This window comes from Marilutibacter chinensis, assembly GCF_021725675.1.
GTDB classification, from domain to species: Bacteria; Pseudomonadota; Gammaproteobacteria; order Xanthomonadales; family Xanthomonadaceae; genus Marilutibacter; species Marilutibacter chinensis.
Genome location: NZ_JAKJPO010000003.1, coordinates 57,672 through 166,584 on the forward strand (window position 1 = coordinate 57,672; position 108,913 = coordinate 166,584).

Annotated in this window: 122 protein-coding genes and 2 tRNA genes (2 of these 124 only partly in view); 54 read left to right on the forward strand and 70 right to left on the reverse strand. The window is 69.1% G+C overall.

The genetic code is table 11. From position 1 onward, the window contains the following. Positions 1-316 carry the start of a hypothetical protein gene (locus L3V18_RS05905; protein WP_237053768.1) on the reverse strand. It extends 524 nt beyond the left edge of the window, so only the first 316 of its 840 coding nucleotides appear in the window; it begins with the start codon at positions 314-316; its stop codon lies off the left edge, out of view. Next, a complete protein-coding gene (locus L3V18_RS05910) occupies positions 313-693 on the reverse strand; it encodes a DUF4398 domain-containing protein (RefSeq protein ID WP_237053769.1) in 381 nt (126 codons plus the stop codon). Before L3V18_RS05910 ends, L3V18_RS05905 begins: the two co-directional genes overlap by 4 nt. A 104-nt stretch (positions 694-797) precedes the next feature. On the opposite strand from L3V18_RS05910, the gene L3V18_RS05915 reads away from it, so the two are divergent. Further along, complete coding sequence (locus L3V18_RS05915; RefSeq protein ID WP_237053770.1) at positions 798-1,910, forward strand: PilT/PilU family type 4a pilus ATPase; 1,113 nt, start codon at positions 798-800, stop codon at positions 1,908-1,910. Positions 1,911-2,073: 163 nt separating this feature from the next. Here L3V18_RS05915 and maiA read toward each other — a convergent pair whose 3' ends face one another. Continuing rightward, entirely contained in the window at positions 2,074-2,730 is a 657-nt protein-coding gene (gene maiA / locus L3V18_RS05920; RefSeq protein ID WP_237053771.1) for a maleylacetoacetate isomerase, read from the reverse strand. Between the two features lie 192 nt (positions 2,731-2,922). After that, positions 2,923-3,903 carry a fumarylacetoacetate hydrolase family protein gene (locus tag L3V18_RS05925; RefSeq protein ID WP_237053772.1) on the reverse strand — a complete coding sequence of 327 codons (981 nt, stop codon included), beginning with the start codon at positions 3,901-3,903 and terminating at the stop codon, positions 2,923-2,925. A 207-nt stretch (positions 3,904-4,110) separates the two neighbouring features. Here L3V18_RS05925 and L3V18_RS05930 point away from each other — a divergent pair, with 207 nt between their 5' ends. Next, a complete protein-coding gene (locus L3V18_RS05930) occupies positions 4,111-4,863 on the forward strand; it encodes a LuxR family transcriptional regulator (RefSeq protein ID WP_237053773.1) in 753 nt (250 codons plus the stop codon). A gap of 110 nt (positions 4,864-4,973) precedes the next feature. Further along, complete coding sequence (locus tag L3V18_RS05935) at positions 4,974-5,660, forward strand: acyl-homoserine-lactone synthase (RefSeq protein ID WP_237053774.1); 687 nt, start codon at positions 4,974-4,976, stop codon at positions 5,658-5,660. Positions 5,661-6,011: 351 nt separating this feature from the next. On the opposite strand, the gene L3V18_RS05940 is transcribed toward L3V18_RS05935, so the two are convergent. The 5 genes from L3V18_RS05940 to rplM form a co-directional block, all read right to left on the reverse strand. Further along, a complete protein-coding gene (locus L3V18_RS05940) occupies positions 6,012-6,827 on the reverse strand; it encodes a DUF3050 domain-containing protein (protein ID WP_237053775.1) in 816 nt (271 codons plus the stop codon). Positions 6,828-6,950: 123 nt separating this feature from the next. Further along, positions 6,951-7,475: a hemerythrin domain-containing protein gene (locus tag L3V18_RS05945; RefSeq protein ID WP_237053776.1), complete on the reverse strand. Its 525-nt coding sequence runs from the start codon at positions 7,473-7,475 to the stop codon at positions 6,951-6,953. Positions 7,476-7,823: 348 nt separating this feature from the next. Further along, positions 7,824-7,898: transfer RNA gene (locus L3V18_RS05950), tRNA-Gln, on the reverse strand. A 36-nt stretch (positions 7,899-7,934) separates the two neighbouring features. Next, the gene (gene rpsI, locus L3V18_RS05955; protein ID WP_237053777.1) at positions 7,935-8,327 is read right to left on the reverse strand and encodes a 30S ribosomal protein S9; all 393 of its coding nucleotides are present in this window, start codon (positions 8,325-8,327) and stop codon (positions 7,935-7,937) included. A 12-nt stretch (positions 8,328-8,339) separates the two neighbouring features. Beyond that, positions 8,340-8,768, reverse strand: coding sequence for a 50S ribosomal protein L13 (rplM, locus tag L3V18_RS05960; RefSeq protein ID WP_237053778.1), 429 nt, complete (start codon positions 8,766-8,768; stop codon positions 8,340-8,342). Positions 8,769-8,980: 212 nt separating this feature from the next. On the opposite strand from rplM, the gene L3V18_RS05965 reads away from it, so the two are divergent. Then, positions 8,981-10,159 carry a (Fe-S)-binding protein gene (locus L3V18_RS05965; RefSeq protein WP_237053779.1) on the forward strand — a complete coding sequence of 393 codons (1,179 nt, stop codon included), beginning with the start codon at positions 8,981-8,983 and terminating at the stop codon, positions 10,157-10,159. A gap of 64 nt (positions 10,160-10,223) precedes the next feature. Further along, positions 10,224-10,880, forward strand: a complete 657-nt coding sequence (gene coq7 / locus L3V18_RS05970) for a 2-polyprenyl-3-methyl-6-methoxy-1,4-benzoquinone monooxygenase (RefSeq protein ID WP_237053780.1) — start codon at positions 10,224-10,226, stop codon at positions 10,878-10,880. A 406-nt stretch (positions 10,881-11,286) separates the two neighbouring features. On the opposite strand, the gene speD is transcribed toward coq7, so the two are convergent. Beyond that, positions 11,287-12,078: an adenosylmethionine decarboxylase gene (gene speD / locus L3V18_RS05975; protein WP_237053781.1), complete on the reverse strand. Its 792-nt coding sequence runs from the start codon at positions 12,076-12,078 to the stop codon at positions 11,287-11,289. A 297-nt stretch (positions 12,079-12,375) separates the two neighbouring features. Between speD and crp the strand changes: the two genes are divergently transcribed. Further along, positions 12,376-13,068 (forward strand): cAMP-activated global transcriptional regulator CRP, encoded by a 693-nt coding sequence (crp, locus tag L3V18_RS05980; protein WP_111265563.1) that lies wholly within the window; start codon positions 12,376-12,378, stop codon positions 13,066-13,068. Between the two features lie 136 nt (positions 13,069-13,204). On the opposite strand, the gene L3V18_RS05985 is transcribed toward crp, so the two are convergent. The 10 genes from L3V18_RS05985 to L3V18_RS06030 form a co-directional block, all read right to left on the reverse strand. After that, positions 13,205-13,978 (reverse strand): haloacid dehalogenase-like hydrolase, encoded by a 774-nt coding sequence (locus tag L3V18_RS05985; protein ID WP_237053782.1) that lies wholly within the window; start codon positions 13,976-13,978, stop codon positions 13,205-13,207. Continuing rightward, complete coding sequence (trpC, locus tag L3V18_RS05990) at positions 13,975-14,766, reverse strand: indole-3-glycerol phosphate synthase TrpC (RefSeq protein ID WP_237053783.1); 792 nt, start codon at positions 14,764-14,766, stop codon at positions 13,975-13,977. The genes L3V18_RS05985 and trpC overlap by 4 nt, the downstream gene beginning before the upstream one ends. After that, on the reverse strand, positions 14,763-15,110 hold the full coding sequence (locus tag L3V18_RS05995) for an antibiotic biosynthesis monooxygenase family protein (RefSeq protein ID WP_237053784.1): 348 nt from the start codon (positions 15,108-15,110) through the stop codon (positions 14,763-14,765). The genes trpC and L3V18_RS05995 overlap by 4 nt, the downstream gene beginning before the upstream one ends. Positions 15,111-15,123: 13 nt before the next feature. Beyond that, on the reverse strand, positions 15,124-16,167 hold the full coding sequence (gene trpD, locus L3V18_RS06000) for an anthranilate phosphoribosyltransferase (protein WP_237053785.1): 1,044 nt from the start codon (positions 16,165-16,167) through the stop codon (positions 15,124-15,126). 90 nt (positions 16,168-16,257) lie between these two features. Further along, positions 16,258-16,890, reverse strand: a complete 633-nt coding sequence (locus L3V18_RS06005) for an anthranilate synthase component II (RefSeq protein ID WP_237053786.1) — start codon at positions 16,888-16,890, stop codon at positions 16,258-16,260. Between the two features lie 318 nt (positions 16,891-17,208). Beyond that, positions 17,209-17,910 carry a hypothetical protein gene (locus tag L3V18_RS06010; RefSeq protein WP_237053787.1) on the reverse strand — a complete coding sequence of 234 codons (702 nt, stop codon included), beginning with the start codon at positions 17,908-17,910 and terminating at the stop codon, positions 17,209-17,211. A 268-nt stretch (positions 17,911-18,178) separates the two neighbouring features. After that, positions 18,179-19,678: an anthranilate synthase component I gene (trpE, locus tag L3V18_RS06015; protein ID WP_237053788.1), complete on the reverse strand. Its 1,500-nt coding sequence runs from the start codon at positions 19,676-19,678 to the stop codon at positions 18,179-18,181. A gap of 193 nt (positions 19,679-19,871) precedes the next feature. Continuing rightward, complete coding sequence (yegS, locus tag L3V18_RS06020) at positions 19,872-20,813, reverse strand: lipid kinase YegS (RefSeq protein ID WP_237054211.1); 942 nt, start codon at positions 20,811-20,813, stop codon at positions 19,872-19,874. 416 nt (positions 20,814-21,229) lie between these two features. Next, complete coding sequence (rpe, locus tag L3V18_RS06025) at positions 21,230-21,901, reverse strand: ribulose-phosphate 3-epimerase (RefSeq protein WP_237054212.1); 672 nt, start codon at positions 21,899-21,901, stop codon at positions 21,230-21,232. A 5-nt stretch (positions 21,902-21,906) separates the two neighbouring features. After that, positions 21,907-22,251, reverse strand: coding sequence for a J domain-containing protein (locus L3V18_RS06030; protein ID WP_237053789.1), 345 nt, complete (start codon positions 22,249-22,251; stop codon positions 21,907-21,909). Positions 22,252-22,453: 202 nt separating this feature from the next. On the opposite strand from L3V18_RS06030, the gene L3V18_RS06035 reads away from it, so the two are divergent. The 4 genes from L3V18_RS06035 to L3V18_RS06050 all read left to right on the forward strand — a co-directional run bounded on the left by L3V18_RS06035 (position 22,454) and on the right by L3V18_RS06050 (position 25,656). Beyond that, positions 22,454-23,413, forward strand: coding sequence for a phosphoribosylaminoimidazolesuccinocarboxamide synthase (locus L3V18_RS06035; protein WP_237054213.1), 960 nt, complete (start codon positions 22,454-22,456; stop codon positions 23,411-23,413). 126 nt (positions 23,414-23,539) lie between these two features. Then, complete coding sequence (locus L3V18_RS06040; RefSeq protein WP_237053790.1) at positions 23,540-24,052, forward strand: Mpo1 family 2-hydroxy fatty acid dioxygenase; 513 nt, start codon at positions 23,540-23,542, stop codon at positions 24,050-24,052. 227 nt (positions 24,053-24,279) lie between these two features. Further along, positions 24,280-25,167, forward strand: coding sequence for a DMT family transporter (locus L3V18_RS06045; RefSeq protein ID WP_237053791.1), 888 nt, complete (start codon positions 24,280-24,282; stop codon positions 25,165-25,167). Positions 25,168-25,275: 108 nt separating this feature from the next. Then, positions 25,276-25,656 carry a universal stress protein gene (locus L3V18_RS06050; RefSeq protein WP_237053792.1) on the forward strand — a complete coding sequence of 127 codons (381 nt, stop codon included), beginning with the start codon at positions 25,276-25,278 and terminating at the stop codon, positions 25,654-25,656. 4 nt (positions 25,657-25,660) lie between these two features. Here the strand turns inward: L3V18_RS06050 and L3V18_RS06055 are convergent, their stop codons facing one another. Further along, positions 25,661-26,536 (reverse strand): NAD-dependent epimerase/dehydratase family protein, encoded by an 876-nt coding sequence (locus L3V18_RS06055; protein ID WP_237053793.1) that lies wholly within the window; start codon positions 26,534-26,536, stop codon positions 25,661-25,663. Positions 26,537-26,829: 293 nt separating this feature from the next. Between L3V18_RS06055 and L3V18_RS06060 the strand changes: the two genes are divergently transcribed. The 9 genes from L3V18_RS06060 (at position 26,830) to L3V18_RS06100 (ending at position 35,873) form a co-directional block, all read left to right on the forward strand. Further along, positions 26,830-29,658 carry a monovalent cation/H+ antiporter subunit A gene (locus tag L3V18_RS06060; protein ID WP_425493474.1) on the forward strand — a complete coding sequence of 943 codons (2,829 nt, stop codon included), beginning with the start codon at positions 26,830-26,832 and terminating at the stop codon, positions 29,656-29,658. After that, a complete protein-coding gene (locus L3V18_RS06065; RefSeq protein ID WP_237053794.1) occupies positions 29,658-30,005 on the forward strand; it encodes a Na+/H+ antiporter subunit C in 348 nt (115 codons plus the stop codon). The genes L3V18_RS06060 and L3V18_RS06065 overlap by 1 nt, the downstream gene beginning before the upstream one ends. After that, positions 30,002-31,588 carry a monovalent cation/H+ antiporter subunit D gene (locus tag L3V18_RS06070; protein WP_237053795.1) on the forward strand — a complete coding sequence of 529 codons (1,587 nt, stop codon included), beginning with the start codon at positions 30,002-30,004 and terminating at the stop codon, positions 31,586-31,588. The genes L3V18_RS06065 and L3V18_RS06070 overlap by 4 nt, the downstream gene beginning before the upstream one ends. Then, positions 31,585-32,070 carry a Na+/H+ antiporter subunit E gene (locus tag L3V18_RS06075; protein ID WP_237053796.1) on the forward strand — a complete coding sequence of 162 codons (486 nt, stop codon included), beginning with the start codon at positions 31,585-31,587 and terminating at the stop codon, positions 32,068-32,070. Before L3V18_RS06070 ends, L3V18_RS06075 begins: the two co-directional genes overlap by 4 nt. A gap of 29 nt (positions 32,071-32,099) precedes the next feature. Continuing rightward, positions 32,100-32,342 (forward strand): K+/H+ antiporter subunit F, encoded by a 243-nt coding sequence (locus tag L3V18_RS06080; RefSeq protein WP_237054215.1) that lies wholly within the window; start codon positions 32,100-32,102, stop codon positions 32,340-32,342. Beyond that, a complete protein-coding gene (locus L3V18_RS06085; protein WP_237053797.1) occupies positions 32,339-32,704 on the forward strand; it encodes a Na+/H+ antiporter subunit G in 366 nt (121 codons plus the stop codon). The genes L3V18_RS06080 and L3V18_RS06085 overlap by 4 nt, the downstream gene beginning before the upstream one ends. 129 nt (positions 32,705-32,833) lie before the next feature. Further along, complete coding sequence (locus L3V18_RS06090; protein ID WP_237053798.1) at positions 32,834-33,397, forward strand: ATP-dependent zinc protease family protein; 564 nt, start codon at positions 32,834-32,836, stop codon at positions 33,395-33,397. Continuing rightward, entirely contained in the window at positions 33,394-34,923 is a 1,530-nt protein-coding gene (locus tag L3V18_RS06095; RefSeq protein WP_237053799.1) for an inactive transglutaminase family protein, read from the forward strand. The genes L3V18_RS06090 and L3V18_RS06095 overlap by 4 nt, the downstream gene beginning before the upstream one ends. Next, complete coding sequence (locus L3V18_RS06100; RefSeq protein ID WP_237053800.1) at positions 34,920-35,873, forward strand: alpha-L-glutamate ligase-like protein; 954 nt, start codon at positions 34,920-34,922, stop codon at positions 35,871-35,873. Before L3V18_RS06095 ends, L3V18_RS06100 begins: the two co-directional genes overlap by 4 nt. Positions 35,874-36,039: 166 nt before the next feature. On the opposite strand, the gene L3V18_RS06105 is transcribed toward L3V18_RS06100, so the two are convergent. Further along, positions 36,040-36,369: a winged helix-turn-helix transcriptional regulator gene (locus L3V18_RS06105; RefSeq protein ID WP_237053801.1), complete on the reverse strand. Its 330-nt coding sequence runs from the start codon at positions 36,367-36,369 to the stop codon at positions 36,040-36,042. A gap of 101 nt (positions 36,370-36,470) precedes the next feature. On the opposite strand from L3V18_RS06105, the gene L3V18_RS06110 reads away from it, so the two are divergent. Then, positions 36,471-37,349 (forward strand): NAD(P)-dependent oxidoreductase, encoded by an 879-nt coding sequence (locus L3V18_RS06110; RefSeq protein ID WP_237053802.1) that lies wholly within the window; start codon positions 36,471-36,473, stop codon positions 37,347-37,349. 108 nt (positions 37,350-37,457) lie between these two features. On the opposite strand, the gene L3V18_RS06115 is transcribed toward L3V18_RS06110, so the two are convergent. Then, positions 37,458-38,411, reverse strand: coding sequence for a sodium:calcium antiporter (locus tag L3V18_RS06115; RefSeq protein ID WP_237053803.1), 954 nt, complete (start codon positions 38,409-38,411; stop codon positions 37,458-37,460). A 158-nt stretch (positions 38,412-38,569) separates the two neighbouring features. Then, positions 38,570-39,358 (reverse strand): lectin, encoded by a 789-nt coding sequence (locus L3V18_RS06120; protein ID WP_237053804.1) that lies wholly within the window; start codon positions 39,356-39,358, stop codon positions 38,570-38,572. A gap of 284 nt (positions 39,359-39,642) precedes the next feature. Here L3V18_RS06120 and L3V18_RS06125 point away from each other — a divergent pair, with 284 nt between their 5' ends. Further along, positions 39,643-40,332, forward strand: a complete 690-nt coding sequence (locus L3V18_RS06125) for a MerR family transcriptional regulator (protein WP_237053805.1) — start codon at positions 39,643-39,645, stop codon at positions 40,330-40,332. Positions 40,333-40,366: 34 nt separating this feature from the next. Here L3V18_RS06125 and hmgA read toward each other — a convergent pair whose 3' ends face one another. Genes hmgA through hppD form a run of 3 tightly spaced genes read right to left on the reverse strand, consistent with a single transcriptional unit; the run spans position 40,367 to position 43,252 of the window. Next, positions 40,367-41,698, reverse strand: a complete 1,332-nt coding sequence (gene hmgA / locus L3V18_RS06130; RefSeq protein ID WP_237053806.1) for a homogentisate 1,2-dioxygenase — start codon at positions 41,696-41,698, stop codon at positions 40,367-40,369. After that, positions 41,695-42,099, reverse strand: coding sequence for an endonuclease domain-containing protein (locus tag L3V18_RS06135; protein ID WP_237053807.1), 405 nt, complete (start codon positions 42,097-42,099; stop codon positions 41,695-41,697). The genes hmgA and L3V18_RS06135 overlap by 4 nt, the downstream gene beginning before the upstream one ends. Before the next feature lie 58 nt (positions 42,100-42,157). Next, positions 42,158-43,252: a 4-hydroxyphenylpyruvate dioxygenase gene (gene hppD, locus L3V18_RS06140; protein ID WP_237053808.1), complete on the reverse strand. Its 1,095-nt coding sequence runs from the start codon at positions 43,250-43,252 to the stop codon at positions 42,158-42,160. A gap of 133 nt (positions 43,253-43,385) precedes the next feature. Here hppD and L3V18_RS06145 point away from each other — a divergent pair, with 133 nt between their 5' ends. Both L3V18_RS06145 and L3V18_RS06150 read left to right on the forward strand, forming a co-directional pair. Beyond that, positions 43,386-43,904: a MarR family winged helix-turn-helix transcriptional regulator gene (locus tag L3V18_RS06145; protein ID WP_237053809.1), complete on the forward strand. Its 519-nt coding sequence runs from the start codon at positions 43,386-43,388 to the stop codon at positions 43,902-43,904. Between the two features lie 73 nt (positions 43,905-43,977). After that, on the forward strand, positions 43,978-44,298 hold the full coding sequence (locus L3V18_RS06150) for a DUF7709 family protein (RefSeq protein WP_237053810.1): 321 nt from the start codon (positions 43,978-43,980) through the stop codon (positions 44,296-44,298). Between the two features lie 72 nt (positions 44,299-44,370). Here the strand turns inward: L3V18_RS06150 and L3V18_RS06155 are convergent, their stop codons facing one another. Beyond that, the gene (locus L3V18_RS06155; protein ID WP_237053811.1) at positions 44,371-45,897 is read right to left on the reverse strand and encodes a peptide MFS transporter; all 1,527 of its coding nucleotides are present in this window, start codon (positions 45,895-45,897) and stop codon (positions 44,371-44,373) included. 250 nt (positions 45,898-46,147) lie between these two features. Next, the gene (locus L3V18_RS06160) at positions 46,148-47,032 is read right to left on the reverse strand and encodes a tryptophan 2,3-dioxygenase (RefSeq protein ID WP_237053812.1); all 885 of its coding nucleotides are present in this window, start codon (positions 47,030-47,032) and stop codon (positions 46,148-46,150) included. A 209-nt stretch (positions 47,033-47,241) separates the two neighbouring features. Here L3V18_RS06160 and L3V18_RS06165 point away from each other — a divergent pair, with 209 nt between their 5' ends. The 7 genes from L3V18_RS06165 (at position 47,242) to L3V18_RS06195 (ending at position 57,171) form a co-directional block, all read left to right on the forward strand. Then, positions 47,242-50,514 carry a lamin tail domain-containing protein gene (locus tag L3V18_RS06165; protein ID WP_237053813.1) on the forward strand — a complete coding sequence of 1,091 codons (3,273 nt, stop codon included), beginning with the start codon at positions 47,242-47,244 and terminating at the stop codon, positions 50,512-50,514. A gap of 436 nt (positions 50,515-50,950) precedes the next feature. Next, entirely contained in the window at positions 50,951-52,024 is a 1,074-nt protein-coding gene (gene pdhA, locus L3V18_RS06170; protein WP_237053814.1) for a pyruvate dehydrogenase (acetyl-transferring) E1 component subunit alpha, read from the forward strand. After that, positions 52,021-53,061 carry an alpha-ketoacid dehydrogenase subunit beta gene (locus L3V18_RS06175; protein WP_237053815.1) on the forward strand — a complete coding sequence of 347 codons (1,041 nt, stop codon included), beginning with the start codon at positions 52,021-52,023 and terminating at the stop codon, positions 53,059-53,061. Before pdhA ends, L3V18_RS06175 begins: the two co-directional genes overlap by 4 nt. 34 nt (positions 53,062-53,095) lie before the next feature. Continuing rightward, a complete protein-coding gene (locus tag L3V18_RS06180; protein WP_237053816.1) occupies positions 53,096-54,508 on the forward strand; it encodes a dihydrolipoamide acetyltransferase family protein in 1,413 nt (470 codons plus the stop codon). Positions 54,509-54,739: 231 nt separating this feature from the next. Further along, positions 54,740-55,528 (forward strand): M23 family metallopeptidase, encoded by a 789-nt coding sequence (locus L3V18_RS06185; RefSeq protein ID WP_237053817.1) that lies wholly within the window; start codon positions 54,740-54,742, stop codon positions 55,526-55,528. A gap of 111 nt (positions 55,529-55,639) precedes the next feature. Beyond that, positions 55,640-56,563, forward strand: a complete 924-nt coding sequence (locus tag L3V18_RS06190) for a HEAT repeat domain-containing protein (RefSeq protein WP_237053818.1) — start codon at positions 55,640-55,642, stop codon at positions 56,561-56,563. 218 nt (positions 56,564-56,781) lie between these two features. Continuing rightward, positions 56,782-57,171 carry a VOC family protein gene (locus L3V18_RS06195; RefSeq protein WP_237053819.1) on the forward strand — a complete coding sequence of 130 codons (390 nt, stop codon included), beginning with the start codon at positions 56,782-56,784 and terminating at the stop codon, positions 57,169-57,171. A 33-nt stretch (positions 57,172-57,204) separates the two neighbouring features. Here L3V18_RS06195 and L3V18_RS06200 read toward each other — a convergent pair whose 3' ends face one another. The 4 genes from L3V18_RS06200 to L3V18_RS06215 form a co-directional block, all read right to left on the reverse strand. Next, entirely contained in the window at positions 57,205-58,356 is a 1,152-nt protein-coding gene (locus tag L3V18_RS06200; protein ID WP_237053820.1) for a GGDEF domain-containing protein, read from the reverse strand. A 147-nt stretch (positions 58,357-58,503) separates the two neighbouring features. Beyond that, positions 58,504-59,445 (reverse strand): MBL fold metallo-hydrolase, encoded by a 942-nt coding sequence (locus L3V18_RS06205; protein WP_237053821.1) that lies wholly within the window; start codon positions 59,443-59,445, stop codon positions 58,504-58,506. A 113-nt stretch (positions 59,446-59,558) separates the two neighbouring features. After that, a complete protein-coding gene (locus L3V18_RS06210; RefSeq protein ID WP_237053822.1) occupies positions 59,559-59,870 on the reverse strand; it encodes a hypothetical protein in 312 nt (103 codons plus the stop codon). Positions 59,871-59,902: 32 nt separating this feature from the next. Then, positions 59,903-61,261, reverse strand: coding sequence for a tryptophan--tRNA ligase (locus L3V18_RS06215; RefSeq protein WP_237053823.1), 1,359 nt, complete (start codon positions 61,259-61,261; stop codon positions 59,903-59,905). Between the two features lie 116 nt (positions 61,262-61,377). On the opposite strand from L3V18_RS06215, the gene L3V18_RS06220 reads away from it, so the two are divergent. Continuing rightward, the gene (locus L3V18_RS06220) at positions 61,378-62,250 is read left to right on the forward strand and encodes a hypothetical protein (RefSeq protein WP_237053824.1); all 873 of its coding nucleotides are present in this window, start codon (positions 61,378-61,380) and stop codon (positions 62,248-62,250) included. Between the two features lie 135 nt (positions 62,251-62,385). On the opposite strand, the gene L3V18_RS06225 is transcribed toward L3V18_RS06220, so the two are convergent. The 8 genes from L3V18_RS06225 to birA all read right to left on the reverse strand — a co-directional run bounded on the left by L3V18_RS06225 (position 62,386) and on the right by birA (position 66,697). Beyond that, complete coding sequence (locus L3V18_RS06225) at positions 62,386-62,586, reverse strand: CsbD family protein (protein ID WP_237053825.1); 201 nt, start codon at positions 62,584-62,586, stop codon at positions 62,386-62,388. Positions 62,587-62,715: 129 nt separating this feature from the next. Next, positions 62,716-62,871: a hypothetical protein gene (locus tag L3V18_RS06230; protein WP_237053826.1), complete on the reverse strand. Its 156-nt coding sequence runs from the start codon at positions 62,869-62,871 to the stop codon at positions 62,716-62,718. Beyond that, entirely contained in the window at positions 62,865-63,017 is a 153-nt protein-coding gene (locus L3V18_RS06235) for an entericidin A/B family lipoprotein (protein ID WP_237053827.1), read from the reverse strand. Before L3V18_RS06235 ends, L3V18_RS06230 begins: the two co-directional genes overlap by 7 nt. Positions 63,018-63,197: 180 nt before the next feature. Next, a complete protein-coding gene (rocF, locus tag L3V18_RS06240; protein ID WP_237053828.1) occupies positions 63,198-64,121 on the reverse strand; it encodes an arginase in 924 nt (307 codons plus the stop codon). A gap of 42 nt (positions 64,122-64,163) precedes the next feature. Next, positions 64,164-64,239, reverse strand: a tRNA-Thr gene (locus L3V18_RS06245). Positions 64,240-64,275: 36 nt separating this feature from the next. Further along, positions 64,276-64,944 (reverse strand): hypothetical protein, encoded by a 669-nt coding sequence (locus tag L3V18_RS06250; protein WP_237053829.1) that lies wholly within the window; start codon positions 64,942-64,944, stop codon positions 64,276-64,278. Further along, positions 64,938-65,675, reverse strand: coding sequence for a type III pantothenate kinase (locus L3V18_RS06255; protein WP_237053830.1), 738 nt, complete (start codon positions 65,673-65,675; stop codon positions 64,938-64,940). Before L3V18_RS06255 ends, L3V18_RS06250 begins: the two co-directional genes overlap by 7 nt. Then, entirely contained in the window at positions 65,672-66,697 is a 1,026-nt protein-coding gene (gene birA, locus L3V18_RS06260) for a bifunctional biotin--[acetyl-CoA-carboxylase] ligase/biotin operon repressor BirA (protein ID WP_237053831.1), read from the reverse strand. The genes L3V18_RS06255 and birA overlap by 4 nt, the downstream gene beginning before the upstream one ends. A gap of 80 nt (positions 66,698-66,777) precedes the next feature. Between birA and L3V18_RS06265 the strand changes: the two genes are divergently transcribed. Together L3V18_RS06265 and L3V18_RS06270 are read left to right on the forward strand one after the other, a co-directional pair. Continuing rightward, positions 66,778-67,197: a hypothetical protein gene (locus tag L3V18_RS06265; RefSeq protein WP_237053832.1), complete on the forward strand. Its 420-nt coding sequence runs from the start codon at positions 66,778-66,780 to the stop codon at positions 67,195-67,197. Between the two features lie 83 nt (positions 67,198-67,280). Beyond that, positions 67,281-68,024, forward strand: coding sequence for a M90 family metallopeptidase (locus tag L3V18_RS06270; RefSeq protein ID WP_237054216.1), 744 nt, complete (start codon positions 67,281-67,283; stop codon positions 68,022-68,024). Positions 68,025-68,275: 251 nt separating this feature from the next. Here L3V18_RS06270 and L3V18_RS06275 read toward each other — a convergent pair whose 3' ends face one another. The 5 genes from L3V18_RS06275 to dusA form a co-directional block, all read right to left on the reverse strand. After that, the gene (locus L3V18_RS06275) at positions 68,276-69,646 is read right to left on the reverse strand and encodes an ATP-binding protein (protein WP_237054217.1); all 1,371 of its coding nucleotides are present in this window, start codon (positions 69,644-69,646) and stop codon (positions 68,276-68,278) included. 616 nt (positions 69,647-70,262) lie between these two features. Further along, the gene (locus L3V18_RS06280) at positions 70,263-70,946 is read right to left on the reverse strand and encodes a response regulator transcription factor (RefSeq protein WP_237053833.1); all 684 of its coding nucleotides are present in this window, start codon (positions 70,944-70,946) and stop codon (positions 70,263-70,265) included. A gap of 79 nt (positions 70,947-71,025) precedes the next feature. Further along, positions 71,026-71,412, reverse strand: a complete 387-nt coding sequence (locus L3V18_RS06285; protein WP_237053834.1) for a PepSY domain-containing protein — start codon at positions 71,410-71,412, stop codon at positions 71,026-71,028. Between the two features lie 256 nt (positions 71,413-71,668). Further along, complete coding sequence (locus tag L3V18_RS06290) at positions 71,669-72,580, reverse strand: arginine deiminase-related protein (RefSeq protein WP_237053835.1); 912 nt, start codon at positions 72,578-72,580, stop codon at positions 71,669-71,671. A 10-nt stretch (positions 72,581-72,590) separates the two neighbouring features. Continuing rightward, the gene (gene dusA, locus L3V18_RS06295) at positions 72,591-73,634 is read right to left on the reverse strand and encodes a tRNA dihydrouridine(20/20a) synthase DusA (RefSeq protein ID WP_237053836.1); all 1,044 of its coding nucleotides are present in this window, start codon (positions 73,632-73,634) and stop codon (positions 72,591-72,593) included. A 145-nt stretch (positions 73,635-73,779) separates the two neighbouring features. Here dusA and L3V18_RS06300 point away from each other — a divergent pair, with 145 nt between their 5' ends. Further along, positions 73,780-74,193 (forward strand): acyl-CoA thioesterase, encoded by a 414-nt coding sequence (locus tag L3V18_RS06300; RefSeq protein WP_237053837.1) that lies wholly within the window; start codon positions 73,780-73,782, stop codon positions 74,191-74,193. 276 nt (positions 74,194-74,469) lie between these two features. Here the strand turns inward: L3V18_RS06300 and L3V18_RS06305 are convergent, their stop codons facing one another. From L3V18_RS06305 to L3V18_RS06330, 6 genes are all read right to left on the reverse strand, one after another. Then, complete coding sequence (locus tag L3V18_RS06305) at positions 74,470-75,129, reverse strand: hypothetical protein (protein WP_237053838.1); 660 nt, start codon at positions 75,127-75,129, stop codon at positions 74,470-74,472. 76 nt (positions 75,130-75,205) lie between these two features. Next, positions 75,206-75,631, reverse strand: coding sequence for a hypothetical protein (locus L3V18_RS06310; protein WP_237054218.1), 426 nt, complete (start codon positions 75,629-75,631; stop codon positions 75,206-75,208). Between the two features lie 84 nt (positions 75,632-75,715). Then, complete coding sequence (locus L3V18_RS06315) at positions 75,716-76,252, reverse strand: hypothetical protein (RefSeq protein WP_237053839.1); 537 nt, start codon at positions 76,250-76,252, stop codon at positions 75,716-75,718. Positions 76,253-76,395: 143 nt separating this feature from the next. Then, a complete protein-coding gene (locus L3V18_RS06320) occupies positions 76,396-77,127 on the reverse strand; it encodes an HAD family hydrolase (RefSeq protein WP_237053840.1) in 732 nt (243 codons plus the stop codon). Between the two features lie 294 nt (positions 77,128-77,421). After that, a complete protein-coding gene (locus tag L3V18_RS06325; RefSeq protein WP_237053841.1) occupies positions 77,422-77,763 on the reverse strand; it encodes an EF-hand domain-containing protein in 342 nt (113 codons plus the stop codon). Between the two features lie 348 nt (positions 77,764-78,111). Beyond that, entirely contained in the window at positions 78,112-78,303 is a 192-nt protein-coding gene (locus L3V18_RS06330; protein ID WP_237053842.1) for a CPXCG motif-containing cysteine-rich protein, read from the reverse strand. Between the two features lie 183 nt (positions 78,304-78,486). Here L3V18_RS06330 and L3V18_RS06335 point away from each other — a divergent pair, with 183 nt between their 5' ends. After that, on the forward strand, positions 78,487-79,680 hold the full coding sequence (locus tag L3V18_RS06335; RefSeq protein WP_237053843.1) for a PQQ-dependent sugar dehydrogenase: 1,194 nt from the start codon (positions 78,487-78,489) through the stop codon (positions 79,678-79,680). An 82-nt stretch (positions 79,681-79,762) separates the two neighbouring features. Here L3V18_RS06335 and L3V18_RS06340 read toward each other — a convergent pair whose 3' ends face one another. Next, on the reverse strand, positions 79,763-81,175 hold the full coding sequence (locus tag L3V18_RS06340) for an aminotransferase-like domain-containing protein (RefSeq protein ID WP_237053844.1): 1,413 nt from the start codon (positions 81,173-81,175) through the stop codon (positions 79,763-79,765). A 132-nt stretch (positions 81,176-81,307) separates the two neighbouring features. Here L3V18_RS06340 and L3V18_RS06345 point away from each other — a divergent pair, with 132 nt between their 5' ends. From L3V18_RS06345 to L3V18_RS06400, 12 genes are all read left to right on the forward strand, one after another. Beyond that, the gene (locus L3V18_RS06345; RefSeq protein WP_237053845.1) at positions 81,308-81,643 is read left to right on the forward strand and encodes a hypothetical protein; all 336 of its coding nucleotides are present in this window, start codon (positions 81,308-81,310) and stop codon (positions 81,641-81,643) included. Then, positions 81,640-81,846, forward strand: a complete 207-nt coding sequence (locus L3V18_RS06350; protein ID WP_237053846.1) for a twin transmembrane helix small protein — start codon at positions 81,640-81,642, stop codon at positions 81,844-81,846. Before L3V18_RS06345 ends, L3V18_RS06350 begins: the two co-directional genes overlap by 4 nt. A 99-nt stretch (positions 81,847-81,945) precedes the next feature. After that, positions 81,946-83,457: a cytochrome-c oxidase, cbb3-type subunit I gene (gene ccoN / locus L3V18_RS06355; RefSeq protein WP_255783793.1), complete on the forward strand. Its 1,512-nt coding sequence runs from the start codon at positions 81,946-81,948 to the stop codon at positions 83,455-83,457. A 10-nt stretch (positions 83,458-83,467) separates the two neighbouring features. Continuing rightward, positions 83,468-84,085, forward strand: a complete 618-nt coding sequence (gene ccoO / locus L3V18_RS06360) for a cytochrome-c oxidase, cbb3-type subunit II (protein WP_237053847.1) — start codon at positions 83,468-83,470, stop codon at positions 84,083-84,085. Position 84,086: 1 nt separating this feature from the next. Next, complete coding sequence (locus L3V18_RS06365; RefSeq protein WP_237053848.1) at positions 84,087-84,245, forward strand: cbb3-type cytochrome oxidase subunit 3; 159 nt, start codon at positions 84,087-84,089, stop codon at positions 84,243-84,245. After that, positions 84,242-85,174, forward strand: a complete 933-nt coding sequence (gene ccoP, locus L3V18_RS06370) for a cytochrome-c oxidase, cbb3-type subunit III (protein WP_237053849.1) — start codon at positions 84,242-84,244, stop codon at positions 85,172-85,174. The genes L3V18_RS06365 and ccoP overlap by 4 nt, the downstream gene beginning before the upstream one ends. 9 nt (positions 85,175-85,183) lie before the next feature. Continuing rightward, on the forward strand, positions 85,184-85,480 hold the full coding sequence (locus L3V18_RS06375) for a hypothetical protein (RefSeq protein ID WP_237053850.1): 297 nt from the start codon (positions 85,184-85,186) through the stop codon (positions 85,478-85,480). A gap of 97 nt (positions 85,481-85,577) precedes the next feature. Beyond that, the gene (locus L3V18_RS06380) at positions 85,578-87,113 is read left to right on the forward strand and encodes a 4Fe-4S dicluster domain-containing protein (protein WP_237053851.1); all 1,536 of its coding nucleotides are present in this window, start codon (positions 85,578-85,580) and stop codon (positions 87,111-87,113) included. Beyond that, positions 87,110-87,709 carry a FixH family protein gene (locus L3V18_RS06385; protein WP_237053852.1) on the forward strand — a complete coding sequence of 200 codons (600 nt, stop codon included), beginning with the start codon at positions 87,110-87,112 and terminating at the stop codon, positions 87,707-87,709. Before L3V18_RS06380 ends, L3V18_RS06385 begins: the two co-directional genes overlap by 4 nt. A 4-nt stretch (positions 87,710-87,713) precedes the next feature. Further along, the gene (locus L3V18_RS06390) at positions 87,714-90,209 is read left to right on the forward strand and encodes a heavy metal translocating P-type ATPase (protein WP_237053853.1); all 2,496 of its coding nucleotides are present in this window, start codon (positions 87,714-87,716) and stop codon (positions 90,207-90,209) included. Beyond that, complete coding sequence (ccoS, locus tag L3V18_RS06395) at positions 90,206-90,424, forward strand: cbb3-type cytochrome oxidase assembly protein CcoS (RefSeq protein WP_237053854.1); 219 nt, start codon at positions 90,206-90,208, stop codon at positions 90,422-90,424. Before L3V18_RS06390 ends, ccoS begins: the two co-directional genes overlap by 4 nt. Continuing rightward, positions 90,411-91,154 carry a sulfite exporter TauE/SafE family protein gene (locus tag L3V18_RS06400; RefSeq protein ID WP_237053855.1) on the forward strand — a complete coding sequence of 248 codons (744 nt, stop codon included), beginning with the start codon at positions 90,411-90,413 and terminating at the stop codon, positions 91,152-91,154. Before ccoS ends, L3V18_RS06400 begins: the two co-directional genes overlap by 14 nt. A gap of 15 nt (positions 91,155-91,169) precedes the next feature. On the opposite strand, the gene L3V18_RS06405 is transcribed toward L3V18_RS06400, so the two are convergent. After that, positions 91,170-91,928: a helix-turn-helix domain-containing protein gene (locus tag L3V18_RS06405; protein WP_237053856.1), complete on the reverse strand. Its 759-nt coding sequence runs from the start codon at positions 91,926-91,928 to the stop codon at positions 91,170-91,172. 80 nt (positions 91,929-92,008) lie between these two features. Further along, complete coding sequence (locus tag L3V18_RS06410) at positions 92,009-92,797, reverse strand: N-acetylmuramoyl-L-alanine amidase (RefSeq protein WP_425493487.1); 789 nt, start codon at positions 92,795-92,797, stop codon at positions 92,009-92,011. A 345-nt stretch (positions 92,798-93,142) separates the two neighbouring features. Here L3V18_RS06410 and L3V18_RS06415 point away from each other — a divergent pair, with 345 nt between their 5' ends. The 3 genes from L3V18_RS06415 (at position 93,143) to L3V18_RS06425 (ending at position 94,619) form a co-directional block, all read left to right on the forward strand. Further along, entirely contained in the window at positions 93,143-93,697 is a 555-nt protein-coding gene (locus tag L3V18_RS06415) for an outer membrane beta-barrel protein (RefSeq protein ID WP_237053857.1), read from the forward strand. A 177-nt stretch (positions 93,698-93,874) separates the two neighbouring features. Further along, entirely contained in the window at positions 93,875-94,243 is a 369-nt protein-coding gene (locus L3V18_RS06420) for a GFA family protein (protein ID WP_237053858.1), read from the forward strand. Between the two features lie 10 nt (positions 94,244-94,253). Next, positions 94,254-94,619: an MmcQ/YjbR family DNA-binding protein gene (locus L3V18_RS06425; protein WP_237053859.1), complete on the forward strand. Its 366-nt coding sequence runs from the start codon at positions 94,254-94,256 to the stop codon at positions 94,617-94,619. 37 nt (positions 94,620-94,656) lie between these two features. Here L3V18_RS06425 and L3V18_RS06430 read toward each other — a convergent pair whose 3' ends face one another. From L3V18_RS06430 to L3V18_RS06465, 8 genes are all read right to left on the reverse strand, one after another. Then, positions 94,657-95,178: a DUF1993 domain-containing protein gene (locus tag L3V18_RS06430; protein ID WP_237053860.1), complete on the reverse strand. Its 522-nt coding sequence runs from the start codon at positions 95,176-95,178 to the stop codon at positions 94,657-94,659. Between the two features lie 141 nt (positions 95,179-95,319). Further along, on the reverse strand, positions 95,320-96,012 hold the full coding sequence (locus tag L3V18_RS06435) for a hypothetical protein (RefSeq protein WP_237053861.1): 693 nt from the start codon (positions 96,010-96,012) through the stop codon (positions 95,320-95,322). Positions 96,013-96,047: 35 nt separating this feature from the next. Further along, the gene (locus L3V18_RS06440) at positions 96,048-96,674 is read right to left on the reverse strand and encodes a hypothetical protein (protein ID WP_237053862.1); all 627 of its coding nucleotides are present in this window, start codon (positions 96,672-96,674) and stop codon (positions 96,048-96,050) included. Positions 96,675-96,810: 136 nt separating this feature from the next. Beyond that, on the reverse strand, positions 96,811-97,245 hold the full coding sequence (locus tag L3V18_RS06445; RefSeq protein ID WP_237053863.1) for a hypothetical protein: 435 nt from the start codon (positions 97,243-97,245) through the stop codon (positions 96,811-96,813). 160 nt (positions 97,246-97,405) lie between these two features. Further along, positions 97,406-97,840 (reverse strand): hypothetical protein, encoded by a 435-nt coding sequence (locus L3V18_RS06450; protein WP_237053864.1) that lies wholly within the window; start codon positions 97,838-97,840, stop codon positions 97,406-97,408. Between the two features lie 123 nt (positions 97,841-97,963). Then, positions 97,964-98,407: a hypothetical protein gene (locus L3V18_RS06455; protein WP_237053865.1), complete on the reverse strand. Its 444-nt coding sequence runs from the start codon at positions 98,405-98,407 to the stop codon at positions 97,964-97,966. Continuing rightward, entirely contained in the window at positions 98,404-99,048 is a 645-nt protein-coding gene (locus tag L3V18_RS06460) for a DUF5671 domain-containing protein (RefSeq protein WP_237053866.1), read from the reverse strand. Before L3V18_RS06460 ends, L3V18_RS06455 begins: the two co-directional genes overlap by 4 nt. Before the next feature lie 80 nt (positions 99,049-99,128). Next, a complete protein-coding gene (locus L3V18_RS06465) occupies positions 99,129-99,584 on the reverse strand; it encodes a hypothetical protein (protein WP_237053867.1) in 456 nt (151 codons plus the stop codon). A 184-nt stretch (positions 99,585-99,768) separates the two neighbouring features. Here L3V18_RS06465 and L3V18_RS06470 point away from each other — a divergent pair, with 184 nt between their 5' ends. Beyond that, a complete protein-coding gene (locus L3V18_RS06470; protein WP_237053868.1) occupies positions 99,769-100,554 on the forward strand; it encodes an SAM-dependent methyltransferase in 786 nt (261 codons plus the stop codon). Here L3V18_RS06470 and L3V18_RS06475 read toward each other — a convergent pair. After that, positions 100,490-101,452, reverse strand: a complete 963-nt coding sequence (locus L3V18_RS06475; protein ID WP_237053869.1) for a LysR family transcriptional regulator — start codon at positions 101,450-101,452, stop codon at positions 100,490-100,492. The genes L3V18_RS06470 and L3V18_RS06475 overlap by 65 nt on opposite strands. Positions 101,453-101,550: 98 nt before the next feature. Here L3V18_RS06475 and L3V18_RS06480 point away from each other — a divergent pair, with 98 nt between their 5' ends. Beyond that, on the forward strand, positions 101,551-102,399 hold the full coding sequence (locus tag L3V18_RS06480) for a type 1 glutamine amidotransferase domain-containing protein (protein WP_237053870.1): 849 nt from the start codon (positions 101,551-101,553) through the stop codon (positions 102,397-102,399). Positions 102,400-102,424: 25 nt separating this feature from the next. Here the strand turns inward: L3V18_RS06480 and L3V18_RS06485 are convergent, their stop codons facing one another. Continuing rightward, a complete protein-coding gene (locus L3V18_RS06485; protein ID WP_237053871.1) occupies positions 102,425-103,363 on the reverse strand; it encodes an AraC family transcriptional regulator in 939 nt (312 codons plus the stop codon). 170 nt (positions 103,364-103,533) lie between these two features. On the opposite strand from L3V18_RS06485, the gene L3V18_RS06490 reads away from it, so the two are divergent. Both L3V18_RS06490 and L3V18_RS06495 read left to right on the forward strand, forming a co-directional pair. Continuing rightward, on the forward strand, positions 103,534-103,863 hold the full coding sequence (locus L3V18_RS06490; protein WP_237053872.1) for a nuclear transport factor 2 family protein: 330 nt from the start codon (positions 103,534-103,536) through the stop codon (positions 103,861-103,863). Positions 103,864-103,890: 27 nt separating this feature from the next. Further along, a complete protein-coding gene (locus L3V18_RS06495) occupies positions 103,891-104,664 on the forward strand; it encodes an SDR family oxidoreductase (protein WP_237053873.1) in 774 nt (257 codons plus the stop codon). An 83-nt stretch (positions 104,665-104,747) separates the two neighbouring features. On the opposite strand, the gene L3V18_RS06500 is transcribed toward L3V18_RS06495, so the two are convergent. The 5 genes from L3V18_RS06500 to L3V18_RS06520 all read right to left on the reverse strand — a co-directional run. Then, positions 104,748-105,179, reverse strand: a complete 432-nt coding sequence (locus tag L3V18_RS06500) for a GNAT family N-acetyltransferase (RefSeq protein WP_237053874.1) — start codon at positions 105,177-105,179, stop codon at positions 104,748-104,750. Positions 105,180-105,241: 62 nt separating this feature from the next. After that, on the reverse strand, positions 105,242-107,266 hold the full coding sequence (locus L3V18_RS06505) for a S9 family peptidase (RefSeq protein WP_237053875.1): 2,025 nt from the start codon (positions 107,264-107,266) through the stop codon (positions 105,242-105,244). 127 nt (positions 107,267-107,393) lie between these two features. Next, positions 107,394-107,846: a helix-turn-helix domain-containing protein gene (locus tag L3V18_RS06510; protein ID WP_237053876.1), complete on the reverse strand. Its 453-nt coding sequence runs from the start codon at positions 107,844-107,846 to the stop codon at positions 107,394-107,396. Positions 107,847-108,120: 274 nt separating this feature from the next. Then, on the reverse strand, positions 108,121-108,549 hold the full coding sequence (locus tag L3V18_RS06515) for a RidA family protein (RefSeq protein WP_237053877.1): 429 nt from the start codon (positions 108,547-108,549) through the stop codon (positions 108,121-108,123). 172 nt (positions 108,550-108,721) lie between these two features. Then, positions 108,722-108,913, reverse strand: partial view of a VOC family protein gene (locus L3V18_RS06520; RefSeq protein ID WP_237053878.1) — the 3' portion only. The gene runs 198 nt beyond the window's last position; only the last 192 of its 390 coding nucleotides appear in the window; its start codon lies beyond the right edge, outside the window — the gene reads right to left on this strand; its stop codon occupies positions 108,722-108,724.

Genomic DNA, 108,913 nt, shown 5'->3' on the forward strand with positions numbered 1-108,913 from the left:
GCAGGTCGCTGCGCTCGCGCTCCAGTTGCAGCAGCTCGTCCTCCATCGCCTCGTTGCGGGCCGTGATCTCGGCGACCTCGACCCGCCGCTCCGCGACATAGCGCGCGGCTTCCCGGTCGCGACTGCCCGCCTCATCCAGCGCCTGCAGCGCCTGCCGCGCCTGCATCCGCTGGTAGGCACCGTGGCGGGCGAGCCCGGGATCGGCGTCGAGCACGGCCAGGCGCTGGACCAGCGATTCGTAGCTGTGCCCCTGCTGGGCCTGGGCCAGGCCGGCCAGGGCGAGCAGTGCGGCGGTGAATGCGATGCGCATGTTCATCGACGGTCCTCCTGGCCAAGCCGCCGCTGCAGCTCGGTGATCTCGGCGCGGCGCTGGGCCACCTGTGCGGTCAGCCGCGCCTGTTCGCTGCGCGCGCCGGCCAGTTCGGCGTCGGCACTGGCGGCGAGCGCGAACTTGCGCGCGTCCGCGTCACGGCCTTCCGCCATCGCCGCCTGCGCGCGGCTGAGGGCCTCGCGGGCGTTGGCGATGTCGCGTGCCGCGTACTGGTCGGCGTCGGCATCGGAAGCCGTCACGACGGCCTGCTGCGCGGCCGCCAGTTCGGCGGTCGGCGGCGGCAGGCTGGCGCAGGCTGTCAGCACCGAAGCGAGAACTGCGGCCATCAGCAGGCCGCGGAAGTATGCGAAGCTTGGGGTCATTGGGGAGGCCATGCGGTAGTGATGTCGCGGGGCCATTGTCTGAAGCCGGTGCCCGGCTTGCAACGTCGGGAGCCGGAACGGTTTACGTTCAAAGGGGTCGCTGCATGGACATCGGCTATTTTCTCAAGCTGATGACGGAAAAGAACGCGTCGGACATGTTCCTGACCACCGGCGCGCCGGTCTACATCAAGGTCGAGGGCAAGCTTTACCCGCTGGGCAACACCGGCCTGCCGCCGGGGATGGTCAAGAAGATCGCCTATTCGCTGATGGACGAGGGCCAGGTGCCGACGTTCGAGCGCGATCTTGAGCTGAACATGGCGATCGCCCTGCCCGACGCCGGGCGATTCCGCATCAACGTGTTCAAGCAGCGCGGCGAGGTCGGCATGGTGATCCGTGCGATCCGCAGCGTGATCCCCTCGATCGAGGAACTGCAGCTGCCGCAGGTGCTCAAGGACATCATCATGGCCCCGCGCGGCCTGGTGCTGATCGTCGGCTCGACCGGTTCGGGCAAGTCGACGACGCTGGCCTCGATGATCGATCACCGCAACACCAGCACTTCCGGCCATATCCTGACGATCGAGGATCCGATCGAGTACCTGCACCGGCACAAGAAGTCGATCGTCAACCAGCGCGAGGTCGGCCTCGACACCCACGCGTTCCACAACGCGCTGAAGAACGCGATGCGCGAAGCGCCCGACGTGATCCTGATCGGCGAGATCCTCGATGCGGCGACGATGGAAGCGGCGATCGCGTTCGCCGAGACCGGCCACCTGTGCCTGGCCACGCTGCACTCCAACAACGCCGACCAGACCCTGGAGCGCATCCTCAACTTCTTCAACGAGTCGGCGCACAAGAACGTGCTGATGAACCTCGCCCTGAACCTGAAGGCGGTGATCAGCCAGCGCCTGGTGGTCGGCACCGACGGCCGCCGCCTGCCCGCCGCCGAGGTGCTGATCAACACCCCGCACATCCGCGACCTGATGCGACGCGGCCAGGTGCACGAGATCAAGCACGCGATGGAGGAATCGCTGGAGGAAGGCATGGAGACCTTCGACCAGTGCCTGTTCCGGCTGGTCAAGGAAGGCAAGGTGGACATGGAGGAGGCGCTGCGCGCGGCGGACTCGCGCGACGGACTCGCGCTCAAGTTCCGTCTGTCGGAAGGCTCCAGCGCCGAGCACGACCCCTACGCGGACGTGTTCGACGCCCATTCGCACTGAAGCAGGAGCAACGGGCCGGGGATCGACGCGGGCAGTCGCGGACGGGGAGCCACGACGCTGCAAACGCGGATTTCGCGGACGACCGCGGATCGGGAGCCGTTACGGCGCTCTATCCCCGTTCCTCCGCGAAATCCATCGCCAAGGGCCCTGCCCCACCGCGCCTTCAAGCCGCGTCGGGCTGGTTCTCCGGCCGCGCGGCATCGAACGCGGGTAGCGCCAGGCACTCGGCCTCGATCCGCTCGATGGTCGGATAGGCCGACATGTCCAGCTTGAACCGGCGCGCGTTGTAGACCTGCGGGACCAGGCAGCAGTCGGCCAGCGAAGGCGCGTCGCCCTCGCAGAAGCGGCCGGTCGACGGGTGTCCGGCCAGCATCGCCTCGATCGCGGCGAAGCCCTCGCCGATCCAGTGCAGGACCCACTGCGAGCGCGCATCGGCGTCCAGGCCCAGTTCGTTCTCGAGATGCTGCAACACCCGCAGGTTGTTGAGCGGGTGGATTTCGCAGGCGACGGCCTGCGCCAGCGCACGCACCCGGGCCCGCTCGCGCGCCACTGCGGGCAGCAGAGGCGGCGACGGCCAGGTCTCGTCCAGATACTCGAGGATCGCCATCGACTGGCGGAAGCTGCGGCTGCCATGGGTCAGCACCGGCACCAGCCCCTGCGGATTGGCGGCACGGAAGCCGGGGCGATGCTGTTCGCCGCCGTCGCGGACCAGATGCACCGGCACGATGTCGTACGACAGCCCCTTCAGGTTGAGGCCGATCCGCACCCGGTAGGCGGCACTGGAACGCCAGTAGGAATACAGCTGCAGTCGTTCGCTCACGCTCGCTCGCACCTCTCGCCATCGGGAGCGGACTACCTTACCTCAGCGACCTGCCGGACAAGGAGCCGACCGCCTCCGCGGAGCCGCACCGGCTCCGGAGCTACCGGCCACCCCAAAAGCGAACGGGCCGCCCGGCCGCGACCGGACGACCCACGATTCGGCGACGGGATGATGAGGGCTCCAGCGGGGAGCTCAGGCCCGTTCGATACGCTGCTCGATGGCGCCGAACAGGCTGTTGCCGTCGTCGTCGAGCATCTCGATGCGCACGGTGTCGCCGAACTTCATGAACGGCGTCTGCGGCTTGCCATGCTCGAGCGTCTCCACCGTGCGGCGCTCGGCGAAACAGGACGCGCCCAGCGTCGTGTCCTGGTTGGCGACGGTACCCGAGCCGACGATCGTGCCGGCCGACAGCGGTCGCGTCTTCGCCGCATGCGCGACCAGTTGGGCGAAGTCGAACTGCATGTCGACGCCGGCCTCGGGCGCCCCGAACCACTCGCCATTGACATGCGTCAGCATCGCGCGGTGCAGCTTGTTCTCGCGCCAGAACCCGTCCAGTTCGTCGAGGGTCACGAACACCGGGCTGAGCGCCGAGCGCGGCTTGGACTGCAGGAAGCCGAAGCCCTTCGCCAGCTCGGCGGGAATCAGGTTGCGCAGGCTGACGTCGTTGACCAGACCGACCAGCTGGATGTGCGCGGCCGCCTGTTCGGGCGTCACCGCCATCGGCACATCGTCGGTCACCACCACGACCTCGGCTTCCAGGTCGATGCCGTACTCCTCGCTCGGCACGCGCACCGGATCACGCGGCCCGTAGAAGCCGGCGCTGACCGCCTGGTACATCAGCGGATCGGTGTAGAAGGTCTCCGGCACCTCGGCGCCACGGGCACGCCGCACCCGCTCCACGTGCGGCAGGTAGGCGCTGCCGTCGACGAACTCGTAGGCGCGCGGCAGCGGCGCCGCCAGCGCGGCCAGGTCCAGGTCGAACGCTCCCTCGGCGGTTCCGGCATCGAGGGCTTCCGACAGCGCGTTCAGGCGCGGCGCGGCATTCGACCAGTCCTCCAGTGCACGCTGCAGGGTGTCGGCGATTCCGGTCGCGCGTACCGCGCGGGCGAGGTCTCGCGACACGACGATCAGGGTGCCGTCGCGGCCTCCTTCTTTCAGGCTTCCGAGTTTCATCGGGACTCCGGCTTCAATGGTGGCAGGGCGCCGTGGCGCAATGGTTTCAATTGTAACCTGTTCGTCCGGCAGAGCAGGCAGCCACCGCCCGGCGGGCAGACTCGCCACCGGCCCCAATTGTGATGGCCTGCCGGTTCCACGCATCGGCCGCGTGGCGCGACCATGCCGAGCTGTTACCGTGGCCGCGGACTCCCAGAAGGATCTGCGATGTTACCGCCACTGCAGGCGTTCGCCGAACTGCAGGAGTGCCCTTCGGCCGATGCGCTGAGCCGCGCAGTGGACCGACTGACCGCCCCTCTGGGCGTTTCCCACTGGCTGTACGCCCTCGACCTGCCGCTGGTCGACGACCGCCAGCGACAGTTCACGCTTGGCGGCTATCCGCAGCCCTGGGTCGAGCGCTATCTCGAACAGGACTACCTGCGCATCGATCCGATCGTCTCGCACTGCCACGATCATGCGATTCCGTTGCGATGGAGCGATGCGGTACCGGCCGACCCGCGGGTGATCGATCCGCACATGCAGGCCGTGCGCCGGATGTTCGGCGAAGCCGGCGAGTTCGGCCTCGGTGCCGGCGTCAGCGTCCCGTTGCACGGCCCCGGCATCCACTGGGGACTGATGTCGTTCGCCGGCGAGTCGCGGCTGAACCCCGAGCTGACCCGGCAGCTGCCCTATCTGCACATGCTCGCGCACTACGTCCACGAGTCGGCCAGACGCTTCATACCGTCGATGTTCGCGTCACCGGACCCGGCGACGCGCCTGCCGCACCTGACCGGGCGTGAGCGCGAGTGTCTGTTCTGGGCCTCGGCCGGCAAGACCAGTTGGGAAATCGGGCAGCTGCTCGGGATCAGCGAGCGCACCTCCGTGTTCCACCTGCAGAACGCAGCCCGCAAGCTGGGCGTCTCCGGCCGCCAGGCCGCGGTCGCCCGCGCGGTGACGATGGGGCTCATCACCTCCTACTGACGGCCGCGGCCGCTCCGCCGTTCGCACCACCCTGTCAGTCCTTGCAGCTGTAACGACTGACAGCTTGCGCTCACCTGTCGAGACCTACCACGACAGGGAGTTCAAGCACGATGACCACGATCACGATCGGCCGCGCCGGCAATGGCTGTATCTCGCCCACGCTCATGGACGGCATGCACAGGCTGCGCGCCGACGTCTTCCACCACCGCCTGCGCTGGGAAGTCGAGGTCCGGCACGGACGCGAACATGACCGCTTCGACCTCGCCCGGCCCTACTACCTGCTCGCCCACCAGAACGCCGTCGCCGCCATCCGCGGCGCGACGCCGCCGGTGCGCGTGATCGGCTGCTGCAGGGTCCTGCCGACGCTCGGGCCCAACATGCTCCGCGACGTGTTCCCGGAGCTGGCCGACGCCCGCGGCGTTCCGGCATGCGCGGACGTGTGGGAGGTCAGCCGGTTCGCGGTCGCCACCGACATGGACGGAACGGAGGCCGGCTACGGATTCAGCGAGACGCCCGCGCGGATGGTCGCCCATCTGCTGCGGTTCTGTGCCGATCGCGGCGTGCGCGCGCTGGTCGGCGTGACCAGCGCACCGTTCGAGCGGATGCTGCGACGGCTGGACCTGCAGACCGGGCGGCTCGGGCAGCCACGCCGGATCGGCCGGGTGATGAGCCTGGCGTTCGAACTGCCGCTGGACACGCACAACCTGCGCATCGCCGACGGTGTCATCGCAGGTGAAGGTACCGGACGGGTTCCTGGCCAGCTGCCGGCAGTCCCGACCCTGCCGCGGGCGGCCTGAGCCCGGGGATCGGACCCGCGGGCGTCTTCGATGGCGGTTGCGGCACCCGGCTGCCGCCGCCATCGGCCCGCAGATGCAGGCACAGAGGTGTGCGGCGGACTCGCCATCTCCTTCCCGTCCGATGCATGAAGACGCGTGCCTGACCTGGCACGCGTCTTCGCGCGCCGCCGCAGGGTCACGGCGACGGCGCGCAATACCGAACGGGACTGCATGGGTGCGATCCGAAGGGCCGGGTCTGTGGGCCCGCATCCTGCGTCATGCCCGGTCGCGTATCTGCATACGCGCCCCCGCGCTTCCCTGCGCTGCCTGCCCACAGACCCGGCGAGACCGGTCGGGGAGATGGATGGCGGTCTAGGCCGGCACCCGCTCCTCGGGAGATTCCTCCCTGAAGGTCTTGCCACGCAGCTTGCGCAGCAGTGTCTCGGTACCGTCCCAGAGCGCGTGGCGGGCGTGCAGCGCATCGCGCGCGGCCTGCCGGGCCCGAGACAGCCCCTGCGGCTGACGTGCGAGCATCGTGCCGATCATCCGCGCGGCCGCGGGCCCGTGTTCGTCGGCATCGAGCTCGATATGGCGTTCGAGGTAATAGACGAAGCCCGGTGCGGTCGCGGTATCAAGTCCCCAGCGCGCCAGCAGTCCCTGGAACATGCCGGGGATGATGTTCTCGCGCCCATAGAGGAAGCTGGCGGCCACCTCCAGCGTCGACGCCCCGGTAGCGGTACGCAGGGTGTCGAGCACGAAGTTGCGCACGAACACCGGCGCGTCGGCATCGATCAGCGCCTGTTCGCTGGCGACGCCCCGCTCCAGCGCCTGCAGGAAGCGGGAGAACGACTCGGTGGATGCGCCGACGTCGCGCATCGCCGCCAGATACAGATCGAGATGACTGGCCGGCCGACCCTCGGCATCGACGTCGCTTTCCTCGGCCAGCACGATGTCGTTGATCAGGCGTGCGCTGGCCGGGTCGCTCGGCGGCATCCACGGCAGCCTTACGCAGGTCAGGTCCTGTTGCAGCCGCTTGACCAGCGACATGAAGTCCCAGACCGCGAAGACGTGCACCTGCATGAAGGCGCGCAGCGCCTCGATGCTGCGCAACTCATCGAAGACGCCGTGGCACTCGAGGCCGCGACGCAGGCGCGCGATCTGGGGGGTGACGATAGGGTCGACATCCATGTCCATGCTCTCCTTTTCTTGGGGGGAAGCGTTGCGGATGGATCGAACTCGGACTGCTGCCGTCGGATCTGCTGCGGAACCGACGGGATTGCGTGGGTCTGGACGTGTGGCGGGCGAGCCGGTTCAGGCCGGCTGGTACAGCGGGTACAGGCTGGCCTCCTCGCGCTGGATCCTCTGGGCGAGCAGGTCACCGACGTTGCGGTAGTCCTCCAGGAACGCGGCCCGTTCGCCGGCGTCGAACCCGGTCAGCTGGTACTTCTTGACGAAATCCACGACGCCGCGCGCGATCGCGTTCATCTCGCGCCGGAAGCTGCGGATCAGCATCGTGTTCTCGCTGTCGCCCTCCAGCGCGCGTTCGACGTAGTTGTAGAAGCGCACGTTCTCGGCGATCAGGTGGGCCTCGAAGTTCATCTTGAAGCGGGTGAGCAGCATCGGGATGTCCTCGAACCGGTCCAGCTTCGCGCAACTGCCGATCTCGCTGAACAGCGCGACGAGATCGTGGTGGTCCTGCTTCAGCGTCGGCACCAGCCCGGCGTCGTAGGCGATCGGACGCGCAGGCGTCGAAATCGCGCCGAGGGTCGCGGATCCAGCGTCGTTCCTGCCCGTCGGTGCCTGCCGCTCCGGCGGCTGCCCGATAAGCCTTCGCATGAACCCCAGCATGCGCCCCCCTGCCGATATGCGACTCCCTTGCCGCAAGACCATAGCGGGGCCGCGCAACCGCAGGTACCTGTCAGATGCAGCAGGGTGAAAACCCTCACGGCGCCGGCGGGAAGCTCCCCTCCTGACAGGGCCGGGCCCTGGGGGAGCTCTCGAATGGCGGCAGGCTCCTGCGACGGGACGAAGCCGGGCCTCCGACGCGGACGCAGTCGCAGATCGCGACGGTCCGCAGGCGGGCGTCAGACAGGAAAGCTCAGGCTGGAGATCGGGAGCATCCGGGCAGAGGCCGGTGCGCAGAAACAGAAAACCCGCCTTGCGGCGGGTCTTCTGTTTCGGATCTGGCAGCCCCGGATGGATTCGAACCACCGAATGTCTGAGTCAGAGTCAGATGCCTTACCACTTGGCGACGGGGCTATGAAACCGATTATAGCGCAACAACCGCGAAGTTGATTAGCGCTTGGAGAACTGGGTCGCGCGACGGGCCTTGTGCAGACCGACCTTCTTGCGCTCGACCTCGCGGGCGTCGCGGGTCATGAAGCCGGCCTTGCGCAGCTCGGGCTTCAGGTTCTCGTCGTACTCGACCAGCGCGCGGGCGATGCCCAGGCGGATCGCACCGGCCTGGCCGGTGGTGCCGCCGCCGATGACGGTGACCTTGACGTCGAACTTGTCGGTCGACTGGGTCAGCTCGAGCGGCTGGCGCACGATCATGCGCGCGGTCTCGCGGCCGAAGAACTCGTCGAGCGGACGCTCGTTGATGGTGATGTTGCCGCTGCCCTTGCGCAGGAACACGCGCGCGGTGGAGGACTTGCGACGGCCGGTGCCGTAGTTCTGCTGGATTGCCATGTCTGCTTTACCTTAGATGTCCAGGGGCTGCGGCTGCTGGGCGGCGTGCGGGTGCTCGGTGCCCTTGTAGACCTTCAGCTTGCGGTACATCGCGCGGCCCAGCGGGGTCTTCGGGAGCATGCCCTTGACACCGATCTCGATCACGCGCTCGGGATGACGCTCCAGCGCCTGCGCGAGGGTCTCGGACTTCAGGTTGCCGATGTAGCCGGTGAAACGGTGGTACATCTTGTCCTGCAGCTTCTTGCCGGTCACGGCGATCTTCTCGGCGTTGATCACCACGAGGTAATCGCCGGTGTCGACGTGCGGGGTGTAGATGGGCTTGTGCTTGCCGCGCAGACGGCGCGCGAGCTCGGAGCACAGGCGGCCGAGGGTCTTGCCTTCGGCATCGACGACGTACCAGTCGCGCTGGACGGTCTCGTTCTTGGCGGTGAAAGTCTTCATGACGGCTCTATATGGGTGGATCTGGTCGGGCGGATTCCGTCGTGCCGGGAACCGGTTGGCGGAACTTTGCCTCGCGTTGTGATCCGCGACAGCAAACGCTTTCGCGGACGAAAGAGGCGGAATGATAGCGGCTATCCACCGCTCACGCAAGCTGACCGGCGATCGCGGGTCGCACCCGCCACAGCGCGGCGGCGATGCTAGCATCGCCGGCCATGTCCGCCCCGTCGCTGCCGATGACCGCTCCGCCTGCCTCCGGGGCCCTGGCGGAGCAGGCCGGATCCTTGCAGGCGCTGGCGGACCGCTGCGTCCAGTGCGGCCTGTGCCTGCCGGCATGCCCGACGTACGCCCGCGACCGGATCGAAGCCGAGTCCCCGCGCGGCCGGATCGCGCTGGCGCGGACGCTGGCCGCCGGCACCCTCGCCCCGACGCCACTCGGCGAGGCGCATCTCGATCACTGCCTCGGCTGCCGCAGCTGCGAGGCGGTCTGCCCGGCCGGGGTCGAGTACGGCCGCCTGCTGACCGTCGCCCGCATGCAGCAGCGCCGCCGCCGTCCGCCCGGACGCCTGCAGCGACTGGCCGAAGACCTGGTCGCCCGGCCCGTCCTGCTGGGGCGGCTGCTCGGACTGTACCGCACCGTCTTTCCGGCACTGCCGGCAGGGCTGCGTCCGCTGCCGCGGCCGCCGGCGGCGATGGACGTGGCGGGCACCGCCACCGGCGAACGTCCGTCGATCGCGGTATTCACCGGCTGCATCGCCGGCGTCTACGAGGTCCCCTTGCGCGCCGCGCTGGCGCGGCTGCTGGCGGCGCTGGACCTGGCCATGGCCCCGGTCCGTGGCCAGACCTGCTGCGGCAGCCTGCATGCGCATGGGGGCGACGCAGCGGGGGCACGATCCCTGGCCGAAGCCAACCACACGGCCTTCGCGGGCTGCGACACCGTACTGACCCTGGCCAGCGGCTGCCATGCGGCTGTGGCGGCGGCGATGCCGGCGGGCACGGCGGCGGTGGATGCGGTCGCGTTCCTCCACCGCCACGCCGAGCGCCTGCGCTTCGGCGATGCCGCCAGCGAGCGCATCGCCCTCCACATCCCATGTACCCAGCGCAACGTCACCGGCTCGGACCGGGCCCTGCGCGCCCTGCTCGCACGGGTGCCCGGACTGGAAACGGTCGAACTCGACCCGGGCCTTGGCTGTTGCGGTGCCGCCGGACTGCAGATGCTGGCCGAACCCGCCCGCGCGGCCGGCTACCGCGAACCGTTGCTGGCACAATTGCGGCAGTCAGGCGCGACCCGCCTGCTCAGCGCCAACATCGGCTGTCGCCTGCACCTCGCCGCTGCCGCGGCCATGCCGGTCCAGCATCCGCTGGAACTGCTCGCTGAACGGCTCCGGCACTAGCGTCCACCAGCGCAACTCGTGCGCAGTCCATGCCTTCAGCACGACGGCCGCGTAGACTGGATACATGCATAGCCCCAGCACGACGCCCCGCCGCCTCAGCCCGCTCGACCGCCTGCTCGACGGCACCCAGCGCGCGCTCGACACCGTGTTCGGTTCGCCGCGCGCCGAGCGCGTCAATCCGGCCGTGGACCGGGCCGACGTCGTCCTCGACGACGACGAACGCCGCCACGCTGCCGGCCTGATGCGGATCAACCACGTCGGCGAGGTCTGCGCACAGGCGCTGTACTGCGGCCAGGCAGCCGTCGCGCGCGACCCGGTCACCCGCCAGCACCTGCTCGACGCCGCGCAGGAGGAGACCGATCACCTGGCCTGGTGCGCCGACCGCCTGCGCGAACTCGACAGCCGACCAAGCCTGTTCAACCCGCTCTGGTATGGCGGCAGCTACGCCATCGGCGTGCTGGCCGGACTGCGCGGCGACGGCTGGAATCTCGGTTTCGTGGTCGAGACCGAGCGCCAGGTCGAGGCCCACATCGACGAGCACCTGGAGTCCCTGCCGGGTGCCGACATCCGCAGCCGCGCGATCCTGGAGGTGATGAAGGCCGACGAGGCCCGCCATGCCGACAACGCCGAGGCGGCCGGTGCGCGGGTGCTGCCGCCCCCGATTCCCACCGCGATGGCAGCCGCGTCGAAGCTGATGAAGGCGGTCGCATACCGGATCTGAGGGCCGGGGACGGCCACACGCCTTCGTTCGCAGGCGTGGCTGGAGCGGCGATGGGCCTTTCCGTCATTTCAATCAAAGCCCGGTCGCGGCTTGCGCCGCGCATGAGGCCGCATGGGGACGATTCCGACCCCGCGACCGGCGGCGTGCCACGGTCGCTGCGACAGAGGCCGGGGGGCCGGGGAGCGAGGCCGCGCGTACCCTCGGCTGATACGTGATCCATGCAAAACCGAACGGCACGGCTGGGGCCGCATCGGTCTTCTGGTGCGCTCCGCCCGCTCGGGTCACGAACGGGAGCTGATCCAGACCGGCACGAACCGACCGACGCTAGCAGGAGCACAGAAACGGGAAAGCCCGCCGGAAATGGCGGGCTTTCGGCTTCTCGACCACAGGCTCCGGTCTCCGGCCCTCAGTCGACGAGGTTTCTCCCGTGGTAGAGCTCCTCGATCTCGCGCTTGAGCCGCGCTTCGATCTTCATCCGCTCCTTGAACGACAGGTTGCGCGCGCGCTCCTCGAACAGGTAGTTGTCGAGATCGAAGTCCTTCAGATGCATCTTCGTATGGAAGATGTTCTCCTGGTAGACGTTGACGTCGAGCATCTCGTAACGGTTGCGGACGTTCTTGGCCAGGTAGTCCTGGATCGAGTTGATCTTGTGGTCGATGTAGTGCTTCTTGCCCTTGATGTCGCGGGTGAAGCCGCGCACCCGGTAGTCCATCACCACGATGTCGGATTCGAAGCTCTCGATCAGGTAGTTCAGTGCCTTCAGCGGCGAGATCACGCCGCAGGTCGCGACGTCGATGTCGGCGCGGAAGGTCGCGATGCCGTTGTCCGGATGGGTCTCCGGATAGGTGTGCACGGTGATGTGCGACTTGTCCATGTGCGCGACGACGGCGTCGGAGATCACGCCCTTGGCCTGCGACTTGTCGATCACCGGCTCCTCGGAGATCAGGATCGTCACCGACGCGCCCTGCGGATCGTAGTCCTGGCGCGCGATGTTCAGGATGTTGGCGCCGATGATCTCCGCCACATCGGTCAGGATCTGGGTGAGGCGGTCGGCGTTGTAGGCCTCGTCGATGTACTCGATGTAGCGCTGGCGCTGGTCCTCGGACACGGCGTAGCAGACATCGTAGATGTTGAACGAGAGGGCCTTGGTGAGGTTGTTGAAACCCTGCAGCCTCAGGCGAGGCAACGGCTTGACCACGTCGGCGGTTCCGGGGGACGGCTGGGGGCCCGCATTATGCGGCAATCGCCATGACCGTTAAAGCGAGGCGCCGGCGGCCGGCGGGCCGGCGCCGTGCTTCCCGGGCGCGGCCGCGGACCGGTCGGAAATGCCCGCCCCGGGCCGCGCAAACGCCCGCTCCGCAAGGGCGTCGGGATGCGAGGACCGGCACGGATCCGGACCGGCGGCGGCGGCGAAAAACGTCAGGATTTGCCCCCGGACGTCGCTTGGGCCTAAGCTCCGTCGATTGAAGGATTACCACTACATCTAATTCAAACTATGCCTGCCGACCCGGTCGCCCATCTCACCGCGCTCCGTCGCACCCACAGCCCGCTGACTCCGGATGCCGCCACGATCGAGCGGTTCCTGGTCCACTGTCATCGCCGTCGCTACCCGTCACGGACCGACGTGTTCCGCCCCGGCGATCCGGCCAGCACGCTCTACTACATCATTTCCGGCTCGGTCAGCATCATCACCGAGGAGGACGACGGTCGCGAGCTGGTGCTCGGCTACTTCGGCCCCGGCGAGTTCGTCGGCGAGCTGGGCCTGTTCATCGAGAGCGAGCAGCGCGAGGTGATCCTGCGCACGCGCACCGCGTGCGAGCTGGCCGAGATCGGCCACGACCGCTTCTACGACCTGCTGATGACCCGGCTGGCCGCCGACGCACCGAAGCTGTTGTACGCGATCGGTGCGCAGATCTCGCGGCGCCTGCTCGACACCAGCCGCAAGGCCGGCCGCCTGGCCTTCCTCGACGTCACCGACCGCATCGTGCGCGCCCTGCACGACCTGGCCAGGGAGCCGGAGGCGATGAGCCATCCCGACGGCACCCAGCTGCGCGTGTCGCGCCAGGAGCTGTCGCGCCTGGTCGGCTGCTCGCGGGAGATGGCCGGCCGCGTGCTCAAGAAGCTGCAGGCCGACGGCAAGCTGCACGCCCGCGGCAAGACCGTGGTGCTGTACGGCACCCGCGGCTGAGACTCATCGGCGATGCGAAGCAGAACGGGCGGCCTGGGTGGCCGCCCGTTTCGGTTTTGAGCCACGGATTCACACGGACAAGGCAAGAACCCGGTCTGCGGATGCCCTGTCCGTGTTCATCCGGGCAATCCGCGGCTCATGCCTTTTCCAGCCCCACCGGCTCGCCGGCCCGGCCGGGGCAGCCCCAGTTGAGGATCGGCGTGCCGGCCGGCAACAGGTTCCGGAACGTGGCGATCCGGCGCGCCTTCGGATTGACCACCACCGGCTCGGCGGCGGCCATCAGCAGGGGCAGATCGGCAGTGCTGTCCGAGTAGGCCTTGTACACCGGGCCATCGAAGCCGGCCTCGCGCAGCATCGTCATCTTCATCGCATGGTGGCAATGGCGGGTGGGTGCGATCCCGCCCAGATGCGGGCCGACCCGGGTGCCGACCACCGGCACGTCCTCGTGCGCGACGAAGGCCAGGATCGCCCGTGCCAGCTCCGGCGGCGCCCCGGTCGCGATCACCACCCTGTCGCCACGGGCACGATGGCCGTGCAGCACCTCCAGCGCGACCGGCAGCAGGCGCGCGCGGATCCGCTCGCGATGACCATCGACGTAGCGGTCGATCAGCGCGTCGAGGTCATGGCGGTCGTGCAGGCCGACGGTACCGGCCCAGACGAAGCCGGTGATGCCGAACCGCCGGGTCGGCAGCAGCGCGACCAGCGGGCCGAACAGCGGCGCGATCAGCAGGGCCAGCAGGATGCGCCAGGGGCTGCGTCCGATCAGCCAGCGGAACAGGTGGCTGCCGGAATCGCCGTCGTAGAGCGTGTGATCGAAATCGAACACCACCAGCGGCGCGCCGTCCCGGGCCGGCGGGTAACCGCCACCGGCAACACCGTCGTCTACGCCGAGCCCGACGGCCGCACTCATGCCGCGAACAGCCGCTGCAGGGCCGCGCCGGGGTCGCGCTCGCGCATGAAGCTCTCGCCGACCAGGAACGCGTCGACGCCGGCACCGCGCATGCGTGCGACGTCGGCCGGGGTCGCGATGCCGCTCTCGGTGACCAGGGTGCGGTCGGCCGGTACCGCCTGCTTCAGTTCCAGCGTGGTCTCCAGCGAGACCTCGAAGGTGCGCAGGTTGCGGTTGTTGACGCCGATCAGCTCGCAGTCGGTCTGCAGCGCGCGCTCGAGCTCGTCGATGTCGTGCACCTCGACCAGCACATCCATGCCCAGCTCGTGGGCGAGATTGGCCATCTCGATCATCGGCCCGTCCTCCAGCGCGGCGACGATCAGCAGGATCGCGTCGGCACCGATCATCCGCGCTTCGTAGACCTGGTAGGGATCGATGGTGAAATCCTTGCGCAGCACCGGCAACCCGCAGGCACCGCGAGCTTCGCCGAGGTAGAGATTGCTGCCCTGGAAGAAATCGACATCGGTCAGCACCGACAGGCAGGCCGCTCCGCCCGCCTCGTAGCTGCGCGCGATCTCGGCCGGATGGAAATCCGGGCGGATCAGGCCCTTGGACGGGCTGGCCTTCTTGACCTCGGCGATCACCGCCGGTTGCCCGGCCGCGATCCTTGCGCCGATCGCACTGACGAACCCGCGCGTCGCCGGCATCGACTCGGCGCGCGCACGGACCATTTCCAGCGGCCGCATCCGGCCGCGTTGTTGGATCTCCTCGACCTTGCGGGCGAGGATGGTGTTGAGGATGTCGCTCATGCGTGCTGTTTCTTTCCGTAGGCGCGTTCCACCCGGGCCACGCGCAGTTCGAAGTGTCGGTACCAGTGCTCGCGCCCGTGGGCACGGGTCGCGGCATGTTCGGCATGGCGCTTCCAGGCGCGGATCGCGTCCTCGTCGACCCAGTAGCTGACGGTGATGCCGAACCCGTCTGCGCCGCGGGTGGACTCGACGCCGAGGAAGCCGGGTTGCTGCCGGGCCAGCTCGACCATGCGATCGGCGGCTCGGCCGTAGCCCTCGTCGTCTCCCCCGCTGCGACGGGAACTGAAGATCACCGCGTAATACGGCGGCTCGGGCAGGCGGGCGAAGGTGTCGTCGTCGCTCATGTCCGGTTCCGGGTCAGGCCGGCGCAAGCGCGCCGAGTTCGCGGGTCAGCGCGACGAATTCCTCGAGCTTGGCCTTCGCCGCGCCCGACGCCATCGCCTCGCGCGCGCGCGCGATGCCCTCGGCGATGCTGTCGGCGACGCCGGCCACGTACAACGCGGCGCCGGCGTTCATCGCGACGATCTCCAGCGGCAGGCCCGGCGCACCCGACAGCACGTCAAGCACGATGGCCCTGGACTCCAGCGCGTCGCCGACCTGCAGGTTGCGGGTCGCCGCCATCGCGATGCCGAAATCCTCCGGATGCACCTCGTACTCGCGGACCTCGCCGTCGCGCAGTTCGCCGACCAGGGTCGCGGCCCCCAGCGACAGTTCGTCGAGGCCGTCGCGTCCCCACACCACCAACGCGCGCTGCGCGCCCAGCTTGCGCAGCACGCGCACCTGGATGCCGACCAGGTCGGGGTGGAACACCCCCATCAGGATGCTCGGCGCGCCGGCCGGGTTGGTCAGCGGGCCGAGGATGTTGAACAGGGTGCGCACGCCCATCTCGCGGCGCACCGGCGCGACCACCTTCATCGCCGGGTGGTGCACCGGCGCGAACATGAAGCCGATCCCGCAGCGATCGATGCAGCGGGCGACCTGCTCCGGCTGCAGCTCGATGCAGGCGCCCAGCGCTTCCAGCACGTCGGCACTGCCGGACTTCGACGACACGCTGCGGTTGCCGTGCTTGGCGACCTTGGCGCCGGCCGCGGCGACCACGAACATGCTCGCGGTGGAGATGTTGAAGGTGTGCGCGCCGTCGCCGCCGGTGCCGACGATGTCGACCAGTCCGCGGCGGTCGGCGACCTCGACGGGACGCGCGAACTCGCGCAGCACCGTCGCCGCACCGGCGATCTCGCCGACGGTTTCCTTCTTCACCCTCAAGCCGGTCAGGATCGCCGCGGTCATGGTCGGGGTGACCTCGCCACGCATGACCTGGCGCATCAGCTCGACCATCTCGTCATGGAAGATCTCACGGTGCTCGATGGTGCGTTGCAGGGCTTCCTGCGCGGTGATCGGCATTGGGTGGACTCCGTGTTCGCTCAATGGGGAGGACGGCGGCCGGCCGGGCCGGGACCGCGCCAATGGTAGACGGCCCGCGGACGGCGCCGCTCAGCCGGCCCCGGGCCGCTCGAGAAAATTCCTCAGCAGCGCGTGGCCGTGCTCGGTCAGGATCGACTCGGGATGGAACTGCACGCCCTCGACCGGATGCTCGCGGTGGCGCAGGCCCATGATTTCGTCGAACGCGGGCGCATCGACCTGCCCGGCCGCCGGACCTCTGCCCTCGTCGGCAGGCCCGGTCTCGGTCCAGGCGGTGATTTCCAGGCAGTCGGGCAGGCTGTCGCGCTCGACGACCAGCGAGTGATAGCGGGTCGCTTCGTAGCGGTCGGGCAACCCGGCGAACACGCCCTCGCCGCGGTGACGGATGCGCGAGGTCTTGCCGTGCATGATCCGCCGGGCCCGCACCACCCGTCCGCCATAGGCCTGGCCGAGGCTCTGGTGGCCGAGACAGACACCGAAGATCGGCACGTGCGCGCCGAGTGCGCGGATGACCTCGACCGACACGCCCGCTTCGTTCGGCGTACAGGGGCCCGGCGAGATCACGATCCGCTGCGGCGCCAGCGCCCGGATCTGCGCGACATCGAGCTCGTCGTTGCGCACCACCTTCACTTCGGCACCCAGCATCTGCAGGTACTGCACGAGATTCCAGGTGAAGCTGTCGTAGTTGTCGATCATCAGCAGCATCGGGGCCGGCTCATTGCGGATGGAGGAACGAACACGCGCTCCCGCGCGCCGGCCACCTGGAGCGGCGGACGGCAGGATCGGAAAACGCGGGGTGAGGCAGGAGGCGGGCTGGACCCGATCCGGGTCGGTACGCTGTGGTCACGCGAAGGCTCTCTCGGGAAGGCAGGCGGTGTCGGGCGGCGCTCAGCGCCACCATCGCCCATCCATGCCGGTTGCCGGAGCCGGGGTCGCGTACGTGATCATGGCCGCTACTTTAGCCGCTGGACGCGCGGGACGCGACCATCGGCGGCGGCTTCGTGCCGGCGCCGTGCGGCCGCCTCAGGCCGAACCGGCCCCCCGACGCAGCGGCACCGGCGCGGTCGCGATGCGCCGCTTCAGGTCCTCCATCGAGCCGGGCATCACGACCAGATAGGCCAACAGCTGCTCGGCCAGCTCCAGCATCAGGTCGACGGTGACCTTGTCGATCGCGGCCTCGTCCTCGAACTGCCGCCCGAAGGTGCCGGTCGGCGCCATCAGCTCGGCGATGTCCTGCAACGGCCTGGACAGGTCGAGCCGACGCGGCAGTGCATCCAGCCGTTGCGACAGCGACTGGTCGCGCTGGTCCTCGCCCAGCAACTGCACGGTCAGGCCGGCGATCAGGTGCCGCACCATCAGCGCGGACGCGCCCCATTCGGCGTGGTTGTACAGTTTCAGCGCGGAATCGTAGGTCCGCGCCAGCGGTCCCGACAGCGCCTGCAGGTAGGCCTGGCCCGGCATCGCCTCGCGGCCGCCCGGGGCCGGATGGCAATACAGCCCGTCCGGCTTGCGGGTGCCGTCAGGCTGCAGCAGCTGCACGAACAGCACCACGCCTTCGCAACGCGAGCAGGCCAGCTCGCTGGCGGCGACCTGCTGACCGTGTTCCTGCCAGCTGCGCGCCTCGAGGATCGCCGGCCGGTCGCAGTGGGGACACAGCAGCTCCACCGTACGGGGAAAGGTATTGGAGAAGCGGGTTTGTACGAATCGGTCTTCGACAGGCTGCATCGCCGTCACCTCCTGGCCGTAAATTCGCATGCCCCCTGGGGCAGTGCGCCCCGGCACCTACTCAACACTGCCACTTGTGAAGGAAACGTTGGCTACGCAGCGAAAAGGCCGCTGAACGGGGCCGCGGCCATCACCCGGATCGCCAATCTGCAGCGACCCTCACGGTTCGCCCGCGGCGATGAGATGCGCGCCGGGGCAACACCCGGCGCTCGTTCGGCTCGGAGGACCACAAGCCGAGCGGACATCCTCCCCGCATCGAGACCGCCGGTCACAACCCGCGCGCGGCCTCGGCGACCGCCCGGAACAGCGCGCGCCCCTTGTTCATCGTCTCGTCCCATTCGGTCGCGGGGTCGGAGTCGTAGACGATGCCGGCACCCGCCTGCACGAACAGGCGGCCGTCCTGGATGACCGCGGTACGGATGGCGATCGCGGTGTCGGCGTCGCCGTGCCAGCCGATGTAGCCGACCGCACCGGAGTAGATGTTGCGGCGGATCGGCTCCAGCTCGCGGATGATCTCCAACGCACGGATCTTCGGCGCGCCGCTGACGGTACCGGCCGGGAAGGTCGCGCGCAGCACGTCGGCGTAGCTCATGCCGGCCTTCAGCCTGCCGGTCACCTCGCTGACGATGTGCATCACGTGGCTGTAGCGCTCGATCGTGAACTGCTCGCCCATCTGCACCGTTCCCGGCTCGGACACCCGGCCGGTGTCGTTGCGGCCGAGATCGATCAGCATCAGGTGCTCGGCACGTTCCTTCGGGTCGGCGAGCAGCTCGGCTTCGAGTGCGTCGTCCTCTTCCGCGGTCGCGCCGCGCGGGCGGGTGCCGGCGATCGGGCGCACGGTGACGGTGCCTTCCTGCAGCCGCACCAGGATCTCGGGCGAGGAACCGACCACCTGCATGTCCCCGACATCGAGGAAGTACATGTAGGGCGATGGATTGAGCGCACGCAGCGCGCGGTAGACGTCGACCGGCCGCGCCTTGAACGGCACCGACAGCCGCTGGCTGAGCACGACCTGGAAGATGTCGCCGGCACGGATGTATTCCTTCGACTTCTCGACCGCGGCGATGAAGCCTTCGCGGGTGAAGCCGGAGACGAAATCGGCCTCGTCCAGCCCGTTCGGATCCAGCGTCTCGGGATAGCTGGTGCCGCCGTGCCGGAGCCGGTGCACGAGCTGGTCGAGCCGGCGCGACGCCTTCGAGTACGCCTGCGGTTCGCGAGGGTCTGCGTGGACGATCAGGTACAGCCGTCCGCGCAGGTTGTCGAACACCGCCAGCTCCTCGCTGAGCATCAGCAGGATGTCGGGCGTGCCGAGCTGGTCCTCCTTGTCGCTGCCGGCCAGACGCGGTTCGATGTAGCCGATGCACTCGAAGCCGAACCAGCCGACCAGGCCGCCGGCGAATCCCGGCAGGCCCTCTATCCTGGGAACCGAATGCTCGCTGCGCAGGCGCTCGACCTCGGCGAACGGATCCTCGACCTGGCGGTGTTCGACCAGTTCGCCGTGCTCGGTCACGAACAGGCTGTGGCCGGCGAACGCGTACACCCGGCGCGCCGGAAGCCCGATGATGGAGTAGCGGCCGAAGCGCTCGCCGCCCTCGACCGACTCGAACAGATAGGTGTGCGGACCATCGGCCAGCTTCAGATAGACCGACAGCGGCGTGTCGAGGTCGGAGAACACCTCGCGGACCACCGGGATGCGGGTGTGGCCCTCCGCGGCGAGCTGCTGGAAACGTTCAGGCGACGGTGTGGCGGTACGGGCAGGATGATTCACGCGGCGATTCCTCGGAGTGCGGCAGGGCGAGAGCGACAGCGGTCTGTGGCCGCCATCGCCAACCCGTGTCGCCACGGCAGGAATGCTGGATCGCCCGGATCTTCATCGGCGGCTACTTTAGCCGATTTGCGCGGTGCCGCTCAGCGCGCCGCCCGCCCGTCGCGGCACCGACGCCGACATGTTCCCATCGCCGCTACCGCGCATCCGTCCGGCCGAGCAGCGGGCAGTCCGGCGGCAGATGCATGTGCAGCCGCGCCGGCACGCATTCGATCCGGAACCTGCGCGCCCTCACCGGCTCGCCGTCCAGATTCAGGGTCATCGGCACGGCTGTCTCCATCCGCAGCCACGGCAGCCGCGCACGCACCGCGATACGGTCGCCTGCGGCCTCGCGCCCATCGGTCAGCAGCGAACGGGCCAGCGCGCCCAGTTCGCCCTCCAGCGGCGGGATCACGGTCACGTCGAGCGCACCGTCGTCGACGCGGGCGTCGGGGCACAGCGGGTGGCCGCCGCCGGCCTGGCGTCCATTGCCGAGCCCGAGCACGATCAGATCGCCCGACCACTCGAACCCCGGCCCTTCGAAGCGGGCCGCGATCGGCTCGATGCGGTCCAGCCGCGCAATGCCGGTGACCAGGTAGGCCAGCCCGCCCAGCGCCTTCTTCAGCGTCTCGTCGGTCTGCACGGTGACCTCGGTACCGAAACCACCGCTGGCCACGTTCACGCACCAGTGGATGTCGCCGTCGGCCTCGATCCGCAACAGGTCGAGCGGGACCGCCGGCGCCGCACCGATCAGCCGCAGCGCCTCCAGCGGGTCTAGCGGGACGCCGGCCGCGGTGGCGAAGTCGTTGGCGGTACCCAACGGCAGCAGCGCCAGCGACGGCAATGCACCGGCATTGCGTTCATGCCGCGCCAGCGCCGTGGCGGTTTCGCTGAGGGTACCGTCGCCACCGGCCGCGATCACCGTGTCGATGCCGTCCTCGATCGCCCCGTCGACATGGCGGGCGGCATCGCCACCCTCCCAGGTCACCCGCACCGACAATTCGACTCCGCGCTCGCGCATCGCCATCACCGCCTCGCGCACGCCGTCGTCGGCAGCCCGCTTGCCGTGCAGGATCAGGCGCCAGCGCGCGGACGCGATGTCGACGTCCCGATCGGCAGCTGCGCCGGGTTCGGGCCTGGAAACGGAACCGCATGTCATCGGCCAAGCCTAAACCGACCTTTCGCGCCTGCCCGTGAACGCAGCCGCATCTTCGCCGCCGATTCCGCCCGGCGCGTCATCGTCCTGTCATCATCCAGGCGGAGCATGGGAGTCCATTCCCAAGGACGACGGGCGGAGGCAGGATCGCCTCCATAATTTTCGCGCTGGCGCACGAAGCCCGGGTTTGCCGCGCAAGCCACGGCTCCCATCCTGCGCTGCCACACCCGCACCCGCGGTGCGAATCGCCCCCCGGCTCGGGGACATTTACCGGGGCATCGCCTGGCAAACCCCAGGACCCGCTACGCAGGTCCCAGGCCCGGCCAATGCGCCTCCACACGGCACCCGCGTGCGATGGGTCAGCGGACGGTGGCGACCGCGGCCTTCATCCGGCCGATCACCTCGGCGTAATCGTCGGCATTGAAGATCGCCGAGCCGGCGACGAAGGTATCGGCGCCTGCCGCGGCGATCCCGGCGATGTTGTCGGCCTTCACTCCGCCGTCGATCTCCAGCCGCACCTGCGGCGCGCGCGCGTCGATCATCGCCCGCACCCGGCGCAGCTTGTCCAGCGTCGACGGAATGAACGACTGGCCGCCGAAGCCCGGGTTGACCGACATCAGCAGCACCATGTCCAGGTCCTCCAGCACGTAGTCGAGCACCTCGACCGGGGTCGCCGGGTTCAGCACCAGGCCGGCCTGGCAGCCGCTGTCCCTGATCAGCTGGATGGTGCGATGGACATGGCGGCTGGCCTCGGGATGGAAACTGATCAACGAGGCGCCGGCCCTGGCGAAATCGGGGACGATGCGGTCGACCGGCTCGACCATCAGGTGCACGTCGATCGGCGCGGTGACGCCGTGCCTGCGCAGCGCCTCGCAGACCATCGGGCCGATCGTCAGGTTGGGCACGTAGTGGTTGTCCATCACGTCGAAGTGGACCCAGTCGGCGCCGGCGTCCAGGACCGCGTCGACCTCGTCGCCGAGGCGGGCGAAATCGGCGGACAGGATGGACGGGGCGATCACGGTCGATTGCATGGCGGTCACGGGCTCCGGGTCTTGCGCAGGGTCTTGATGCGGTCGTAGGCGGCGTTGAGCTCGCGCGCGCGGCTCTCGGCCTGCCGGCGCAGCTCGGGGGCGGCGCCCTCGAGCCGGTCGGGGTGGTACTGGGCGATCAGCCGGCGGTACGCACGGTCGACCTCGGCGTCGCTGGCGTCCTCGGTCAGGCCGAACGCTTCGTACGGGTTGGCGCGGCGCTGCAGCCGGAACCAGTCGGCGTCGAAAGCGTGCCCGATCAACAGGCCGATCAACGCGCCCAGCAGCGGATTGAAGCGCAGCAGCAGCGCCCCGGCGATGAAGCCCAGCAACTTGCCGTACCAGCGGGTCATGGCACCTCTCTGCCTGTGGGCGGACCGGAACCGGGTCACGGCTCCGGAAGCGACCCGGAAATCAGGCCGGCAGTGTACCTGCACGGAGGCCCGGACCGGCGTACACTGGCCGGCCCTGTCGCGTGGACGCGGCTTTCCGGTCCCGTCGCGCGAGGGGAAGCTCGCAGAGCGAATGCGTTCGACCGGGGGTATACCGTTGTCCATGCTGTCCACGACATTGAGCCAAGGCACACCATCGAGGGCCGTCCTGTCCGAATCCGACCTGCCGGGGTTGCCGTTGCGCCACCGCGGCAAGGTCCGCGACGTGTTCGACCTGCCACGCGAGGCGCTGCCGGAAGGCACGCCGGCCGGCGACTACCTGCTGATGGTCGCCACCGACCGCCTCAGCGCGTTCGACGTGGTGCTGCCCGACCCGATCCCCGGCAAGGGGGCGATGCTCTGCCAGATCAGCAACTTCTGGTTCCACAAGACCGAGCACATCGTCCGCAATCACCTAACCGGCATCGACGTGGCGTCGGTGCTTCCGGCCGGCGTTGATCCGGCTCCGTACCTGCAGCGTGCGGTGGTGACGCGACGTCTGAAGCCGGTGCCGATCGAATGCATCGCGCGCGGCTACGTGATCGGCAGCGGCTGGAAGGACTACCAGCGCACCGGCCGGATCAGCGGCATCTCACTGCCCGATGGCCTGCGCCAGGCGGAGCAGCTTGCCGAGCCGATCTTCACCCCGTCGACCAAGGCCGCGGTCGGCGACCACGACGAGAACATCGACTTCGACACCGCGGTCAGGCTGTGCGGCGCCGAACTGGCCGAGGCGGTCCGCGACGCCACCCTGCGGCTGTACCGCTACGCCGCCGGGTACGCGGCCGAACGGGGCATCCTGCTCGCGGACACCAAGTTCGAGTTCGGCACCGACGCCGACGGCCGCCTGTACGTGATGGACGAGATGCTGACCCCGGACTCCTCACGCTACTGGCCGGCCGACGAGTACGAAGTCGGCAGCAGCCCGCCCAGCTACGACAAGCAGATCGTGCGCGACTACCTGGAGACGCTGGACTGGGACAAGACCCCGCCGGGCCCGCACCTGCCCACCGAGGTGATCGAACGCACCCGCGCCCGCTACGCCGAGGCACTGCAGAAGCTGGCCGGGATTTCGATCGACTGAACCCGGTCAGCGGGCCCGCCAGCCGGGCCCGTGGTGGCGTGCCCTTGCCGCGCCGCCGCAGGCATGTACCGGCGCTTGCGGGTATGCTCGGACCGTAGCCGTACGCCACCGCATCGGGAGCCCGCCATGAGCACCGCCACCGACACCTCCCGCGAACCGGCCGCGACGCAGCGCCCGATCGATACCTGGTTCGCCCACTATTCCGGCGATCACCGCAACGCCACCAACCAGCTGATCCACGTGATCTGCGTGCCGGCGATCCTGTGGAGCGTGATCGCGCTGCTGTGGTGCATCCCCTCGCCCGGCACGTGGTTCCGCGCCGGCTTCTGGGCCGGGGCGGCGATGTTCGCGACCTGGGCGTTCTACTACCGCGCCTCCCGCAGGCTCGCGCTCGGCATGCTCGCGGTGTTCGTGCTGATGGCCTGGCTGACCCGCTGGCTGCACGACAGCTACGGCACGATGAACCTGCTGTACCTGGCGATCGGGGTGTTCGTGGTCGCGTGGATCGGCCAGTTCGTCGGCCACAGCAAGCTGTTCGAGGGCAAGCGGCCGAGCTTTCTGACCGACCTGCGTTATCTGCTGATCGGCCCGGCCTGGGTGCTGGCCAAGCTCTACCGCAGGCTCGGCTGGCGCTACTGACGCCCCGACCAACGGCCGATTGCGCCGGGCCGCGCGCCTGCCCGATCATCGCCATCGTCCGACTGGCGCAGCCCTGACAGGAGCGGCGTGAGCCGCGACCTGGCCTCATGGCGAGGCTTCATCGCGGCTTACGCCCCTCCTACGGCCGTTCCTGAGCGCTCCTGTCAGGGCCCCTCCCCCTCGTCCCCACCGCAGGCTCCCGCCACGCGGTACTTCGGTGTCCGCCCATGTCCCCGCGCGATTTCCTGCTGATCCTGATCGTCGTCCTCGCCTGGGCGGGCAACTTCCTGACCTCGGCGCTGGCGATGCGGGAGATCCCGCCACTGCTGTTCACCGCCCTGCGCTTCGCGCTGCTCGCGATCCCGCTGGTGTTCGTGCTCAGGCGACCGGCTCCGGGGCAGTGGCCGCGGCTGGTCGCGGTCTGCCTGTGCGTGGGCGTACTGCACTTCGGGCTGAGCTTCACCGCGCTGAAGCTGGCCGGCGACCTGTCCTCGCCTGCGATCGTGATGCAGAGCTACGTGCCGATGACCGCGCTGCTGGCGTGGGCGGTGCTGGGCGAACGCTTCGGCTGGAGGACCGGCGTGGCGATCGCGACCAGTTTCTGCGGCGTGCTGGTGCTGGGTTTCGATCCGATCGTGCTGGACCGGCCGGTCGCGATAGCGGTGATGCTGGTGTCGGCACTGTTCCTGGCGATCGGCACGGTGCTGATGAAGCCGCTGCGCGGGCTCGACATGTTCAGCCAGCAGGGCTGGACGGCGGTGTTCAGCCTGTTGCCGCTGATCGCGCTCAGCGCCTGGCTCGAGCCGGGCGCGATCGCGCGGCTGCCGCAGGTCGGCTGGGTCGGCTGGGCCGGCGCGCTGTACGCCGCCTTCGTCTCCTCGCTGCTCGGCCATGGGCTGTACTACGTGCTGGTGCAGCGCCATCCGGTCGCCCAGGTGACCCCGTGGCTGTTGTTGGTGCCGCCACTGGCAATCGCGCTGGGCATCGCGTTCTGGGGCGACCGACCGGGGCCGAAGCTCTGGCTGGGTGGTGCGATGGTGCTCGGCGGCGTACTCGGCGTCGCCCTGCGCACGCTGAGCAAGAGCCGTCGCGCACCGAGAGCCGAGGAGATCTGAGCAGGCGTGGCGCCGAAAGTGCGTGTCCGGCCAGGTGAACCGCCCGGGCACCCTGCCGGGCCCATGATGGTCCCTCGTTGAACGGGGGAAGCCGGGCGGCCCATCGCCATGTACGACGAGATGGCCCTGCTGCTGTTCGCCACCGCCGTGCCGGGCGTGGTCGCGCTGCGGCTGAAGCAACCGGTGATCGTGGCCTACATCCTGATCGGCATCGTTGCCGGCCCCTCGGTCCTGGACTGGATCAGCGCCCACGAGCCGATGGAGCCGCTGGCCGGGATCGGTGTGACCGTCCTGCTGTTCGTGGTCGGGCTGAAACTGGAGCCGGCACGGCTGGTGCGGGAATACCTGCGCAGCCGCGACGCTGACCCGGTCAGCATCGGCAGCCACGGCCGAGGCGCGCTGTCCGACGTGCTGCTGGGCAGCATCGCGCAGCGCATCCTGGAAACCGCGCGCGGCGACGTCCTTCTCGTGCGCCGCCCGCTGGACTGACGTCCTATGCCGGGGGCCTGAACATCTCCGCCGTCGGCACGAACGCGCGCGGCGCGTAGCCGAAGTCGCGCAACGCGGGCGCAACGTCGAACACGAGATCGTCGCGCATCCGCCCGATCATCGCTTCGCCCGGCGCGCGCCCGAGCAGGCGGGCGGCCTGCACGGCGAGGGCGAACAGCGGCGACGGCACTTCGACCAGACGTGCTGGCGGCTGCAGGCAGACCAGCACGCGTGCGATCATTTCGCGGTAGGGCAGTGTCTCGCCACCCGGCACGGCATAGGCGCGGCCGAAGCTGGCCGGCGCGTCAAGACAGGCGAGCGCAGCGGCGGCAAGGTCGTCGACATGCACCGGCTGGCGCAGGCCGTCGGCGCCGCGCGGCAACGGAAAGAAGCGCCAGCGCGACGCCAGCGCGGCGATCCGGGTCAGGGTCGCGTCGCGGCCGGCGCCGTAGACGAGGGTCGGCCGCAGCAGGGTCGCAGCCGCACCGCGAGCCGACCCGGTGGCGAACACCATCGTCTCGCCCTCGCGCAGGCGGCGGGCGACGTCGCGCTCGGCGGTATCGGCCGAGTGCTGCTTGGTGTCGACGCTGGTCGAACCGAACGCGACCACGCGACCGGTCTCGACGTCCGATTGCGAATACCAGCGCGCGAATGCATCCAGCGGGCCGGCACTGATGATCGCGTCGAAGCGTGCAGGCAACACCGGCATCGCGTCGAACCCCCCGCGCACCCAGTCCACGCCGGCAACGCCGGCTTGATCGTCGCGCGACAACGCGGCGATCCGCCAGCCCTTGCCTGCCAGCTGCCGCAACAACGGCCGGCCGATCTGGCCGCTGCCACCGAAGATCAACGCGGTGCGCATGGGCCTGTAAACGTCCATGGATGCCCGTCTGCACGGGAACGACGATCAAGAAGGTTCCGGGCATCGCATATAAACATGTTCACGCGCGCGCGAAGCCGGGTCGAAGCGGGCTTTTCAAGGGCCATCGGCACAGCATAGCGGGCGCGGCCGAGGCAGTGGCATCGGGTAGAATGGCCGGCCATTGCAACACCCCTCCGCGATGGCCCGGTCACTCGTCGTCCCGGCAAGGGCCGGGATCCAGCTGTCCCGCAATGGGCCTCGGCATACGTCGGGGTGACGGACCGGAGCTGTCCCGAAGCCACTGGAGCGAGATGCTGGTTTTCCAACTACCCCTCCTGCTAGCCCTGCCGTTCGCGTTCGCCGTGGTGATGCTGGTCTGGCGTCCGGCCTCGCGCAGGACCACCGCATGGCTGGCCGGGATCGCACCGCTGATCGGCCTCGGCCTGCTGGCCGCGCTGACCCCCGCGGTCCTCGACGGCAGCGTTCCGCAGTCGATCCATCCGTGGGTCCCGCAGCTCGGGCTGACGTTCTCGCTGCGCCTGGACGGGCTGGCGTGGATGTTCGCGCTGATGGTGCTGGCGATTGGCGTGCTGGTGGTGATGTACGCCCGCTATTACCTGAGCCAGAACGAGGACGCGCCGAAGTTCTTCGGTTACCTGCTGCTGTTCATGGGCTCGATGCTCGGCATGGTCGTCGCCGGCAACCTGCTGCTGCTGGCGATCTTCTGGGAGCTGACTTCGATCAGTTCCTTCCTGCTGATCGGCTACTGGTCGCGGCAGAACGAGGCGCGCGAGGGCGCGCGGATGGCGCTGACGATCACCGGCGCTGGCGGCCTGGCGCTGCTCGGCGGCGTGATCATGATCGGCCAGGTGGTCGGCAGCTACGAGCTCGACGCGGTGCTGGCGGCGGGCGACCTGCTGCGTGCGCATCCGCTGTACCCGGCGATCCTGGCGCTGGTGCTGGCCGGCATCTTCACCAAAAGCGCGCAGTTCCCGTTCCACTTCTGGCTGCCGCATGCGATGGCAGCGCCGACGCCGGTCTCGGCCTACCTGCACTCGGCGACGATGGTGAAGGCCGGCGTGTTCCTGCTCGCGCGCCTGCACCCGGCGCTGGCCGGCACCGAGCTGTTCTTCTACGTGGTCACCAGCGTCGGCGCGGCGACCCTGCTGGTCGGCGCCTGGAACGCGATCTTCCAGCACGACCTCAAGGGCCTGCTCGCGTATTCGACGATCTCGCACCTGGGCCTGATCACGATGCTGTTCGGGTTGTCGACGCCGATGGCGGTGGTCGCCGGCCTGTTCCACATCCTCAACCACGCGACCTTCAAGGCCTCGCTGTTCATGGCCGCCGGCATCATCGACCACGAGACCGGCACCCGCGACATGCGCCGGCTCGGCAACCTGCGCCGCTATCTGCCGTTCACCAGCGCGCTGGCGATCATCGCCGCGCTGGCGATGGCCGGCATCCCGCTGCTGAACGGCTTCCTGTCGAAGGAGATGTTCTTCGCCCTGGCGCTGGAGATCGAGGGCCATGCGGGGATGCGCACCGCGGCGTCGGTGGTGGCCTTCCTCGCCGGCGTGTTCGGCGTCGCCTACAGCCTGCGCTTCGTCCACGATACCTTCTTCGGCGACGGCCCGCGCGCGGTCGACCGCGAGATCCACGAGCCGCCGAGGTTCATGAAGATCCCGGTCGAGGTGCTGGTGGTGCTGTGCCTGGCGGTTGGCGTGGTCCCGGCCTGGACGATCGCTCCGGTGCTGGCGACCGCGGCCCACGGGGTGCTGGGCGACGCGGTCCCCGAGTACAGCCTGGCGGTCTGGCACGGCTTCAATGTGCCGCTGATGATGAGCCTGGGTGGAGTGATCGGTGGCGGCCTGCTGTACCTCGGCCTGCGCCGGCTGATCAACCTGCATGCGGTCGCCCGCCATGCGTTCGGCCGTCACCTGTTCCGGGTCAACACCCGCGCGCTGCTGACCAACGCGCGACGCTTCACCTTCCACGTGACCGACGGCAGCCTGCAGCGTTCGCTATGGTGGGTGCTGATCGCGCTGCTGGCGGTCGCCGGCCTGCCGACGCTGACCGCGCTGGGCGCCGGAGCCGGCGCCAGCCAGCCGATGCCGGCGCTGGGATGGGCGGTGTGGCTGGTCGCGGTCGCCGCGACCGTGACGACCGTGTTCCTCCACCGCAAGCGCCTGCTGGCGCTGCTGGTGGTCGGCGCGGTCGGTCTGGCGGTGAGCCTGGTGTTCGTGCTGATGTCGGCCCCCGACCTGGCCCTGACCCAGCTGCTGGTGGAGCTGGTCACCATCGCGCTGATGTTGCTGGCACTGAACTATCTGCCGCAGCAGTCGGTCCGCACCGACAACAACGCGCGTCGCTGGCGCGACGGCGCGATCGCGCTGGTGATCGGCGCCGGCATCGGCACGCTGGCCTACGCGATGATGACCCGTCCGCTGGACACCGTCGCGACCGAGCTGCTCGCCCGCTCGCTGCCGGAAGGATACGGGCGCAACGTGGTCAACGTGATCCTGGTCGACTTCCGCGGCTTCGATACCTTCGGCGAGATCACCGTGTTCGGTATCGCCGGCCTGGTCGTGCACGCGCTGCTGCGCCGTGCCCGGATCGCCGCCGACGAGGTCGTGCCCGGCGTCGCCGATCCGCTGCCGATGCCGTCCAATCTCAGCCATCTGTTGTTCCCGCTCGCGCTGGCGGTATCCGTGTATCTGTTCCTGCGCGGCCACAACGCACCCGGCGGCGGCTTCATCGCCGGCCTGGTGCTGGCGGTGCCGCTGCTGCTGCAGTACGTACTGCTGGGCTCGCAGCACGTCGAGTCGCGGCTGGGCTTCGATTACGTGCGCTGCATAGGCATCGGCCTGCTGGTCGCCGCGGCGACAGGCGTGGTGCCGATGCTGCTCGGCTATCCCTTCCTGACCAGCGGCCACGCCGAGCCGCGCGTCCCGCTTGTCGGCGAACTGCCGCTGGCCAGCGCGATGGGCTTCGACACCGGCGTGTACCTGGTGGTGTTCGGCGGCGCGATGCTGATCCTGTCGATGATGGGCACCGTCCGTCCGCCGCGCGCGCCAACGGGGAAGGCGGTCCCGCCCGCCCCCGCTCCGGCCGAGCCGACAAACGTGGAGCCCGCCTGATGGAGTTCGCCCTCGCCAGCCTGATCGGGCTGCTGACCGCCGCCGGCGTCTACCTGCTGCTGCGCGCGCGCAGCTTCGACGTGATCCTCGGCCTGACCCTGCTGTCCTATGCGACCAATCTGCTGATCTTCTCGTCCGGGCGCCTGGTCATCGGCAAGCCGCCGGTGCTCGAGGACGGGGTCGCGACGACACTCGCCCATTACACCGATCCGCTTCCGCAGGCGCTGGTGCTGACCGCGATCGTGATCGCCTTCGCGATGACCGCGGTGACGATCGTGATCGCGATGCGCAGCCGCTCCGACAACGGCAGCGACCACGTCGATGCCGGCGGCGAGGGCATGCCGTGATCGCAGCGGTCGAAGCACCCGTGGCGCTGACCTCGCTCGGCGCCCATCTCCCGGTCCTGCCGATCCTGCTGCCGTTGCTGTTCGGCGCGGTCCTGCTGCTGGTCGAACGCCGCGGGATCGCGCTGCAGCGCACGATCTCGTGGCTGGGCGTGGCGACGCTGACCGCGGTCGCGGCCGCCCTGCTGCTGGCGGCCGACACCGGGACGATCTCGCTCTACCTGGTCGGCGACTGGCCGGCGCGGCTCGGCATCGCCCTGGTCGCCGATCGCACCAGTGCGCTGCTGGTGCTGACCACGACCCTGCTTGCCGGCGCCTGCCTGCTGTACGCCTGCGCCGGCTGGGACCGCCGCGCGATCCACTTCCACGCGCTGTTCCAGCTGCAGCTGACCGGCCTGAACGGCGCCTTCCTGACCGGCGACCTGTTCAACCTGTTCGTGTTCTTCGAGGTGATGCTGATCGCCTCCTACGGCCTGCTGCTCAGTGGCGGCCGCGGCCCGCGGATGCGCGCCGGCCTGCATTACGTCGTGCTCAACATCACTGCATCCACCCTGTTCCTGATCGCGCTGGGGCTGCTGTACGGCGTGCTGGGCAGCCTCAACATGGCCGAGCTCGCGTTGCGGACGAGCCAGGCCGGCGCCGCCGACCTGGCGCTGGTCCGCGCTGCTTCCGGCATCCTGCTGGTGGTGTTCTGCACCAAGGCCGCGCTGGTGCCGCTGTACCTGTGGCTGCCGAACGCGTACTCGCGGGCGCCGGCGGTGGTGGCGGCGCTGTTCGCGGTGATGACCAAGGTCGGCGTCTACGCGGTGCTGCGGGTCTACACGCTGGTGTTCGGCGATCTGGCCGCCGGCGGCGAGGCGGCCGCACTGGCGGGCTGGGCCTGGGAATGGCTGCTGCCGGCCGGACTGCTGACCCTCGTGCTGGCCACGCTCGGCGCACTGGCGAGCAAATCGCTGCGGATGCTGGTCGCTTTCCTGGTGATCGCATCGGCCGCGACCCTGTTCGTCGCGATATCGCTCGGCACCGCCGCTGCGATCTCGGCCGGCCTCTACTATCTGGTGCACAGCACCTTCGTCGCCGGCGCGCTGTTCCTCGTCGTCGACCTGATCCGTCGCCAGCGCGGCGCGGTCGGCGACAATCTCGACGTCGCCGGTCCGCTGCGCCACAACGCGCTGCTCGGCCTGCTGTTCGGCACCGCCGCGATCTCGGTGTCCGGCATGCCACCGCTGTCGGGCTTTCTCGGCAAGGTGATGCTGCTCGACGCGGTGCCCGCCGACGCGGTCGCGTGGACCTGGTCGGTGGTGCTGGTGACCAGCCTGCTGACCGTGGTGGCGCTGGCACGCACGGCCAGCCAGACCTTCTGGCGCGCGCAGCCATGGCCGCAGACCACGCCGCTGCCGGCGCCGCCATCGCGCATCCAGGTCGCCGCGGCCGCGCTGTTGCTGGTTTACGGTATCGGCATGACAGTGCTTGGCGGACCGATCATGCGCTACACCGATGCCGCCGCGGCGCAGCTGCTGGCGCCGGCCGACTACGTGCGCGCGGCACACGGCGCCACGCCCCAGCTGCGGGAGCCCTCGCCATGAGACGCCTGCTGACCTCGCCGCCGCTGAGCCTGGCGGTGTTGCTGCTGTGGCTGCTGCTGGTCGCGGACTTCTCCCCGGGCCAGCTCGCGATCGGCGTCATCCTCGCCCTGCTGCTGCCGTGGCTGGCCGGGCTGCTGGAACCCGAACGCGCCGCCTTCGGCCGCACCATCGCCCTGTTGGCGCTGACCCGACGGGTGCTGTGGGACATGATCCTGTCGAACATCGAGGTCGCGCGCCGCATCCTCGGCCCGGAGCGCGCGCTGACGCCCGGTTTCGTCTGGATTCCGCTGGATCTGACCAGCATCCACGGCATCACCGCGCTGGCCAGCATCATCACCCTGACGCCTGGCACGGTCTCCGCCGAGCTGAGCGAAGACCGCCGGTTCCTGCTTGTGCACTGCTTCAACCTGAAGGACGCCGACGTGCAGATCGCCGAGATCAAGACGCGCTACGAGTCGCTGCTGATGGAGATCTTCCCGTGACCGTCATCGATCATGCACTGACCGCGTCGATGTTCATGGTGGCCGCGGCCATGCTGTTCAGCCTGTACCGGCTGCTGGCGGGGCCGTCGGTGCCCGATCGCATCCTCGCCCTCGACACGCTCTACATCAACACGATCGCCGCGCTGATGCTGTTCGGCATGCAACTGCACTCGACGATCTACTTCGAGGCCGCACTGGTGATCGCGATGCTCGGCTTCGTCGGCACCGTGATGCTCAGCAAGTACGTGCTGCGGCGGGACATCGTCGAATGAACGCCGCGCTCGAATACCTGCTCGCCGCGCTGCTGCTGATCGGCAGCGGCTTCGTCCTGGTCGGCTCGCTGGGCCTGATCAAGCTGTCGGACTTCTTCAAGCGCCTGCACGGGCCGACCAAGGCGACCACCCTGGGTGTCGGCTGCATCCTGCTGGCGTCGATCGGCCACCACGCCTGGCTCGGCGACGGCTTCGGCCTGCGCGAGATCCTGGTGACCCTGTTCCTGTTCATCACCGCCCCGGTCAGCGCCCACCTGATGTCGCTGGCGGCGCTGCGGATCGGGCTGGAACGGCGTCCTCCGCGCCCCGGCGCCCGGTCCGGCGATCCGCGCCCGGAGAATCCCGACCGCCGCCGCGGCTGACGGCGGCCCCACGCTCCGAAGCTGACTGGCTGCCCATTTCGGGCGTGCCGGAACGGCCGATCCGGGGAAAAAACGCCCCCGGCACAGTAGCATTGGCGGTTTGCTGGCCAGACTCCGGACGGAACGCCCATGACCCGATGCCTCGCGAGCCTTTACGTCGCCTGCCTGTTGGCCTTCGCGCCCGCCGCCTCCGCGGACGGCCCGTCCGAGACCAGCAGCAAGGACATTCTCGGCTGGATCGAGTGGGTCGACATCGGCCGCGGTCCGCTGCGGCTGAAGGCCAAGCTCGACACCGGCGCAACCACCTCGTCGCTGACCGCCGAGGACATCGAGGTATTCAAGAAGGACGGCAAGCGCTACGTACGCTTCGTCGTCCGCGACGAGGACCATGACGTCGAGGAGTCGTTCGAGTCGCGGCTGGTCCGCCACGTCCGGATCCGCCGCCACGACGGCTCGACCCAGCGGCGGCCGGTGGTCGAGATCGGCATGTGCCTGGGCTCGGTCTACCGCAAGCAGGAGTTCACCCTGGTCGACCGCAGCTCGTTCGTCTACCCGGTCCTGGTCGGCCGCAACTTCATGGAAGGGCGCATCATCGTCGACCCCGGCGATACCTTCATCCAGCGGCCCTCGTGCCGGCGCCAGAGCCGGACCCGCTCCGCTGCGGCTGATGCGGTCGCGGTGGCATCCGCATGAATCGCTGGCATCTGCGGATCCTCGCCTTCGCACTGGCGGCGGCCGCGATCGGGCTGATCGGCTACAAGACGCGGGTGCTTGGCTATCCGCTGGTACCGGCCGAGGAGGTCGAAAGCTGGGTGATCGAGGCGCGTCTGGGCTTCGAGCCCGACGGCCGCGCGATCAAGGCCGAGCTCGCGATCCCGGCCGACCCGCCGGGCTTCATGCTGATCGACGAGAACTTCGTCTCGCGAGGCTACGGCGTGCAGACGGAGCGGCGCGACGACAACCGCGTGGCGCTGTGGAGCATCCGGCGGGCCACCGGCCAGCAGGCGCTGTACTACCGCGCGACCGTCGCCCGGCATTCGGAAGAGCCGGAACCGCAGGCGGTGCCGGCGCTCGAACAGGCGCCGGAGTACGACGAACTCGAAGGCGCGGCGGTACAAGCCATCCTCGACGAGGTGCGCAGCAAGTCCGCCGACATCGCGACGTTCTCCTCGCTGCTGGTGAAGATGCTCGCCAGCCCCGCGCCCGACGAGAACGTGCAGCTGCTGCTGCCGCGACCCGCCACGCGCGAGCAGCAGACCCGCACCGCGATCCATGTACTGGCCGGCGCCCGCATCCCGGCGCGCATGGTCTGGGGCATCCACCTCGCCGAGGGCATCCGCGACCCGATCCCGGAGCCGTGGCTGGAGGTCAACAACGGCGAACGCTGGATCGCGATCAACCCGGCCGACGCCAGCCATGGCTATCCCCCGGACTTCCTGATCTGGTGGCATGGCGACGCCCCGCTGTTCTCGGTCGACAATGCCCGCCATCCGGAGCTGAAGTTCTCGGTGACCCGCAGCCTGGAGCCGGCGCTGGAAATGGTCAGCCGCCAGGGCGAACTGGTCGGCTCGCCGGTGATGGCCTACTCGCTGTCGACCCTGCCGGTGCACGTGCAGAATGTGTATCGCGCATTGTTGCTGATCCCGATCGGCATCCTGCTGATCGTGGTGCTGCGCAACGTGATCGGCATCCGCACCTTCGGCACCTTCATGCCGGTGCTGATCTCGCTCGCGTTCCGCGAGACCGACCTGGGTTCCGGCGTGCTGCTGTTCTCGGTGATCGTGACCCTTGGGCTGTCGGTGCGCTTCTACCTCGAACACCTGAAGCTGCTGCTGGTGCCGCGACTGGCGGTGGTGGTGATCGTGGTGATCATGCTGATGCTGCTGGTGAGCCTGCTCTCGCACCGGCTCGAGTTCGACGTCGGCCTGTCGGTGGCGCTGTTCCCGATGGTGATCATGGCGATGACGATCGAACGCATCTCGATCGTCTGGGAAGAGCATGGCCCCGGCGACGCGATCACCCAGGCGATCGGCAGCCTGCTGGTCGCGATCGCCTGCTACCTGGCGATGTACAACGCGCGGGTCGAGTACTTCGTGTTCGTGTTCCCCGAGGTGCTGCTGCTGGTGCTGGCGATCACGTTGATGCTGGGCCGCTACACCGGTTACCGGCTCAGCGAGCTGCTGCGCTTCCGCGCACTCGGCCAGGGGGCGCCGCAATGAGGTGGTTCGCGTGGCCCAGCGAGCTGCGCCGGGCCGGCGTGCTGAGCATGAACGCACGCAACGCGCTGTACATCGCCCGGCGCAATCCACGCCGGCTGTACCCGCGCGTGGACGACAAGCTGCTGACCAAGCAACTGGCGCTGGACGCGGGAATGGCCGTCCCCGACCTCTATGGCGTGGTCTCGACGTACCACGATGCGCGTCGCTTCGAGCGCCTGCTCGAGGGACGCGACGACTTCGTGATCAAGCCGGCGCGCGGCGCCGGCGGCGACGGCATCGTGGTCGTGGCCGGCCGCCTGGGCGAGGGCTACCTGAAGATCAACGGTTCGCGGATGTCGCGCGAGGACATCGTCTATCACCTCGGCAACATCCTGTCGGGCATGTACAGCTTCGGCGGCCGGCCCGATCGCGCGATGATCGAGTACCGCGTGCGTCCGGACACGGTGTTCAGCGCGATCTCGCATCTGGGCGTGCCCGACGTGCGGGTGATCGTGCATCGCGGCTTCCCGGTGCTGGCGATGCTGCGGTTGCCGACCCGGGCTTCCGGCGGCAAGGCCAACCTGCACCAGGGCGCGGTCGGTACCGGCATCGACATCGCCAGCGGACTGACCACCCATGGCGTCTGGCATGGCCATCCGGTCGACCGCCATCCGGATACCCTGGAACCGCTGGAAGGCGTGGCGATTCCCGGCTGGGACCGGATCCTGGAACTGTCCGCACGCGGTCACGAACTGACCGGGCTGGGCTATCTGGGCGTCGACATCGTGATCGACCGCGAGCAGGGCCCGCTGATCCTGGAACTCAATGCGCGTCCGGGGCTCGCGATCCAGATCGCCAACCGCCGCGGCCTGCGCGAGCGGCTCGAGCAGATCGACCGCGATGCCGAGCCCGACATGGAGCCGGCCGCGCGCGCCGACTTCGTGCGCTCGAAGTTCGGCGGCATGCGGTAAGGGCCGATCGGCGCCCTGGCGACGAACCGGCCATATCTGCCGGCTCCCGCCCGTCCCCGGCGACAGCCGTCCACCGCCAGAAGCGAGCGAATGAGGTAGCTATCGGCCGGGGTTGGCGCAAAGCCATCGCGCCGACGATTCCGCCTGCCGCCTCCAGGCTGCCCCGCTATCGTTCATCGCTGGCGGTGGCATACCGGCTCCCCCACATGGCCAGCGCATGCACGGCGTCGTTCAACGATGCGCCGATTTCGGTCACCGAGTACTCGACGTGCAACACGCGGCCGGACCGATCGTCGCGACGCACGATGCCGTCCGCCTCCATCTCACGCAGCTGCTCGTAGAGCACCTTCTCGCTGATTCCGGGAATGCGGCGGCGCAGTTCGCGGAACCGGACAGGAGCGGCATGCAGCTCCCACAGGATCGTCGGCTTCCATTTTCCGGCGATCACCCGCATCGCCGGGCCGAGTCCGCAATTGAAAGGTTGTGCGCGTTTCATCGTTGCCTCCACCGCGGACATGGGTACGTACGTTCCGGTAAGCAATTGAACGGCCGGACGTGCACAGCCAATGTATGCGGCCCCCAACCAGGAATGACAACATGCTGCAACACGAAGGCGACGTGAGCGTGATCGGGCTCGGCGAGATGGGCGGTGCGCTCGCACGCACGCTGCTGCGCAAGGGCTGGCGGGTCACCGTCTGGAACCGCAGTCCGATGCGCGCGCGGGCGCTTGCCGCAGAGGGCGCACGTACGGCGAACGACCCCGTCGAGGCGGTCGCGGCAAGTCCGATCGTGATCGTCTGCCTGTCGAACTATCCGGCGATGCGCGAGGTGCTTGGACGTTGCGACGGGACACTGGCCGGCCGCGTCGTGGTGCAGCTCGGCAACGGCACCCCGCAGGACGCACGGGACGGTGCGGCATGGGCGGAATCGCGCGGCGCCCACTATCTCGACGGCACGATTCTCGCGTGGCCCAGCCAGATCGGAGGCGAACATACGGTGATCCTCGCCTCCGGCTCGGACGATGCGTTCGCGCGCGCACGTGATGCCCTGCAAGCGCTGGCCGGCGCATCCGCGCACACCGGTACGCGGGTCGACGAGGCGGCGGCGCTCGGTGCGGCCACCCTGGCCTATCTCGCCGGCCACTGGATCGGCATGGCTCACGCCTCTCTGCTATGCCAATCCGAAGGACTCGACGTGCAGGCCTTTGCGGGCATGCTCGCCGACTTCTCCCCGGTACTCGGGAACGATCTCCGGCATATGGGCGACGTGATCGGAGAGGGGCGTTACGCGAACCCGGAAAGCACACTGCAGACTGCCGGCGCCGACATCGCCAACCTCGTGCGCCAGGCCCGCGAGGCGGGCATCGGCGAAGAATTCCCCTCCTACGCGGCAGGGCTGTTCCAGCGCGCGATCGAGGCCGGTTACGGGCCCGAGGAACACGTCGCGGTGATCAAGGTATTGCGGAACGCGGCGTGAAGTCGCCACGGCCCCCGCGACGGCCAGGACGCGATCGACGGGGGCGTCGGGCAGCGCCTCGGCCGCGGGGCCGTCGCCCCCTCTTCGGCCATGCCGCCGGTCGGCCCGCTAACCGAGGAGGAACATCAGCTCCAGTCCGACCCAGCCGGCGAAGGCGGCCAGCAGCACCGTGCCCTCGCCGCGGCTGACCCGCAGGTCGCCGCGCAGCATCGGCAGCAGCATCAACGCGATCAGCAACGCCGCCGGCAACTCGAAGCGGACGAACGAGGCGGCGATCGGCAACGGCTGCCACAGCGCCATGCCGCCGACCACGACGAACAGGTTGAACAGGCTGGAGCCGATCACGTGGCCGGCGACCATGTCGCCCTGGCCACGCCGCGCGGCGGTCACCGCGGCCGCCATCTCCGGCAGCGCGGTCGCGATCGCGACCGGCAGCAGGCCGGTCAGCAGCGGGGCCATGCCCATCGCCGTGCCCAGTACCGGCGCGTGCCGCACGATCAGGTCCGCGCCGTAGTAGAGCAGCACGGCGGCGATGGCGAAGCGCAGTACGTTGAGGCCGAGCGCGGTCCGGGTCTGCGCGTATGCGGCGATCGCGTCCTGCACCTCGGGCGCCTCGCGCCGGGTACGCGCGAACGCGAAGGCCAGCACCGCGGCGAAGGCCAGCAGCAGGCCCAGACCGTCGAAACGACCCAGGCCGCCATCCAGCGACAGCAGCATCGTCGCGAGGGTGCCCGCCAGCAACAGCAACAGCAACGGCGACAGCGCGCGCCAGCGCACCAGCAACGGCGCCGCAACCGCCGCCGCGCCAAGGGTCAGGCCGAAGTTGACGATGTTGCTGCCGACCGCGTTGCCCAGCGCCAGCGCCTGCTGGCCGTCGAGCATGGCCTTGAGGTTGACCGCCAGTTCCGGCAACGAGGTGCCGAAGGCCACCAGCACCAGGCCGGCCACGAATGGCGATGCGCCGATCCGCCGGGCCAGGCCGGAGGCGCCCTTGACGATCGAATCCCCGCCCAGCGCCAGCAGGACGAGGCCGAGCACGAACCACAGCACGGTTGCGAACATCCGGGGTTCCCCTATGCAGACAGTCGTTGCGGACACGTTGTCCGGTCATGGCTCCGCGTCCGCTGCATTCTAGGGCCTGGCGCCGCCGCGCAGCAGGAACCCGGCAGCGACACCGGCGCGCGTGCTCCGCGCTCGACGCGAGGTGTAACCCGACCCGCTCAGGAGCAGCCTTCCACGTAGTCGACCTGCGGCGGCCGGCCGGCGCGCCACGCGTTTACCCGCCCGTCCGCATCGACGACGAATACCAGCACGCCGTCTGCGGAGGCGCCGGCACCCAGCCCGGTCACCCTCAGGTACTGGCCGCCCTCGACGTATTTGTGCGGCATCGTCTCGTAGCGACCGACGTAGAGCGCACGGATCGCGTCGCCGCGCGCACCCACCCGTCCGCCGCCGGGCGCCTCGATTTCCGGATCGGTCACGTCATAGCGTACGAACCGGCCTTCTTCCAGCATGAAGGCCGGCCGGGTGGCAGGGTCCGCATCCGCGGGCCACAGGTAATGACAGGTGCCGCCCTCGGACGGCTCGCCGGCGGCAACCAGTGCGGAGTCGCCGTTCCATGCGGCGCGCATCTCTTCCGCGCTCATGCCGAAGCGCAGCGGCCCGTATCCGTCGATCCGCGCCGGTCCGGGATCGCGCGACGGCGGGGGCGGCAGCAGTGCCGGTGCCGTCGCCGGAGGCACGTCCTCGGCCGGCTGGTCGTCGAACACCGCCCTGTCGACCGTATCGTCAGCCAGGCTTCCGTCGTCCATGCCCGCCGCATCACGTCCGCCGTCGTCCGGAGCTGCCGCGTCGGTCGCGAGCGCTGGTGTCGCGGCCTCCCCGGCGGTGTCGGCACCGCCGGCATCGCCCTGCGGCTGACAGCCGGCGAGCAGGCCCGCGATCGACAGACCCACGATCAACGCCGCCGCGTGCAGCCGCCATCGGGTGGACAGCCGGGAGGGCGACATAGCGGGCCATCGACCCATGGGCGGCGACTGGAACGGGTGCGGCCCGGCGGCTGCGGGTATTTTCATCGGCGATCTCATGGCAGGGGGTGGACAGGCCGACACAGACTAGCGGCCCGCCGTGTGCAGCCGGTGCGAACGCCGTGTCGATGCCGCCAATTCTAGAGTGCGGCATGCATCACGGATCAAGACGCTGCATGCGAGGATCGGCACAGAAGGAACGCGACTGTAATCGCGTTTTAACCTCGCGCCGCTAGCGTGGTGCCCGCACTCCGCGGATGCCTGCGATGCTGCCGACCAAGACCCCCAAAGCCCACGCCGCCCTGACGGAGCACTCGGCGAAGCTGAGTGTCATCGAGCGGCGGGCGTTGATCATCAGCAATGGCCGGCGCAGCCTCGACGAGATCGCCGGCATGCTCGGCGCCGGCGCGCTGGCCGCCATCGACCGGCTGCTGCGCGACGGCTACCTGGTCGCGGACGGGACCGGGCGCTCCACATCCGGCGCGACGGCGTCGGTGCTGGAGGGCGCGCGGCATGCGGTCAGGAGCGTCCTCGCATCCCAGGCGCCCTCCCGAAGCGATGCTCCGACGGATGCGCCCACCCGCCCGGCGGTCATCCCGCCCGCCATGCAGGCCGCCGCCCTCAGCCCGTCGGTCCAGGCCGCCACGCAGCCGGCATCGGCGGCCGCGCTGCGTACCGTGGCCCGTCGCTCGCTGGCGGCGTCGAAGATGTACGTGATCGGCCTGCTGCAACTGCTGCGCAACGCCGACGCGGTGGCACTGGCCGCCAGTCTGCAGGCGACCCGCGACCCCGACGAAATCGTCGAAGGCATGCTCGACGCGCTGCGGCACATCCGCGCCACCTGCAATCCGTCCTACACCCAGCGGGTCGGCGACCGTCTCGCCGAGATCCTGCCGGAGAAGTACCTGCCGGAGGTGCGCGCCGAACGCGCTGGACGGCCGCAGGCGACCACCTGAGCCCGCGGCAGGCCTGCGACGCCGATGCAGGCGCTCAGCGGGGAGGAGCGAAGTGCTTCTTCAATCCGGCCCAGCAGGCCAGGTAATCGCGCTGCCGATGGGCCGCCTCGATCGCCTGCCGCGTCGGCCGCAGCACGGCGCGCGACTCGAACATGAAAGCCATCGTGTCGACGATCACGTCCGGCCTGGACAGGTCCGCGGTGGAGGCCTTCTCGAAGGTCGCCGCGTCCGGACCGTGCCCGCTCATCGAGTTGTGCAGGGATGCACCGCCGGGAACGAAACCTTCGGCCTTGGCGTCGTAGGCACCGTGCACCAGACCCATGAATTCGCTGGCGATGTTGCGGTGAAACCACGGCGGCCGGAACGTGTCCTGCGCGACCAGCCAGCGCGGCGGGAAGATCACGAAGTCGAGGTTGCTGGTGCCCGGTGTGTCGCTGGGCGAATGCAGCACAAGGAAGATGCTCGGGTCCGGATGGTCGTAGCTGATCGAGCCGATCGTGTTGAAGTGGCGCAGGTCGTACTTGTACGGCGCGTAGTTGCCGTGCCACCCGACCACGTCCAGCGGCGAGTGCCCGATCGGCGCGCGCCACAGGTGGCCCTGGAACTTCGCCAGCAGCTCGAAGTCGCCCTCGCGGTCCTCGTAGGCGGCGTTCGGCGTCAGGAAGTCGCGCGGGTTGGCGAGGCCATTGCTGCCGATCGGGCCTAGATCCGGCAGTTTCAGCATCGCGCCGAAGTTCTCGCAGACGTAGCCGCGCGCCTCGCCATCGGGCAGGGCGACCGCGAAACGGATGCCACGCGGGATCACCGCGATTTCCTGCGGCTCGATCTCGATCACGCCCAGCTCGGTGGCGACGCGCAGGCGGCCGGACTGCGGCACGATCAGCAGTTCGCCGTCGGCGTCGTAGAACCAGCGCCCGTCCATGTCGCGATTGGCTGCGTACAGATGGATGCCGATGCCGTGCTGCGACGCCGGCGAGCCGTTGCCGGCCATCGTGAACAGGCCGTCGACGAAGTCGGTTGGCGACTCCGGCATCGGCAACGGATTCCAGCGCATCTGGTCCGGACTGACCGGACCGTCGCCGAATTCGTTGTGGAACCTGCCGAGGGAAGCCCGCGGCTGCGCGGCATGACCGGCCAGATACGGCTCGAACGCGCCGTGCATCGCCGCCGGGCGGATCCGGTACAGCCAGCTGCGGCGGTTTTCCGCACGCGGCGCGGTGAACGCGGTACCCGACAGCTGCTCCGCGTACAGCCCATGCGCGACCCGCTGCGGGGAATTGCGACCGACCGGCAGAGTGCCCGCGATCGCCTCGGTCGCGAACTCGTTGCCGAAACCGGATTGGTAGCCGTTGCTTGCAATGGTCATGGCTTATCGCTCTTGAGCCCCTCGCCCTCCGGGAGAGGGGGTGGGGTGAGGGTTCGTCGGCCGGCGAAGTTGAAGATCGCCTCAATTACCGCTTCCGTCTGATTCAAGACATCGTTGTTCCAGCATCGCATCACCGCCAGTCCCTGCGTTTCCAGATGGCGGGTGCGCACCGCACCCACCTCCGGATTGTGCTGCGAACCATCCAACCCGGCCACGAGCTTCAGCGCATCACAGTGGAAGTCGACGAAGCATGGTGGGACCGGATGCTGGCGTCGGAACTTCAATCCGTCGAGTTGCCCGGCACGCGGATGACGCCGAAGCTCTTGTTCGGCATCGGTCATCGTGGCGCGCAGTTTGCGTGCGGTATCCCGGCTCCGGGTGGGCAGTGACGGCTTGCGCATTCCCGTGCTCCGTACCCTCTCCCCAACCCCTCTCCCGGCAGGAGAGGGGCTTTCGGCTTCAGAGCACGCCGCGCTTCATCTGGTCGCGCTCGATCGATTCGAACAGGGCCTGGAAGTTGCCCTCGCCGAATCCCTCGTTGCCCTTGCGCTGAATGATCTCGAAGAAGATCGGGCCGATCGCGTTCTGGGTGAAGATCTGCAGCAGCTTGCGCTGCTTGGTCTCCGGGTCGGCGTCGATCAGGATCCTGTTCTTCTGCAGCCGCGGCACGTCCTCGCCATGGTCCGGGATGCGCTGGTCGATCACCTCGAAGTAGGTGTCCGGGGTATCCAGGAACTCGACGCCGGCCTCGCGCATCTTCTCCACCGTCGAGTAGATGTCGTCGGTGAAGCAGGCGATGTGCTGGATGCCCTCGCCGTTGTAGGCGTCGAGGTACTCGTTGATCTGGCTCTTCGGATCGCTGGACTCGTTGAGCGGGATCCGCACGATGCCGTCCGGCGCGGTCATCGCCTTCGACACCAGGCCGGTCTTGGCGCCCTTGATGTCGAAGTAGCGGATCTCGCGGAAGTTGAACAGCTTCTCGTAGTAATCCGACCACTTCGCCATGTTTCCGAAGTACAGGTTGTGGGTCAGGTGATCGATGAAGGTCAGTCCGAAACCGGCCGGGTTGGCGTCGGCGCCTTCGACCGCGACGTAGTCGTTGCCATAGACGCTTCCCTTGTCGCCATAGCGGTCGACCAGATACAGCATGCAGTCGCCGATGCCCTTGACCACCGGCGCGTCGACCGCCTTGCTGTCGGCCTTCCCGGTCACCGCCTCGCCGCCGTTGTTGACGACGGTGTCGAATACCTTGCCCGCCGGCTCCCGGAACCGGATCGCGAAGCCGCAGGCGCACGGACCATGCTCGGCGGCGAAGTCGGCGGCGAAGCTGTCCGGATCCTCGTTGACGAGGAAGTTGACACCGCCCTGCCGATACACCGTAATCGGGCGATGCTTGTGGCGCAGCACGGCTGTGAAGCCCAGCTTGCGGAAATAGTCGTGCAGGGCCTCGCCCTGCCCGGCCGGCGCGGCGAATTCGACGAACTCGAAGCCGTCGATGCCGAGCGGGTTCTCGAACGTGGTGACCTGCATGCCAAGGTTGGGCTGGGCGCTCATGGGGGACTCCTGGTGTCTGCTGGGCTGGGTCTGCCCGGATCGGGCGGAACCGCCGGAGTGGCGCTGCCGGCGGGCGATCCGCATTCCCGCTTTATAGTTTCAAATGAAACCATACGCAAGGCCATCGTACGAGATGAACACCTCCAAGCCGACCGGCAACCCGTCCCGGAACAGCGCGCCACAGGGACCGGCCCACGCCCAGCTCGATCTCGAGCACTTCCTGCCCTACCGGCTTTCGGTGCTGTCCAACCGGGTCAGCTCGGCGATCGCCGGCGTCTACTCCGAGCGCTTCGCACTGAGCATCACCGAATGGCGGGTGATGGCCGTGCTTGGACGCTATCCGGACCTGTCGGCCAACGAGGTCGCCCAGCGCACGGCGATGGACAAGGTCGCGGTCAGCCGCGCGGTCGCGCGCCTGGTCGAAGCGGGGCGGCTGGTCCGCGAGATGCACGACGACGACCGTCGCCGCTCGGTGCTGAGCCTGAGCGAGGACGGCTACCGGATCTACGACGAGGTCGCACCGCTTGCGCTGGATTTCGAGCGGCGCCTGCTGGGCGGAATCAGCGAGGCAGAGCGCCAGGTGCTGTTCAACCTGCTCGACCGGCTCGATGAGCTCGAGCTGCAGGCCGAGGCGGCGGCCGCGGGCGGCTGAGGGCGCCGCGCCGGCTTGCGCGGACGCGGTCCGCCCCCAGATCGGAGGCGGTCGCCATCGCGCAGGAGCACTCATGTCCGATTCGCCCGTCCATACCGCCGACCTGGCCGGAATCAACCGCAAGATCGTCGCCGACGGCGAGACCTTGCCCGCGGTGAAGCTCAGGGACGGCAGCACGGTGCAGACCGGCACCGTCGCCACGATGCTGCACAACATCGCCCTCTACAACGCCGGCGAGCGCGGCGAGGTCGAACGGCAGCTCGAGCTGGCGGTGCCGACGCTGGTCAAGGTCGGCCTGTTCGAGCTGTTCCCGCCGCGGGAATGGCTGGCCGGCGACAACCCGGGCCGCCGTTTCGTCGGACTCAGGGCACAGGCCTTGCTCGCCGGCGACTGAGCGACACGCCCCCTGCAACGGAAGACGGCGGCCCGGAGGCCGCCGTCGTGGGTTCAGGCGAAAGCCCGGGCGTCACTTCACGCCGTGCATCAGCCTGTTGACCAGCGGCGCGATCAGGAACAACACCACGCCGGCACCGACCAGCAGCCAGAAGCTGAAGGTGAAGCCGTCGAGCGCGGAATTGATCGTCATGCCCTCGGCACCGGAGATCTCGCCGGCCAGCAGGCCCGACAGGTTGTTGCCGATCGCGACGCTGAGGAACCAGCCGCCCATCGCGAAGCCGACCAGGCGCAGCGGCGCCAGCTTGGTGACCATCGACAGGCCGATCGGCGACAGGCACAGCTCGCCGAGGGTCTGCAGCACGTAGCACAGCACCAGCGGCCAGAACGGGATCGTGTTGGCCTGCTCGTCGACCAGGCTGGTCAGCGCGTACATCAGCACGGCGAAGCCCAGCGCATTGCCGATCAGGCCAAGGCCGAACTTGCGCGGGATCGACGGCTCGAAGCCTTTCTTGCTGGTGAACGCCCAGACCGCGGTGATGATCGGGGCGAAGATCACGATCGCCACCGGATTCACCGACTGGAACCAGCCGGTCGGGAACACGAAGCCGCCCGCGCCGAACAGGTCGCGGTCGACGATGTTCTGGGCGAGGAAGTTGAACGAACTGCCGGCCTGCTCGAAGAACATCCAGAACAGCACGTTGAACAGGAACAGGATCAGCATCGCGAACCCGCGGTCGCGCTGCACGGCGCCCTCGCGGATCGCCTCGACGATGAGCATGCCGACCACGATCACGAACAGGATGCCGAGCAGCCAGGCCAGGCCGACCGCGCCGACCTTGGCCATCAGCAGGTAGACCAGCGGGATCGCGGCGATCGCGGCGATCGCGACGTAGACCACGCGCATGACGCTGCCGCCGCCTTCCGGCGGCTGGCCGATGCCCTTGAGCTGGCGACGGCCGAACCAGAACCAGAACAGGCTGATCAGCATGCCGACGCCGGCGGCGCCGAATACCGCCTTGTAGTTCTGCAGTTGCGGGGTGCCGAACACCTGCTCGGCCAGCCAGCCGGTCAGGATCGGCGCGATCAGTGCGCCGGCATTGATGCCCATGTAGAACAGGGTGAAGCCGCGGTCGCGGCGCGGGTCGCCCTGCGGGTAGAGCTGGCCGACCATCGACGAGATGTTCGGCTTGAACAGGCCGTTGCCGACGATGATGGTGGCCAGGCCGAGCAGGAATATCTGCTGGTTGGGCAACATGATCATGAACAGGCCGGCCGACATGATCACCGCGCCGAGCAGGATCGAGCGCTGGTAGCCGATCACGCGGTCGGCGACGTAGCCGCCGAAGATCGCGGTCGCATAGACCAGGGCCAGGTAGGCGCCATAGGTACGACCGGCATAGGCCTCGCCGCTGGCATCGCCGTCGAAGAACTGCGCGACGATGTACAGCGTCAGCGCCCAGCGCATGCCGTAGAACGCGAAGCGCTCCCAGAACTCCGACATGAACAGCATCCACAACGGTTTCGGATGGCCCATGACCTGCTTGAATTCCGGAATGGCGGCTCCCTGCCCCGGCGTTTGCGATGCGGCTCCGCTCATGCGGTTTCCCCCGTCTTGAAAGTCTTTCTTGGAATATGAATGGGAATAGGAGTGGCGTCCGCGCGAGACGCACGGGACGGGCGAGGATTACCGACCGCACGGCTCCGCGTCAAACCATGGGCGTATTGTTGCGACGCAGCAGAAATCGGCGGAGTGGCCGCTCGGGAACGCCTGAACAGGGCGCGGCGGCACCCGGAATGCCGTCGCGATTGGCGCACGGACCGGCACTAAGGCGTCCGCGCCAAGGTGTTCAGTCCGCAGCCGGAGCGTCGTAGCCGCCCGCCGGACCGATCGAGGTGCGCACGTCGAAAAGCTCGGGGAAGAAGGTCAGTTCCAGCGCCTGCCTGAGGAAACCTACGCCGCTGGAGCCGCCGGTACCGCGCTTGAAACCGATGATCCGCATCACCGTGCGCATGTGCCGGAAGCGCCACAGCTGGAATTGGCTCTCGAGATCGACGAGGTCCTCGCACAGCGCATATTCGCGCCAATAGCGGTCGGTGTCCTCGTAGATGCGCTCGAACACCCGCACCAGCGCCGGATCGTGCACATGGGTATGGTGCCAGTCGCGCTGCAGGTGTGCCGCCGGCACCGCGTGGCCGAAGCGGGCCAGATAGACCAGGAACTCGTCGTACAGGCTCGGGGCGCGCAGCACCCGTTCCAGCCCCGCCTGCGCCTGGGGGTCGTAGGCGAATACCTTCAGCATCGCCTCGTTCTTGTTGCCGAGCAGGAATTCGATCGTGCGGTACTGCAGCGACTGGAATCCAGACGACGGCCCGAGCGTCTCGCGGAAGCCCATATATTCGGACGGGGTCAACGTCTCCAGCACCGACCATTGTTCGGTCAGCTGGCGCAGCACCTGCTTGCAGCGGGCAAGAATCTTGCGGCACCGCCAGACCTCGTCGCGCTGCAGATGGCCGATCGCCGCGCCGAGCTCGTGGATCATCAGCTTCATCCACAGCTCGGAGGTCTGGTGCTGGATGATGAACAGCAGCTCGTCGTGGTGCGGCGGCGTGGTCAGCGGCTCCTGCGCCGACAGCAGCCGGTCCAGGCGCAGGTAGCCGCCGTAGCTCATCCGTCCGGACAGGTCGGTGTGGATGCCGGACTCCAGCTCGCGTTCGTTCTTGTCGACGGTCATGACGATTTCCTGCGCGGGGGCGCAAGGGTAGCGCATTGGCGTCCCGCCCTTCCCTCCGGACCGGGGACGGCGGGCGCCGACGCCGGTCCAGGACTCCGGATTCATCGTTTTGAAACGGGCACCGCGCACGCTAACGTGTTCCGGCCGTCCGGAACCATGGTCGGTTCCAGCAGGGGGACGGGCGCCCACTACTTCATGGGGAAGGAATCATGCATATCTCACCCGGCCGTCGAAGCGGCCGTCTTCTCGTTGCTGTCCTGGGAGTCGTGTCGCTGGCGGCGTTCGCCGGCCACGCCGACGCCCAGGTCGTCGTCAGCCAGGTCTACGGCGGCGGCGGCAACTCCGGCGCCACCTGGCGCAACGACTTCATCGAACTCCGCAACAACGGCGCCAGTGCGGTCGACCTGACCGGCTGGAGCGTCCAGTACGCCTCGTCCAGCGGCAGCTCCTGGCAGCGCACCGAGCTGTCGGGCAGCATTGCACCGGGCGGCTACTACCTGGTCCAGCAGGCGCAGGGCTCCGGCGGCACCGCCGACCTGCCGGCGCCGGACGCGATCGGCACGATCAGCATGTCGTCCAGCAACGGCAAGGTCGCCCTCGTCAACGGCGGCGGTGCGCTCAGCGGCACCTGTCCGCTCACGGAAACCGTGGTGGTCGACTTCGTCGGCTTCGGCAGCGCCAACTGCTTCGAGGGCGCCTCCGCGACCCCGTCGCTGAACAACACCTCGGCGGCACTGCGCAACGGCGACGGCAGCGTCGATACCGACGACAATGGCGCCGACTTCACCCGCGGCGAACCGAACCCGCGCAACAGCGGTGCCGAGCCTCCGGATCCGCCGGATCCGCCGGTCGCGCTGAGCATCTCCCAGATCCAGGGCGACGGTCTGGTCTCGCCGCACGTCGACAAAGCCGTGATCACCGAAGGCGTGGTGACCGCGCTGAAGTTCAACAACGGCTTCTTCCTGCAGAGCGCGAACGACGACGGCAACCCCGCCACCTCGGACGGCATCTTCGTGTTCACCGGCAGCGCCCCGACGGTTGCGGTCGGCGACAACGTGCGGGTCACCGCGACGGTCACCGAGTTCACCCCGTCATCGAACCCGAACCAGCTGGGCATCACCGAACTGGTCACTCCGACGATCGAAGTGCTGTCGACCGGCGCGGCCCTGCCGGTACCGGTCGAACTGACCGCCGCCGAACTTGGTCCCGATGCGCTCCCCGGCACCCTGGAGAGGCTCGAGGGCATGCGCGTGAGCGTGGCCGAAGCGGTGGTGATCGCAGCGTCGGGCGGACGCCTCGACGAGAACGACGCGCGAGCGTCGACCGACGGCGTGTTCCACGTGACCCTGCCGGGCGTCGCCCGTCCGTTCCGCGAAGCGGGCATCGGCGTGCTCGACACGATCCAGATCCCGGCCGACAAGGACCCGCCGCGCTTCGATACCAACCCCGAGCGGTTGATGGTGCGCAGTTGGGGCCAGGTCGGCGCCACGCCGCTGTCGGTCGACGCCGACGCGCAGGTCGCCGGACTGCTGGGCGTGCTCGACTACTACTCCGGCACCTGGGCGCTGCTGCCCGACGCCGCCACCCCGCCGACCGTCAGCGGCGGCCGCCTGCCCGAAGCGGTCAACGACCCCGACTACGACGAGGTCACGATCGCCAGCTTCAACCTGCTGCGGCTGTTCGACGAGATCGCCGACGGCAACGGTGCGGTGACCCTGACGCCGGAAGCGCTCGACAGGCGCCTGGCCAAGGCCGCTTCGGCGATCTGCGACTACCTGAAGGCGCCGGACGTCCTCGGCGTGGTCGAGGTCGAGAACGCCCGCGTGCTGCAGCTGCTGTCGGACCGCATAGACGCCGGCTGCCCCGCGGCGCCCGGCTACGTGCCGTACCTGGAGCCGGGCAACGACGTCGGCGGCATCAACGTCGGCTTCCTGGTCAGCTCTCGCGCGGTCGAAGGCGGCGTCGCCCGGGTCGAAGTTCTGGACGTGACCCAGTTCGGCAAGGACACCCTGCTGAACAACCCGGACGGCAGCACCAGCCTGCTCAACGACCGTCCGCCGCTGCGCCTGCGTGCGCGCATCCACCAGGATGCCGGCACCGCCTATCCGGTCACGGTGATCGTCAACCACCTGCGTTCGCTCAACGGCATCGACGACAGTTCGCCGGGCAGCAGCGGCTGGGCGACCACCAGCGAGCGGGTCCGTGCCAAGCGCGGTGCGCAGGCGGCCTACCTGGCCGGACTGGTCGAGCAGTTCCAGCAGGCCGATCCGGACGAACGGATCGTGCTGGTCGGCGACTTCAACGCGTTCGAGGTCAACGACGGCTACGTCGACGTGATGGGCATCGTCCGCGGCGAAGCCGCTCCGGCCGACCAGGTGCTGACCTGGGTCGACAGCCCGCTGACCACGCCGCTGGTCGACGGCTCGCAACTGATCCCGGATCCGGCCGAGCGCTACTCGTACGTGTTCGCCGGCAGCGCGCAGACGCTCGACCACGTGCTGGTCAACGAGACGCTGGCGATGGACGCGGCGATGCTGGAGGTCGACCACGCCCGCATCAACGCCGACTTCGGCGTCGACAACTTCGACGATGCGTCGATCGCGATCCGCTCGTCCGACCACGATCCGGTGCGCCTGAGCATCGCGGTGCCGGCGTTCCGCCGCGCCGACCTGTCGGTCAGCGCCTCGTCGGGCAGTGCCGGCGCCGAGGTCGGCGACACCGTCCGCTTCGACGCCAGCGTCGCCAATGCCGGCCCGGGCGAGGCGACGGTGGTGGCGGTCGCGTTCGTGTTCGATGCCCTGCTGTCGCCGTCACTGGCCGGCATCCCCGCGGACTGGGGCTGCACCGTGCCGAGGCAGGACACCGACGCCAACACCACCACCATCACCTGCCATGCCAACTCGCTCGATGCCGGCGCCACCACGACGTTCGCGATCGACGCGATCGTCCCCGCCTCCAGCGCGGGCGACGCGTTGCGGCTCGGCGTCGCCGCACAGTCGCAGGTCAACGATCCGGCCAACGCCGACAACCAGGCCAGCGTGACCGTTCCGGTCGCCGCGCTGGGTTCGGCGGACCTGTCGGTGCGACTGATCGGCAGCGCCCATCCGCTCCGCCGCAACACCATCGCGACCTTCCTCGCGCCGGTGCGCAACGCCGGACCGGACGCGGCGGCCAACGTGCGGCTGGTGGTCGAGGGCAACGTCGAGGCCAACCGCGCCGCGATCGCCGCCCCGCGCGGCTGGTCGTGCAGTCGTGCGACCGGTACCGCCGCCGGCTTCCGCGCCGAGTGCACGCGCGAAGGTGAGATGACGCGCGGTACGCAGTGGCTGGCGTTCGCCGTCGTCGTCCCGGGCCGCCCGGCCGGCGGCGAGACGCTGTCGTTCAGTGCCGAGGTCGACTCGGACACGCCGGATCCGCGCAGCGGCAACAACCGCGACACGCTGGATGCGCGCATCGGCCGCGGGCACGCGCGCGGTCGCTGAACCCGGCTTCACGCAGTCCCGAACGAGGGCGCGGCCATCACGGCCGCGCCCTTTTTCATGCCCGCTTCCGGCCCATCGGATATTCGCACGGCCTTTGCAGGAGCGGCGCGAGCCGCGACTGATTCTGTCGGGAAGGCCCATCGCGGCGTGGGCCGCTCCTGGCGCCCTGACCCGGGGAACGATTCGCGTCGCGGGCGCGAATCGAAGGGCGCGAACGGGCGCGTAAAAGCGCAACGGTGACCCCCGTGTTTGCGCAACAGCATGCGGGTTGCGGACGCAGATCCGGGATCGCGGCCCGCTCCGCTCCTGCGGGCGATGTTCCGGCCGCTCCGCACGCCATAGCGCTTTTCCTGCAGGCATGCATGTCGCAGCGCGCAACGGTCCCTTAAGGCCGCTTGGTTATCATCGGGGTCACGTTTTACGGGAACCAGGCGCGATGACCATCGCCGCGAAGTTCGAAATCGAGTACCTGCAATACCTCGACCCGCAGGGCAAGCCGATCGGCAAGCTGCCGCCGGCGTTCAAGGATCCGCAAGCGCTGCTGCCGCTGTTCAAGCAGATGCTGTTCGTGCGCACCTTCGACGACAAGGCGATCCGCCTGCAGCGCACCGGCAAGCTCGGCACCTACGCCGCCTGCCTCGGCCACGAGGCGACCCATGTCGGCATCGGCGCATCGATGCAGGAGGCCGACGTGTTCGCGCCCAGCTACCGCGAGTACGGCGCGCAGTTCATGCGCGGCGTGCAGGCGCGCGAGATCCTGTTGTACTGGGGCGGCGACGAGCGCGGCAACGACTTCGCCGGCCCGCGCCACGACTACGCATGGAGCGTGCCGATCTCGACCCAGTGCCTGCACGCGGCCGGCGCCGCGCTGGCGTTCAAGCTGCGCGGCCAGAAGCAGCTCGCCGTCGCCTGCTGCGGCGACGGTGGTTCGTCGAAGACCGACTTCTATGCCGCACTGAACTCCGCCGGCGCCTATCAGCTGCCGCTGATCCTGTGCGTCATCAACAACGGCTGGGCGATCTCGGTGCCGCGCTCGGCGCAGACGGGCGCCCAGACCCTGGCGCAGAAGGGTCTGGCCGGCGGCCTGCATTGTCTGCAGGTCGACGGCAACGACCTGATTGCGGTGCTCGAGGGCATGCGCCGTTGCGCCGAGCGCGCCCGCAACGGCGAGGGCGGCAGCGTGATCGAATTCATGACCTACCGCCTGCACGACCACACCACCGCCGACGACGCCCGCCGCTACCGCGACGACGCCGAGGTCAAGGACGCCTGGACCCGCGATCCGATGGTCCGCCTGCGCAACTACCTGACTGCGCAGAAGCTGTGGGGCGAGGACGAGGAGAAGACCTGGGCCGAGGAGTGCGCACGCAAGGTCGACGTCGAGATCAATGCCTATCTCGAGACGCCGGTGCAGCCGGTCGAGGCGATGTTCGATTACCTCTACGCCGACCCGCCGGCGGATCTGCTGGAGCAGCGCGAAGCCGCGATCCGTCGCGAGGGCCGCGCATGAACAAGGCCGAGACCATGACCGCGACCCGCTCCAATGCACCCGCCGATGCGCCCGCCACCACGGCGATCACCCTGATCGAGGCGATCACCCAGGCGCTCGCGTACGAGATGCGCAACGACGACACCGTGCTGGTGCTCGGCGAGGACGTCGGCGTCAACGGCGGCGTGTTCCGCGCGACCGCCGGCCTGCAACAGCGATTCGGCCCAGAGCGCGTGCTCGACACTCCCCTCGACGAGACCACGATCGCCGGCCTCACCGTCGGCCTCGCCAGCCAGGGGATGAAGCCGGTCGCCGAGTCGCAGTTCGACGGCTTCATGTACCCGATGGTCGACCACATCGTCTGCCACGCCGCGCGCTTCCGCTACCGCACACGCGGCCGGCTGACCTGTCCGATGGTGCTGCGCGTGCCGTGGGGCGGTGGCATCCGCGCACCCGAGCACCACAGCGAAGCCAACGAGGCGATCTTCACCAACGTGCCCGGTCTGCGGGTGGTGATGCCGTCCTCGCCGGCGCGCGCTTATGGCCTGTTGCTGGCCGCGATCCGCGACCCGGACCCGGTGATCTTCTTCGAGCCCAAGCGCATCTATCGCCAGTACAAGGAGATCGTGCCCGACGACGGCGAGGCGCTGCCGCTGGATGTCTGCTTCGTGCTGCGCGACGGCAGCGACGTGACCCTGGTGACCTGGGGTGCGCAGGTGAAGGAGACGCTGGAGGCGGCCGACAGGCTCGCGGCCGAGGGCATCAGCGCCGAGGTCATCGACGTGGCGACCCTGCGCCCGCTCGACTTCGCGACGATCGCCGAGTCGGTCTCGAAGACCGGACGCTGCGTGATCGTGCACGAGGCGCCGAAGACCGCCGGTTTCGGCGCCGAGATCGCCGCGCGCCTGGCCGAGGAGTCGATGTACGACCTGCTCGCTCCGGTCGAGCGCGTCACCGGCTACGACACCCACATCCCGCTGTTCCGCCTCGAGATGAAGTACCTGCCGGGGGTGGATCGCATCGTCGCCGCGGCGAAACGCACGCTGGCCGCGGGCTGACACACACGCGCCGACCTGAGACGCAAGGACCGACATGAGCGACAAGAAGACCTTCCTGCTGCCCGACCTCGGCGAGGGCCTGCCCGACGCCACCATCGTCGAATGGTTCGTCAAGCCGGGCGACACGATCCGCCTGGACGACAACCTGGTCTCGATGGAGACCGCCAAGGCCGTCGTCGAGGTGCCGTCGCCGGTCTCCGGCAAGGTGCTGAAGCTGGCCGGCGAGCCGGGCGACGTGATCGTCACCGGCAAGATGCTGGCGGAGTTCGAGATCGATCCGTCGATGCCGCAGCGCGCCGAGGGCCAGGACACCGGCCATCACCACGGCGGCGGCGATCACGGCGTGGGCCATCAGGACCCGGCGCCGGACGATCGCGTGGTCGCCTCCGACGAGGGCGGCGCCATTCCCCACGACGAGTCCATGCCCGTCGGCGCCGGGCGCACCGACAGCGGCACCGTGGTCGGCGCGATGCAGTCGTCCGACACCGTCCACAGCGAACAGGCCAGCAGCATCGGTGGCGTCAGGGCGATGCCGGCGGTGCGCGCGATGGCGCGCAAGCTCAAGGTCGACCTGGCCAGGGTCCGCGCGACCGGCGCCGACGGCGTGGTGACGATGGCCGACGTCAAGCAGGCCGCCGCCGATCCGTCCGCGCTGCTTCCCGCCCGCGGGGCCGCGGACCACGGCACCGATACCCGCGGCGCCGGCCCCGCCGCACACGGCGGGAGCGGCCCGGTACCGCAACGCTCGACGCTGTCGCAGGCAGGCAAGCCGATCCGCACCCGGCCGCCATCGGCCGCCGCCGCGCCCAGCGGCCAGCCCGAGCCGCTGAAGGGCGTGCGCCGCAACATGGCGCGGGTGATGGCCGATGCGCACAGCAAGGTCGTACCGACCACCCTCGCCGACGACGCCGACATCCACGCGTGGATGCCCGGCAACGACATCACCGTGCGCCTGATCCGCGCGATCGTCGTCGCCTGCAGGACGGTGCCCGCGCTGAACGCCTGGTTCGACGGCGACAACCTGACCCGCACCCTGCATCCGCATGTCGACATCGGCATCGCGGTCGACACCGACGACGGCCTGTTCGTGCCCGCGTTGCGCAACGCCGACGTGCTCGACGCGCGCGGCGTCCGCGAGGCGGTCAACCGCCTGCGCGCGCAGGTCGAGGACCGCAGCATTCCGGCTTCGGAGCTGACCGGCTACACGATCTCGCTGTCGAACTTCGGCATGTTCGCGGGCCGCTACGCGACGCCCGTGGTGGTGCCCCCGTGCGTCGCGATCATCGCCGCCGGCCGTGGCCGTCACCAGATGACGCCGGTGATGGGGGGCGTCGAGGCGCACAAGGTGATTCCGCTGTCGCTGACCTTCGATCACCGCGCCTGCACCGGCGGCGAAGCGGCGCGCTTCCTGCGCGCGATGATCGACGACCTCGCGCTGCCCAACTGAGCGCCGGAAGCCCCGGGAACCGCCCGCAGACGCCCGCGATCCCGCGGGCGTCTGCATTTATTACGCAAGATTTTCGAGTCGGAATAATAAATTGCAGTCTGGATCACAAAATATCCATGTCCAGCCGCTAGCTTGAGCAGGCGCCGATCCATCGCGCATCGCCACCGGGGGCAGGGACCCGGCATCCATGGACAACTTTGCAATGGAGAGGAAAAGCCAATGGCCTCAGCAATGACTCCAGCCAAGCGTTTGCAGCTCCGCCTGTCGTCACTCCTCCTGCTCGGCCTGTGTACCGCGGCCGTGCATGCGGCTCCCAATTTCCAGTTGCCGGTCTGCGGCAAGAGCAGTACCCAGTGGAGGGTCAGCAACTGGTCCGGACACAACCCGGCGCATGCAGCCGACATCAACTGGGGATCCGGAGACGCGGACCTCGGCAAGCCGGTCGCGGCAGCGGCCGCCGGCACCGTGATCAAGGCAGCGTATGACACCAACACCGGTTACGGCCGCAACATCGTCATCGATCACGGCGGCGGCTGGCGTACGCGGTACGCGCACCTGAACGCGATGTCGGTGTCGAAAGGCCAGACGGTCAGGCGCGGACAGAAGATCGGCACGGTCGGCAAGAGCAGCGCGAAATACACCTTCGCCGCGCACCTGCACTACGAACAGATCTACAACGGCGTCGTGCGCGACCCCATCATCAACGGCGTGACGGTTCCCTACGGCGGCGTCAGGTACTTCTCCGCCGGGGACTGCAACACCGGGTCCGGTGGAGCGACCGGCACGGTCAGGACCAACGGCGCCAACCTCAACGTGCGCGCCGGCCCCAGCACCAACTACTCGGTCGTCGGCAGCCTTGCCAATGGCAGCAAGGTGACGATCTACTGCCAGACCTATGGCCAGTCGATCACCGGCTACTACGGCACCAGCTCGATCTGGAACCGCATCGGCAGTGGAAGGTGGATTCCGGACGCGTACACCTATACCGGCTCGAGCGGCTTCGTCGCGCCCAGGTGTTGATTCCCTCCCCGGGGCGCCGGACCTGATCTGGCGCCGCCGCGCGCGGCCCGTCGACCTGCGCGTCGGCGGGCCCCGCTCCTACCCCGCATCGCTGTACAGGTGTGACCGCTGATGACCCGTTCCCGCGCAGGCATCGCCGCAGTCGGCGCCGTCATCGTCGCCGGCGCGGTGCTGGCATGGCTTTCGACTTCGCGATCGGACGATGCGCCGTCTCCGCAGGCCGAACTGACGGCGGAGCGATCGGACGACACGGCCCCGCCCCCCGCCGGGCGCACTGCCCCGGCCGGCTCGCGGACGGTGAGCGACGACCTCGACGGCGAGGTCAGGCGCGTGCAGGGCGACCCGGCCTATCTGCAGAGACTGCTGGCGATGTATGCGTCCGCGACCGACCTCGATACCCGGGGCGCGTTGCTGGCGGTCCTGCGCAGCGCCGCCGCCGACAACGAGGAGATCCTGCGCTTCGCGCTCGGGCTGGCCGACAGCTCGGACCCTGACAGGCGCCAGGACGGTCTGGCGTTGCTGGAAGCCTACCCGCTGGACAATGCGGAAGTCCGCAAGCTGCTCACGCGCCAGATCGAGGAGGAAACCGACCCTGCCATGCTCGGCCGGCTGGTCGGCATGCTGGAAGCGGCGGTGGTGCCAACCGAGGACGCGGCTCCGGTGGTCGAGCAGTTGGGCCGGCTGCGGGAGCATCCCGACCCGGAGGTCCGTGCCGCCAGCGTCACGCAGTCGGTCTCGTGGGACAAGGGCAGCGATCTCGAGAACATCCTTCATCGGGCCATCCTCGACGCCGCCCCGCAGGTGCGGCAGGCGGCGATAGGCGGCGTGACCGCGTCCGGCGTACGCTCGCCCCGCCTGAAGGATGCCCTGCTGGCGATCGCCGCCGACCCGGGTTCCGGCGCCGACGAGCGGTTCGCCGCGGTGCTGGCCCTGCAGGACTTCCCGCTCGATCGCGCGGAGTATGCGATCTACTCGCAGGCGGCGCGGATGATCGATGACGACGACTCCGGCAGCCACGGCGGCCACGGCCACTGACGTGCCGCGCCGCGCTGCCAGCCCGGCGGGGTTCGCACCAGGGTCCTTCCCGCTCAAGCACGCGGAAGATCCGGGCTGCCGCAGGCGGCGAGAACCAGGACAGCCCCCCGGACTCCCGGGTGCGGCGTGACTTCCGCTGATCGCGACGGTTCGCGGCACCTTCGCCGGCGAACCGCCGGTATGCTCGCCAACACCTTCCCAGCGACGGAACCCACGCCATGTCACATCGCAGCCGCCTGGCCGGCTTCATCATCGACTGCAGGACCGACGATCTGGACGCCGCCGCCGATTTCTGGAGCCGGGCGCTCGGCGTCAGCATCGCCGACCGCGATGCCGGCGACGACAGCGCCGAATACCAGCAGTTCGGCGACACCCCCGGCGACCTGCACATCGAGGTCCAGAAGGTCGCGCATGAGTCGCGCGTGCACCTGGACATCGAAGCCGACGACATCGATGCCGAGGCGGCGCGGCTGGAAGCGCTCGGCGCGAAGAAGATCGCCTTCGTCAAGCGCTGGTGGGTGATGGAAGCGCCGACCGGGCAACGCTTCTGCGTTGTGCGGATGAAGCATCCGGAGCGCGGAACACCGCCGACGCAGTGGGACGACTGACCCGGACCTTCCGCACACGGAGCCGGCCACCGGCTACCCGAGCAGCGGTGTGTCGTCGGCGACCACGCGGTTGCGGCCGCCGGCCTTGGCCCGGTACAGCGCCTGGTCGGCGCGATCGAACACCTGGTCCGCCCACAGCTCGCCGGGCTCGCCGGCCGCCACGCCGATCGACACCGTCAGAGCGAACGGCAACCCCGAATGCATCACCCGGTCGCGGATGCGCTCGCCGACCTCGACCGCACCGGCGAGGCGGGTCTCCGGCAGCACAACCAGGATCTCCTCGCCACCGTAGCGGACCGCGATGTCGCTGGACCGGACCGTCGCCGCGACCGCATCGGCGACCGCCTGCAGCGCGCGGTCGCCAAGCAGGTGCCCATGGCGATCGTTGACCTGCTTGAAGTGGTCCACGTCGATCAGCATCAGGCTGTAAGGTGCGCCGGTCAGCCGCGCGATCGCCTCCGGACGCTGTCGCAGCTGGGCCAGGCCGACGCGATTCATCAGGCCGGTCAGCTGGTCGTGATGGGCGCGGTGTTCGAGCTGCTCGTTGCGGCGCTGCAGATCGGCGCGCGCCTCTTCCAGGCGCAACGTGAAGGCTTCGCGCTCGGCCAGCAACCGGCGCTGCTCGTTCGCGTAGCGGCGCAGCTCGAGCAGGTGCTGGGTCTGCCGCGCGAGCACCTGCAGGCCATCGCGCTGCACCTCACTCAACTCGCGCGGGACCGCGTCGAGCACGCAGATGGTGCCCAGCGCGTGACCGTCGGGGCTGCGCAAGGGCATCCCGGCATAGAAGCGCAGCGGCCACCCGTCGACCTCCAGGCAGATCCGCGAGAAACGCCGGTCCGCGCGCACGTCGGGCACCTCCAGCAACCGCTCGGGAATCCGGATCGCGTGATCGCAGATCGCCTCGTCGCGCGGGGTCTGGACCACGTCGACCCCGAGTCGCGCCTTGAACCATTGGCGGTCACGATCGATCAGCGAGATCAGCGCTCCCGGCGTGCCACAGACGGTAGCCGCCAGACGCACGATGTCGTCGAACGCCTGTTCCGGTGCGGTATCGAGCACGTCGTAGGCATCCAGCGCCGCCTGCCGACCGGCTTCGCCCGCGCTTCTGGAAACGGGCGCGCTCCCGGCCGATGCATCGGCCGGGGCCTGGACGATGCTGCTGGGAGCTTCGGAACGCAGACGCACGGGAACGGGAGTGGAGCGGGCGGGGTTTTGTGATCGGTTTCGAAAGGTTAGCGTGAAGCCCACCATCAACCCGTGATGGCGCCCGCAACTGCGGAGCGCGACCCGGGCCGCTCCCTTTTCGTTCAGGCTCCGCCGCTGCGACTCCGATCACCGCCGCGCCAGCCAAACCTCCAGGCCCTGGGCGTTGAGCTCGATGTCCATTGCCAGGACCGCCTCGATCGCGGCGGCGTCCAGGCCCACCCCATGGGCGCGCAGGCGCTCGCGGTACAGGGCCTTCAGTTCGGCGACCAGGCTGGCGTGGACGTCTTCGGCGGTGGCCGCGCGCAGGGCCGCGGCGGTCATCGCATCGATCTGCTCCAGCAGCATCGCGGCCAGCCGCTCGACCCCTTCGACCCGGCCGAAGTGGGTCACGTACATCGCCTCCGGTGCGGCCTCCAGCAGTCGCCGGACCGATGTCTTCAGCGCCTCGGGCTCGAACTGCACCGGCGTCGTGGTCGGCAGCGCGAACGCCCCCGCGGCAGTGTCGAACTCCCGATAGGACAGCCCGAATGTGTCGCCGGTGAACCAGCAGCGGCTGCGCGCGTCCCACAGGCACAGATGGTGCCGGGCATGGCCGGGAGTATCGATGCAGTGCAACGGCCGTCCCGCGAGCTCGACCATGCAGCCGTCCGGCGCCTCGACCACCCGCGCCTCGGGCACCGGCAGGATCGTCCCGTAGCTGCGCGTCATCTCCTCCTCGCCGTAGACCGCGGTCGCACCGGCGATCAGCCGCGAGGGGTCGATCATGTGCGGCGCCCCGCGCGGATGCACCAGCAGTCGTGCGTTCGGCAGCTCCCGCATCAGCGCGCCGGCGCCGCCGGCGTGGTCCAGGTGCACGTGGGTCAGCACCAGCCAGTCGACATCGGCGACGTCGAGACCGTTGGCGGCCAACGCCTGCAGCATCGCCGGCACGCTGTGGTTGGTGCCGCAGTCGACGAAGGCGCCACGGCCATTCTCGACGATCAGGTAGGCGGCATCGAAACGCGGCCGCTGGAAACCGGTATCGATCGTGGTGATGCCGTGCGACGGCGTTGCGCGGGCCTGCGTCATCCCGGCCTCCTGCGGGCGGTACGAAGGGATCAGTCTAGACGCGGTCGGCAGGCGCGGACATTCAACGATCGCGCGGTCGTCGCCGACGCGATCGCCGCCGCCATGCATCCCGATCACGAGGCGCCGCGCAGCCAGCGCCGCCGCAGCAGGAATGCGGCCGCCATCGTCGCGAGATAGATGGCGTAGCCGACTGCGGTCGCCAGCACCTGCCGCCACATGGGGCCATAGCCCGGGTCGGCGACCGCATGCGCCCAATGGATGCCGGCCAGGAACGCGAGCAGCGCCGCCAGCAGCGCGGCCGCGTCGAACAGCCGCCGTGCGCGCGTGCGCGGCTGCCGCGGGAAACACCAGAACAGCGCGCCGAGGATCAGGAACCACGGCAGGAACAGGATCAGCGCGAGGTTCAGCTCGACCAGCGGACTCATCGCAGATGCGCCTTCCCGTGCCCCGCCCGCGATCAGGTTTCCTCGGCGAAGCGACCGAGCGCCTCGAGCAGTTCCTCGACCGCCACGTCCTCGCCGAGGTGACCGACCAGGTGCTCGCCCAGGTGCACACCCTTCTCGACGACGGAGTGGAGCCCGGCGCCGGTGGTCTGCTTCAGCTTCGCGACCAGTTGGCCGGCTTCGCGCGGCGAAGCGTGCCCCTCGCTCTGCAGCAGCACCCGGTCACCGCGGACCAGCTTGAAATAGAAGCGGCCGTCGGCTGCGCGGTACTGCTTGAACACCGGGGGCGCAGCCTTCTCCACCGCCTTCTCGGCGACCGTCTCCACCTTCGAGAGGTCGCGCAGCCCAACCGCCTCGCGCAACTGCTTCAGCAGCGGCGCCGCGTAGGTCTCGCGCAACCGTGCCGCACCTTCGCGCAGGATCAGTTCGATCTTCGCCGGATCGGCGATCAGCGCCTCGTACTTCTCGCGCAGTGGCGCAACCTCGACGTCGACGCGCTCGAACAGCGCCTGCTTGGCGTCGCCCCAACCGATCCCGTCGGCAAAGGCCCGGCGCATCGCCCCGGTTTCCTCCCTGCTGGCGAATGCCTGATAGAGCTGGAACAGCGCCGAACCCTCGGTCTGCTTCGGCTCGCCCGGCGCACTGGAGTCGGTGACGATCGAGAAGATCAGCTTGCGCAACTGCTCGCGCGGGACGAACAGCGGAATCGTGTTGTCGTAGCTCTTGCTCATCTTGCGGCCGTCGAGGCCCGGCAATGTCGCCACGTTCTCCTCGATCACCGCCTCGGGCAGGCTGAAATACTGCTTGCCCGCCGGATCGCCGTAGAGATGATTGAAGCGCTGGCCGAAGTCGCGCGCCATCTCGATGTGCTGGATCTGGTCGCGCCCGACCGGCACCTTGTCGGCGTTGAAGATCAGGATGTCCGCCGCCATCAGCACCGGGTACATGAACAGTCCCGCGGTGATGCCGGCATCGTCGTCCTCGCCGGCCTCGCGGTTCCTGTCGACCGCGGCCTTGTATGCATGCGCGCGGTTGAGCAGCCCCTTGCCGGCGACGCAGGTCAGCAGCCAGGTCAGTTCCTGCACCTCGGGCACGTCGCTCTGACGATAGAACCAGACCGTTTCCGGATCGAGCCCGCAGGCCAGCCAGGTCGCGGCGATTTCCAGCGTCGAACGCTGCACGCGCGCCGGCTCCTGCACCTTGATGAGCGCGTGATAGTCGGCGAGAAAGTAGAAGCTCTCCACGCCCTCTCCACGGCTGGCGGCCACGGCCGGACGGATCGCGCCGACGTAGTTGCCAAGATGCGGGGTTCCGGAGGTGGTGATGCCGGTCAGCACGCGCGTGCGCCGGGCGGTGGGACTGTCTGGCTGCATGAAGAACGGAATGTCCGCTAAACGACACCGCAGTTTACCGGAGGCCGCGATCCCCGGCCCAACCCCGACCGGGCCGCTGGGGCGTTCGCACACGGTAGATCCCCTGGAGAAGCGCCATGCACCGCCGCTTGAACCCTTCCCGCAGATCCGGCTCGCAAGCCCTGCTGGCCTCCCTGGCTTTCCTCCTGGCCAGCGCTTCCGCCAGCGCCGGCAGGCCCTACCATCCGCCGCACTCCCACCGTGTCGCGCATCCGGTGCAGATGACGCTGGTCGATCGCGACAGCGGCGACTGGCTGCCGGTGCACCGGCACCATGGCGAGCAATGGGTCGCCGGCACGCCTGGCCATCGCTACGCGGTGCGGCTGAGCAATACGAGCGACCGGCGCGTACTGGTGGTGCTGTCGGTGGACGGCGTCAACGCGGTCAGCGGCGAGACCGCGGATCCGTCCCAGGCCGGCTACGTGCTCGAGCCCTGGCAGAGCACCGAGATCGGCGGTTGGCGCAAGTCGCTGGACGACGTCGCCCGGTTCGTGTTCACCGACCCGCACCACAGCTATGCGAGCCGCACCGGCCGCCCGCGTAATGTCGGCGTGATCGGGATCGCCGTGTTCGAGGAAGCCTGGCGCGCGCGGCCGTATCCGCAGACGCCGGAAATCGCCAGATCCGAAGCTTCGCAGGCTTCCGGGCAGACCTCCGACCGGGCTGCCGAAGCGGCCGCCTCGCCGTCCGCGGCGGAAACCCGCGCCCTCGGCCACGCCGGGCGGCAACGGTTGGGGACCGGTCACGGCGCGCGCGAATGGTCACCGGCGTCACGGACGCGCTTCGTACGCGCCAGCGCCCATCCGACTCAGATCAGCGAAATCCGCTACGACACCCGCGCGCGGCTGGCCGCGCGCGGCATCGTCCCACGCTGGCATCGCCACCGCGACGACATCGCGGCGCCGCGCGCTTTCCCGGACGGCTTCGTTCCCGACCCGCCCGGCTACTGATGACCGCTGGCAGCGACGGGAGGCGGCCTCGCGGCCTGCCTCCCGTCAGTAGGATGGCCGGTGGTCCGGCCCATGCATGTCGCAGACGGCAGGACGCTGTCCTACGACGGCGCCCTTGGCTCCAGCGCAGCGGATTCAGTGCAGGGATTTCTCGAAATCGCGCACTTCCTGTTCGGCGCGCTCGCGCTCCCAGCCGTACTGTTCCTGCAGCTTGCCGGCCAGGTACTCGGAGTTGCCTTCGGCGACGTCGAACACATCGTCGGTCAGATCGCCCCATCTGGCCTGGGCACGACCCTTGAGCTGGGTCCACTTGCCGGAAATGATGTCCTTGTTCATCTGTACGCTCCTCTCTAGCTGTGGGGAAGCGGCTGGATCGGCCGCACGAAGAGCCTTGCATTCCGTTCATTCGTGCAGCGTCGGGATTGCGTTATCCGGAAGCGGATCATCATGAATCCGCGGCGAAGTTCAGCGCACGCACGGATTCATGAATACGCCTTCCCCGACCGTGCGGGCGCCCGCCGCGCATGTGCCGTTCTGCAGACGTGAAAAGGGCCGGTCCACCCGGCCCTTCTCGTCGTCGCCCGGAGCGGCAACGGTCCAATCGCCAATGGCGATCAGCACTTGCCGTCCTTGCAGTCCTCGGCCTTCTCCTCGACCTTCTCGCCGGCGGCCTGCACGTCCCTGCCGGCGCCGGCCATCGTGTTGCACGCGCTCAGGGTGCCCGCCGCGAAGGCGGCCAGCAGCATCAGAACGATCAGACGCTTCATTTCGCATTCCTCCCGTCGTGTGGTGGCGGGTCACGCGATTTCCTGAATCGACCGCGACCCGGGGCATGCGGGACATGCCGTGCGGCTATCCCACGACAAGCACCATGCAAGCGACGTGAAACCGTCCATCGGCGCTCAGCCCGGCGTCAGCTCGGACCGGCATGCCGTTCAGCTGCGCACTCAGTCGCGCATCAGGGTCGACTTGCCGAACAGGCTCTCGACCAGGTCCACCGCCAGCCTGCCGGTGCGGTTGCGCTTGTCGAGCACCGGATTGAGCTCGACGATGTCGAGCGAGGCCATGCGCCCGGTGTCGGCGATCATCTCCATCACCAGCTGCGCCTCGCGGTAGTTCGGGCCGCCCGGCACGGTGGTGCCGACGCCGGGGGCGATGCTCGGGTCGAGGAAGTCGACGTCGAAGCTCACGTGCAGGTGGGTGTCCTCGTCGACGCCTTCCAGCGCCTCCTCCATCACCCGCTTCATCCCGACCTCGTCGATGTAGCGCATGTCGTAGATGTCGAGGCCGTGCTCCTTGACCAGCCGCTTCTCGCCCTGGTCGACCGAGCGGATGCCGATCTGGCGGATCACGTCGGGCGTGATCGCCGGCCCCTCTCCGTCAAGATGGGTCAGCTCGCGCGGGCCGATCCCGCACAGGCAGGCCACCGGCATGCCGTGGACGTTGCCCGAAGGTGTGACCTGGCTGGTGTTGAAGTCGGCGTGGGCATCGAGCCAGAGCACGCGCAGCTGCTTGCCGGTCTCGCGGCAATGACGCGCGACCGCGGTGATCGACCCCAGGCCGAGGCAATGGTCGCCGCCGAGCAGGATCGGCAGCCGGCCCTCGCGCAGCTCGGCGCGGACCGCCTCCATCACCGCGCGGTTCCAGGTCGCGACCTCGGCCAGGTGCCGGTAGCCGTCGACCGGCGGCAGCCACGGATTGCGCGGACCGTCGAGATTGCCTCGATCGACGACGTCGACTCCGCGCGCGGCCAGCGCCTTGCCGAGCCCGGCGATGCGCAGCGCCTCCGGTCCCAGCCGCGCGCCCTGGTGGCCGGCGCCGATGTCGGTCGGTGCTCCGATCAGGGAAACGGGCGGGTACTGGCGACTCATTCCGGTGCGGCTCCTGTGCGATGCATGGTGTTGCGATGCATGTGGTGCCGGCTGTCAGACTCGAACTGACGACCTACCGCTTACAAGGCGGTTGCTCTACCAACTGAGCTAAGCCGGCACGGCAGGCCATTCTAACTGAAGCGCGGCGATCGCCTCAGGGCGTCGGAAGACACTCGATCTGCTCGTGGCCGGACGCGCCGGCCGCGGTCTGGGCTCGCGCCGGATCGAAATCCGGGCCGGCATCGACATCGAACCAGACCCGCGCCGGACCGCTGCCGATCGGCGCCAGCCGGGCGTTGAATCCCTTCTCCGCCAGCGCCGCGACGCGGCGCTGCGCGGCCGTTTCGCTGCCATAGCGGCCAAGCGCGATCGAATGGGCCTCGATCCCGTTGCGGACCACGAACATGTCGCTGATGCCCGCCTCCGACAGCGCGCGAGCCGCGGCCTGCACGTCGTCGGCGTCGGCAAACGGCGGCAGGTAGACCCGCCAGGCCTGGGTTTCGCCTTCCTCCTGCTGCCGCGGCACGATCCGCACGACCATCGGCGCCAGCGCGGTCCGTGCCAGCGCTGCCGCATCGGTGTCGAAGGGTCCGAAGCTGAAGCAGCGCACAGCCTCGACCGGTTCCGGCGCGGCGACATCGTTGCCGCTGGCTTCGCGATCGTCGACCGCGGGGGGCGGCTGCTCGCTGACCAGCTGCAGCCGCGCCACCCCGAGCGGCACCGGCTCCGGCGTCGGCGGCATGGGATCAGCGCGGAAGGTCCACCAGGCCGCCACGCCCAGGTTGAGGACGGCCAGGAACACGATCAGGGCTCGGATCAGCATGCCGACGATTCTAGGGCCCAGCGCGCCAATCCCTCCAGCACCAGGCCGGGCGACCACCGCGCCTCCGGCAGCGCCGCGAGCAGGCGCTCGCCACCGCCTCCATGCAGATGCAGCGGCGGCGGCTCGCCGAGCAGCCGCGCAGCCTCGGCCAGGCTGCGTCCGATCAAGGCCACGGCCGCACCATCGCAGCCCGAAGCCAGCGCATCCTCGGTGTCGGCCGCGAACTCCCGGTACTGCCCGCCCTCGACCGGCAGCTGCGCTGCGCGCGCATGCAGCGCTTCGCGCATCAGCGCCGGCGAAGGTGCGATACGTCCGCCGAGGTGATGTCCGTCGCCGGCGAGAAGGTCGATCGTCAATGCGGTGCCGATGCCACAGCTCAGCGCTGGACCGCCGCGTGCATGCAGGGCGACGAGCGCGAGAAAACGGTCGACGCCGAGTTTTTCGGGCTGCGCGTAGGCGATCGTCATGCTCCCGAAGCGCGGCTGCGTGCGTGCGCGCGAGATCAGGCTGCAACGCCGGGTCAGCGCATCGAGCACGGTCGTGGTCAGCTCCGGCGACGCGACGCTGGCCAGGTAGGCGACGTCGAACCGCCGTGGCAGCGCCGCATCCATCGCGGCGGCGGCATCCTCGATGCGGTGCGGCAGCGCGAGGACCTCGCCGACGCTGCCGTCCTCGCGCAGCGGCGCGCACTTCAGGCGGGTGTTGCCAAGATCGAACAGCCAGCGGTTCAAGCCGAGTCCTCCGTGGACGGCGCCGGGACGTCGCGACGCACGCTGACTTCGCCGGAGTGCACGCTGCAGGTCCCGCCGGACGCCAACCGCACCTGCAACGCACCGTCGCCGGCCAATCCAGTCACCCGCGCCGCGCGGACGCCGCTCTCGGCATGCAGGGTCACCTGCCGTCCCCGCAGCACGTCGAGCGCGGCATAGCGCTCCAGGAAGGGCGCCAGCCCCTCGGCATCGAACATGGCGAGTGCCGGCAGCCAGTGCGCCAGCAGCGTCGCGGCGAGCCGGTTGCGGTCGCAGGCCGTTCCGCCCGACAGCCCGGCCAGATCGCACCAGGGCTGGTCGATCGCGGCCGCGGCGTCGCTCTCCGGCATGCGCACGTTCAGGCCCAGGCCGATCACCGCGTGCGCGGGACCGGCGTGCTCGCCGCCGCCCTCGACCAGCAGGCCGCCGAGCTTGCGCAGCTCCGGCCCGCTCTCGACGACGATGTCGTTCGGCCACTTGAGCCGCGCCTGGCCCACGCCCAGCGCATGCAGCGCCTCCACCGTCGCGATGCCGGCGACCAGGCTCAGCCCGCCCAGCCTGGCCAGCCCGCCCTCGAAACGGCGCGCCAGCGACAGGTACAGGTGCGCCGCCAACGGCGAGACCCATACCCGCCCGCGGCGGCCGCGACCGCCGGTCTGGCGCTCCGCCAGCAGTACTTCGACCCGCCCCGGCTCCAGCTTGGCCGGAGCGCGACGCAGCAGCTCGCTGTTGGTCGAATCGATGCTCCATGCCACCTCCAGCGCCTGCAGTTCCAACTGCAATGCAGGCGGCAACGCGGTGCGGATCGACTCGGCGTCGAGCAGATCCAGCGACGTCGCCAGCGCATAGCCGCGGCCCGGCCGGGCCTGGATCGGCACGCCGGCGTCGCGCAGTGCGCGGACCCGCTTCCAGACCGCCGCGCGGGTCTGCCCGAAGCGGCGCGCCAGCGCATCGCCGGAGACCGGACCGTCCATCAATGCCCGCAGCAGCGCCCGCTCATCCATGAACCGGCAGCCCATTGCAGACGCCTGCCGACGGGCGGTCATCGTGTTCAGGGACGGGCATCGAGGCCGCCGGAGCAGTCGTGGCGCGGTTCATCGGCGGCATTATGCGCGAGCCGGAGTTGCTGCGACGCAACACGAATCGCCCCAACACCGTGCACGAAAACGGGCTATATTCGGAAATTGCCGGGGCCCGCCCGGCGCGCGGCAAGGACACCCCCATGCTACGGATTCGCCTCTGCCTTACGATCACCGCCCTCGCCGTCGCGATCACCGCGCCGGGGCTTGCGCGCGAGACCAAGATGAGCAGCCCGGACGGGGGTGGCTGCACGGAATCGCCGGCACCGGCGCAGGCGAAGACGACTCCCGCGCCCAAGGCCAGCCGCACCGCGAACCCCGAACGCGAGACCAAGATCAAGCCTTCGGTGCACGGCGATGCGCCGCCCAGCGGGCGGATGCCATCGCGCCGCTGGCACAGCTTCCTGCCCGGCATGGTGCGCTGATCTTCCGGATCGCACCGTGTCCCGGCCGCCGCCCGGCGGTCGACTGACTCTCCCCGATACGCACCGCATTGCGCTTGTTCGGTCTGTTCAAGCGGCTACGCCGCCCGCCTCCTCCGATCCCCGATCCCGTCTGGAACGCCACCCGCGAGGGCGTGCCGTGGCTGCAGCGGCTCGACGACGCGCGCGCAGGCGCGCTGGCGATGCTGAGCGCGCGCTTCCTGCACGAGAAGACGATCACTCCGGTCGGCGGGCTGACGCTCGGCGAGGCGGAGCGCTGCCGGATCGCCGCACTGTGCTGCCTTCCTCTGCTGGAGTTCGGCGCCGAGGGCCTGCACGGCTGGAGCCAGGTGATCGTCTATCCGGACGCGTTCCGGGTGAACCGCAGCCATGTCGATGCCGCCGGCGTGCTGCACGAATGGCAGGACGAGCTGATCGGCGAGGCCTGGGAACAGGGTCCGCTGATCCTGTCGTGGGCCGACCTGAGCGCCGACTGCGACGATCCGCGGGCCGGCTACTGCGTTGCCGCCCACGAGATGGCGCACAAACTCGACGCGCTCGATGGCGTGCTCGACGGTACACCGCCGCTGCCCCGGCCATGGCAACGCGAATGGGCGCGTGACTTCCAGGCCGCGTACGACGCCTTCGCCGATGCCGTCGATGCCGGCCACGACACCGCGATCGATGCCTACGCGGCCGAATCGCCGGAGGAGTTCTTCGCTGTCGCCACCGAGTACCACTTCAGCGACCCGCAACTGCTGCGTGCCAAGATGCCGGCGGTCGCCGATCACCTGCGGCGGCTCTACGGCGTCTCGCCGTTCGAAACGTAGCGGATACGCGCCCGACCCATGGGAGCGCGTAAGCCGCGAGGGCCTTCCAATGAAACCATCGCGGCCCAGGCCGCTCTAAGACATGAAGGCATACGGCCCGGCCCCCTGAGTCAGGCGACGATTCGTGCCATTGGCCCGAATGGAGGCATGGGAGCGCAGCGGCGGGAGCCAAGGTTTGCGCAGCAGACTTTGGGGATTCCCGGGCGCCCGGGAATCGCGGCTCACGCCGTTCCTGCGGCCCCGTCCCCGCGCTACAGTCCCGGCGGCAGCCTGACTTCGAAACGTGCGCCGCCCAGTTCCTCCGAGCGCAGCACGTCGAGGGTGCCGCGATAGCTGCGCACCACATCCTGCACCGTCGCCAGACCGATGCCGTGCCCCTGTACGCGCTCGTCGCCGCGCACGCCGCGCTGCAGCACCCGCTCGATCTTGTCCTCCGGAATGCCGGGGCCGTCGTCGTCGACCGCGAGCAACAGCCCGGGGCGGCGGTTGGCTGCGGCCTCGCCTGCCTTCACCGTCAGCAGCACCCGCGACTTCGCCCACTTGAACGCGTTCTCCAGCAGGTTGCCGAGCACCTCCTGCAGATCGCCCGGTTCGCCGTGGAAGGCGATGCCCGGATCGAGCTCGAACTCGCAAAGCACGCCCTTGGCCGCGTAGATCTTCTCCAGGCTGCGGACGATCTGGTCCGCGTAGGGCTCGATCTCGACCGGTGCGGCGAACAGCATGTGTCCCGATCGCGCAGCGCGGCCGAGCTGGTAGGAGACCAGGTCGCTCATCCGCCGGACCTGAAGATCGACCTCCTCTCGCAGCTCGTCCGCCGGCACGTGCTCGGCACTGCGTGCGCGCAGCACCGCCAGCGGCGTCTTCAGGCTGTGGGCGAGGTCGGCCATGGTGTTGCGCTGCCGCTCCAGGTTCTCGCGCTCGCTCTCGATGAAGGCGTTGATGCTCTCCGTCAACGGCTCCAGCTCGCGCGGATGACGGCCGCTCATCCGCGAAAGCAGGCCACGCTGCACGCGCTTGAGTTCGTCGACCACGCGCTTGAGCGGGCGCAGGCTCCAGCGCAGGATCAATCCCTGCAGCAGCAACAAGATCAGCCCCGCGCCGCCGAGGTAGCGCCACAGCGCCTCGCGGAACACCGCGACCTGGCGACGCAGCTGGGTCGTGTTCTCGAGGATGTAGATCGTGTACGGGATGCCCTCGCCCTCCACGCCGGTCTCGTGGATCACGCCGTAGCCGTATCGGTAGACCTCGCCGATGCTGCCATCCAGCTCGGTGACCGGCAGTTTGCGGTCGAAGCGTTCCTCGCCGGCCCTCAGCATCGCTCCCGGCGGCAGCTCCGGACCGACCGCCGATGCCGAATCCCAGTGCGAGCCGTCGAGCACCACCTCGGCGTAGAGGCCGCTGCCGGGCATGTCGAAGCGCGGGTCGACCGCGTCGTATGGCGGGATGAACTCGCCGTTGCGGGCGAATTCGCCCTTGCCGGTGTAGGCCAGCGCATAGCTCTTCAGACGCTGGTAGAGGTTGCTCTCGGCGGTATCCAGGAAGGCGCGGTCCAGTGCGTAGCCGGCCAGCGCCAGGAACGCCAGCAGGCCCAGGCTGGCCGCGAGCAACTGCCGGGCCTGCAGCGAACGGGGTTGTCCCCAGCTCACGTTCCTGCTCCACAGGAACGTGAGCTGCCCGGGCTCCGCCATGCGGATCCCGGATGACGCTGCGCACCTCCGACCCCCGCCCCTTCGGGGCGCCCCCCTACCAGGGGGGCTCCACCGCGAGCAACTCCGGATGGCCGGAAGAAGAGCATCGACGCGTCGCGAAAACCGACTGCTCCGCGGGAACGTGAGCTGCCCGGGCTCCGCCATGCGGATCCCGGATGACGCTGCGCACCTCCGACCCCCGCCCCTTCGGGGCGCCCCCCTACCAGGGGGGCTCCACCGCGAGCAGCTCCGGATGGCCGGAAGAAGAGCATCGATGCGTCGCGAAAACCGACTGCTCCACAGGAACGTGAGCTGCCCGGGCTCCGCCATGCGGATCCCGGATAGGGCTTGCGCGACTGACAGCCACTGGGTTGGAAAGACGGCCGGCTTGGCATATGGCGACAGGTTAGCGGCACGACGGCCGGACGTGCATCAGGGCGCATGTGAGGGAAAGCCGCAAGGCGGACGGAAACAAAAGGGCGCGAACGAGGCCGGTTGCCCCATCCGCGCCCCTCGACGCCCATCCATGAAAGAAGAGACTGGCGGCCGGTCACTCCCCGCTGCGCGGAATCGCGAAGCGGTAGCCGCGGCCGCGCACGGTCTCGATCGGCTTCAGTGCGCCTTCCGGATCCAGCTTCTTGCGCAGGCGGCCGATAAAGACCTCCAGCACGTTGGAATCGCGGTCGAAATCCTGCTGGTAGATGTGCTCGGTCAGGTCGGCTTTCGAGACCAGCTCGCCGGCATGCATCATCAGGTATTCGAGCACCTTGTATTCGTAGCTGGTCAGATCGACGTTCTGGCCTTCGACACTGACGGTCTGGGCGGCCAGGTCCAGCGTGACCGGCCCGCATTCCAGGGTCGGCTTGCTCCAGCCGGCGGCGCGGCGCACCAGCGCGTTGATGCGCGCCAGCAGCTCTTCGACGTGAAACGGCTTGACCAGGTAATCGTCGGCACCCTGCTTCAGGCCTTCGACCTTGTCCTGCCAGCTCGAACGCGCCGTCAGGATCAGGATCGGGAACTTCTTGCCCTCGTCGCGCAGCGCCTTGATCAGTTCCATGCCGGACATCTTCGGCAGGCCGAGGTCGATGATTCCCAGGTCGAACGGCACTTCACGGCCCATGTACAGGCCCTCCTCTCCGTCCTGGGCGGCGTCGACCGCGTAACCGTCGCGCTTGAGGCGGGCGGCAAGGGTTTCGCGCAGCGGGGCTTCGTCTTCTACAAGCAGGATTCGCATGGGAACTCCGTTCGGGGAACTCCGTGGAGGGAAGGCCCTGGGCCGCAGGCGGCCTGGGCGATGCATACACCTTGGAGCTTCAGTCGTCGTCGTCGCGTGTACGGCGCGCGTCGAGCCGTTCGGGCATCGGACGCGGTGCGCGCGAGGAATGCGGGTCGTCCATGTAGACGCGGACCCGGCCACTGGAATCGACCACCTTGATGCGGCTGACGTCGCGGCCGTCGAAGGGCACGCGCTCGGCGCTGAGGACCTGCCCGCCGGTACGCCGTTCGACCCGGCGCACCGCATCGCTGAGCGCGCGATGGTCGGCACCACGCGAGTGCCGAGCCGGTTCGACGTGGCGAGGCTCGCGCGGGCTCGGCGCTGCCGGGCCGCGCCCGCCCTGCTGTGCCACCACCTCACCGCACACCGCCGCGGATGCGGCGAGCAGGATCAGGGCAGTCGAGCGGGTGAGCGATCTGGGCATGGGCCTCCGGCCGTTGCGGAACGTATCGTCTGGGAGCATCACGTTGCGGGACGCGCCGTCCCTGGTTGAAGGGGACCGGCGCGGACGCAGTTGCGCAGAGGCCATCGGAATGGCGTTGCAGGGGCATTCTCTGAACAAGGCGGTGAATCCGATCTGAACTTTTCCGGCGTCGACCGGGCCCCATTCAGCCACGCACGGGCGCGCGACGCAAGCATGGCTTGCCCGCCGACCGTGACGGGCAAGCCACTGAGCCGGCTCAGAAAATCTCGCCAACGCAGCAGCGCAGCGAGCCGCCGGCCGCCTCGATCGCGTCGAGCTCGACCGTCGCCAGCCCGAAACCGGCCGCCCGCAGCGCCTGCCGGCTCTCCTCGCCCAGCGCGTGCCCCGCGCCAACGCTCATCCAGACCAATCCATCGCCCAGCGCGATCGCATTGCCGGCGTAGGCGGCGCGCGCACCGGCGGACAGCCTGAGCGCATGCGGCGCATACAGGCCGGCAATCGCCTCGACGACCGCAGGATCGGCGAAGCCGTCCGCGCAGACCAGGGCCGCGCGGCCGGCCAGCACCGCGAGCACGACATTGGTGTGATACTCGCCGGGGGCGAGGTCGAAGACAAGGGTCGCGCGCAGCCCGAAGGCATCGTGCATCAGCCGCGCACCGGCCTCGTCGCAACGTTCCGAAAGCCCACAGAAACCGAGGCCGCGGGCACGGTCGATCACCATCGAACCGGTCAGTTCGCACGGGTGCGGCTGCACCGAAAGATCGTGCAGCGCGTAGCCGAGCACGTCGGTGAAAAAGCCGCGGATGTCGGCACGGCCGGCCTCTCGCTGGCGGACCGGGTGGCGCATCCGCGCGACCAGGCAGCGCCCCGGCGCGGTCGCGAACACATTGTTCGGGAACACCGCATCGGGCATGGCAGGATCGCCGGCGAAGCAGACCGTGGGCAGGCACGCCGACAGCGCACGGTGCAAGCCTCGATGCTGGGCCAGCGCACGATTGGCGTCATAGCTCCCGGCATCGGCCATGTAACGGTTGTCGCGCGCCGAGTCGGCGGCGTGGGCGAATCCATCGGGCGCGACCAGGAACGCCGCCCGCGCGGTCGCCGACCCGAAGTCGGCCGCGCAGCCGCGCGCGGCATCGACGAACGCGGACAGGTCGCGCGTGATCATGCAGGGCCGGTCATGCGCTCTGCCGCTCCGACCCTGCGAAGGATTCGGTCACCGCGAGCGCCTGTTCGACCAGCGACCAGTCGGCGCCCGGTTTGTGCGCACCCTCGCTGAGCACCTGGCGGAACGCCCGGCCGCCGCGCTCGCCGGCGAACAGCCCGAGCAGGTGGCGGGTGATGTGCTTGAGATAGACCCCGCGCGCGAGCTGGTCCTCGACGTAGGGTCGCAGCGCGCGCAGCAGCTCGCCGCGCGGCCGCAGCTCGCCTCCGAACCAGGCCACGTCGAGCCGGTGCAGCAGATATGGGGTGTGATACGCCGCGCGGCCGAGCATCGCGCCATCGGTGTGTTGCAGGTGCGCGGTCGCCTCTTCGGCATCGGCGATCCCGCCGTTGACGATCACCCGCAGATCCGGCCGTTCGCGCTTGAGCCGGTAGGCCCAGTCGTAGCGCAACGGCGGCACCTCGCGGTTCTCCTTCGGGCTCAGTCCCTGCAGCCAAGCATTGCGCGCATGGACGATGAAGACCCGGCAACCCGCCTCGGCGACCGCGTCGATGAAGGCGCGGAAGCGCTCATAGTCGTGGTCGTCGTCGACGCCGAGCCGGCATTTGACCGTCACCGGCACCGGCCGCTCCAGTCGCGCGCAGGCCGCGATCATCGCGGCGACCGAATCGGCGACCAGGACCGGCTCTCGCATCAGGCAGGCACCGAAGCGCCCCGCCTGGACCCGATCGGACGGGCAGCCGCAGTTGAGGTTGATCTCGTCATAGCCCCACTCCGCTCCGATCCGAGCCGCTTGTGCCAGCAGCTCCGGCTCGCTGCCGCCCAGTTGCAACGCAACCGGGTGCTCGACCGGATCCATCGCCAGCAGCCGCTCGCGATCGCCGTGGGTCACCGCATTGGCATGCACCATCTCGCTGTACAACCGCGCATGCGGCGCCAACAGCCGGTGAAACACCCGGCAATGCGAATCGGTCCAGTCCATCATCGGCGCGACGGACAGGCGCAGGGATGCCGGGTCGGGCATCGGACTGGAGGACGATGGAACGGGAGCGGTCATGGGCGCGATGGAAGGCGGAATGGCAGACGGAAGCCAGCGGGGCTCTCTATTCTCGCCCATTGCCGGGGCAGGTCACTTCGATCATTGGCGTCGCCCGCTGGCTTGATCCAACATGCCCCCACCTGCACCGGACGCGGAGTTCTCCATGCCGTTGAAGATCAGCCGCACGATCCTGTTCGGGGACTGCGATCCCGGGGGCGTGGTATACACGCCGCGGATCGGCCACTTCGTGGTCGAGGCGGGACTGGATTTCCTGTCGTACGTGCTGGAAGGCCCGGCGGCGCGGCGGATCTTCGCGATGGGCGTGCTTCCGCCGGCACGCGCATTGTCGATCGAGTTCCTGCATCCGATGAGCTGGGACGAGAGGATCGACATCGAGGTGTCGGTCGAGGAGATCCGGACGCATGCGTTCTCGTTGCGGGTCGTCGCCTGCAATGCCGGGGGCACGGCGACGTTCCACGCTTCGTTGACACAGGTCTGCGTATCGCCGGAAACCCGGCGCCCGGTCCCGCTGCCCGGGGAGTTGCGAGCCGCTCTGGAGCGGGAGCTGGGCGGCTGAAGGCCCACCGATGCCGACCACCGCGACGGGGCGGCCATGCGTGGCGTCCACCTTCGGCAGGCGCCCGGACGGCATCGCCACGAACGACAACGCCCGGCCGCACGGCCGGGGCATTCCGGGTCGGGGCCGCATCGGTCGGATGCGGCCCGCTCGCGCCCGTTTCAGAACCGGCAGGTCACCGTGGTCTCGAACCCGCACACGGGGCCGGCAAGCCGAGGCCGAGGCCGCTGCCTGAAGGCAAGGACCGGCGGCGCCGTGCCCGACGCCTGAGCCGGTTCAGCGGCCGCCGCGCTTCTTGTCCTTGCCCTTGCCCCGGTTGCCGTTTCCCTGATCGCCGCTGTTGCCCCGCCCTTGGCCCCGACCGCGGTCCTGCGCATTCGAGCGGCCGTTGCCGTTCGCCGGTGATGCGTCGTGCGGACGGCGATCGGCACCGCGCCCGCGACCGGGGAAGTCGCGCTCGAGGTCGGCATCGATCTCGATCGTGCGCCCCCAGCGGTCGTAGCTCGGCACGAAGCCACGCTTGAGACGGTGGAACTCGGGCGAACCGGGCTTGATGCCCAGGTCCTTGGCGACCTCGCCCCAGCCACGGCCGTGGTCGCGTTCCCAGATGTCGACGACGTAGCGGCATGGCCGGCCGATGACCGACGCCAGCGTGCAGGCGAAATAGACGTCGCCCGGCGCCCAGCGCCGCGAATCGAGCAGCTCCACGACCAGATCGCGCGGCGCGCCGTGATAGCGGACGAGCTCGTCGACGAACGGATCGCGGTAGCGGCTGCCGTAGCGGTTCATGTCGCCCAGCCAGGTATCGACCCAGACGTCGCCGGAACGCGGATTCCAGCCGAAGGTGAAGTCCTGTGCCGACGCCGGCGCGGCGATGCCGATGCCGGCGGCGAGAGCGACCGCCAAGGCGAGCTTGCGGGTAAAGGAAACCATCATGCGGACCTCGTCTGCTGTGCTGTTGCGGCGCTCGTTGCGGAGCCGGAAAGGTGTGGTGACCGGGTACGGGCGGGGCTCAGCGCGAGATCACGAACTTGCCGAACGCCACGCCGATGTCCCAGCCGCGGCCCGTTCCGGCCAGCGCCAGCGAGACCTCGCCCTTGGTCACGACCTGGGCCTTGCTCGACTTCACCGCGCCGGCGTGTGCCTCCGCGCTGACATAGGTGCCGAGCAGTTCACTGATGTCGTCGACCCCGGAGAACTCTCCGACGCCGTTCTCGATGCTCGACTTGCCGAAACTCAGGCCGCCGCCCTTCGTCTGGATCCGCACCGCCATCTGCTGACCGTTGCTGCAACTGATCGTGCCGTTGCCGGATGCGGTCTTGTAAAACACCGACCAGCCGGAAAGATTGAAGCGCAGCTCGCAATCGACCTCGCCGGCATGGGCGGAGCCGGAGACGGCGGCAAACAGGGACGCGGCCATCAGCAGCGCGGCAAACATCATCGACGGGCGTTTCATGCGCACCTCCGCAGGTCGTTTCGGCGCCAAGCGTACCATCGCAACGGGGCGGCCCGGCGGCACCGGTCAATCGTCGTCGCGACCGCGCCAGCGGCGGCGGTCATCGCGGCGATCGTGCCGGCGGTCATGGCGATCATCGCGGCGGTCGTAGCGGGCACGGTAGTCGCGATAATCGTCGCGGCGGTCGTAATAGCGGTCATGGCGACGATCGTGGCGACGATCGTGGCGGCGGTCATGGCGATCGCGATAGCGGTAGTCGTACCGGTACTTGCCCGGCCCATGACGGTAGTAGCCGTGGGCCACGCCGTAGGGCGGTCCACTGCGGTGATGACGTCCGCCGTAGTAGCGGGTGTAGTACGAGCGCGGTACGTAGCGGTAGTAGCTGCGGTGACCGCGGTGGTCGCGGACGATCACGACGCGGTCGTAGCGGCCGTAGTTGCCATGCCGGTAGTACGGGTTGCCGCCGTGGTAGATCACGTCGGCGACGTCGACGAGGATCCGGACCAGATCGTCGTCGGCCCGTGCGGGTGCCGGGTAGAGACTGGCAACGCCGATGCCCAGGGCGATGGCGGCGGTTGCGATCCAACGGTTCAGGGCAGCCATGGCGTGTTCCTCGCGTGGAATGGTGGACGTGCCCACCCTGCCCCCTGCGCGGTGAACCGGTTTTTAACCTGCCGCTGCCGCCGCCTTGATCCGCGTTCCGAGAAGGTCGCTGTTCAGGAACGCGGAGCGTCGGCAGCGAACGGTCATGCAGCGAGGCCGGCCGCCGATCCGGCGATCGCGCGCAATGTCGCCGGCCACTCGGAGGCCGCCGAGACCACCCGCAGGCGCGGCGCGGCCTGGTCGACGACCGCCTCGGTCTCGTGCGCCCAGGTCAGGTGATAGGGCACGTGCACGCCCCAGCCGCCCAGCGCCAGCACCGGTTCGATGTCGGACCGCAGCGAGTTGCCGACCATCACGAATTCGCCCGCGTCGCAATCGAATTCCTCGAACAGACGCCGGTAGGTCGGCATGTCCTTCTCGCTGACGATCTCGATCCGGCGGAACAAGCCGGCCAGCCCGCAGTCGCGGACCTTCTTTTCCTGGTGGAACAGATCGCCCTTGGTGATCAGCACGATCTCGAAATCGGCGGCCACCGCCTCGACCGCCTCGCGCACGCCCGGCAGCAACTCGACCGGGTGCTGCAGCAGCTCCTTGGCGATGCCGACGATCCGATGCAGGTCCCGCGCGCTGATGCGGGCGTCGGTGATCTCCACCGCGGCCTCGACCATGGACAGCGCCATGCCCTTCACGCCATAGCCGAACAGGGCAATGTTGGCCTTCTCGATCGCGTACAGGCGGTCGCCGACGTCGTCGAGATCGACATAGCCGGCGACGATGCGCTCGAATTCCTCCTGCGCGGCATGGAAGTAATCCTCGCTGCGCCACAGTGTGTCGTCGGCATCGAAGCCGACCATGCGGATTCCGGTCATGCGCATAGTATGACCGCTCGCATGCCGGTGAACGGCATCCGTTGCGCATGACGCGTGTTCCGCCTCGATGCGCAAGGCATCACCGGCGCGACACGGCCGCGGTCGCGGACCGGCAGCACGCATGTGGAAACGCGCGGCGCGCGGCTGGCGCCACGTGGGATCCATGCGTGCAGGAGACATGAAGGAAGGGCGGCCTCGGCCGCCCCTCCTGGGGACCGTCGCAACCGCAGGGGACCGGCCGGACGGCGGGGGGACGGAGCCGCGGTACCGGCGCGGAGCCGGCACCGGTACCACGTGCGGTTACTGCTCGTCGCCGGTCGGCTCGGTCGCGCCCTGGGCCTCGGCCACGTAGTTCCTGTACTCCTCGGCGGTCAGGTTGCCGTCGGCATCGCTGTCGGCGAGGTCGAACACCTGGCTCAGCGAGGGCACCGAAGCGGCCTCGTCGCGGCTGATCGAGCCGTCCTGGTCGAGGTCGATCTCGGCCCAGCTCTTGCCGGCCGGCTCGGCACTGTTCATCGTCGCAGCCTCGGCCGGATTGGTCTGCTCGGGCGGGGTCGCGTCCTGGGCGAAGGCGAGCGGGGCCGCCATCACGGCGGTCAGGGCCAGAGCGATGCTCAGGGACTTGTGGTTGATCTTGCTCATTTCGATCCTCCTCGGGGGATGTAGTCCAATCGATCGGCGCACGGTCTTGGTGTCAGGGGTATCGACCGTACGGCGCATACCCTGCGCCGCCGGGGATGAACCAAGAACCCCGCGGAAAACCCGCGATGACGTGGAATTAACCCGCTTCGCTCCGAGTCGCGCTAGCGGCGCGCGCAGCCGTGACGCCTTCCGCAATCACACGTGACACATCGCCTGTTTCCGCGCCCGCAGCTGAATGACACAGGCTGAACGAAACACAACTTTCACGAACGTCGATCCCGTCGGCTTCATTCCGTGACGTATAGCAGCCGCCGATTGGTTCAGATCGTCTGATTCAGAACGACGAGTTCAGATCGCATTCCCCGAACGCACGAAAACGTGGGGAGGAGCATCCTCTTCCGCAGGCTGCACCCTTACCTCGATCGGCCGGCAGCAGACGGCGCAGTCTTCGATGTATTCCTGCGGTTCGGGCAGCACGTCGATCCGCAGGTCGACCGGCTCGCCGCAATACGGACAGGCAATGGTGACGTAATCCTGCATCGTGGATCGGAGGGAGCGACGGGAGCGACGGGAGCGACGGGAGCGACGGGAGCGACGGGAGCGGGAACAGTATCGTGTCGCGGCCGCGGGGACGGATTCCGCCGGTCGGATGAAGCCCGCGCCAAGGGATGCGAGAATCGGACGCATTGCCGACAACCCGTCCGCCCCGCACCGGAGCCCACGATGACCCAGCGCCTGTTGACCACCGCCTGCCTTGCCGCCCTGCTGGCCGCCTGCAACAGCCCGGGCACCGATGCGACCGAGGCGGTGGCCGTGCAACCGGATCCGGTCGCGACCGGACCGTTCGTCACTCTCGAGGTCGCCCGCTTCGACGAGCCCTGGGCGATGACGTTCCTGCCCGACGGCCGCCTGCTGGTGACCGAGAAGCGCGGCAAGCTCAAGCTGCTGGAACTGCAGGGCGCCGATGCCGGCAAGACCGGCGAGATAAGCGGCGTGCCCGAGGTCGCCTACGGTGGCCAGGGCGGTTTCGGCGACGTGATCCTGCACCCGGATTTCGCCAACAACCGGTTGGTCTATCTCAGCTACGCCGAAGCCGGCGAAGGCGATACCCGCGGCGCGGCGGTGGCGCGCGCGCGACTGAACCTCGACGCCAAGGGCGGCGGCCGGCTGTCCGACCTGAAGGTGATCTGGCGGCAGGTGCCGAAGGTGACCGGCCAGGGACACTACAGCCATCGCCTCGCCTTCGGGCCCGATGGCCATCTGTGGATCAGCTCGGGCGAGCGGCAGAAGTTCGATCCCGCCCAGGACATGGCGTCGAACCTCGGCAAGATCATCCGCCTCAACGACGACGGCAGCGTCCCGGACGACAATCCCTTCGTCGAAGAGGGCACGGCCGAGCGGAACGAGGTCGCGTCGCAGGTATGGTCGCTCGGCCACCGCAACGTGCTGGGGATCGCCTTCGACGCCGAGGGCCGGCTGTGGAACCACGAAATGGGCCCCAAGGGCGGCGACGAACTGAACCTGGTCCAGCGCGGCGGCAACTACGGCTATCCGATCGTTTCCAACGGCGACCACTACGACGGCCGCCCGATCCCCGACCACGACACCCGCCCCGAGTTCGTCGCCCCGAAGATCAGCTGGACCCCGGTGATCTCGCCTTCGAGCTTCGTGATCTACAGCGGCGAGCTGTTCCCGGCCTGGAAGGGCAGCGGCTTCATCACCGGGCTGTCGTCGCAATCCCTGGTGCGGATCGAGTTCGACGGTGACGACGCCCGCGAGGCCGAGCGTTTCGACATGGGCCACCGGATGCGCGAGGTCGAACAGGGGCCGGACGGCAGCCTGTGGCTGCTGGAAGACGGCGACGACGCCCGCCTGCTGCAGCTGAGTCCGCCACCGCCGCCGGCCGCGCAGGGCTGAGGCGATGCCGCCGCCGGACCGGCCACGCGGAACCGGCGCATGCAGCGCAGGGAGCGGCGAGGACACCAGGCGGTGAAGAAGCCTATCCGCGCGCGATCAGCGTGGCCAGCGTGCGCAGCGCCGCGTCGGCATGCGCATCGAGCGGGTGGCCGATGTTCAGGCGCACGCAGTGCCGGAACTCGCGCCGGGCCGAGAATATCGGCCCCGGCGCCAGGCTGATCCCGTGCTCCAGCGCCTGCCGGTGCAGGCGTAGCGCATCGTTGCCCGCCGGCAGCTCCAGCCACAGGAAATAGCCGCCCTGCGGTCGGGTGACCCTGACTCCGTCGGGGAAACGTTGCGCGATCGCTTCCAGGTACTGCGCCTGTTGCGCGGCCAGGCTCGCGCGCAGCTGCCGCAGATGGCGTTCGTAGCCGCCGCGTTCCAGGTAGCGCGTGATCGCCAGTTGCGCCGGCACGTTGGTGTTGAGGGTGCCGGTGAGCTTGAGCCGGGCGACCGCCTGGTGATGGCGGCCGGCCGCGATCCAGCCGATCCGGTACCCCGGCGCGAGGCACTTGGAGAACGAGGAACAGTGCAGCACCCGCCCCTCGCGATCGAAGGCCTTGGCCGGCGGCGGACGCTCGCGACCGTAGTGCAGCTCGGCGTAGACGTCGTCCTCGATCAGCGCGATGTCGTGCACCGCCAGCAGCTCGACCAGGGCGCGCTTGGCCGGCTCCGGCATGGTCGCGCCGAGCGGGTTCTGGAAGGTCGGCATCAGCCAGCATGCCCGTGGCGCATGGCGCTCGATCGCCGCCTCGAGCGCATCCAGGTCCACGCCGTCGCGCGGGTGGGTCGGCACCTCGACCGCGCGCAGGCCGTTGCGCTCGAGCGTCTGCAGTGCCGCGTAGAAGCACGGCGATTCGACCAGCACCGTGTCGCCGGGCCGGGTCACCGCGGCGATACCCAGGTTCAGCGCCTCCAGCGCGCCGTTGGTGATCACGATCTCATCGGCGGCGACCTCGATGCCATCGACCAGGTAGCGCTGGCTGATCTGCCGACGCAGCTCGGCATGGCCGGGCGTCAGGTCGTCGACGGTGCGCCAGGGGTCGAGCTCGATCGCGCTGGCCGCAAGCGCCCGTCCGAGCCGGGGCAGCGGAAACAGGAGCGGGCTGGGAAAGGCGGACCCGAACGGGACGAGATCGCGATACATCGCCGACTGCTGCACCTCGAACACCAGCGCGCTGACGTCGAGCGTGCGCGGATCGCCGTCCGGGCGCGATGGCGTTTCGGGCTCCGGCAACCGCGGCGGCGGCTGGCGCGCGACGTAGTAACCGGATCGCGGGCGCGACTCCACCAACCCCTGCTCCTCCAGCAGGTAATAGGCCTGGAAAACCGTCGCCGGGCTCAATCTGCGGGCCGCGCAGGCCTGTCGCACCGACGGCAGCCGCTCGCCGGGACGGAACACGCCGGCCCGGATCGAGCGCGCCAGTTCGTCCGCGAGCGCGCGGTAGCGGGTCATTCGACGGTGGCCATGGGTGTCATGCGATCGGGGACGATCAACTGATATGGTTTTTCCATCGATTTCTGATTCTAAACAATCTGATCCGGTCTCCCTAGACTGGCGACGCCTTCCCCAAAACCGGTCTTCGCCATGTCCCCGGGCATCCAGCCCAATCTCGCCCTGATCCTGTTCACACCGTGGTTCGCGATCCTGTCGGTGCTGTTCTGGCGCTATCCACGGGAGCCGCGCGGTGCGGCCCGCGCCGTCTTCGACGGGCTCGCGCTGTCGATCGCCGCCGCCGCCGCGTTCGTGGGCATGCACTGGGGCATCCGCAACGCCGATGCCGCCTACGGCGCGATGTGGCCGCAGATCCTGGCCACGTCGGTCGCCTACGGGCTGTATCTGGCGGTGATGGCAGGCGCCCTGCTGGTGCGTCCAAGCTGGCTGCGCCGGCTGTCGCCCCGCCTTCCCGGGGGCCGCCCGTGAAGACCCTGCTGGTCGTCGGCTTCCTGGCGCTGATCGTCTACAACCTCGGCGCGGCGCTGTACTACATGCTCACCGACCGCGGCGAGAGCAAGCGCGCGGTCAATGCGCTCACCCGGCGGATCGGCCTCTCGATCCTGCTGATCGTGCTGGTCGGCGCCGGCATCGCCAGCGGCCTGATCCGGCCGCACGGCGTCGGCGGCTGAAACACCGGCGACCCGCGTCGCCGCCGACTTGATCCAGATCAAGTCCGGTTTTCCGGCGCTGCGAACAATACGCATGCATTCTTCTCCGAGCGTCAATCCATGACAGCGAGCGACCTGCGCCAGCCCGACGACCCCGTCGCCAGCCCCGCCGGCCCCTTCCCGGCCGGGCTGGCCGCGCGGCACGAGCAATACAACGACCGGGGCGGGCGCCAGTTCGCGGCGATGACCGTGGTATGGGGCATCGTCGGCATGGCGGTCGGGGTGTTGATCGCTGCCCAGCTGTACTGGCCGGCCCTCAATTTCGATCTGCCGTGGCTCAGCTACGGGCGGCTGCGGCCGCTGCACACCAACGCGGTGATCTTCGCGTTCGGCGGCTGCGCGCTGATGGCGACCAGCTTCCACGTGGTCCAGCGCACCTGTCACGTGCGGTTGTTCTCCGACCGGCTCGCCGCGTTCGTGTTCTGGGGCTGGCAGGCGGTGATCGTCGCCGCCGCCATCACCCTGCCGATGGGCCTGACCCAGGGCAAGGAATACGCCGAGCTGGAATGGCCGATCGACATCCTGATCACCCTGGTCTGGGTGGCCTATGCGGTGGTGTTCTTCGGCACGATCGCCAAGCGCCGGGTCAAGCACATCTACGTGGCCAACTGGTTCTACGGTGCCTTCATCATCACCATCGCCCTGCTGCATGTCGTCAACAACCTGGCGATACCGGCCGGCGTGGGCAAGTCGTACCCGCTGTACTCCGGCGCGGTCGATGCGATGGCGCAATGGTGGTACGGGCACAACGCGGTCGGTTTCTTCCTGACCGCCGGCTTCCTCGGGATGATGTACTACTACGTGCCCAAGCAGGCACAGCGTCCGGTCTACTCCTATCGGCTGTCGATCGTGCACTTCTGGGCGCTGATCGCGATCTACATGTGGGCCGGTCCCCACCACCTGCACTACACCGCACTGCCGGACTGGGTGCAGTCGGTCGGCATGGTGTTCTCGCTGGTGCTGCTGGCGCCGAGCTGGGGCGGCGCGATCAACGGCATCATGACCCTGTCCGGCGCCTGGCACAAACTGCGCACCGACCCGATCCTGAAGTTCCTGATCGTCGCCGTCAGCTTCTACATGATCGCGACCTTCGAGGGACCGATGATGTCGATCAAGACGGTCAACTCGCTGTCCCACTACACCGACTGGACGATCGGCCACGTGCATGGCGGCGCGCTTGGCTGGGTGGCGATGATCAGCGTCGGCGCGATCTACTCGATGCTGCCGCGCCTGCTCGGCCAGAAGCAGATGTACTCGGTCAAGGCGATCGACCTGCACTTCTGGATCCACACCGTAGGCGTGGTGTTCTACATCGCCTCGATGTGGATCGCCGGGGTGATGCAGGGACTGATGTGGCGGGCGACCAACGACGACGGCACCCTCACCTACAGCTTCGTCGAGGCGCTCAACGCGACCTATCCGTACTACCTCGGCCGCCTGGCCGGAGGCCTGCTGGTCGTCGCCGGCATGCTGCTGATGGGCTGGAACGTGTTCAAGACCTGGCAGCGCGCACCGGCGCTGGAACCGATCCCGGTGATGCCGCCCGATCGCGCCGAAGCGGCCGCGGCCTGAGGACCGACGCATGAGCCATTCCCACGAGAAAGTCGAAACCAACGTCGGCCTGATGGCCGTGCTGATCGCGGTGGCGGTGTCGTTCGGCGGCCTGGCCGAGATCGTTCCGCTGATGTACCAGGCCGAGGCGGTGGAGCCGCTGCCGGGAGTCGAGCCCTACCCGGCGCTGGAGCTGGCAGGGCGCGACGTCTACGTCCGCGAGGGCTGCTACAACTGCCATTCGCAGATGGTGCGCACGCTGCGCTTCGAGACCGAGCGCTACGGCCACTACTCGCTGGCCGGCGAGTCGGTCTACGACCGCCCGTTCCAGTGGGGCAGCAAGCGCACCGGCCCGGACCTGGCCCGGGTCGGCGGCCGCTACTCCGACGACTGGCACCGCGTGCACCTGATCAACCCGCGCGACGTGGTGCCGGAGTCGAACATGCCCGGCTTCCCCTGGCTGGAGAAGAACAAGGTCGACGGCGCCGTGGTCGAGCGCCGGATGCGGGCGCTGCGGACGATCGGCGATCCGTACACCGACGCCGACATCGACGGTGCCCGCGAGGCGGTGGCCGGAAGGACCGAACTCGATGCACTGGTGGCCTACCTGCAGGGCGTGGGCCGGCATGCGCCGCGCGGAGGAGAGTGAGATGGTGTCCGGCATCGTCACCGCGCTATTGCTGGTGCTGTTCGTGGCTGGCTGGATCCGGCTGTGGAGCCCGAAGCTGAAGCCCGAACTGGACGCGGCCGCATACCTGCCGCTTGAGGAGGATGCCAGTCCTCGCATTTCCGGGGAGACACGACGATGAGCGCCGGCTGGTCATGGTTCGTGATCGCACTGATCGCGCTGAACATCCTCGGCTGCGTGTGGCTGATCTGGTGGACCGGCAAGCGCCGTCCCGGCGACCCGGCGCCGACCGATACCAGCCACGTCTGGGACGGCGATCTCACCGAGTACAACAAGCCGATGCCGAAGTGGTGGATCAACCTCTTCTACCTGACGATCGTGTTCTCGATCGGCTACCTGATCTACTACCCGGGCCTGGGTGCCTATGCCGGCATCGCCGACTGGAGCTCGACCGGCGAGCACGAGCTGCGGAAGCAGTCGTTCGACGCGCGCCTCGAGGAAACCTTCCGGCCCTACGCCGGCCGGCCGATCGACGCGATCGCCCGCGACCCCGTCGCGGTCGAACTCGGCCGCTCGATCTTCAGCAACACCTGCGCGACCTGCCATGGCTCCTCGGCCCAGGGCGCCGTCGGCTATCCGGACCTGACCGACGACATCTGGCACTGGGGCGGCTCGCCCGACCGGATCCTGCAGAGCGTGCTCGACGGCCGCGAAGGCGTGATGACGCCCTGGGGCAAGGTGCTGAGCGGGATGAAGGGCGACAACGCGGTCGACTATGTCGTCGCCTACGTCCGCACGCTGTCCGATCCGGCTTCGATGCAGAACAACTACATGGCCGCGCAGGGCAAGAAACTGTTCGACGGCGTCTGCGTGGCGTGCCATGGCCCCGATGGCAAGGGCAACCCGGACCTGGGCGCGCCCGACCTCACCGACGGCTACTGGCTGTACGGCAGCAGCAAGGCCAGCCTGTACGAAACCATCGCCAACGGGCGCCACGGGGTGATGCCGGCGCATCGCGAACTGCTCGGCGAGACCCGCTCGCGGCTGGTCGCCGCCTATGTCTGGTCGCTATCGCACCCGCAGGCGGGCGACGCGACGGCGACCCGATAGGGAGGCCGCATGCCCGACTACACCGCTCCGCGCTTCGACCATCCGCCGCGCCCGCTGGCGCAGCGGCTGGGCGCGATCCTGTGGCCGAGCTTCTTCACCGCATGCGTCTGCACGATGGTGTTCTTCGCGTACATCGATCCGCTCGGGCTGCGCGACATGACCTTTCCGGAGCTGCCGCTGACCCGGGTGCTCGGCTACAGCATCGGCTTCTTCATGTTCTGGCTGGCCACGGCGGCATCCAGCCTGTTCACCTGGATCCTGCTGCGGCCGTCCAGCCGCTTCAACAGGCCGCTGCCGCCGGAATGAGCGTCGTCGCGGCGCGCCCGTCGCGCGCGCTCAACCGCCCCGCGGCGGACGGGCGCACCGCCCATCGGCACGGAAACGACGGCCCATCGGGAAATCCATGAGCAAGAAGATCGACATCGAGGTCCTCGCAGACGCCGGCAGCGCACTGTACGTCAGCGAGCGCAAGGTCTATCCGCGCGACGTCGGTGGCCGCTACCAGGTCCTGCGCAAGGCCGCGGTGTTCGTGCTGCTGGGGATGTTCTACCTGTTCCCGTGGCTGAGCTGGGATGGCCGCCAGGCGGTGTTGTTCGACCTGCCGGCGCGCAAGTTCTACGTGTTCGGGCTGAACTTCTGGCCGCAGGACTTCATCTTCCTCGCCCTGCTGCTGATCATCGCCGGCATGGCGCTGTTTTTCTTCACCACCCTCGCCGGCCGGCTGTGGTGCGGCTATGCCTGTCCGCAGACGGTCTGGACCGAAGTGTTCCTGTGGATCGAACGCTGGACCGAAGGAGACCGCCACAGGCGGATGAAGCTCGATGCCGGCCCGTGGAATCGCGGGAAGCTGCTGCGCAAGGGCGGCAAGCACCTGCTGTGGCTGCTGTTCGCGCTGTGGACCGGCCTGACCTTCGCCGGCTTCTTCGTCCCGATCCGCGGGCTGGCCGCACGCGCGCCGATGGGCTGGAGCGGCTGGGAGACCTTCTGGGTGCTGTTCTACGCGCTGGCCACCTGGGGCAACGCCGGGTTCCTGCGCGAGCAGGTCTGCAAATACATGTGCCCGTATGCGCGCTTCCAGAGCGCGATGTTCGACCGCAACACGCTGCTGATCGCCTACGACCCGATGCGGGGCGAGCCGCGCGGCCCGCGCAGGCGCGGCCTGCCCAGCGTGCTCGAGCGCGCGCGCGGCCTGCTCGACGTGGCAGCGGCCAACGACTACGTGTTCCGCTTCGCGCATGCACAGCAGAAGGTGCTGGCCGCCGGCACCACCTCGGTCGTCGACGAGGGCCTGAAAGCCGAGCCGCTACCGAAGTTCTCAGGCGAGGAACTGGGCGACTGCATCGACTGCACGTTGTGTGTGCAGGTCTGCCCGACCGGCATCGACATCCGCAACGGGCTGCAGTACGAATGCATCGCCTGCGGCGCCTGCATCGACGCCTGCGACGAGGTGATGGACAAGGTCGGCCATCCACGCGGGCTGATCCGCTATTCGACCCAGAACGCGATCGACGGCCGGCCGACCCGCGTGCTGCGCCCGCGGGTGCTGTTCTACGGTGTGCTGCTGGCCGGTCTGTGCGCGGCGTGGGCCTGGGGCGTGACCCACCGGAGCCCGCTGATCGCCGAGGTGCTGCGCGACCGCAACGCTCTCTACCGCGAGGTCGCCGGCGACCGCATCGAGAACGGCTATACCCTCAAGCTGGTCAACAAGACGGTCGAACCGCAGCGGTACCGGCTCGACCTGCAGGCGCCGGCCGGGATCGAACTGGTCGGCGGCGGACGCGCGATCCAGGCGCCGGCCGAGGCGGTGCTGAACATTCCGCTGACCTTGTCCGCCGATCGCGGACTGGCCGGCCGCCATCCGGTCGTGTTCACCGTCGAGGCGCTCGACGGCAGTACGCGCACGGACGTGGAATCGAGCTTTTTCGGGCCCAGCCGATGAACGAATCGCGCCATCCCCTCCGCGAACCGATGGTCTGGCTGCTGATCGGCCTGCCGGTCGCCGCCGTCGTGGCGGGCATCCTCACTGTCGTGATTTCCAGCCGCAGCGGCGGCAACGACGCGGTAATCGATCCGGTCGCGCGCACCGCGCAGATCCAGACCGTCGAGCTGGGCCCCGACGAACGGGCCAGCGAGCTGAAGCTGTCGGCGGTCCTGCAGGTCGACGGACGCCGCCTGCTGCTGTTGCCGGCCAGTGGCGCCTGGACCCAGGACACCACCGCGCCATCCGCCCCCTCGGGCGACGCGGGCGACGTCACAGGCCGAACCGACGATGCCGCACAGCAACGCCGGGACGGCACCTCGCACGACCGCCCGCTGTCCCTGGCGCTGTCGCATCCGACCGATGCCTCGCGCGACCTGCGGGTCGAGCTGCAGCCGACGGAGCTGGGCTGGTGGACCGAACTCGAGCGGCCGCTCGACTCCCGCCACGACTGGCTGCTCCAGCTCGGTCCGAAGGGCGGCCGCTGGCGCCTGCAGGGCAGGCTGATCGCTGGCCAGCAGGCGGCAAGGCTGGGGCCGGCGTTGGGGGAGGAATAGCGGCTTGGAACGCTCCGCGCCCGCGATGCGCATGCCGGACCCGCACAGCAGTGCCGTCCCGGTCCCTACCTATGCCGTCGGTACGAACGCTGACGCCGGCACCTGCTATCACTGTGGCGAACCGCTGCCGCAAGCGGCCACGACCGCATCCGTCGGTGGACATGCGCGCAGCTTCTGCTGCACCGGATGCACGGCCGCCGCACAGTGGATCGCGGGGGCGGCCCTGGAGGACTACTATCGCCTGCGGCAGTCGCCGGCCGGCCAGGTCGGTACCGAACTGCCGGACTACGCGGCGTTCGACCGCGATGCCGTGCAGGCCGAGCACGGCCTCGGGATCGACGGCGGCCGCGAGATCACGGTGCTGACCGATGCGATGCGATGCGCCGCCTGCGCATGGCTGATCGACCGCGCATTGCGGCGCGAGCCCGGCGTGCTCGACATTACCGCGAATGCGATCACCGGGCGCATCCGCCTGGCCTGGGATCCCGGCCAGGTCTCGCTGTCGACGTTGATGGCGCGACTGGCCGCGCTCGGCTACAGGCCCTGGCTGGCGACCGGCGAGGCGCGCGAGGCGGCACGCCGGCGCGAGCGCAACCGCTGGCTGATGCGCCTGGGCGTGGCCGGGCTGGGCGCGATCCAGGCGATGATGCTGGCCGAAGCGCTGTACCTGGACACGACCGGGTCGATGCCCGTCCCGACCCGCGACTTCTTTCGCTGGCTGACCTTCCTGGTCTCCACGCCGGTGGTGTTCTATTCGGGCTGGCCGTTCCTGGAAGGGATGTGGCGCGAGCTGCATGGCCGCACGCTCGGCATGGATACGCTGATCGGCGGCTCGACCCTGCTCGCCTATTTCGCCAGCGTCCTGGAGACGGTCCGCGGTGGCGTGCATGTCTGGTACGACGCGGCGGTGATGTTCGTACTGTTGCTGTTGATCGCACGCATGCTCGAGCAGCGCGCGCGCGGCATCGCCAGCGCCCAGGTCGACGCGCTGGCCCGGGCGCGGCCGGCGCTGGCGACCCGCGAACGCGATCGCGACGGCACGGGCCTCGAGCAGGTGCCGCTGGCGGAGCTGGCGCCGGGCGACGTCGTCCGGGTGGCGCCCGGCGAAGCGGTTCCCGCCGACGGCGTCCTGCTCGACCATTCCTCCTCGTTCGACGAGGCGTTGCTGACCGGCGAATCCGAGCCGGTGTCACGACAGCCGGGCGACACGGTGCTCGCCGGCAGCCATTGCCGCGAGCGGCCGGCACGGATCCGGCTGACCCGGACCGGCAACGACACGCGGCTGTCGCAGCTGGTCCAACTGGTCGAGCGGGCGCAGGCCGCGCGGCCGCCGCTGGTGCGGGCCAGCGAGCGCATCGCCGGCTGGTTCGTCGGCGCGCTGCTGCTGTCCGCGGCGGCGGTGTACGCATGGTGGCATCTGCACGAACCCTCGCGCGCACTGGAGGTCACGCTCGCGGTACTGGTGGTCAGCTGCCCGTGCGCGCTGTCGCTGGCGGTACCGGCCGCGTTGACCACCGCGCATGGTGCGCTGGCGCGGATCGGGGTGCTCGCGTTGCATGGCGAGGCGCTCGAGGCGCTCGCCGGCGTCGACCGGGCGGTTTTCGACAAGACCGGCACGCTGAGCGACGGCCGGCCGGTGCTGCAACAGGTGCAGACGTTCGGCGGCGCCGCGCCGGACGAGGCATTGCGGATCGCCGCGGCGCTCGAGCGCGACAGTCGCCACCCCCTCGCGCATGCGTTCGCGCACGTCGCCGATGTGCCGCCGGCCAGCGGAGTGCGGCTGGAACCGGGCGCGGGGCTGCGCGGAAACGTCGACGGACGCGAATGGCGGCTGGGCCATGCCGCTTTCGCCTGCCGCAGGCGGGACGACGACGGCGCCCTGTGGCTGGGCGACGGCGTGCGCGCGGCCGCCCGCTTCGAGATCCGCGAAACACCGCGCGCCGACGCCGCCGAGGCCATCACCGGACTGCAGGCGCAGGGCATCGGGGTCGAGATCTGCAGCGGCGACGGCGAGACGAAGGTCGCGCGCTTCGCCGCCGCGCTCGGGGTCGGGCAGGCCCGCGCACGCCAGGCGCCGGAGCGGAAGCTGTCGCGGGTGCGCGAACTGCAGCACGCCGGGCATGTCGTGGCGATGGTCGGCGACGGTCTGAACGATGCGCCGGTGCTGGCCGGCGCCGACGTTTCGCTGGCGATGGCCGACGGCGCCGCGCTGGCACAGCGCGCGGCCGACTTCGTCGTGACCGGTCCGTCACTGGCGCGCATCCCGCAGGCGGTGGCGCTCGCCCGCCGCACCCGCAAGGTGATCCGTCAGAACCTGGCCTGGGCGCTGGGTTACAACCTGCTGGCCTGGCCGCTGGCCGCCAGCGGTCATGTCACGCCCTGGCTCGCCGCGCTGGGCATGGCGCTGTCCTCGCTGCTGGTCACCCTCAACGCGCTGCGCCTGGCCCGCTCGCCGGACCCGCCCCGGCCGGCGGCCGCCGCCGCACTCCCCGCGTCATGAACATCCTGCTCCTGCTCATTCCGCTCAGCCTGATGCTGCTGGTCGCCGCGATCGCGATGTTCGTATGGGCGGTGCGACGCGGCCAGTTCGACGACCTCGACACGCCGGCGCTGGACATCCTGCGCGACGATCCGGAGCCTGGACTGGAAGCTTCGCCGTCGAAACCCGTCACCTCGGGCGCGCCCCGCGCCGCTGCCGCGCATGATGCCGATTGACTGGCTGACCCTGGGCGCCGCCCTGCTGACGGGGCTGCTCGGCGGCCTTCACTGCGCGGCGATGTGCGGCGGCATCGCGACCGGATTCTCGGCCATGGCGTCGCCGGCCGGTAACGCGCGCATCGGCTGGATGCCGGCCCTGGAGAGCAACCTGGGCCGCGTCGGCGGCTACGTGCTTGCCGGTGCGATCGCCGGCGGCTTCGGCCAGGGCATCGTCGGCGCCGCCCGGATCGACGGGCTCGCCACCGGCCTGCGCCTGCTGGTCGGTGCGGTGCTGGTGCTGGCCGCGCTGCGGCTGCTCGACCGCCACGGCCGGCTCGGCTTTCTCAACCGCGGCGGCCAGGCGCTCTGGCGAGGGCTGCGCCCGCTTCAGAGGCGCCTGCTGCCGGCCAACACACGGACGCGGCGGCTGGGACTGGGCATGCTGTGGGGATGGCTGCCGTGCGGGCTGAGCACGACCCTGCTGGCCGCAGCGTGGCTGCAGGCGGATGCGCTCAACGGCGCACTGACGATGGCCGCGTTCGGATTCGGCACGCTGCCGGTGATGCTGCCGCTGAGCTGGTCCGGCGCCCGGGTCGGTCGCCTGCTGCACGATCCGCGCTGGCGGGCCGCGGCAGCGTCGCTGGTACTGCTGGCCGGCGTGCTGACCCTGGCGGCGCCATGGCTGGCACGGCTGCCGGCGATGCATGCGCTTCTGACGGCGCTGGGCTGCGGCAGCCTTCCCGGCTGAGCCTGCCGACGACGGTCAGAGCCTGCCGCGCTGCGCCGGTTCGCCACCGTCGCCGCCATGGGCGAGTCGCGCCAGCTCCTTCGGATCGGCGATCTCGACCAGGCGCCCGCGTGCGGAGATCACACCGTCCTCCTGCAGCCGCGTCAGGCCGCGGCTGACGGTCTCCAGCGCCAGTCCGAGGTAACGGGCGATGTCCTCGCGGCTCATCGGCAACCGGAACCGGTACGGATCCTCGCCGATGCGCGCGTAGCGCTCGCCCAGGCCGTGCAGGAACAGCGCGATCCGCTCGTTGGCCTGGCGTCGGACCAGCAATCCGGCGTGGTCGTGATCGCGGTCCAGGCTCTGCCCGATCACCCGCAGCAGTTGCTGGTGCAGGCCCGGCAGCTGCAGTGCGACCGTGCTGAGCTGTTCCAACGGCACCTCGCAGACGTTGGCGTCGACCAGTGCCTCGGCCTCGCAACGGTGCACGCCCTCGCCCAGACCGTCCAGGCCCATCAGCTCGCCGGGCAGATGAAAACCCTGCAGTTGCTCCTCGCCGGACTCGCTGACGCTGACGGTCTTGAACGCACCGGCACTGGCCACGTACACGGCATTCAGGCGTTCGCCGATCCGGTACAGGCGCTCGCCACGACGGACCGGGCGCGTGCGCCGCACCAGCTGCTCCAGTTGCGCGAGCGCACCGGCGTCGATGCCGCCCGGCAGGCACAGCTGCCGCAGCGAGCAATGGGCGCAGCTGCGGCGCAGCCGGGCCAGATCGAGGGATACCGCGTTCATCGGCGCACATTGTCGCATGCCGGCCACGGGTGCCTCGTGCGCGCCCACAGGCCGGACCGGCCGGTCCCGCAGCCGGTCCGTCAGGGCGCCCCTTCGGGCATCGCCACCAGTTGCCGCTGCAGGTCGTGGAGGATCTCGCGATCGCCCGGCAGCCAGCGATCGTCGGCTTCGGCACCCGCCAGCACGTTGCCGTCGACCCGGCATTCGATGCCGCGGTAGCGGCGATGGAATGCGCAGCGCGCGGCCTCCGGATCGCTCAGGTCGTAGCCGATCAGGCGCAGCGCAAGCCACGGATCGAAACCATCCGGCACCGGCGCCAGCGGCGTGCGCGGCCACAGGCCGAAGCCGGCCTCGGCCAGCCGCCGCCACGGGAATCGCGCGCTCGGATCGCGCTTGCGGGTCGGCGCGATGTCGGCGTGGGCGAGGATCAGGTGGCGCGGAATGCGCAGCCGGGTGGTGATGTCGTCGAGCAATGCGATCACGGTGTCGATCTGCGCGTCGGGGAATGGCGAAGCGCCGTCGTTGTCGATCTCGATCCCGATCGAATCCGAGTTCAGGTCGCCGATGCCGCCCCAGCGGCTCGCCCCCGCGTGCCAGGCGCGCTCCGACTCCGGCACCAGCTGATACAGCCGGCCGTCGGCGCCGACGAGGTAATGCGCGCTGACGGGCCCGCCCGAATTGCGCGTCTGCAAGGTATGCAGGGCCGCCTCGGCACTCTCCATCTCGGTGTGGTGCAGCACGATCACCCGCGCCCGTCGCTCGTCATGGTTCGGCGAGCCGCGCCATTGGGCGAGCGGATTGCGCTGCGGTGCGGTCGCGCAGGCGGCGAGCAGCACGACGGACAGCACCGCGGGCGTCACCACCCGCAACGCCGACAACAGGCGCGCCCCTCGCCGGCCCGGATGGCTGGTTCGATGATCGGATCGCACTTCGATGCTCCCTCGTCTTCGTCGGACCCGCACACCTTAGAGCCTGTCCACGATTCGCGCGCAACCCGTGCAGGATCGGGCCAGGCGATGCATTCTCCACGAACGAAGTTTGTTCCATCGGAGGAATTCTTCGTCCCTCCGACCGCCGATTGTCCTGCCCGGATCCACGCCCATCTCCTGCCTGCAGCGACGGAAGCGCCGGCATCCCGCCGGCCCCGTCGCCCGGTACCGCTCCCTCCCCCTTGCGGCACCGGACGCAGACGCAAGAAACAGGAGAAGAACACCATGAGCCTTTCCACCCTGTCCCGCGCTCCCCTCGTCGCCACCCTGGCTGTCGCGCTCGGCGTCGCCGCGGTCGCGCCGGCCGCCAACGCCGCCGACAACGAACGCGGCTTCTACGCCGGCGCCGGCGTCGGCCAGTCGCTGGTCGATGAGGGCGGCTACGACGACGAGGACACCGCGTTCTCGGCCTTCGGCGGCTACCAGTTCAACCGCTACTTCGCGCTGGAAGCCGGCTACGCCGACTTCGGCGAGCTCGAGTCGCGCGCTGTCGCCAGCGACCTCGAGGCCAGCAGCGGCTACCTGGTCGCGGTCGGCAGCGTACCGTTCACCACGAACCTCTCCGGCTACGCCAAGGCCGGCCTGCACCGCTGGGATCTCGACAGCTCGCTGCCGCTGGTGATCGGCAACCGAGACGACAGCGGCACCGATCCGACCTACGGCGTCGGTCTGCAGTACCGCTTCAACGACACCGTCGCCCTGCGTGGCGAGTACAGCCGCTTCGAGATCGAGGATGCGGATCTCGACCTGGCCCAGCTGCAGCTGCGGTTCGACTTCTGAGTCGCACGGCGGGAGAACGGACGGCTCGCCGGCCGCTCTCCCGCCGCCGGTCCCGCCACTGACCGGCAACGCCGACGCCGGGACCCGCGCGGCGGTGGCACTCCGGCAGATCCTGCTGACAGACCCTGGCAGCAGGTCGTGTGCATACTTCGTGCATCCCCGCACCGGAGTCATGCCATGGGCCTTCTGGGAAGCTGCCATTGCGGTCGTACCCGCTTCGAGGTCGACGCCGCGCCCGCCACCCTCACCCGCTGCACCTGTTCGAGCTGCAGCAAGCGCGGCGCGCTGTGGGCCTACTACACGCCCGACAGTTTCCGCCTGCTGACACCCGCCGACGACGTCGCGACCTACCGTTGGAACACGAAGATGGTGAAGCTGAACTTCTGTGCGACCTGCGGCTGCGCCACCTTCAACGAGTCGCCGGACTGGTCCAGCGGCGAACCCGATTTCGAGCATCCGAAAGTCAGCGTGAACGCGCGCCTGTTCGACGGTTTCAACCTCGACGCGGTGCCGGTGGAAACCATAGACGGCCGCAATCTCTGGTAGCCGCATCGGCATGATGATGGACACCGGATCGCTGAAGAGCTACTGCGCGTCGTTGCCGGGAGCCCGCGTGCAACTGTACGACAACGGCCCCAACGTGCTGGTCTACTACGTGGGCCACAGGCGCTTCGCCTACTTCAAGACCAGCGAGCCGGAACGCTGGCGTTTCAGCATCAAGGTCACGCCGGAGCGGTTCCTCGAGTTGACCGACGTGCCCGGCATCAAGCCGGCACGCTGGATGGGACGGCACCACTGGGTCACGATCGTCGACGTGCGCCAGGTGCCGGAGGACTACCTGCAGGAGCTGGTGCGCTGGTCGTACCACAAGGCCGCCGACGGGCTCAGCCGTGCCCGTCGGCGGGAACTGCTCGGCGAATGAGATCACCGGGAGCCTGTCGTCGCGGGCCCGGCCCGGCTCAACGCTCGATGCCGGCGCCCATGTAATCGAGCTTCCCCAGACGCACTCCGGACTGGCGCAGGATGGCGTAGGCGATGCTGACATGGAAGAACAGATTCGGCAGCACGAAGTCGAGCAGGTAGGCCCGGCCGTCGTAATCGAGCCGGGTGGGACCGAAGTTCAGGCTGATCCCGCGCGTCTCGCTGCCGTCGATCTGTTCCGGCTGCAGGCTGCGCATGAATTCGATCGCACGCTCGATCCGCGCGTGGAGCTCCTCGAAGGTCGTCTCGTCGTCGGCGAATTTCGGCGCGTCGATGCCAGCCAGCCGCGCACTGCCGTTCTTGACCATGTCGGTGGCGATCTGCACCTGCCGCACCAGCGGCAGCATGTCCGGCGCCAGCCGCGCCTGCAGCAGCAGCTCCGGTGCGTATTCGTTGGCGGCGGCATGCGCCTGCCCCTTCTTCAGCACGTGGACGAGGTTCTGCAGGGTGCGGATGAAGACCGGCACCGAGGCCGGGTACATCGACAACGGAGCGCTCATGGCGGAACTCGCGGGAAAGGAATGCGAAGGGTAGATGCAGCTACCCGCGTGCGACAGCCGCCGGCCCGGGAATGAGCATCCCGGGCATGGGGCAATGCGGCCGCCGCCTGCGGCGACCGTGGCGTTCGACCGGTCTCCGCGTCACTCCGGCGGCGTACCGTACTTGGCCTGCATGAAATTGTGGTACAGCCAGCCGTGGCGCTGGTACCAGTCCTCTTCGCCGTAGTGGCGCGCCTCGCATTCGCCCAACGCCTTCAGCGAGCTTTCCAGCCCGTCGAGATACTGGCCGGCCTTGCTGGTATAGGTCTTCTTGAGCTTGGCCACCGCCTGTTCGATCTGCGGCTTGCCCTGCAACTGCCATGACAACCCGGTGACAGCGTGGATGCCGGACGCGCTGTCGCCGAACGCCATCGCCGAGTTCGCCATCTTGACGTTGGCCGCGGTGATGCAGCGCGCGCGCTCGATGTAGAAACGGTTGAAGTCGATCTTGCGTACCGCCTCCTCGTAGCACTGGCGGCATTCGTCGCCCTCGGCGCAGTGCGACGGCACCGTGGGGCCCGAACTGTCGGTATAGGCGGAGCCGCAGCCCGCCTCGGTGGAATCGAGCGCTTCCAGATCCCCTAGCAGGGTATTGGCGTCGCGGGCCACGCCGAGCGCATCGCTGTCGACCAGCACGTCGATGACATCGAGCGTCCGGTCGGTATCCCAACCGTCGAAGAAGCTTTCCCAGTCGCCTTCCACCGCCGGCGTGCCTTCCGATTGCGCCAGCGTGGCGGACGATGCAGCCAGTCCGAGCACCGCGGCCGCGACAGCCGTCTGCCAGGACGTGCGCAAGCACGCATGCATTCCGGAACGTTCCGATCGCGACTTCATGCGCGCTTCCTCCTCATCAGCAGCACCGCCATCACCGCGGCGACGGCGACCAGCAGGCCGACGACGCCCCAGATCCATGGGAATCCCCCGCTTCCACCGCCATCGAACTCGCTGGCGTTGACCACGACCGGCGCGAAGTCCGGCCGGGTCTCGTCGCCGACCCAGACCAGCAGGCGATACGGCGTACCCGCGTCCTGCGCGGTCACCGACACCTGGAATTCGCCTTCGGTACGGAACAGGAAGCGCAGCGGATCGCGATCGGTCCTGCCCTCGCGCAACGGCTGGTTCCAGGCGTATTTGGTGACCGCCAGCGCGACCTCGTCGCCGGCCTCGACCGGCCGTACCACCACCCCGACCGGGTTCATGTACGAGATGCCTTCGAGCAGGAAGCGCTGCGGCGTCGGTCCGGCCAGGCCCTTCACCACCACCGCCCTGCCCATCTCGACCCCGTCCATCGTCTTGGGCTCGAGCCGGATCGTCATCGGCTTGTCGCCGTCCTGCGCAGCCGCCGGAAGCCCGGCCGCCGCAATCGCGATCGCCGCGACCAGCGCCGGCCATCTCCATGCCCGCCGTCGCGGCCGTGGCGCGGCCTCCGTTGTCGATACCTGCACGCGACAGCCCATTCCGGATCTCCATGCCGCCACCCATGCGGCCTCAGGGTCAATCAACGCGAAAACGCGCCGACAGGTGCCATCCGAATCCGTGACGATTGTCTCAAACGGTTGCGACAGTCCTGCCGTCGGGCCGGTCCGCCACGACTCAGCCGAGCCAGCCGCGTGCAGCAGCTTTGCGCGCGTAACTCCACAGCCCCAGCGCGATCAGCACCACGATCACCGGCATCACCAGGCTCGACGGCCCGATCAGCGACCACATCGGCGTCAACGCGAAGCTCGCGACCATCTGCACGACCACGACGATCAGCGAGACCAGGAACAGCGTCACCGCCCAACGCTTCCTCATCAGCAGGCCGATCGCGCCGAGGGTGCCGGTCGCCACCGCGATGCCGAACAGCACGTTGAGCCAAGACGGCGTGGCCTCGACCACCTGGCGCTGCTCGGCCGGCATCGCCGCGAGCTGCTCGGGCGTCATCGCCACGGTCATCAGGAATGCCAGCACGCCGACCAGATTCCACAGCAGGCCCAGCACGGCGATCGCCCAGAACGATTTCGGGCGCGACACGACTGTGGCGTTCATGCTCTCCCCTCCCTTCGATGGGCGGCCGGCGTGCGGCCGCGGATTGTCAGGACGAGGGTACGCCGCTTGCCGCGACCGCGCACGCATGGGCGATGGCGCGCTGCAACACCGTCGGGAACCGGAATCGACCCGAAGCCCGGTGGGTCCGGTCCGGCGGGTCTCAGTGCATCGCCGAGGTCAACGGCGCATCGGCGGGATCGCTCGCATGCTCGCGGGCCAGGCGCTCCTGGCGCTCAGCCTCCAGCATCTCGAGGTATTGCGGCAGCGACTTGCCGGCCGCCATCGCTTCATGGGTCGCGGCGGCATCCAGCGCGGCGGAAACGTGCAGCTCCAGCGCGCGCCCGGCCCGTGCCTGCACCGCGACGGTGTGCCTGAGCATCGCCAGCACCATCGCGGCACTGTCGGTGCCGCTCAGGGCCTTGCCCCCGAGCACCATCACCCATTCGCGGTCGCGCAGCCCCGCTCCACCGACGATCTGGCCATCGGCATCGATCAGTTGCGCGTGCGGCTGCAACGCATCGCCGAGCCGGCGGATGGGACGGGAGGCGCCCTGCTTCCTGCGGGCATCGCGGCGGGCCTTGGAGAATCGGGACATGGCGGCCTCTGCATCTGTACGGCGTCGTCCACAGTGTGACGCATGGCGCGGCCCGGCGGTACAGGCATGGACACCCGGCGACAGCGGACGTTGTGCCTGGCCAGCACCGCCGCAGCGTGGACGCTACTTTTCCGGCGTCTCGTCGAACTGCCGCTCGAAGCAGTGGTGGCCGGCCGGGTGATACCAGCCGTCGTTCTCGTAGAACCCGCTGCCGGAAGTCCCGCGGGCGGAATCGGTCGCAAAGCCCGCGCACAGCCGCAGCGAACGCGGCCCGGTCACCTCGTACCCGTAGACGCTGCCGTCGACCGGGTCCTCCACGGCCAGGCGCAAGCCGGGACGTGCGGCCAGGGTCACCAGGTCCGCCGGCAGCCTTCCATGCTCCTCGAGGTACTGGTGGGCCGCGGCTTCGATCCGGTGGAGCTCGCGCACCCGCTTCTGATCGATGCGCATCTCGCGTTGCGCGGCAGGCGGGTCCATCACCACGAGCGCGGCCACGACGGTCGCGACCGCCGCGACACTGGCGACGATCGCAAGCAGGCGTCCGCGTCCCGTTCCGGCTGCGCTCACGCCTCGCGCTCCTCTTTGTGCAGGTCGCCGAGGTAGTAGCCGAAGATCGTGCCGGCGATCGCCGCGACGACCAGCACCTTGAGCACGAAGCGCAGGGTCAGCTCGCCGCCAAGCAGGTTGGATACCAGGGTGATCATGTCGCCGATCAGCACCGCGGCAGCGACGAACAGGGTCAGGTAGGTCAGCCAGCGACGGACCGCGGACAGGCGCTTGACCGGATTGCGGGCGAGCTCGCGGCCGAGGTGACGCGCCACGAACAAGAACACCGGAAAGGCGATGATCACCGACGCGACCGACCAGCGCATCGAATGCCCCACCCGGTCGAGCATGAATTCGGAGTCGGCCGGATCCGGCAGCGCGCGGGTGATCAGGTCGAACAACAGACTGCCGAGATGGTAGGCGGCGACGTACAGCGTGCTGAACAGCACCAGGTAGAGGAAGGCCTCGCGCGCCGACAGGTAGGGCCGCGGACGTGGTACCGGCACCGGGAACGCGACGTCCGCATAGGCATCGAGCGCGCTGCGCACCTGCTCGGGCGCCCATCCCGCCGTGGCGAGCGCGGCCTGGATGCCGTCGCGACTCGCGCCGGCGGCCAGCGAATCCCGCACGAACAGCTCCAGCTCCTGCGTACTCGATGCCATGTATGCCCCCGTGGCCGCCACGGTCACCTGTCCGTTCCGATGGCCGGCAATCTAGCAGGAACGCAGCGGCCCCGTCGGGCCTAACCGTGCGAGGCGAACGGCTTGCCGGTCAGCAGGTTGATGTAAGGCTGCGCATCGACATGGTGGAACAGGTAGGTCTTGCGCACGCTGCCGGCGGCGGGCGGCGGCACCTTCTCGCGCAGCGCGGTGAGCAGTGCCTCGTCGCCGGCCTCGATCTCGTTCGGCCAGCGCGGATAGAAATCGGCGATCCCGATGTCGGCGGCGTCGGCGAGCAGTTCCAGCTCGTCGTAGAGGAAGCCATCGTCGCCGTTCTCATACGCCATCCGCGCGGCTTCGCTCAACGACACCCCGTCGCGCAGGCTGTAGGCGCCGACTTCGAGCACCGGTGTCAGCACGCCCTCCAGGTAGCTGGTGTCGACCACCACGTCGATGATCGTGGCCTCCGGGTTGCGCTCGATGAAGCGCGCGAAGTTCGACAGAAGCATGTCCGGTACGGACGGGCGCGACGACGGCATGGGCGGACTCCACGTGGGGGGCAGTACGGCCTGTCGGACCGTGCACGGCAGGCCGGGCGCTCGGACGTCACCTTACCCAACTCCGGCGCATATTTCGCGGGGGGACATCGTCGACGCACGCGCCGATGCGGCCAATGCCGACCCGGGTCACAATGGGCGCCGGCAACGACCATGGAGGCCATCGATGGGAGATCGCCTGCGACCACGCTCTCCCGCACAGGGCGCAGGCCGCTTCGTCGGCGCAGCGGCGATCGTATGCGCCGCCGCGCTCGCGGGCTGCGGCGACGGCGGTCCGCGCGACACGGCCGGTCCAACCGGTCCAGCCGATGCCCCCGCCACCCGCGCCGGGGCGGCCGCTTCAGCATCCCCGTCGCCCGAGTCGAGCGGGGCCGCTCCGGCCCTCGCCGGACCGGTCGGAGCCGGGCAGGCCGACCTCGATCCGCCCGGGTTCGACCAGACGTCGATCGCGCCGCAGGACAAGCCGCGGCCGGCGCGGACCCCCGACGTCGTCTACGTGCCGACACCGCAGCCGGTCGTCGATGCGATGCTGGAGATGGCGGAGGTCGGTCCCGACGACGTGCTCTACGATCTGGGGTCCGGCGACGGCCGCATCCCGATCACCGCGGCGAAGCGCTGGGGCACGCGCGGGGTCGGCGTCGAGATCCACCCGCTGCGGATCCGCGAGGCCAGCCTCGCCGCACACCGCGCCGGAGTCGCCGACCGGGTCACCTTCATCGAGGCCGACCTGTTCGAGATCGACCTGTCCAGCGCGACCGTGATCACCCTCTACCTGCTGCCCGACCTCAACCTGCGCCTGCGTCCGAGGCTGCTGCGGCTCGCGCCGGGCACCCGTATCGTCACCCACAACTACCACATGGGCGACTGGGTGCCGCAACGGCAGCAGGTCATCGGCGATTCGGTGATCTACTACTGGACGGTGCCGGAACGGATTCCGCCTCATCTGCGCTGAGCCCTGCGTTGGCGAGCACGTCGATCAGCGCGCGCGCAGCCGCCGACAGGCGCCGGTGCGGCGCGTAGATCAGCGAGAACGGGCGCGTGCGCCCACGCGTCCGCGGCAGCACCTCGACCAGTTCCCCGCGCGCGATCCGGTCGCGAACGATGAAGTCGTAGCTCTGGCAGATGCCGACCCCGTGCACGGCCAGCGACACCACGCCGAGCACGTCGTCCGACACCGCGAACCGCGACTGCGGCAGCCATTCGACATCGCGTTCGCCGTCACGCAGCAGCCATGGCGCGATACGTCCGCTGCTGGGCATCACGAACGGCACGCAGACATGCCCGGTCAGCGCCTCGATGCTGTCGGGCACGCCCGCACGCTCCAGATAGGAAGGCGCCGCGGCCAGGCGCAGCGCCGCATCCTCCAGCCGGCGCGCGACCAGTCCGCTGTCCGGCAGCTCGCCGAGCCGGATCGCGAGGTCGAAACCCTCGGCGACCAGGTCGACGTTGCGGTTGCTGATGTTCAGCTCGACCTGGACCTGCGGATGCAGTTCGGCGAAGCGGCGCAGCAACGGCGGCAGGCGATGGTGGCCGTAGGTGGTCGGAACACTCAAGCGCACCCGTCCGGTCATCGCGCCTTCGCGGCGCTGGATTCCTCGTTCCGCGTCTTCGATCAGCGTGAACGCCGCCTGGCTCTGCTCCAGGTACGCGCGCCCGGCATCGGTCAGCCCCAGTCGCCGCGTCGTGCGCCGCAGCAGTTGCACGCCGAGCCTTGCCTCGAGCCGCCCGATCGCCCGGCTGACCGCCGAAGGGGTGGTCGACAGGGCCACCGCACCGGCGGTCAGCGAGCCGTGCTCGACCGCTGCGATGAACGCTTCGACATCGCCAAGATGATCGAACCGACGGCCCATTATTGTCCTTGTCGCACAAATGCTTTTACCGAACCCTAGTTTATGACTGATTGTATTGGCAATAGAGTGCCGTCATTCCCATTCCCCGGAGCCCCTCCATGCCCGCCTCCCTCAAGCTCGCCACCGCACTGATGCTCGCCCTGTCCGCCGGAGGCGCCCAGGCCGGCCATGTACTGGTGGTGCTGTCCGACGCCGACCGCCTCGATCTCAAGGATGGCCGCGTATATGAAACCGGCTTCTATCTCAACGAGCTGATGCAGCCGGTCAAGCGTCTGCTCGATGCCGGTCACCAGGTCACCTTCGCCACCCCGCTCGGCCGCGCGCCGGCCATGGACCGCAATTCGGTCGATGCGATGCATTTCAATGGCAGCGAAGCGGAGCTGCAGGCGCACCAGGCGCTGCTCGAGCGGCTCGCGCTGACGTCGCCGGCCGCGTCGCCGGTGCTGAGCCTGGCCCGCGTGGAGCAGATCGGCTACGACCGCTTCGACGCGGTCTACGTACCCGGCGGGCATGCCCCGATGCAGGACCTGCTGACCAGCCCCGCGCTGGGCCGGCTGTTGACCCACTTCCACCACGAGGGCAAACCCACAGCGCTGGTCTGCCACGGTCCGATCGCCCTGCTGTCGACCCTGCCCGATGCACCGGCCTTCACCCGACTGCTCGAAACCGGCGCACATGCCAGCCCGGCGCCGGAATGGATCTACGCCGGCTATCGCGTCACCGTGATCGGCAACGACGAGGAGGCGCAGGCCAAGGCCCAGCTCGATGGCGGCGAGATGAAGTTCTACCCGCAGACCGCCTTGCAGGCCGCCGGCGTGCGGTATCTCGGCAACACGACGCCCTGGGCGGCGAACGTGGTGGTCGATCGCGAGTTGATCACCGGGCAGAACCCGGCGTCGGCAAATGGCGTCGCCGACGTGCTGCTGGAGCGCCTGCCGACGCCCTGACCGCAACGCCGGCCCGCCGGATGCATCAGCCGATGCCCTTGGCCCGGCCGCGGAACTCGCGGGGGGTGATCCCAAAGCGGCGCTTGAACGCCGAGCTCAGGTGGCTGTGGCTGGAGAATCCGGTCGCAAGCGCGATCGAGGTGATGTCCTGGCGCGTGCTTTCGAGCAGGCTGCAGGCCAGTTGCAGCCGCTGGGCGATGATGTATTGCAGCGGCGTCATTCCGAACGCGTGCCGGAACGCCTCGATCAGCCGGTGGGTACCGACGCCGGCCAGCCGCGCCAGTTCGCCCAGGGTCAGGTGCTGGTCGAGATGGGCGAGGATGTAGTCCTCCAGCCGCCTCTGCTTCGCCCTGGACAGTCGCGGCCCCGTCGACGCCTCCCTCGCCGTGCCCGCGGAGTATTCGCGCAGCAGATGCAGACCGATGACCTGGGCCATCGAGTCGCGCAGCATTCCGGCCAGGTCGTCGTCTTCGTCCCCGAGCTGGATCATCCGGCCGGTGAGCCCGTGCAACAGCGGATCGCGCAGTTTCATCAGCGGCCGCAGCGGTCTCCCGGCCTCGCCGCCGGTCAACTGTCCCAGCCAGGCACGGCCGATGCGGTATTCGGCGTAGGCGATGCTGCCGCCCTCGGCACGCCCGACGTAATGCGCGCCGGCCGGGATCAGCCAGGCCTCGCCCGGACGTGCCGGCGCCCGGCAGGCGCGGCCATCGTCGATGCGGGTTTCCAGCCGCTGCATCTGTCCTTCCAGATGCACGATCAGGGTGTGCCGGTCCTGTTCGATGGTCCACTCGGTCGGCTCGCTGATGTCCTCGGACACCAGCGAGAATTCGCCGCCCGCAAAAGGCAGGGTCATCTCCGTCAGCACCCGTCGCGCGCGCGGCCCTCGCGGCCATGCCGCCTGCCCCAGCGCGGCCTCGCCGGCAGCGCGCGCGGTCGCGGAATAAGTTGACAGTGGCTCGGACATTCTGAAAGCGACGCCGCGCACGCCTCCCTATAAGGAACGGAAACGACCTGCCGGCTGCTGCCGGCGGATCACCGTCGATACCTGTCGCCCAGCATAGCGCCGCGACCCCGGCCGGTGCCTCTGCCGGTAGCGGCCCGCGTGAAGGCGCCCCTTTGGCAGGAGATCCGTGCATGTCCGCAACCGCACTGCCGCCACCGTTGGACCGCTTCGTCGCCGCGGTCAATCGCGGCGATGCCGATTCTGCCTTCGCGCTGTTCGCGACCGACGGCGAGGTCGACGACTGGGGCCGCCGCTTCGCCACTACGCGCGATATCCGCCGCTGGAGCGATCGCGAGTTCGTCGGCGCCGGCGGCCACCTGCGGGTGGTCCGGGTGGCGCGCTCGGGCGACCAGGTCACCGTCGACGCCCAATGGACCAGCCCCCACTACAGCGGCGACAGCCGTTTCGTCTTCACCCTCGACGGCGAACGCATCCGGCGGATGCGGATCGTCGGCGAATGACCTCCCACCCCCGACAGGAGACATGCAATGAACGACCACAGCATCCAGGACAAAGTCGTGCTCATCGCCGGCGGCGCCAAGAATCTCGGCGGGCTGCTCGCGCGCGATTTCGCCAGCCACGGCGCGAAGGCGGTCGCCATCCACTACAACAGCGATGCGACCGCCGCCGACGCGGAGGCCACCCGCGAGGCGGTCGAAGCCGCCGGCGCCAAGGCCGCAACCTTCCAGGCCGACCTCACCAGCGCCGGCGCAGTCGAGAAGCTGTTCGCCGACGCATCCGCCGCGGTCGGCAGCCCCGACATCGCGATCAACACCGTCGGCAAGGTCTTGAAGAAGCCGATGGTCGACATCAGCGAGGCCGAGTACGACCAGATGTCGGCGGTGAACGCCAAGTCGGCGTTCTTCTTTCTCAAGGAGGCCGGCCGCAACCTCAACGACAACGGCAAGGTCTGCACCGTGGTCACCTCGCTGCTGGGCGCGTTCACCCCGTTCTACGCGTCCTACGCCGGCACCAAGGCCCCGGTCGAGCACTTCACCCGCGCCGCCTCCAAGGAGTTCGGCGACCGCGGCATCTCGGTCACCGCGATCGGGCCGGGACCGATGGACACGCCGTTCTTCTACCCCGCCGAGGGTGCGGACGCCGTCGCCTACCACAAGACCGCAGCGGCGCTGTCGAAATTCTCGAAGACCGGACTGACCGACATCGAGGACATCGTCCCCTTCATCCGCTTCCTGGTTTCCGACGGCTGGTGGATGACCGGACAGACGATTCTCGTCAACGGTGGCTACACCACCAAGTAGTCCGGACGGTCAGGGCGCGGCACCGGACGCGCGATCGCACCGGGGGTGCTGCGGCGCCCCCGGCATATCGGCGGCGGCTGCGCTCAGCCCTCGTCGATATAGCCGCCACGCGCGGCCCGTTCCGGATCCTCGAAGACCGCCATCGCCGTGCGCATGCGGCGGAATCCGAATTTCGCGTAGAACGGTTCACGCCCCGGCACCGAATAGAGAATGATCTTGCGGTGTCCGCGCGAGCGCTCGACCAGCTTCTCGATGATCGCCCGTCCGAGGCCACGTCCCTGGTGGTCGGGATCGACCGCGATGTCGCACAGGTAGGAACAGTCGACGCCGTCGGCGACAGCGCGCCCGGCGGCGATCACCCGGCCGTCCTCGAACGCGAAGCATTTGAACAGGCTGTTGGTGAATGCGGTCCGCAACCAGTCCGCACTCTTGTCGCCCAGCGGCGCACGCCGGTACATCTCCGACAGTGCGGCCCAGTCGACGCCGTCGATGGATTCACGCCACTCGATCGCCATGCGTTCACGCTCCCGGTGCGCGTGCGACGCCCGGCCGGACGGACCGGCCGGGCCGTTGCCGCTCAACCCCCGGCCGGCGGTGCCGCCTCCGCGGTCGCGGCGGGCGTGGCCGGGGTCCCCGTTCCGGCCGACGGCGTGCCGTCGCCCTTCAGATAGGTGTCGAGGAAGGCGAGGATCCGGCCATAGCCTTCGATCCGGTTCTTGTTCTTGGAGAACCCGTGGCCCTCGTCATCGAACACCACGTATTCGACCGGCACGCCGTTCTCCTTCACCGCGGCGACGATGTCATCGCTTTCCGGCTTGATCACCCGCGGATCGTTGGCGCCCTGCAGCACCATCAGCGGCACGTCGATCCGGTCGGCGTGGAACAGCGGCGAGGTCTCGGTCAGGAACTCGCGCTGGGTCTCGGGATTGCCGACCTCCTGGTACAACGCTTCGCGGAAGCTCTCCCAGTACGGCGGAATCGACTCCAGCGTGCGGATCCAGTTGGCGACGCCGAAGATGTCGACACCGACCTTGAACTCGCCCGGCTTGAACGCCAGAGCCGACAGCACCATGTAGCCGCCGTAGCTGCCACCGATGATCCCGATGCGGTCCGGATCGACGTAGTCGAGCGACTGCAGGTACTTCTTCGCCTCGATCGTATCCCACAGCGGCTCGCGGCCGTGCTTGCCGTCGTCGGCGGCGAAGAAGGTCTTGCCGTAGCCGCTGGACCCGCGGTTGTTGATGCCCAGCACCACGTAACCGTGGTTGACCAGGTACTGGATCGTCGGCGAATGCGCGCGCGTGGTCTGGCCACCCGGTCCGCCGTGCACCCACACCAGCGCCGGCAGCTTGTTGTCGGCGCTGGCCTGGTGCGGCTTCCACAGGATGTTCGGGATCTCCATGCCGTCGAAACTCTTGAAACGCACGACGGAAGAGTCGACCAGATCGGCCGGATCGATTTCCGGATTGAGCGAGGTGGTCAGCTGGCGTGGCTCGCTGCCGTCGAGATCGAGCACGTACAGGTCGTTCGGCTGGCGGTCGCCGTTGAGGTAGAACGCCATGCGCTTCTCGCTGCGGGCGATGCGCAGGTTGCGCAGCTCGCCCGCCGGCAGCGCCGGCAACCGCACCTCCTCGCCGCTGTCGGCCTTGAACAGACGGAGCTTGAAGCTTCCATCCTCGTTGATGCCCACTGCCAGGTAGGTGCCGTCGTGGGAGAGCGTAGCGTCGACGATGTCCCAGTCGGCCTTGCGGACGGGCTCGTGCTCCCAGCTCTCCAGATTGACCCGGCGCAGTTCGCTGAACTCGCCGCTGTCGTTGGCGGTGTAGTACAGCCACTGCCCGTCGGGGCTGAAGGCCTGGGCGCCGAACCGGGCCTGGCCCTCGTGCTCGCTGACCTTGACCGGCTCGCCGTCGCCGCCGAGCGCGACCACGAACAGGTCGGAGTCGTTGGTCGAGTTGGCCTTCTCCAGCGCGAGCCATTTGCCGTCCGGCGACACTTCCGCGGGCTGCAGCCCCTCGTCGTTGGTGTAGACGCGCTCGCGCCCGTAGCCGTCGGTCGCATAGCGATAGAGATCGAAGAAGCGCGGGTCGCGCTCGTTGGTGATCACGAAGAAGTGCGCGCCGTCATGGCTGAAGCCGACGAAGTCGGCCTTGAGCTTGTCTCCCGGCGTCAGGTCGGTTTCCCCGCCGTCCTTGTCGATCACGAACAGGTGATCGAGCTCGTCACCGTCGTTGTCGCGGGTGATCAGCACGCGCTCGTCTTCCGGGAAGTACGCGACCGCGTAGCTGTTGTCGGTGGTCGAGTCGGTGACCGCGGTCCAGTCGCCGCCGCTCACCGGCATCGTGTAGGCGTTCCAGACGCCGGCCTTGTTCGACGAGAACAGGATCCGCGACTCGTCCGGGCTGAACGAAGCGCCGCCAACGCCGAGGCTCTCGACGAATTCCTCGATGCTGTACTGGCGGCTCGGCCGCTCGATCGTGGACTCTGCTTCCGCGGCCGCGGGGGCCGTCGCCTCCGACGACGGCGACGATGGCTGGCACGCGGCCAGCGGCAACAACAGCGCGAGGGTGACGGCCAACGGCAACCGACGCAGCACGGGCATGGGGTTTCCTCCCTGGAGTTGAACTGCCGATCCTACGCCGTTGCCGGCGGCAGCAAATAGGCCGGCGGTCATGGTGCCGCGGCCGGGTACCGCTCAGGTCGGCGCGGTCATCTCCGCCGCGGCGGCATCAGCCCAGCGCTTCGAGCGCCGCCTGCACCTCGCGCTTGCCCTTGGAACGCAACGTGGCGATGCGCTCCAGCTGATCGGGTTTCGGGCGGGTGACGCCCTTCTCCCAGTTGTAGACGGTGGGTCCGCTGACGCCGAACAGGCGTCCGAACTCCGCCGCCGACAGCCCCAGCCGCTCGCGCAGCTTGTGCAGGCCCTTCGGTGAGAAACGGCGCGGCTTGGACGAGCCCGTGACCTTCGAGGAAACGGCCGCCGGGGCCGCGGACATCGCGAACTTCGACGCTTTCCCCAGGGTGCCCAACTGCTTGCGGAGCTCGCTGTTCTCCCGCTTGAGTGCGGCGACATCGCGGCGCAGTCCGGCCACGTGCTTGCGCATCGGATCGATGGTCTTGCGCAGTTCCTTGCGGGCCAGACGGGCCACTTCCTCCTTGAGGGCAGCGGCGAAATTCGACATTGTTTTACCCCGTTGATTTGAAGCGATGAGCCGACAGCATAGCTCACCCGGCTGGAATCGCCCCATATTCGGCATTCGGGGCGATTCCCGCGCATGCCGATCGCATCGATATAACGAAAGAAATGTCGGCTGCGTCGCAGAATGCGGACGGCCGCATATATGCGGCGCTTCCGGATCCGTCGTCGTCGGGCATGGCTGCGATAACGTCGAACGTATCGATCACGTTTACCGCCCGCCCATAGCCTCCGAACCCGGATGCACGGTATCGCCGCGACTATGCGTCGGCACCGGCGACCGCCGCGATCGCCTCGATCTCGAACAACATGCCGTCCAGCGCCAGGCGCGGCACCGGAATCAGGGTGCAGGCGGGACGATGGTCGCCGAACGCCTTGCCAAGTTCCTCGCCGAACACGTGCAGCTTCGACTCGTCGTGATCGACGATCAGCACGCTCAGCTTGGCGACGTCGCGCGGGCCGGCGCCGGCCGACGCCAACGCGGTCACAAGGTTGGCCAGCGCCTGGCCGACCTGGTCGCGAAAGTCGGGCGACAGGCGGCCGTCGGCGGTCTCGCCGCCCTGCCCCGCAACCAGCAGCCAGCGACGCGCGCCCTCGACGCTGGCCAGGTGGGAATAGCCGTTCGGTGCCGGGTCGTAGAGGCCGGCCGGGTTGGACAGGGTGACGATCGATGCGTTGTTGGAGCTCATGGAAGTCCTTGGTCGGTGGGGGAACATGCAGCCTCGCGACGGCCGCCGCCGCATGTCGCGGCACGTGAGGGATGACGCATCCGCGAGGTAGTGACGCAAGGACGCATTGCAAGGTCCGTTCGTGACACGTTGCGGGCCCTGTTTACCCGGAGTGGCGCGCACCCTGGTCCCTCTACGCAGGTTCAAGCGCGCTGACCATCACGTAATAGCCGTCCGGATCGCGGAGGGCGAACTCGCGGGTTCCGGTGGCCGGATTCACCTGCGGCTCCAGCTCCAGTCGCGCTGCCAGATGCCGTGCCCGCGACAGCGCCTCGTCGAAGTCGTCCACGCGGAAGAACAGCAACAATCCGTTGCCCGGCGTCGC

Excerpts from the sequence above, each read along its gene's own strand:
- L3V18_RS06185 (WP_237053817.1), top strand. The coding sequence starts at position 54,740 with ATGACTCCAGCCAAGCGTTTGCAGCTCCGCCTGTCGTCACTCCTCCTG.
- L3V18_RS06010 (WP_237053787.1), bottom strand. The coding sequence starts at position 17,910 with ATGCAGCCTGTCGAAGACCGATTCGTACAAACCCGCTTCTCCAATACC.
- L3V18_RS06505 (WP_237053875.1), bottom strand. The coding sequence starts at position 107,266 with ATGCCCGTGCTGCGTCGGTTGCCGTTGGCCGTCACCCTCGCGCTGTTG.
- L3V18_RS06225 (WP_237053825.1), bottom strand. The coding sequence starts at position 62,586 with ATGAACAAGGACATCATTTCCGGCAAGTGGACCCAGCTCAAGGGTCGT.
- L3V18_RS06100 (WP_237053800.1), top strand. The coding sequence starts at position 34,920 with ATGAGGTGGTTCGCGTGGCCCAGCGAGCTGCGCCGGGCCGGCGTGCTG.
- L3V18_RS06085 (WP_237053797.1), top strand. The coding sequence starts at position 32,339 with ATGAACGCCGCGCTCGAATACCTGCTCGCCGCGCTGCTGCTGATCGGC.
- L3V18_RS05910 (WP_237053769.1), bottom strand. The coding sequence starts at position 693 with ATGACCCCAAGCTTCGCATACTTCCGCGGCCTGCTGATGGCCGCAGTT.
- L3V18_RS06450 (WP_237053864.1), bottom strand. The coding sequence starts at position 97,840 with ATGTCCCGATTCTCCAAGGCCCGCCGCGATGCCCGCAGGAAGCAGGGC.
- L3V18_RS06090 (WP_237053798.1), top strand. The coding sequence starts at position 32,834 with ATGACCCGATGCCTCGCGAGCCTTTACGTCGCCTGCCTGTTGGCCTTC.
- L3V18_RS06045 (WP_237053791.1), top strand. The coding sequence starts at position 24,280 with ATGTCCCCGCGCGATTTCCTGCTGATCCTGATCGTCGTCCTCGCCTGG.
- L3V18_RS06465 (WP_237053867.1), bottom strand. The coding sequence starts at position 99,584 with ATGCCGTCGTCGCGCCCGTCCGTACCGGACATGCTTCTGTCGAACTTC.
- L3V18_RS06050 (WP_237053792.1), top strand. The coding sequence starts at position 25,276 with ATGTACGACGAGATGGCCCTGCTGCTGTTCGCCACCGCCGTGCCGGGC.
- L3V18_RS06500 (WP_237053874.1), bottom strand. The coding sequence starts at position 105,179 with ATGGCGATCGAGTGGCGTGAATCCATCGACGGCGTCGACTGGGCCGCA.
- L3V18_RS05945 (WP_237053776.1), bottom strand. The coding sequence starts at position 7,475 with ATGCGAAGGCTTATCGGGCAGCCGCCGGAGCGGCAGGCACCGACGGGC.
- L3V18_RS06380 (WP_237053851.1), top strand. The coding sequence starts at position 85,578 with ATGAGCAAGAAGATCGACATCGAGGTCCTCGCAGACGCCGGCAGCGCA.
- L3V18_RS05915 (WP_237053770.1), top strand. The coding sequence starts at position 798 with ATGGACATCGGCTATTTTCTCAAGCTGATGACGGAAAAGAACGCGTCG.
- L3V18_RS06110 (WP_237053802.1), top strand. The coding sequence starts at position 36,471 with ATGCTGCAACACGAAGGCGACGTGAGCGTGATCGGGCTCGGCGAGATG.
- ccoN (WP_255783793.1), top strand. The coding sequence starts at position 81,946 with ATGACAGCGAGCGACCTGCGCCAGCCCGACGACCCCGTCGCCAGCCCC.
- coq7 (WP_237053780.1), top strand. The coding sequence starts at position 10,224 with ATGCATAGCCCCAGCACGACGCCCCGCCGCCTCAGCCCGCTCGACCGC.
- L3V18_RS05965 (WP_237053779.1), top strand. The coding sequence starts at position 8,981 with ATGTCCGCCCCGTCGCTGCCGATGACCGCTCCGCCTGCCTCCGGGGCC.
- dusA (WP_237053836.1), bottom strand. The coding sequence starts at position 73,634 with ATGACCGCTCCCGTTCCATCGTCCTCCAGTCCGATGCCCGACCCGGCA.
- trpC (WP_237053783.1), bottom strand. The coding sequence starts at position 14,766 with ATGAGCGACATCCTCAACACCATCCTCGCCCGCAAGGTCGAGGAGATC.
- trpD (WP_237053785.1), bottom strand. The coding sequence starts at position 16,167 with ATGCCGATCACCGCGCAGGAAGCCCTGCAACGCACCATCGAGCACCGT.
- L3V18_RS06155 (WP_237053811.1), bottom strand. The coding sequence starts at position 45,897 with ATGAGCGGAGCCGCATCGCAAACGCCGGGGCAGGGAGCCGCCATTCCG.
- L3V18_RS06420 (WP_237053858.1), top strand. The coding sequence starts at position 93,875 with ATGGGCCTTCTGGGAAGCTGCCATTGCGGTCGTACCCGCTTCGAGGTC.
- L3V18_RS06135 (WP_237053807.1), bottom strand. The coding sequence starts at position 42,099 with ATGCGCAAGCCGTCACTGCCCACCCGGAGCCGGGATACCGCACGCAAA.
- L3V18_RS06335 (WP_237053843.1), top strand. The coding sequence starts at position 78,487 with ATGACCCAGCGCCTGTTGACCACCGCCTGCCTTGCCGCCCTGCTGGCC.
- L3V18_RS06425 (WP_237053859.1), top strand. The coding sequence starts at position 94,254 with ATGATGATGGACACCGGATCGCTGAAGAGCTACTGCGCGTCGTTGCCG.
- L3V18_RS06475 (WP_237053869.1), bottom strand. The coding sequence starts at position 101,452 with ATGGGCCGTCGGTTCGATCATCTTGGCGATGTCGAAGCGTTCATCGCA.
- L3V18_RS06040 (WP_237053790.1), top strand. The coding sequence starts at position 23,540 with ATGAGCACCGCCACCGACACCTCCCGCGAACCGGCCGCGACGCAGCGC.
- L3V18_RS06005 (WP_237053786.1), bottom strand. The coding sequence starts at position 16,890 with ATGCTGCTGATGATCGACAACTACGACAGCTTCACCTGGAATCTCGTG.
- L3V18_RS06515 (WP_237053877.1), bottom strand. The coding sequence starts at position 108,549 with ATGAGCTCCAACAACGCATCGATCGTCACCCTGTCCAACCCGGCCGGC.
- L3V18_RS06060 (WP_425493474.1), top strand. The coding sequence starts at position 26,830 with ATGCTGGTTTTCCAACTACCCCTCCTGCTAGCCCTGCCGTTCGCGTTC.
- ccoO (WP_237053847.1), top strand. The coding sequence starts at position 83,468 with ATGAGCCATTCCCACGAGAAAGTCGAAACCAACGTCGGCCTGATGGCC.
- L3V18_RS06210 (WP_237053822.1), bottom strand. The coding sequence starts at position 59,870 with ATGAGTCCGCTGGTCGAGCTGAACCTCGCGCTGATCCTGTTCCTGCCG.
- rocF (WP_237053828.1), bottom strand. The coding sequence starts at position 64,121 with ATGAGTCGCCAGTACCCGCCCGTTTCCCTGATCGGAGCACCGACCGAC.
- L3V18_RS05930 (WP_237053773.1), top strand. The coding sequence starts at position 4,111 with ATGTTACCGCCACTGCAGGCGTTCGCCGAACTGCAGGAGTGCCCTTCG.
- pdhA (WP_237053814.1), top strand. The coding sequence starts at position 50,951 with ATGACCATCGCCGCGAAGTTCGAAATCGAGTACCTGCAATACCTCGAC.
- L3V18_RS06405 (WP_237053856.1), bottom strand. The coding sequence starts at position 91,928 with ATGAACGCGGTATCCCTCGATCTGGCCCGGCTGCGCCGCAGCTGCGCC.
- L3V18_RS06325 (WP_237053841.1), bottom strand. The coding sequence starts at position 77,763 with ATGAGCAAGATCAACCACAAGTCCCTGAGCATCGCTCTGGCCCTGACC.
- L3V18_RS06290 (WP_237053835.1), bottom strand. The coding sequence starts at position 72,580 with ATGATCACGCGCGACCTGTCCGCGTTCGTCGATGCCGCGCGCGGCTGC.
- L3V18_RS06300 (WP_237053837.1), top strand. The coding sequence starts at position 73,780 with ATGCCGTTGAAGATCAGCCGCACGATCCTGTTCGGGGACTGCGATCCC.
- L3V18_RS06215 (WP_237053823.1), bottom strand. The coding sequence starts at position 61,261 with ATGCAGCCAGACAGTCCCACCGCCCGGCGCACGCGCGTGCTGACCGGC.
- crp (WP_111265563.1), top strand. The coding sequence starts at position 12,376 with ATGCCTGCCGACCCGGTCGCCCATCTCACCGCGCTCCGTCGCACCCAC.
- L3V18_RS06125 (WP_237053805.1), top strand. The coding sequence starts at position 39,643 with ATGCTGCCGACCAAGACCCCCAAAGCCCACGCCGCCCTGACGGAGCAC.
- L3V18_RS06480 (WP_237053870.1), top strand. The coding sequence starts at position 101,551 with ATGCCCGCCTCCCTCAAGCTCGCCACCGCACTGATGCTCGCCCTGTCC.
- L3V18_RS06310 (WP_237054218.1), bottom strand. The coding sequence starts at position 75,631 with ATGTTTGCCGCGCTGCTGATGGCCGCGTCCCTGTTTGCCGCCGTCTCC.
- L3V18_RS06510 (WP_237053876.1), bottom strand. The coding sequence starts at position 107,846 with ATGTCGAATTTCGCCGCTGCCCTCAAGGAGGAAGTGGCCCGTCTGGCC.
- L3V18_RS06030 (WP_237053789.1), bottom strand. The coding sequence starts at position 22,251 with ATGACCCGCTGGTACGGCAAGTTGCTGGGCTTCATCGCCGGGGCGCTG.
- ccoP (WP_237053849.1), top strand. The coding sequence starts at position 84,242 with ATGAGCGCCGGCTGGTCATGGTTCGTGATCGCACTGATCGCGCTGAAC.
- L3V18_RS06320 (WP_237053840.1), bottom strand. The coding sequence starts at position 77,127 with ATGCGCATGACCGGAATCCGCATGGTCGGCTTCGATGCCGACGACACA.
- L3V18_RS06165 (WP_237053813.1), top strand. The coding sequence starts at position 47,242 with ATGCATATCTCACCCGGCCGTCGAAGCGGCCGTCTTCTCGTTGCTGTC.
- L3V18_RS06145 (WP_237053809.1), top strand. The coding sequence starts at position 43,386 with ATGAACACCTCCAAGCCGACCGGCAACCCGTCCCGGAACAGCGCGCCA.
- birA (WP_237053831.1), bottom strand. The coding sequence starts at position 66,697 with ATGGATGAGCGGGCGCTGCTGCGGGCATTGATGGACGGTCCGGTCTCC.
- L3V18_RS06035 (WP_237054213.1), top strand. The coding sequence starts at position 22,454 with ATGCTGTCCACGACATTGAGCCAAGGCACACCATCGAGGGCCGTCCTG.
- L3V18_RS06375 (WP_237053850.1), top strand. The coding sequence starts at position 85,184 with ATGCCCGACTACACCGCTCCGCGCTTCGACCATCCGCCGCGCCCGCTG.
- L3V18_RS06330 (WP_237053842.1), bottom strand. The coding sequence starts at position 78,303 with ATGCAGGATTACGTCACCATTGCCTGTCCGTATTGCGGCGAGCCGGTC.
- L3V18_RS06440 (WP_237053862.1), bottom strand. The coding sequence starts at position 96,674 with ATGGGCTGTCGCGTGCAGGTATCGACAACGGAGGCCGCGCCACGGCCG.
- L3V18_RS06470 (WP_237053868.1), top strand. The coding sequence starts at position 99,769 with ATGGGAGATCGCCTGCGACCACGCTCTCCCGCACAGGGCGCAGGCCGC.
- L3V18_RS05925 (WP_237053772.1), bottom strand. The coding sequence starts at position 3,903 with ATGAAACTCGGAAGCCTGAAAGAAGGAGGCCGCGACGGCACCCTGATC.
- L3V18_RS06235 (WP_237053827.1), bottom strand. The coding sequence starts at position 63,017 with ATGAAGCGTCTGATCGTTCTGATGCTGCTGGCCGCCTTCGCGGCGGGC.
- L3V18_RS05995 (WP_237053784.1), bottom strand. The coding sequence starts at position 15,110 with ATGAGCGACGACGACACCTTCGCCCGCCTGCCCGAGCCGCCGTATTAC.
- L3V18_RS06460 (WP_237053866.1), bottom strand. The coding sequence starts at position 99,048 with ATGGCATCGAGTACGCAGGAGCTGGAGCTGTTCGTGCGGGATTCGCTG.
- L3V18_RS05940 (WP_237053775.1), bottom strand. The coding sequence starts at position 6,827 with ATGGATGTCGACCCTATCGTCACCCCCCAGATCGCGCGCCTGCGTCGC.
- hmgA (WP_237053806.1), bottom strand. The coding sequence starts at position 41,698 with ATGACCATTGCAAGCAACGGCTACCAATCCGGTTTCGGCAACGAGTTC.
- L3V18_RS06065 (WP_237053794.1), top strand. The coding sequence starts at position 29,658 with ATGGAGTTCGCCCTCGCCAGCCTGATCGGGCTGCTGACCGCCGCCGGC.
- L3V18_RS06485 (WP_237053871.1), bottom strand. The coding sequence starts at position 103,363 with ATGTCCGAGCCACTGTCAACTTATTCCGCGACCGCGCGCGCTGCCGGC.
- L3V18_RS06445 (WP_237053863.1), bottom strand. The coding sequence starts at position 97,245 with ATGAACGCCACAGTCGTGTCGCGCCCGAAATCGTTCTGGGCGATCGCC.
- L3V18_RS06175 (WP_237053815.1), top strand. The coding sequence starts at position 52,021 with ATGAACAAGGCCGAGACCATGACCGCGACCCGCTCCAATGCACCCGCC.
- L3V18_RS06415 (WP_237053857.1), top strand. The coding sequence starts at position 93,143 with ATGAGCCTTTCCACCCTGTCCCGCGCTCCCCTCGTCGCCACCCTGGCT.
- L3V18_RS06340 (WP_237053844.1), bottom strand. The coding sequence starts at position 81,175 with ATGACCCGCTACCGCGCGCTCGCGGACGAACTGGCGCGCTCGATCCGG.
- L3V18_RS06305 (WP_237053838.1), bottom strand. The coding sequence starts at position 75,129 with ATGATGGTTTCCTTTACCCGCAAGCTCGCCTTGGCGGTCGCTCTCGCC.
- rplM (WP_237053778.1), bottom strand. The coding sequence starts at position 8,768 with ATGAAGACTTTCACCGCCAAGAACGAGACCGTCCAGCGCGACTGGTAC.
- L3V18_RS06490 (WP_237053872.1), top strand. The coding sequence starts at position 103,534 with ATGTCCGCAACCGCACTGCCGCCACCGTTGGACCGCTTCGTCGCCGCG.
- L3V18_RS06150 (WP_237053810.1), top strand. The coding sequence starts at position 43,978 with ATGTCCGATTCGCCCGTCCATACCGCCGACCTGGCCGGAATCAACCGC.
- L3V18_RS06180 (WP_237053816.1), top strand. The coding sequence starts at position 53,096 with ATGAGCGACAAGAAGACCTTCCTGCTGCCCGACCTCGGCGAGGGCCTG.
- L3V18_RS06400 (WP_237053855.1), top strand. The coding sequence starts at position 90,411 with ATGATGCCGATTGACTGGCTGACCCTGGGCGCCGCCCTGCTGACGGGG.
- L3V18_RS06280 (WP_237053833.1), bottom strand. The coding sequence starts at position 70,946 with ATGCGAATCCTGCTTGTAGAAGACGAAGCCCCGCTGCGCGAAACCCTT.
- L3V18_RS06220 (WP_237053824.1), top strand. The coding sequence starts at position 61,378 with ATGCACCGCCGCTTGAACCCTTCCCGCAGATCCGGCTCGCAAGCCCTG.
- rpe (WP_237054212.1), bottom strand. The coding sequence starts at position 21,901 with ATGCAATCGACCGTGATCGCCCCGTCCATCCTGTCCGCCGATTTCGCC.
- L3V18_RS06315 (WP_237053839.1), bottom strand. The coding sequence starts at position 76,252 with ATGGCTGCCCTGAACCGTTGGATCGCAACCGCCGCCATCGCCCTGGGC.
- ccoS (WP_237053854.1), top strand. The coding sequence starts at position 90,206 with ATGAACATCCTGCTCCTGCTCATTCCGCTCAGCCTGATGCTGCTGGTC.
- L3V18_RS06115 (WP_237053803.1), bottom strand. The coding sequence starts at position 38,411 with ATGTTCGCAACCGTGCTGTGGTTCGTGCTCGGCCTCGTCCTGCTGGCG.
- L3V18_RS06120 (WP_237053804.1), bottom strand. The coding sequence starts at position 39,358 with ATGTCGCCCTCCCGGCTGTCCACCCGATGGCGGCTGCACGCGGCGGCG.
- L3V18_RS06285 (WP_237053834.1), bottom strand. The coding sequence starts at position 71,412 with ATGCCCAGATCGCTCACCCGCTCGACTGCCCTGATCCTGCTCGCCGCA.
- L3V18_RS06385 (WP_237053852.1), top strand. The coding sequence starts at position 87,110 with ATGAACGAATCGCGCCATCCCCTCCGCGAACCGATGGTCTGGCTGCTG.
- L3V18_RS06195 (WP_237053819.1), top strand. The coding sequence starts at position 56,782 with ATGTCACATCGCAGCCGCCTGGCCGGCTTCATCATCGACTGCAGGACC.
- L3V18_RS06190 (WP_237053818.1), top strand. The coding sequence starts at position 55,640 with ATGACCCGTTCCCGCGCAGGCATCGCCGCAGTCGGCGCCGTCATCGTC.
- L3V18_RS06075 (WP_237053796.1), top strand. The coding sequence starts at position 31,585 with ATGAGACGCCTGCTGACCTCGCCGCCGCTGAGCCTGGCGGTGTTGCTG.
- L3V18_RS06205 (WP_237053821.1), bottom strand. The coding sequence starts at position 59,445 with ATGACGCAGGCCCGCGCAACGCCGTCGCACGGCATCACCACGATCGAT.
- L3V18_RS06345 (WP_237053845.1), top strand. The coding sequence starts at position 81,308 with ATGTCCCCGGGCATCCAGCCCAATCTCGCCCTGATCCTGTTCACACCG.
- hppD (WP_237053808.1), bottom strand. The coding sequence starts at position 43,252 with ATGAGCGCCCAGCCCAACCTTGGCATGCAGGTCACCACGTTCGAGAAC.
- rpsI (WP_237053777.1), bottom strand. The coding sequence starts at position 8,327 with ATGGCAATCCAGCAGAACTACGGCACCGGCCGTCGCAAGTCCTCCACC.
- L3V18_RS06160 (WP_237053812.1), bottom strand. The coding sequence starts at position 47,032 with ATGACCGTCGACAAGAACGAACGCGAGCTGGAGTCCGGCATCCACACC.
- L3V18_RS06250 (WP_237053829.1), bottom strand. The coding sequence starts at position 64,944 with ATGCTGATCCGAGCCCTGATCGTGTTCCTGGCCGTCCTCAACCTGGGC.
- L3V18_RS06095 (WP_237053799.1), top strand. The coding sequence starts at position 33,394 with ATGAATCGCTGGCATCTGCGGATCCTCGCCTTCGCACTGGCGGCGGCC.
- L3V18_RS06430 (WP_237053860.1), bottom strand. The coding sequence starts at position 95,178 with ATGAGCGCTCCGTTGTCGATGTACCCGGCCTCGGTGCCGGTCTTCATC.
- L3V18_RS06495 (WP_237053873.1), top strand. The coding sequence starts at position 103,891 with ATGAACGACCACAGCATCCAGGACAAAGTCGTGCTCATCGCCGGCGGC.
- L3V18_RS06080 (WP_237054215.1), top strand. The coding sequence starts at position 32,100 with ATGTTCATGGTGGCCGCGGCCATGCTGTTCAGCCTGTACCGGCTGCTG.
- L3V18_RS05935 (WP_237053774.1), top strand. The coding sequence starts at position 4,974 with ATGACCACGATCACGATCGGCCGCGCCGGCAATGGCTGTATCTCGCCC.
- L3V18_RS06055 (WP_237053793.1), bottom strand. The coding sequence starts at position 26,536 with ATGGACGTTTACAGGCCCATGCGCACCGCGTTGATCTTCGGTGGCAGC.
- L3V18_RS05985 (WP_237053782.1), bottom strand. The coding sequence starts at position 13,978 with ATGAGTGCGGCCGTCGGGCTCGGCGTAGACGACGGTGTTGCCGGTGGC.
- L3V18_RS06365 (WP_237053848.1), top strand. The coding sequence starts at position 84,087 with ATGGTGTCCGGCATCGTCACCGCGCTATTGCTGGTGCTGTTCGTGGCT.
- L3V18_RS06105 (WP_237053801.1), bottom strand. The coding sequence starts at position 36,369 with ATGAAACGCGCACAACCTTTCAATTGCGGACTCGGCCCGGCGATGCGG.